Origin of the sequence: Leisingera sp. ANG59, from assembly GCF_013317235.1 — a bacterium.
Lineage (GTDB): Bacteria > Pseudomonadota > Alphaproteobacteria > Rhodobacterales > Rhodobacteraceae > Leisingera.
Window position 1 is genome coordinate 54,413 of record NZ_WLCM01000010.1, and the last position, 93,649, is coordinate 148,061.

General features: G+C 63.0%; 83 protein-coding genes and 1 tRNA gene (1 of these 84 only partly in view). 42 read left to right on the forward strand and 42 right to left on the reverse strand.

The features are described from left to right. The 7 genes from GKC28_RS11330 to GKC28_RS11360 form a co-directional block, all read right to left on the reverse strand. Window positions 1-190, reverse strand: the beginning of a protein-coding gene (locus GKC28_RS11330; RefSeq protein ID WP_174146997.1) for a YIP1 family protein. The gene continues 296 nt to the left of window position 1, outside the view; the window shows 190 of its 486 coding nt (coding positions 1-190); its start codon is at window positions 188-190; the stop codon falls past the left edge of the window. Next, complete coding sequence (gene sufD, locus GKC28_RS11335; RefSeq protein ID WP_174146998.1) at window positions 190-1,470, reverse strand: Fe-S cluster assembly protein SufD; 1,281 nt, start codon at window positions 1,468-1,470, stop codon at window positions 190-192. The genes GKC28_RS11330 and sufD overlap by 1 nt, the downstream gene beginning before the upstream one ends. Beyond that, the gene (sufC, locus tag GKC28_RS11340) at window positions 1,471-2,226 is read right to left on the reverse strand and encodes a Fe-S cluster assembly ATPase SufC (protein WP_174146999.1); all 756 of its coding nucleotides are present in this window, start codon (window positions 2,224-2,226) and stop codon (window positions 1,471-1,473) included. It lies immediately after the preceding gene. A gap of 74 nt (window positions 2,227-2,300) precedes the next feature. Then, window positions 2,301-2,615, reverse strand: a complete 315-nt coding sequence (locus GKC28_RS11345; protein ID WP_174147000.1) for a YbjQ family protein — start codon at window positions 2,613-2,615, stop codon at window positions 2,301-2,303. A 38-nt stretch (window positions 2,616-2,653) separates the two neighbouring features. Continuing rightward, complete coding sequence (gene sufB, locus GKC28_RS11350) at window positions 2,654-4,177, reverse strand: Fe-S cluster assembly protein SufB (protein WP_174147001.1); 1,524 nt, start codon at window positions 4,175-4,177, stop codon at window positions 2,654-2,656. A 14-nt stretch (window positions 4,178-4,191) separates the two neighbouring features. Next, complete coding sequence (locus tag GKC28_RS11355; RefSeq protein WP_174147002.1) at window positions 4,192-5,235, reverse strand: cysteine desulfurase family protein; 1,044 nt, start codon at window positions 5,233-5,235, stop codon at window positions 4,192-4,194. Window positions 5,236-5,364: 129 nt separating this feature from the next. Further along, complete coding sequence (locus GKC28_RS11360; RefSeq protein WP_019296280.1) at window positions 5,365-5,823, reverse strand: Rrf2 family transcriptional regulator; 459 nt, start codon at window positions 5,821-5,823, stop codon at window positions 5,365-5,367. Between the two features lie 186 nt (window positions 5,824-6,009). On the opposite strand from GKC28_RS11360, the gene GKC28_RS11365 reads away from it, so the two are divergent. Genes GKC28_RS11365 through GKC28_RS11375 form a run of 3 tightly spaced genes read left to right on the forward strand, consistent with a single transcriptional unit; the run spans window position 6,010 to window position 8,071 of the window. Continuing rightward, window positions 6,010-6,663, forward strand: coding sequence for an alpha/beta hydrolase (locus tag GKC28_RS11365; RefSeq protein WP_174147003.1), 654 nt, complete (start codon window positions 6,010-6,012; stop codon window positions 6,661-6,663). Further along, complete coding sequence (locus GKC28_RS11370) at window positions 6,663-6,905, forward strand: hypothetical protein (RefSeq protein WP_174147004.1); 243 nt, start codon at window positions 6,663-6,665, stop codon at window positions 6,903-6,905. Before GKC28_RS11365 ends, GKC28_RS11370 begins: the two co-directional genes overlap by 1 nt. Beyond that, on the forward strand, window positions 6,902-8,071 hold the full coding sequence (locus GKC28_RS11375; protein WP_174147005.1) for an HD domain-containing protein: 1,170 nt from the start codon (window positions 6,902-6,904) through the stop codon (window positions 8,069-8,071). Before GKC28_RS11370 ends, GKC28_RS11375 begins: the two co-directional genes overlap by 4 nt. 32 nt (window positions 8,072-8,103) lie before the next feature. Here GKC28_RS11375 and GKC28_RS11380 read toward each other — a convergent pair whose 3' ends face one another. Beyond that, window positions 8,104-8,886, reverse strand: a complete 783-nt coding sequence (locus GKC28_RS11380; RefSeq protein ID WP_174147006.1) for a class II glutamine amidotransferase — start codon at window positions 8,884-8,886, stop codon at window positions 8,104-8,106. Between the two features lie 251 nt (window positions 8,887-9,137). Here GKC28_RS11380 and GKC28_RS11385 point away from each other — a divergent pair, with 251 nt between their 5' ends. The 3 genes from GKC28_RS11385 (at window position 9,138) to GKC28_RS11395 (ending at window position 12,053) form a co-directional block, all read left to right on the forward strand. Beyond that, window positions 9,138-9,473, forward strand: a complete 336-nt coding sequence (locus GKC28_RS11385) for a multidrug efflux SMR transporter (RefSeq protein ID WP_174147007.1) — start codon at window positions 9,138-9,140, stop codon at window positions 9,471-9,473. A gap of 93 nt (window positions 9,474-9,566) precedes the next feature. Beyond that, on the forward strand, window positions 9,567-11,387 hold the full coding sequence (gene typA / locus GKC28_RS11390) for a translational GTPase TypA (RefSeq protein WP_174147008.1): 1,821 nt from the start codon (window positions 9,567-9,569) through the stop codon (window positions 11,385-11,387). A gap of 84 nt (window positions 11,388-11,471) precedes the next feature. Next, entirely contained in the window at window positions 11,472-12,053 is a 582-nt protein-coding gene (locus GKC28_RS11395) for a VOC family protein (RefSeq protein ID WP_174147009.1), read from the forward strand. 82 nt (window positions 12,054-12,135) lie between these two features. Here GKC28_RS11395 and GKC28_RS11400 read toward each other — a convergent pair whose 3' ends face one another. The 3 genes from GKC28_RS11400 to recA form a co-directional block, all read right to left on the reverse strand. Continuing rightward, on the reverse strand, window positions 12,136-12,423 hold the full coding sequence (locus GKC28_RS11400) for a DUF1330 domain-containing protein (protein ID WP_174147010.1): 288 nt from the start codon (window positions 12,421-12,423) through the stop codon (window positions 12,136-12,138). Window positions 12,424-12,501: 78 nt separating this feature from the next. Further along, a complete protein-coding gene (gene alaS / locus GKC28_RS11405; RefSeq protein ID WP_174147011.1) occupies window positions 12,502-15,153 on the reverse strand; it encodes an alanine--tRNA ligase in 2,652 nt (883 codons plus the stop codon). Window positions 15,154-15,310: 157 nt separating this feature from the next. Then, the gene (gene recA, locus GKC28_RS11410; RefSeq protein ID WP_174147012.1) at window positions 15,311-16,378 is read right to left on the reverse strand and encodes a recombinase RecA; all 1,068 of its coding nucleotides are present in this window, start codon (window positions 16,376-16,378) and stop codon (window positions 15,311-15,313) included. Window positions 16,379-16,570: 192 nt separating this feature from the next. On the opposite strand from recA, the gene GKC28_RS11415 reads away from it, so the two are divergent. Beyond that, window positions 16,571-17,170: a gamma-glutamyl kinase gene (locus GKC28_RS11415; protein WP_174147013.1), complete on the forward strand. Its 600-nt coding sequence runs from the start codon at window positions 16,571-16,573 to the stop codon at window positions 17,168-17,170. A gap of 35 nt (window positions 17,171-17,205) precedes the next feature. Here the strand turns inward: GKC28_RS11415 and GKC28_RS11420 are convergent, their stop codons facing one another. The 3 genes from GKC28_RS11420 to guaB form a co-directional block, all read right to left on the reverse strand. Then, window positions 17,206-19,521, reverse strand: coding sequence for an ATP-binding protein (locus GKC28_RS11420; protein WP_174147014.1), 2,316 nt, complete (start codon window positions 19,519-19,521; stop codon window positions 17,206-17,208). A 91-nt stretch (window positions 19,522-19,612) separates the two neighbouring features. Next, window positions 19,613-20,788, reverse strand: coding sequence for an RsmB/NOP family class I SAM-dependent RNA methyltransferase (locus GKC28_RS11425; RefSeq protein ID WP_174147015.1), 1,176 nt, complete (start codon window positions 20,786-20,788; stop codon window positions 19,613-19,615). A 36-nt stretch (window positions 20,789-20,824) separates the two neighbouring features. Beyond that, window positions 20,825-22,273: an IMP dehydrogenase gene (gene guaB, locus GKC28_RS11430; protein ID WP_174147016.1), complete on the reverse strand. Its 1,449-nt coding sequence runs from the start codon at window positions 22,271-22,273 to the stop codon at window positions 20,825-20,827. 186 nt (window positions 22,274-22,459) lie between these two features. Here guaB and GKC28_RS11435 point away from each other — a divergent pair, with 186 nt between their 5' ends. The 4 genes from GKC28_RS11435 to GKC28_RS11450 all read left to right on the forward strand — a co-directional run bounded on the left by GKC28_RS11435 (window position 22,460) and on the right by GKC28_RS11450 (window position 26,594). After that, window positions 22,460-23,626: a CaiB/BaiF CoA-transferase family protein gene (locus tag GKC28_RS11435; RefSeq protein ID WP_174147017.1), complete on the forward strand. Its 1,167-nt coding sequence runs from the start codon at window positions 22,460-22,462 to the stop codon at window positions 23,624-23,626. Window positions 23,627-23,771: 145 nt separating this feature from the next. Then, the gene (locus tag GKC28_RS11440; protein ID WP_174147018.1) at window positions 23,772-25,820 is read left to right on the forward strand and encodes an ASKHA domain-containing protein; all 2,049 of its coding nucleotides are present in this window, start codon (window positions 23,772-23,774) and stop codon (window positions 25,818-25,820) included. A gap of 73 nt (window positions 25,821-25,893) precedes the next feature. Then, window positions 25,894-25,967, forward strand: a tRNA-Gly gene (locus tag GKC28_RS11445). A gap of 144 nt (window positions 25,968-26,111) precedes the next feature. Then, on the forward strand, window positions 26,112-26,594 hold the full coding sequence (locus GKC28_RS11450; RefSeq protein WP_174147019.1) for a hypothetical protein: 483 nt from the start codon (window positions 26,112-26,114) through the stop codon (window positions 26,592-26,594). A gap of 45 nt (window positions 26,595-26,639) precedes the next feature. On the opposite strand, the gene pgi is transcribed toward GKC28_RS11450, so the two are convergent. Genes pgi through zwf form a run of 3 tightly spaced genes read right to left on the reverse strand, consistent with a single transcriptional unit; the run spans window position 26,640 to window position 30,408 of the window. Next, entirely contained in the window at window positions 26,640-28,247 is a 1,608-nt protein-coding gene (gene pgi / locus GKC28_RS11455; protein ID WP_174147020.1) for a glucose-6-phosphate isomerase, read from the reverse strand. Between the two features lie 17 nt (window positions 28,248-28,264). Then, the gene (pgl, locus tag GKC28_RS11460; RefSeq protein WP_174147021.1) at window positions 28,265-28,936 is read right to left on the reverse strand and encodes a 6-phosphogluconolactonase; all 672 of its coding nucleotides are present in this window, start codon (window positions 28,934-28,936) and stop codon (window positions 28,265-28,267) included. Beyond that, window positions 28,933-30,408, reverse strand: coding sequence for a glucose-6-phosphate dehydrogenase (gene zwf / locus GKC28_RS11465; RefSeq protein ID WP_174147022.1), 1,476 nt, complete (start codon window positions 30,406-30,408; stop codon window positions 28,933-28,935). Before zwf ends, pgl begins: the two co-directional genes overlap by 4 nt. 139 nt (window positions 30,409-30,547) lie before the next feature. On the opposite strand from zwf, the gene GKC28_RS11470 reads away from it, so the two are divergent. Then, the gene (locus tag GKC28_RS11470; protein WP_174147023.1) at window positions 30,548-31,501 is read left to right on the forward strand and encodes a radical SAM protein; all 954 of its coding nucleotides are present in this window, start codon (window positions 30,548-30,550) and stop codon (window positions 31,499-31,501) included. Between the two features lie 135 nt (window positions 31,502-31,636). After that, a complete protein-coding gene (locus tag GKC28_RS11475) occupies window positions 31,637-32,305 on the forward strand; it encodes a caspase family protein (protein ID WP_174147024.1) in 669 nt (222 codons plus the stop codon). Window positions 32,306-32,937: 632 nt separating this feature from the next. On the opposite strand, the gene GKC28_RS11480 is transcribed toward GKC28_RS11475, so the two are convergent. Beyond that, complete coding sequence (locus GKC28_RS11480; RefSeq protein ID WP_065267285.1) at window positions 32,938-33,207, reverse strand: usg protein; 270 nt, start codon at window positions 33,205-33,207, stop codon at window positions 32,938-32,940. Window positions 33,208-33,431: 224 nt separating this feature from the next. On the opposite strand from GKC28_RS11480, the gene gyrA reads away from it, so the two are divergent. Both gyrA and GKC28_RS11490 read left to right on the forward strand, forming a co-directional pair. Continuing rightward, a complete protein-coding gene (gene gyrA / locus GKC28_RS11485) occupies window positions 33,432-36,140 on the forward strand; it encodes a DNA gyrase subunit A (protein ID WP_217434054.1) in 2,709 nt (902 codons plus the stop codon). Between the two features lie 138 nt (window positions 36,141-36,278). After that, the gene (locus tag GKC28_RS11490) at window positions 36,279-36,629 is read left to right on the forward strand and encodes a DUF6614 family protein (protein WP_174147026.1); all 351 of its coding nucleotides are present in this window, start codon (window positions 36,279-36,281) and stop codon (window positions 36,627-36,629) included. A gap of 196 nt (window positions 36,630-36,825) precedes the next feature. On the opposite strand, the gene GKC28_RS11495 is transcribed toward GKC28_RS11490, so the two are convergent. From GKC28_RS11495 to GKC28_RS11505, 3 genes are read right to left on the reverse strand one after another with little or no spacing between them, the layout of a single operon-like run. Then, a complete protein-coding gene (locus GKC28_RS11495) occupies window positions 36,826-38,295 on the reverse strand; it encodes a carboxypeptidase M32 (RefSeq protein WP_174147027.1) in 1,470 nt (489 codons plus the stop codon). 3 nt (window positions 38,296-38,298) lie between these two features. Further along, window positions 38,299-39,444 (reverse strand): heme A synthase, encoded by a 1,146-nt coding sequence (gene ctaA / locus GKC28_RS11500; RefSeq protein WP_174147028.1) that lies wholly within the window; start codon window positions 39,442-39,444, stop codon window positions 38,299-38,301. Between the two features lie 60 nt (window positions 39,445-39,504). Continuing rightward, window positions 39,505-40,257 (reverse strand): RNA methyltransferase, encoded by a 753-nt coding sequence (locus GKC28_RS11505; RefSeq protein WP_174147029.1) that lies wholly within the window; start codon window positions 40,255-40,257, stop codon window positions 39,505-39,507. A gap of 166 nt (window positions 40,258-40,423) precedes the next feature. Here GKC28_RS11505 and GKC28_RS11510 point away from each other — a divergent pair, with 166 nt between their 5' ends. After that, entirely contained in the window at window positions 40,424-41,056 is a 633-nt protein-coding gene (locus tag GKC28_RS11510) for a thiamine phosphate synthase (RefSeq protein WP_174147030.1), read from the forward strand. A gap of 12 nt (window positions 41,057-41,068) precedes the next feature. On the opposite strand, the gene GKC28_RS11515 is transcribed toward GKC28_RS11510, so the two are convergent. Beyond that, window positions 41,069-42,220 carry a HupE/UreJ family protein gene (locus GKC28_RS11515; protein WP_174147031.1) on the reverse strand — a complete coding sequence of 384 codons (1,152 nt, stop codon included), beginning with the start codon at window positions 42,218-42,220 and terminating at the stop codon, window positions 41,069-41,071. Between GKC28_RS11515 and GKC28_RS11520 the strand changes: the two genes are divergently transcribed. The 4 genes from GKC28_RS11520 (at window position 42,219) to GKC28_RS11535 (ending at window position 45,686) form a co-directional block, all read left to right on the forward strand. Continuing rightward, a complete protein-coding gene (locus tag GKC28_RS11520) occupies window positions 42,219-43,028 on the forward strand; it encodes a DUF4198 domain-containing protein (protein ID WP_174147032.1) in 810 nt (269 codons plus the stop codon). The genes GKC28_RS11515 and GKC28_RS11520 overlap by 2 nt on opposite strands. Before the next feature lie 41 nt (window positions 43,029-43,069). After that, window positions 43,070-43,978: a PfkB family carbohydrate kinase gene (locus tag GKC28_RS11525; protein ID WP_174147033.1), complete on the forward strand. Its 909-nt coding sequence runs from the start codon at window positions 43,070-43,072 to the stop codon at window positions 43,976-43,978. Next, window positions 43,975-44,889 carry a pseudouridine-5'-phosphate glycosidase gene (locus GKC28_RS11530; protein ID WP_174147034.1) on the forward strand — a complete coding sequence of 305 codons (915 nt, stop codon included), beginning with the start codon at window positions 43,975-43,977 and terminating at the stop codon, window positions 44,887-44,889. The genes GKC28_RS11525 and GKC28_RS11530 overlap by 4 nt, the downstream gene beginning before the upstream one ends. An 80-nt stretch (window positions 44,890-44,969) precedes the next feature. Continuing rightward, window positions 44,970-45,686 carry a DUF502 domain-containing protein gene (locus GKC28_RS11535; protein WP_174147035.1) on the forward strand — a complete coding sequence of 239 codons (717 nt, stop codon included), beginning with the start codon at window positions 44,970-44,972 and terminating at the stop codon, window positions 45,684-45,686. On the opposite strand, the gene GKC28_RS11540 is transcribed toward GKC28_RS11535, so the two are convergent. Further along, window positions 45,683-46,711: a patatin-like phospholipase family protein gene (locus GKC28_RS11540; protein ID WP_174147036.1), complete on the reverse strand. Its 1,029-nt coding sequence runs from the start codon at window positions 46,709-46,711 to the stop codon at window positions 45,683-45,685. The two genes, GKC28_RS11535 and GKC28_RS11540, sit on opposite strands and share 4 nt — an antisense overlap. A 100-nt stretch (window positions 46,712-46,811) precedes the next feature. Next, window positions 46,812-47,585, reverse strand: coding sequence for a 3-hydroxybutyrate dehydrogenase (locus GKC28_RS11545; RefSeq protein ID WP_174147037.1), 774 nt, complete (start codon window positions 47,583-47,585; stop codon window positions 46,812-46,814). A 427-nt stretch (window positions 47,586-48,012) separates the two neighbouring features. Here GKC28_RS11545 and GKC28_RS11550 point away from each other — a divergent pair, with 427 nt between their 5' ends. The 5 genes from GKC28_RS11550 to GKC28_RS11570 all read left to right on the forward strand — a co-directional run bounded on the left by GKC28_RS11550 (window position 48,013) and on the right by GKC28_RS11570 (window position 52,142). Beyond that, complete coding sequence (locus tag GKC28_RS11550; RefSeq protein ID WP_254604210.1) at window positions 48,013-49,728, forward strand: extracellular solute-binding protein; 1,716 nt, start codon at window positions 48,013-48,015, stop codon at window positions 49,726-49,728. A gap of 68 nt (window positions 49,729-49,796) precedes the next feature. Continuing rightward, on the forward strand, window positions 49,797-50,630 hold the full coding sequence (locus GKC28_RS11555) for a helix-turn-helix domain-containing protein (protein WP_174147039.1): 834 nt from the start codon (window positions 49,797-49,799) through the stop codon (window positions 50,628-50,630). Between the two features lie 21 nt (window positions 50,631-50,651). Continuing rightward, window positions 50,652-51,128, forward strand: coding sequence for an arsenate reductase ArsC (locus tag GKC28_RS11560; protein WP_174147040.1), 477 nt, complete (start codon window positions 50,652-50,654; stop codon window positions 51,126-51,128). Further along, a complete protein-coding gene (locus tag GKC28_RS11565) occupies window positions 51,125-51,781 on the forward strand; it encodes an MIP/aquaporin family protein (protein ID WP_174147041.1) in 657 nt (218 codons plus the stop codon). The genes GKC28_RS11560 and GKC28_RS11565 overlap by 4 nt, the downstream gene beginning before the upstream one ends. A gap of 130 nt (window positions 51,782-51,911) precedes the next feature. Then, window positions 51,912-52,142 (forward strand): hypothetical protein, encoded by a 231-nt coding sequence (locus GKC28_RS11570; protein ID WP_039183293.1) that lies wholly within the window; start codon window positions 51,912-51,914, stop codon window positions 52,140-52,142. 9 nt (window positions 52,143-52,151) lie between these two features. Here the strand turns inward: GKC28_RS11570 and GKC28_RS11575 are convergent, their stop codons facing one another. Beyond that, window positions 52,152-52,775 (reverse strand): helix-turn-helix domain-containing protein, encoded by a 624-nt coding sequence (locus GKC28_RS11575; RefSeq protein ID WP_174147042.1) that lies wholly within the window; start codon window positions 52,773-52,775, stop codon window positions 52,152-52,154. A gap of 64 nt (window positions 52,776-52,839) precedes the next feature. Between GKC28_RS11575 and GKC28_RS11580 the strand changes: the two genes are divergently transcribed. The 4 genes from GKC28_RS11580 to GKC28_RS11595 all read left to right on the forward strand — a co-directional run bounded on the left by GKC28_RS11580 (window position 52,840) and on the right by GKC28_RS11595 (window position 58,115). Continuing rightward, entirely contained in the window at window positions 52,840-54,345 is a 1,506-nt protein-coding gene (locus tag GKC28_RS11580; RefSeq protein WP_174147043.1) for a class I adenylate-forming enzyme family protein, read from the forward strand. After that, on the forward strand, window positions 54,342-55,007 hold the full coding sequence (locus tag GKC28_RS11585; RefSeq protein WP_174147044.1) for a DsbA family oxidoreductase: 666 nt from the start codon (window positions 54,342-54,344) through the stop codon (window positions 55,005-55,007). The genes GKC28_RS11580 and GKC28_RS11585 overlap by 4 nt, the downstream gene beginning before the upstream one ends. A gap of 151 nt (window positions 55,008-55,158) precedes the next feature. Next, the gene (locus GKC28_RS11590) at window positions 55,159-56,382 is read left to right on the forward strand and encodes a multidrug effflux MFS transporter (protein ID WP_174147045.1); all 1,224 of its coding nucleotides are present in this window, start codon (window positions 55,159-55,161) and stop codon (window positions 56,380-56,382) included. 59 nt (window positions 56,383-56,441) lie between these two features. Beyond that, the gene (locus tag GKC28_RS11595; protein ID WP_174147046.1) at window positions 56,442-58,115 is read left to right on the forward strand and encodes a tetratricopeptide repeat protein; all 1,674 of its coding nucleotides are present in this window, start codon (window positions 56,442-56,444) and stop codon (window positions 58,113-58,115) included. A 54-nt stretch (window positions 58,116-58,169) separates the two neighbouring features. Here the strand turns inward: GKC28_RS11595 and mfd are convergent, their stop codons facing one another. Together mfd and GKC28_RS11605 are read right to left on the reverse strand one after the other, a co-directional pair. Next, the gene (gene mfd / locus GKC28_RS11600) at window positions 58,170-61,625 is read right to left on the reverse strand and encodes a transcription-repair coupling factor (RefSeq protein WP_174147047.1); all 3,456 of its coding nucleotides are present in this window, start codon (window positions 61,623-61,625) and stop codon (window positions 58,170-58,172) included. 37 nt (window positions 61,626-61,662) lie between these two features. Then, window positions 61,663-62,187: a component of SufBCD complex gene (locus GKC28_RS11605; protein WP_174147048.1), complete on the reverse strand. Its 525-nt coding sequence runs from the start codon at window positions 62,185-62,187 to the stop codon at window positions 61,663-61,665. Window positions 62,188-62,371: 184 nt separating this feature from the next. Here GKC28_RS11605 and hemB point away from each other — a divergent pair, with 184 nt between their 5' ends. Both hemB and GKC28_RS11615 read left to right on the forward strand, forming a co-directional pair. Further along, on the forward strand, window positions 62,372-63,370 hold the full coding sequence (hemB, locus tag GKC28_RS11610) for a porphobilinogen synthase (RefSeq protein WP_174147049.1): 999 nt from the start codon (window positions 62,372-62,374) through the stop codon (window positions 63,368-63,370). Window positions 63,371-63,521: 151 nt separating this feature from the next. Further along, window positions 63,522-64,097 carry a YSC84-related protein gene (locus tag GKC28_RS11615; protein ID WP_019296230.1) on the forward strand — a complete coding sequence of 192 codons (576 nt, stop codon included), beginning with the start codon at window positions 63,522-63,524 and terminating at the stop codon, window positions 64,095-64,097. Window positions 64,098-64,189: 92 nt separating this feature from the next. On the opposite strand, the gene GKC28_RS11620 is transcribed toward GKC28_RS11615, so the two are convergent. Beyond that, window positions 64,190-65,095, reverse strand: coding sequence for an NAD(P)-dependent oxidoreductase (locus GKC28_RS11620; RefSeq protein WP_368041114.1), 906 nt, complete (start codon window positions 65,093-65,095; stop codon window positions 64,190-64,192). A gap of 85 nt (window positions 65,096-65,180) precedes the next feature. Here GKC28_RS11620 and GKC28_RS11625 point away from each other — a divergent pair, with 85 nt between their 5' ends. Then, window positions 65,181-67,658, forward strand: coding sequence for a penicillin acylase family protein (locus tag GKC28_RS11625; protein WP_174147051.1), 2,478 nt, complete (start codon window positions 65,181-65,183; stop codon window positions 67,656-67,658). A gap of 62 nt (window positions 67,659-67,720) precedes the next feature. Here GKC28_RS11625 and hflX read toward each other — a convergent pair whose 3' ends face one another. The 4 genes from hflX to trkA form a co-directional block, all read right to left on the reverse strand. Next, window positions 67,721-68,992 carry a GTPase HflX gene (hflX, locus tag GKC28_RS11630; protein WP_174147052.1) on the reverse strand — a complete coding sequence of 424 codons (1,272 nt, stop codon included), beginning with the start codon at window positions 68,990-68,992 and terminating at the stop codon, window positions 67,721-67,723. After that, window positions 68,992-69,231 (reverse strand): RNA chaperone Hfq, encoded by a 240-nt coding sequence (hfq, locus tag GKC28_RS11635; protein WP_005611588.1) that lies wholly within the window; start codon window positions 69,229-69,231, stop codon window positions 68,992-68,994. Before hfq ends, hflX begins: the two co-directional genes overlap by 1 nt. A 121-nt stretch (window positions 69,232-69,352) precedes the next feature. Next, entirely contained in the window at window positions 69,353-70,888 is a 1,536-nt protein-coding gene (locus tag GKC28_RS11640) for a TrkH family potassium uptake protein (RefSeq protein WP_174147053.1), read from the reverse strand. Window position 70,889: 1 nt separating this feature from the next. Then, window positions 70,890-72,266 carry a Trk system potassium transporter TrkA gene (gene trkA, locus GKC28_RS11645; RefSeq protein WP_174147054.1) on the reverse strand — a complete coding sequence of 459 codons (1,377 nt, stop codon included), beginning with the start codon at window positions 72,264-72,266 and terminating at the stop codon, window positions 70,890-70,892. A gap of 113 nt (window positions 72,267-72,379) precedes the next feature. On the opposite strand from trkA, the gene GKC28_RS11650 reads away from it, so the two are divergent. Then, window positions 72,380-72,847, forward strand: coding sequence for a hypothetical protein (locus GKC28_RS11650; RefSeq protein WP_174147055.1), 468 nt, complete (start codon window positions 72,380-72,382; stop codon window positions 72,845-72,847). A gap of 437 nt (window positions 72,848-73,284) precedes the next feature. Beyond that, window positions 73,285-75,630, forward strand: coding sequence for a caspase family protein (locus tag GKC28_RS11660; RefSeq protein WP_174147056.1), 2,346 nt, complete (start codon window positions 73,285-73,287; stop codon window positions 75,628-75,630). A 41-nt stretch (window positions 75,631-75,671) separates the two neighbouring features. On the opposite strand, the gene GKC28_RS11665 is transcribed toward GKC28_RS11660, so the two are convergent. From GKC28_RS11665 to dusB, 5 genes are all read right to left on the reverse strand, one after another. Next, window positions 75,672-77,081, reverse strand: coding sequence for a sigma-54 dependent transcriptional regulator (locus GKC28_RS11665; protein ID WP_174147057.1), 1,410 nt, complete (start codon window positions 77,079-77,081; stop codon window positions 75,672-75,674). Continuing rightward, window positions 77,078-79,360 (reverse strand): PAS domain-containing sensor histidine kinase, encoded by a 2,283-nt coding sequence (locus tag GKC28_RS11670; protein ID WP_174147058.1) that lies wholly within the window; start codon window positions 79,358-79,360, stop codon window positions 77,078-77,080. Before GKC28_RS11670 ends, GKC28_RS11665 begins: the two co-directional genes overlap by 4 nt. Window positions 79,361-79,460: 100 nt before the next feature. Continuing rightward, on the reverse strand, window positions 79,461-80,825 hold the full coding sequence (locus tag GKC28_RS11675; protein WP_174147059.1) for a response regulator: 1,365 nt from the start codon (window positions 80,823-80,825) through the stop codon (window positions 79,461-79,463). A gap of 3 nt (window positions 80,826-80,828) precedes the next feature. Then, on the reverse strand, window positions 80,829-81,908 hold the full coding sequence (locus tag GKC28_RS11680; RefSeq protein WP_174147060.1) for a nitrogen regulation protein NR(II): 1,080 nt from the start codon (window positions 81,906-81,908) through the stop codon (window positions 80,829-80,831). Next, window positions 81,905-82,891, reverse strand: a complete 987-nt coding sequence (gene dusB, locus GKC28_RS11685; protein WP_174147061.1) for a tRNA dihydrouridine synthase DusB — start codon at window positions 82,889-82,891, stop codon at window positions 81,905-81,907. The genes GKC28_RS11680 and dusB overlap by 4 nt, the downstream gene beginning before the upstream one ends. A gap of 182 nt (window positions 82,892-83,073) precedes the next feature. Between dusB and GKC28_RS11690 the strand changes: the two genes are divergently transcribed. The 4 genes from GKC28_RS11690 (at window position 83,074) to GKC28_RS11705 (ending at window position 86,528) form a co-directional block, all read left to right on the forward strand. Next, on the forward strand, window positions 83,074-84,210 hold the full coding sequence (locus GKC28_RS11690) for a bifunctional 2-C-methyl-D-erythritol 4-phosphate cytidylyltransferase/2-C-methyl-D-erythritol 2,4-cyclodiphosphate synthase (RefSeq protein ID WP_174147062.1): 1,137 nt from the start codon (window positions 83,074-83,076) through the stop codon (window positions 84,208-84,210). Further along, on the forward strand, window positions 84,207-84,713 hold the full coding sequence (locus GKC28_RS11695; RefSeq protein ID WP_174147063.1) for a phosphatidylglycerophosphatase A: 507 nt from the start codon (window positions 84,207-84,209) through the stop codon (window positions 84,711-84,713). The genes GKC28_RS11690 and GKC28_RS11695 overlap by 4 nt, the downstream gene beginning before the upstream one ends. A gap of 2 nt (window positions 84,714-84,715) precedes the next feature. Then, window positions 84,716-85,207, forward strand: coding sequence for a CinA family protein (locus GKC28_RS11700; protein ID WP_174147064.1), 492 nt, complete (start codon window positions 84,716-84,718; stop codon window positions 85,205-85,207). 139 nt (window positions 85,208-85,346) lie between these two features. Further along, a complete protein-coding gene (locus GKC28_RS11705) occupies window positions 85,347-86,528 on the forward strand; it encodes an ammonium transporter (protein ID WP_174147065.1) in 1,182 nt (393 codons plus the stop codon). An 84-nt stretch (window positions 86,529-86,612) separates the two neighbouring features. Here GKC28_RS11705 and tmpT read toward each other — a convergent pair whose 3' ends face one another. Together tmpT and GKC28_RS11715 are read right to left on the reverse strand one after the other, a co-directional pair. After that, the gene (gene tmpT, locus GKC28_RS11710) at window positions 86,613-87,254 is read right to left on the reverse strand and encodes a thiopurine S-methyltransferase (protein WP_174147066.1); all 642 of its coding nucleotides are present in this window, start codon (window positions 87,252-87,254) and stop codon (window positions 86,613-86,615) included. A gap of 93 nt (window positions 87,255-87,347) precedes the next feature. Then, window positions 87,348-87,794 carry a type II toxin-antitoxin system RatA family toxin gene (locus GKC28_RS11715; protein ID WP_174147067.1) on the reverse strand — a complete coding sequence of 149 codons (447 nt, stop codon included), beginning with the start codon at window positions 87,792-87,794 and terminating at the stop codon, window positions 87,348-87,350. A gap of 74 nt (window positions 87,795-87,868) precedes the next feature. Here GKC28_RS11715 and hpt point away from each other — a divergent pair, with 74 nt between their 5' ends. Together hpt and GKC28_RS11725 are read left to right on the forward strand one after the other, a co-directional pair. Next, window positions 87,869-88,414, forward strand: a complete 546-nt coding sequence (gene hpt / locus GKC28_RS11720; RefSeq protein WP_174147068.1) for a hypoxanthine phosphoribosyltransferase — start codon at window positions 87,869-87,871, stop codon at window positions 88,412-88,414. A gap of 235 nt (window positions 88,415-88,649) precedes the next feature. Continuing rightward, window positions 88,650-89,006, forward strand: coding sequence for a hypothetical protein (locus tag GKC28_RS11725; protein ID WP_174147069.1), 357 nt, complete (start codon window positions 88,650-88,652; stop codon window positions 89,004-89,006). A 3-nt stretch (window positions 89,007-89,009) separates the two neighbouring features. Here GKC28_RS11725 and GKC28_RS11730 read toward each other — a convergent pair whose 3' ends face one another. After that, window positions 89,010-90,152: an amidohydrolase gene (locus tag GKC28_RS11730; protein ID WP_174147070.1), complete on the reverse strand. Its 1,143-nt coding sequence runs from the start codon at window positions 90,150-90,152 to the stop codon at window positions 89,010-89,012. After that, the gene (gene lipA, locus GKC28_RS11735; protein WP_174147071.1) at window positions 90,149-91,099 is read right to left on the reverse strand and encodes a lipoyl synthase; all 951 of its coding nucleotides are present in this window, start codon (window positions 91,097-91,099) and stop codon (window positions 90,149-90,151) included. The genes GKC28_RS11730 and lipA overlap by 4 nt, the downstream gene beginning before the upstream one ends. A 225-nt stretch (window positions 91,100-91,324) precedes the next feature. Here lipA and GKC28_RS11740 point away from each other — a divergent pair, with 225 nt between their 5' ends. Both GKC28_RS11740 and GKC28_RS11745 read left to right on the forward strand, forming a co-directional pair. After that, a complete protein-coding gene (locus GKC28_RS11740; RefSeq protein WP_174147072.1) occupies window positions 91,325-92,239 on the forward strand; it encodes a hypothetical protein in 915 nt (304 codons plus the stop codon). Window positions 92,240-92,435: 196 nt separating this feature from the next. Next, on the forward strand, window positions 92,436-92,984 hold the full coding sequence (locus GKC28_RS11745; protein WP_174147073.1) for a peroxiredoxin: 549 nt from the start codon (window positions 92,436-92,438) through the stop codon (window positions 92,982-92,984). Window positions 92,985-93,051: 67 nt separating this feature from the next. Here the strand turns inward: GKC28_RS11745 and GKC28_RS11750 are convergent, their stop codons facing one another. Next, window positions 93,052-93,402, reverse strand: coding sequence for a DUF6456 domain-containing protein (locus GKC28_RS11750; RefSeq protein ID WP_368041113.1), 351 nt, complete (start codon window positions 93,400-93,402; stop codon window positions 93,052-93,054). Window positions 93,403-93,649: the final 247 nt, after the last annotated feature.

The window sequence follows — 93,649 nt, forward strand, 5'->3', positions numbered from 1 at the left end:
GCATGTTCAGCTCCTGGCCGGTCAGATGCGCCTCGCGCGCCAGTTTCGGCATCTGCGCCACAAAGGTCAGCACGCAGCCTGCAATCAGGAACACCAGCAGCCGGTCCTCGCGGGCGCCCATGCTCAGAAGCCGCGCAAAGACCTTGCGCGGCCCCCTGTAGGTCGCGGGGATATCCGTGGTGACGGACATCAGCGGCGCCGGGCCAGCCAGCCTTCGAGGCGGGAGACGATGTCGGCCGCGATCTCGGGATCCTCGATCTCGTCAACCGCTTCGGCCAGGAAGGCCAGCGTCATGAGGTCGGTCGCATCCGCCTTGTCCACACCGCGCGACCGCAGGTAGAACAGGCCTTCCTCGTCGATGGCGCCGGAGGTGGAACCGTGCGAGCAAGCCACGTCGTCGGCGTAGATCTCCAGCTCAGGCTTGGCCAGGAACTGGCTGTCTTCGTCCAGCAGCAGCGACTGGGAAATCTGATATCCGTCAGTCTTCTGCGCGCCTTCCTTCACCAGGATCTTGCCCTGGAACACGCCGGTGGCACCGTTGCGCAGCACCTTCTTGAACACCTGGCGGCTTTCGCAGTTCACCGCGTCATGAGTGATGAACACGGTGTCATCGTGATGGAAGTCGCCATCGCCGACGCAGGCGCCCGCGATATGGGCAACCGCATCGTCGCCGGTCAATTCAATCACCGCCTCATTGCGGGTCAGCACGCCGTTCACGGTCAGGGTGAAAGACTTGAACACCGACTCCTTGCCCAGGCGGGCAAACAGATGGGTCGCGGCGCGGCGCTCGTGGTCGCGGCCCTGGGCGCGCACTAGATGCAGCTTGCCACCATCGGCAATGTCGATCTCCATGCACTTATTGAAGCGTGAGGCTGCAGGGCCGTTCTCCAGGACCGTCACCTCGGCACCGCTTTCCACGCGGATCACATGGTGCAGGATCGCGTCGGAGTTTTCGTCCGAATGCACATAGGTGAAGTTGATCGGCTTAGAGACCTTGCCGGTCACCCGGATCGCCACGCCATCAGTTGCAAAGGCGGTGTTCAGCGCCGCCAGCGGGCGTTCCACCGGGGTCTGGCCGCGCGCCTCGAGAACGCCGTACAGGTCCTTGGCCCAGTGAATATCCTTGCAGCAGATATCCTCAATCCGGTCGATGGTCAGACCTTCGAGGTCCAGATCATCAGAGGCTTCGGCGTCAAACACGCCATCCACAAAGACAATATTCAGGCGCTCAAAGGCGTTGAACATCGGATCTTCTTCGGCATGGAACACAGCCGCCTTGGGTGCCTCGGCCTGCACCAGGGTGTCCGGCTTGGTGTATTTCCAGTATTCATCGCGGCGCGACGGCAGGCCCATGGTCTGCACCCGGGACAGCGCTGCCTGGCGGGCCGCCTTGAGGCAGCCGCTTTCCGGCAGGGTCAGCGCCATCAGCCGCGCTTGGGTTGCGCTTTGCTTGACTTCGGCCAGGGCCATTTACGCCTCCTCTGCCAGAATGCCGGCGTAGCCGTTGTTCTCGACTTCCAGCGCCAGCTCGGGGCCGCCGGTCTTGACGATACGGCCGTTTGCCAGGATGTGCACCACGTCCGGTTTGATGTGGTCCAGCAGGCGCTGGTAGTGGGTGATTACCAGGAAGCCGCGGCCTTCGTCGCGCAGGGCGTTCACGCCATCGGCCACCAGCTTCATCGCGTCCACGTCGAGGCCGGAGTCAGTCTCGTCCAGGATGCACAGCTTCGGCTCCAGCATCGCCATCTGCAGGATTTCGTTGCGCTTCTTCTCACCGCCGGAGAAGCCGACGTTGACCGGGCGCTTCAGCATTTCGGCGTCGATCTTCAGGGTCTTCGCCTTGGCGCGGACTTCTTTCAGGAAGTCAGAGGCCGACAACTCTTCCTCGCCGCGGGCCTTGCGCTGCGCGTTCACTGCGGTGCGCAGGAAGGTCATGTTGCCAACGCCGGGGATTTCCACCGGGTACTGGAACGCCAGGAACATCCCCGCAGCGGCGCGCTCTTCCGGCTCCAGCTCCAGGATGTCTTCACCTTCCAACTCGGCGGAGCCTTCGGTCACTTCATAGCCGTCGCGGCCCGACAGCACGTAGGACAGGGTGGATTTGCCCGAACCGTTCGGCCCCATGATGGCATGCACCTTGCCGGCTTCGACCTTCAGATCGACGCCTTTCAGGATCTGCTTTTCCTCGTCTTCCAGTTTGACGTGCAGGTTCTTGATTTCGAGCATTTTTTCCTCGTCTCACATGTCTTGCAGGCCTGCGGCCCGCGATATTCCCATGGCCCATCGGGGCCGTTTCATTCCTATCCCAGCACCACCGCGGTGCCGCTGGCCGAGACCATCAGCATGGACTGCCCGACCACTTCGTAATCCAGATCAACGCCAACCACGGCGTTTGCGCCCTTGGCCCGGGCACGGTCTTCCAGCTCTGCCAGCGCGGTTTCGCGCGCGTCCTGCAGCTTGCTTTCATACGCGCCGGAGCGGCCGCCGACGATATCGGTGATCGAAGCAAAAACATCGCGCAGCACATTGGCGCCCATGATCGCCTCCCCCACCACGATGCCCTTGTATTCAGCAATCTGGTAGCCTTCGACGCTGTTGGTCGTTGTGACGATCATGCTCTTGCCTCCTTGCGGTGATGCCCAAGGGCCTGTCATCAGCCGACAGACCCTTCCAGCGAGATCGCAACCAGCTGCTGCGCTTCCATGGCGAATTCCATCGGCAGCGCCTGAAGCACGTCCTTGCAGAAGCCGTTGACAACCAGGGCCACCGCCTCTTCCTCATCCATGCCGCGCTGGCGGCAGTAGAACAGCTGGTCGTCGTCCACCTTCGAGGTGGTTGCCTCATGCTCCACGCGGGAGGAGTTGTTCTTGACCTCGATGTACGGAACCGTGTGGGCGCCGCATTTGTCGCCGATCAGCAGCGAGTCGCACTGTGTGTAGTTGCGCGAGTTCTTCGCCTTGGGGTGCATCGACACCAGACCGCGATAGGTGTTCTGCGCCTTGCCGGCGGAGATGCCCTTGGACACGATGCGCGACTTGGTGTTCTTGCCCAGATGCACCATCTTCGTGCCGGTGTCGGCCTGCTGGTAGTTGTTGGTGATTGCAATAGAGTAGAATTCGCCCTGGCTGTCGTCGCCGCGCAGGATGCAGGACGGGTATTTCCAGGTCACGGCCGAGCCGGTCTCGACCTGGGTCCACATCACCTTGGCGCGGTCGCCGCGGCAGTCGGCGCGCTTCGTCACGAAGTTGTAGATGCCGCCCTTGCCGTTCTCATCGCCCGGATACCAGTTCTGGACGGTCGAGTATTTCACCTCGGCGTCTTCCTCGACGATGATCTCCACCACCGCGGCATGCAGCTGCGAAGTGTCGCGCTGCGGTGCGGTGCAGCCTTCCAGGTAGGAGACGTAAGAGCCCTTGTCGGCGATGATCAGGGTACGCTCAAACTGGCCGGTGTTTTCCGCGTTAATGCGGAAATAGGTCGACAGTTCCATCGGGCAGCGCACGCCCGGCGGCACGTAGACAAAGGAGCCGTCGGAGAACACGGCGGAGTTCAGCGTGGCATAAAAATTGTCAGACACCGGGACCACCGAGCCCAGGTATTTCTTCACCAGCTCCGGGTGCTCTTTGATCGCTTCCGAGATCGAGCAGAAGATGACACCCGCTTCTTTCAGCTCTTTCTGGAAGGTGGTGCCCACGGAGACGGAGTCGAACACCGCGTCCACGGCGACCTTGCGGCCTTCTTCCGGGGTCTCGCCCGCGCCTTCGACGCCGGCCAGAATCATCTGCTCTTTCAACGGGATGCCGAGCTTTTCGTAGGTCGCCAGAAGCTTGGGGTCGACCTCGTCCAGCGACTTGGGTTTCACTTCCATCGACTTGGGACGGGCATAGTAATACTGGTCCTGGAAGTCGATCTCCGGGTAGTCGACCATCGCCCAGTCGGGCTCTTCCTTCTGGAGCCAGCGTTCATAAGCCGCCAGCCGCCATTCGGTCATCCATTCTGGCTCTTCGTTTTTTTCCGAGATCAGCCGGACGATATCCGGGGTCAGCCCTTTGGGGGCGTATTCCATCTCGATATCGGTTTCCCAGCCGTATTTGTAAGCGCCGCCTACTTCGCGGACCGCGTCCACGGTTTCCTGGTCAACACCTTCCTTGACTTGGGTCTGGTCCAAAGCGGCCATTGTCTTCTCCTCACTCACGCCGCGCGGGCGCGATGTTTCTTTTCTTTTTGCAGCCACGCATCGGCAAAGCGCAGCACATCTTCTTCCGTCGTCTGGGGCCCCAGCGACACGCGAACCGCGCCTTGTGCCGTGGCCTCGTCATATCCCATTGCGGTCAGAACCGCGCTGGCGCGCACCTTGCCGCTGGAACAGGCGCTGCCGGCGCTGATCGCGAAGCCCGCAAGGTCCATCTGCATGACCTGGGTTTCGCCCTTCCAGCCCGGCGTTGCAAAACACAGGGTGTTCGGCAGGCGCTTCTGATCCTTCCCGACAAAAATAGTATGGCTTACGCCAGACACAAGCGCCTTTTCTAGAATATTTCTAAGTTCTGCAACCCTGTCCCAGACACCATTTGCCAGATCTTTTGCAGCTGCTTCAGCTGCGGCGCCGAAGCCCGCGATTCCAATGACATTTTCGGTTCCGGACCGGCGTCCCATTTCCTGGCCGCCGCCCTTGATCTGGGCCGGCAGATCGGTGCCGCGTTTCATCACAACGGCGCCGATGCCCTTGGGGCCGCCCAGTTTGTGCGCCGAAATCAGCGCCATTTGGGCGCCAAGCCAGTTGAACGCCACCGGCAGCTTGCCAAAGGCCTGGGTCGCATCCGTCACCGCCAGCCCCTCCGGCAGCGCCTGCACGATGCCGGTTTCGGAATTTGCCAGCTGCAATATGGACTGGGCGGGATCGCTGATCCGAACCGCGCCATCCCCTGTTACCGGCAGATCCTCGACACTCCAGGCCCGTATGGCATCATGCTCCACCGGTGCACCATGCAGCCCGCGCCCGGCCAGCGCCAGCGCAGCGCCTTCGGTAGAACCGGAGGTAAACACGATATCGGCCCCGTCCGCGCCAAACGCAGAGGCCACCTGCACCCGTGCCTTCTCCACCAGCGCCTTGGCGGCCCGGCCCTCGGCATGCACCGACGACGGGTTGCCGCAAACCTCCATCGCCGCAATCATCGCAGCCTTCGCCTCAGGGCGCAGCAAGGCGGTGGCATTGTGGTCGAGGTAAACGCGTTTCATAGATACATCTTTTTGCGGATCGCTGCCGCGTCATAAGCCGCCTTGCAGCAATTGGCAAAGATTCCGCGCAGATTTTGTGCGGAACACGCTCTTTCCGGGCAGTTGGACGTGAGCTGCCTGCACACCGCGTCAGTCATCCACGACCGCAAACAGGCTGGGCACAGCCGGGCATGGGGCCAGATCGTTCTTGATCACATCCGACAGGCGGGTTTGGTGCAGAAACACATAAACATGCGCGCTCAGCCCTTCCCACAGGCGGTTGGTCAGCGATTGCGCGCGGCTGCCGGACAAGGCGCCGGAAGCCCCTGCCCCCTTGTGCATGGCATCGACAGTTTCGTCGACCGCCGACAGCACATCCACCACCCGCACCTCGGACGGAGGCATGGCAAGGCGGTAGCCGCCGCCAGGGCCGCGCACCGACTCAACCAGCCCGGCGCGGCGCAGCTTGACAAACAACTGCTCAAGGTAAGGGAGCGAGATGTCCTGACGCTTGGAAATGTCGCCCAGCGGCACCAGATCACCCTGCGGCTGCAGCGCGATATCCGCCAGCGCAACCATCGCATAGCGCCCTTTGGTGGAAAGCTTCATAATTTACCCCTCGAAACCAGGGCGCGAGTGCGAAAACATTGACCTTCCCTCCGACTGTGCGTATCTCAGCCTGACGGTGTATGGCGAGGCCAGCGCCCGTGATTAGAACTGTTCTAAGATGCCTGACCGAACCCGTCAAGTATTCTGCCGGCAGACCCGACAACGAGAGTAGGATTTTAACCGCCCATGCCCGAGGTCATCTTTCCTGGACCCGAAGGCCGCCTCGAAGGCCGCTATCACCCGCAAAAAGAAAAAGACGCCCCGATCGCCATTGTGCTGCACCCGCATCCGCAGTTCGGCGGCACCATGAACAACAAAGTGGTCTACAACCTCCACTATGCGTTCTACAACATGGGCTTCACGGTTCTGCGGTTCAACTTCCGCGGCGTCGGCCGCAGCCAGGGCGAATACGACCAGGGCGTGGGTGAGCTGTCGGATGCTGCCTCGGCACTGGATTACCTGCAGTCGATGAACTCCAACTCCAAGCATTGCTGGGTTGCGGGCTTCTCCTTCGGCGCCTGGATCGGCATGCAGCTTTTGATGCGCCGCCCGGAAATCACCGGCTTCATCTCGGTTGCGCCGCCGGCCAACATGTATGACTTCTCGTTCCTGGCGCCCTGCCCGTCCTCGGGCCTGATCATCAACGGCACCGCCGACCGCGTGGCGCCGCCTGCCGACACGGCCAGCCTGGTCGGCAAGCTGCATGAGCAGAAGGGCATCACCATCACCCATACTGAGGTGGAAGGGGCGGACCATTTCTTCCAGGAGCCGCATATGGACACGATGATCGGCACCGTGACCGACTACGTGAAGCGACGTCTGACGGAGAATACACGCTGATGGGCACCATCGAAACGCTGGCCCAAAAACTGGCGGTCGATACACTCAAGGTGCAGGACGCCAGTGGTGAAGAGCGGTTCTATGTGGAGGTCGGCCAAGTGCTCGGCGCGGCCTCCCAATCGCTCGAAGAGGCGTTCCTGACTGAAATCCGCGTGCGTCTGGCGGAACGCAAGGCGCGTGACTTTCTCAACAAGAAAGTCGCCGCGCTTCAGGCGCAGCTCAGCACAAAGGGTGAGGCGTGAGCGCCCGCCTGGAGGCGCAGTTTGCTTTTCTGCTCGAAGCCGACAAGCTTCGCAGTGTTGAGCGCCAGAACCTGATCCTCGATTGCAGCCGCCGCGAAAACTCCGCTGAACACAGCTGGCACCTTGCGCTTTATGCGCTGGTTCTGGCGCCTTTCGCTGCGCCAGAGGTGGATGTGTTCCGCGCCATCCGCATGCTGCTGCTGCACGATCTGGTTGAGATCGATGCAGGCGACCACCCGATCACCGATGAGGTTGATTGGGAGGCCGTGGCAAAGGCGGAACAAGCTGCTGCCAAACGGTTGTTCGGACTGCTGCCAGCTGATCAATGCGCCGAGTTCCTGGACCTGTGGCATGAATTCGAGGCGGCCGAGAGCCGCGACGCGCAATTTGCCAAGCGCGTGGACCACTGTCAGCCGATCTTTCAGACGCTTTATGGTGCCGCACCGCTGGACTGGCATATTGATGTGGTCCGGCAGAACCTGTTTGGCGGCCGCGCGGCTGCGCTGGAACAGAATCTGCCGGAGGCTTTCCACCACGCGCTGTCGCTGCTGGGAGAGGACACCGGCTATGACTGCAGCCGCCTGAGCGCCCGCCTGCCCTTCCTCAATGAGGCAGACAAGCTGAAGCTGGTCACCCGCGCCTCCAAGCTCGGCGACGGTTCACGGCATGAAAACTCGGCGGAGCACAGCTGGCATATCATGCTCTATGCCTGGGTGCTGTCGGAACACAGCTGCGGACAAGTCGAAGTCGACCGGGTGCTGCAGATGCTGCTGCTGCATGACCTTGTAGAGATCGATGCAGGCGATGCCCCTATCCACGGGGTGATTGATCCTGTTGCCCTTACCGCTTTGGCTGCCGAGGAACTGGCTGCCGCCGACCGCCTGTTCGGCCTGCTCCCCCCGGACCACGGCACGCCGATGCGGGCAATCTGGGAAGAGTTCGAGGCCGCGGAAAGCCCGGATGCCGTATTTGCCAAATCCATCGACCGGGTGCAGCCGGTGCTGTTGAATCTGCTGAACGGCGGCGGCAGCTGGGTCGATTATGACGTGAGCCTGCCGCAGCTCGATGCCCGCGTCGGCGGCAAGGTCAGCCGCGGCGCGCCAGAAGTCTGGACCTATGTCCGGGCGCAAGTCGAAACCTGGTTCCGCGAGGCCGGGCGCCTGTAAAGGACTGTGAGCCCCGCCGGCGGGACTGCACATCACTCCAGAAACGGTTGAAACGGCTGGGTTTCCGCGCCTTTCGGCGTCAGCGTCAGAAATTCTCCCGGCTTCAGCTCAGTCCAGGCCTCTCCGGTGTCTTCCAGCGGCTCCGACACCACCGCCCAGCCCTTCATGCTCCGGCTCCAGCGGTAGTAGACCGACGGCGCAATGCTGTCAGAGGAATAGCGAGCGGCAAAGAGCGTCCTTCCATCCGACATCGCCGCCGAAAGCCGCATGTGCGGCGTAGCCCCGCGCGTCCGGGACAAGCCCTCCATCCGGGCAACAGCCCGCTCCAGCGCCCCCTTGGGGTCTGCATCCAGGCCCTCGCGCAAGGCCAGCAGAAACAGTACTTCGCTGTCGGTGGCGCCCCTGCGGTGCTCATACAGCTCATCCGGGATGCACATGTCCGCGTGGCGTCGGAACGTCTCGAACCCGCCGACCTGGCCGTTGTGCATAAAGCTCCACTTGCCGGCGGCAAAGGGATGGCAATTGTTGCGGCTGATGGCGGAACCGGTGGAGGCCCGCACATGCGCCAGGAACAGCCGGGATTGCACCTGATGCACCAGCGCCCGCAGGTTGCAGTCCGACCAGGCCGGGTAGACATCGCGGTAAAGCCCCGGCTCAGCCCGCTGGCCGTACCAGGCAATGCCGAACCCGTCTCCATTGGTGGCAGTCTTGCATTCCACCGCTTTTTGGCTTTGCGCAATCAGCGAATGCGCAGGCGTTGAAATGATGTCTTCCAAGAAGACGTCGGCACCCGTGTAGGCAGCCCAGCGGCACATGTGACGGTCCCTATCCTGTTTTCGGGAATCAGATCAGCATTTTAAGCTAACCCCCATTATCGGGACGTCTTCCTAAGAACGTTCCAATCTACAGTCCAGTGTACCCGCGCACAATGACGTGTTCATGCACCACCGCTTGCGGATTCCGGCCTGCCCGTGCCGCATCGGGACTTCCCCGGGCGGCATAGATCGGATAGGCGGGACGTCAGACCAGCGGTTTCACCCGCGGCAAGCGCGAAAGGGAGGCAGAGATGCCGGTTCACTACGTCTACCTGATCATTGCGGTGGCAGCAGAGACCATCGGCACCACAGCGCTGCAGGCCAGCCAGCAGTTCAGCAGGCTTGGACCCTCGCTGATCGTGCTCTTCGCCTATGCTTTCTCCTTCTACATGATGGGACTGACGCTCAAATACATGCCGGTGGGCATCGTCTACGCCATCTGGTCCGGGCTTGGCATCCTGCTGATTGCAGTCATTGCGTTCATTGTCTTCGGGCAAAAACTGGATCTGCCCGCCGTCATCGGCATGGTGCTGATCATGTCCGGAATCGTCATAATCCACCTGTTTTCCAAGTCCTCAGGCCACTGATCGGCATTTGAAGGGGCCCACGGCGGTTTTCCTCTGGCCTTTGTGCGGGGTTCGGGCTATGCGCGGCCCAACTTCCTTACAAAGGCGAACGTCATGGATATGCGCAACATTGCGATCATTGCTCACGTTGACCACGGCAAGACCACCCTGGTTGACGAGCTGCTGAAACAGTCCGGCGCCTTCCGCGAAAACCAGGCTGTGGCGGAACGCGCCATGGACAGCAACGATCTGGAGCGCGAGCGCGGCATCACCATTTTTGCCAAACCGACCTCGGTGGAATGGCACGGCACCCGCATCAACATCGTCGACACCCCCGGTCACGCCGATTTCGGCGGCGAGGTTGAACGCATCCTGTCGATGGTCGACGGTGTGGTTCTGCTGGTGGACGCCGCCGAAGGCCCGATGCCGCAGACCAAATTCGTGACCTCCAAGGCGCTGGCCCTGGGCCTGCGCCCGATCGTGGTTCTGAACAAGGTGGACAAGCCGGACGCCGAACCCGACCGTGCGCTGGACGAATGCTTTGATCTCTTTGCCTCGCTCGACGCCTCCGAAGACCAGCTGGACTTCCCGCATATGTACGCATCCGGCCGCTCCGGCTGGGCCGATGCCGATCTGGATGGTCCGCGCAAGGACCTGCACGCACTGTTCAACTTGATCGTGAACCACGTGCCGGAACCCAAGCAGATCAAACGCCAGGACGACGATTTCCGGATGCTGGCCACCACGCTCGGCAGCGACCCGTTTGTCGGCCGCATCCTGACCGGCCGCGTCGAATCCGGCAAGCTCAAGGTCGGCGCCACCGTGCAGGCGATCTCCCGCATCGGTCAGAAGATCGAACAGTTCCGCGTGACCAAGATCCAGGCCTTCCGCGGCCTCGCCCAGCAGGACATCGAAGAAGCCCAGGCAGGCGACATCGTCTCCATCGCCGGCATGTCCAAGGCCACCGTGGCCGACACCATCTGCGCGCTGGCGGTGGATGAGCCGCTGGACGCCCAGCCGATCGACCCGCCGACCATCACCGTGACCTTCGGCATCAACGACAGCCCGCTGGCTGGCCGCGACGGCAAGAAGGTCCAGTCCCGCGTCATCCGCGACCGGTTGATGAAAGAGGCCGAAAGCAACGTCGCCATCAAGATCCAGGACACCCCCGGCGGTGAAGCGTTCGAGGTTTCCGGCCGCGGCGAACTGCAGATGGGCGTTCTGATCGAAAACATGCGCCGCGAAGGCTTCGAGCTGTCGATCTCCCGCCCGCAGGTGATCATGAAGGAAGTCGACGGCGTCCGCATGGAGCCGATCGAAGAAGCCACCATCGACGTCGATGACGAATACTCCGGCGCGGTGATCGAGAAGCTGACCGGCGCCCGCAAGGGTGAGCTGGTCGAGATGAAGCCCGCAGGCGCAGGCAAGACCCGCATCATTGCCCACGTCCCCTCGCGCGGCCTCATCGGCTATCACGGCGAGTTCCTGACCGACACCCGCGGCACCGGCGTGCTGAACCGCGTGTTCCACGGCTGGGCGCCGCACAAGGGCGCAATCCCGGGCCGCCGCGCCGGCGTGCTGATCTCGATGGAGAACGGCCAGTCGGTTGCTTACGCGCTGTGGAACCTCGAAGAGCGCGGCAGGATGATGATCGGCGCCCAGGCAGACGTGTACACCGGCATGATCATCGGCGAGCATTCGCGCGACAACGACCTGGAAGTGAACCCGCTCAAGGGCAAGAAGCTCACCAATGTGCGCGCCTCCGGCACCGATGACGCGGTGCGGCTGACCACCCCGATGTCGCTGTCGCTGGAAGAGGCGATTGCCTATATCAACGACGACGAGCTGGTTGAGGTGACGCCGAACACCGTGCGCCTGCGCAAGCGCTACCTGGACCCGCATGAGCGCAAGCGGATGTCCAAGGCGGCAAGCTGATCCAGATCCAAAAGGCCGCCGTTCCGGCGGCCTTTTCCGTTTCCGCCGCCGCGTGTTAGCCTGCCCGAAACGCGGAGGGCTTAAATGCGGAAACTTCAAGTTCAGGGCGTGCACCACATCACGCTGACCGGCGCCGGCAGGCAGACTTCCATCGACTTCTGGGAGGGGGTGCTGGGCATGCCCTTCATCTTCGACCAGCCCAATCTCGACAATCCGGACGAAGGCCATTTGTATTTCGACCCCGGCGACGGGCGCCTTATAACAGTCTTCACCGATGAAACCCGCACGGCAGACCCCGGCCGCACCCCCACAGAGCCCGGCTGCGTGCACCACCTTGCGTTCAATGTCAGCAAGGCCGCGTTCTCACAGGCGGTGACGCGCCTGGACGAACGCGGCATCAGCCATTCCGGCCCCAAGGACCGCGGCTTCATGGATTCGATCTATTTCAAGGATCCGATGGGCCTTCTGATCGAACTCGCCTGCTACCGGTTCGAACCGCCCGCTTTTTGCAGCCATGCCGACGTCATGATCGAGGCACACAGGATCCGCGTAGAACGCGGCGACTATAACATTCAGGAGGAACACCTAGCCGACGCCATCGAAGCCCTGGTGGCACGCCGCCAGTCCAGCCTGTCGGAAGACCGTTCCGCCAAAGATCCCTACTGAAAAAGGGCGCAGCAGCGCCGCGCCCCTTTCATCTTTCTGTTAAATACTCAAACGGCGGACCGCTTGCCCGGCGCGCAGGCCCCTACTCGCTGGTCTCGACCACCATCAGCTCGCGCTCGGAAGCGCCGCGCGCGTGGTCCAGCGCTTCCTGGTATTCCGGGCTGTGGTAGCAATCCACCGCCGCTTCAACGCTCGGGAACCTGGCCACAACATTGCGCGGCCGCTCCTTGCCTTCCAGCTGCACGAACCGGCCGCCGCGGGCAATGAACTCCCCGCCATGCTTGGCAATGGCCGGGCCTGCCAATTCGGCATATTTTCCATAGGCGTCGGCATCGGTAACGGTCACATGTGCAATCCAAAGTGCGGGCATCGGAGCCTCCCAGTTTCATAATCTTTCCGGCAGCTTAGGCAAATTGCCGGAAAGACCAAGTGTTTTTTGACCAAATGGTCAGCCAGCCAGCAGTGCCTCCGCGGCCTTGATGGCCTCCTCGGCGCCGGAGAAGTCCTTGCCGCCGCCCTGGGCCATGTCCGGACGGCCGCCGCCGCCCTTGCCGCCCACGGCCGGAACCGCGGCCTTTAGCACATCGACAGCTGAGATGTCGCCGGTCAGATCGTCGGTGACACCGGCCGCCACGGCCACCTTGCCGTCTTCCTCGGCGATCAGCAGGATCACACCGGAGCCGATATTCTGCTTGTGCTTGTCGATCAGCCCGCGCAGGTCCTTGCCGGACACGCCCTGCAGCGCTTGGGCCAGGAACTTGGTGCCATTGACGTCCTTGGCCTCGGCGCTGCCGCCGGAACCGCCGCCCATGGCGACCTGCTGCTTGAGGTTGGAAATCTCGTTCTGCAGCGCCTTGCGTTCGTCCATCATCGCCTTGAGGCGGTCCAGCACATCCGCAGGCTGCGCTTTCAGCGCCGCCGCGACCTCGGCCATCCGGCCTGCTTCACGCTCCAGATGCTCAACTGCCGCCGCACCGGTCAGCGCCTCGATCCGGCGCACGCCGGCAGAGGACGCGCTGTCGCCCAGGATGACGAAGGTGCCGATGTCGCCGGTCTGCTTCACATGGGTGCCGCCGCACAGCTCGATCGAGTAGGTATCGCCGTCGTGGCCCTTTCCGGTTGGCGCACGGCCCATCGAGACAACGCGGACCTCTTCGCCGTATTTCTCGCCGAACAGCGCCTGGGCACCCAGTTCGCGCGCGTCATCCGGGGTCATGATCCGGGTGGAGACCGGCGTGTTCTGGCGGATGAAATCATTCACTTCGGCGCCGACGCTGGCCAGTTCATCCGCACTCATCGCCTTGTTGTGGCTGAAGTCGAAACGCAGGCGGTCCGCAGCATTGAGCGAGCCCTTCTGCGCCACATGTTCCCCCAGCGCGTTGCGCAGCGCCTCGTGCAGCAGGTGGGTGGCCGAATGGTTGGCTCGGATCTTGCTGCGGCGCGCGTGATCCACTTCCATCGCCGCGCCCTTGCCAACGGCAATCTCGCCCTCGGTCACTTCGGCGATGTGCAGGAACAGGCCCTCCACCTTCTTGGTGTCGGTGATGCGGGCCGCGCCGCCCTCAACAGTCAGCACACCGGTGTCGCCCACCTGGCCGCCGCTTTCGCCATAGAACGGCGTCTGGTTCAGGATCACCTGCACCGTGTCGCCCTTGACCGCAGACTGCAGCTGCGCACCGTCCTTGACGATGGCCACGATCTGGCCCTCGGCCTTCTCGGTTTCATAGCCCAGGAAGTCAGTGGTGCCGGCTGCGTCGACAATGTCGAAGTAGACCTTCACATCCGCCGCTTCGCCCAGGCCAATACCGCCCGCGCGGGACTTTTCTTTCTGCTCTTTCATCGCAGCATCGAACCCATCGGTGTCGACCTCAATCTCCTTGGCGCGCAGAGCGTCCTGGGTCAGGTCGAGCGGGAAGCCGTAGGTATCATAGAGCTTGAACGCGGTTTCGCCCGGCAGCACGTCGCCCTTGCCCAGATCGGCAGAGGCTTCGTCCAGCAGTTTCAGGCCGCGGTCCAGGGTCTTGAGGAAGCGGGTTTCTTCCTGCTCAAATGTCTCTTCGATCAGGGCCTGGCCTTGGCCAAGCTCCGGATAGGCCGCACCCATTTTCTGGACCAGCGACGGCACCAGCTTGTGCATCACCGGATCGGTGGCGCCCAAGAGCGAGGCATGACGCATCGCGCGGCGCATGATCCGGCGCAGGACATAGCCGCGGCCTTCGTTCGAGGGCAGCACGCCTTCCGCGATCAGGAAGGAGCAGGAGCGCAGGTGGTCGGCGATCACCCGGTGATGCACGTTCTGGTCGCCGAAGGGATCGGTGTTGGTGACGTTCGCCGAGGCTTCGATCAGCGACTTGAACAGGTCAGTTTCATAGTTGTCGTGGGTGCCCTGAAGCAGCGCCGCAATCCGCTCCAGCCCCATACCGGTGTCGATGGACTGCATGTCCAGGTCAACCATGGTGCCGTCTGCGAACTTTTCGTTCTGCATGAAGACGAGGTTCCAGATCTCGATGAATCGGTCGCCGTCTTCCTCCGGCGAGCCCGGAGGGCCGCCCCAGATGTGGTCGCCGTGGTCATAGAAGATCTCAGTGCAGGGGCCGCAGGGGCCGGTGTCGCCCATCTGCCAGAAGTTGTCCGAGGTCGCGATCCGGATGATCCGCTCCTCCGGCACGCCCATCTTCTTCCAGATGTCAAAGGCTTCGTCATCGGTGTGATAGACGGTGGTGTACAGCCGGTCCTTCGGAATATCGAATTCCTTGGTGATCAGCTCCCAGGCAAAGGGGATCGCCTCATGCTTGAAGTAATCGCCAAAGGAGAAGTTTCCGAGCATCTCAAAGAACGTGTGGTGGCGCGCGGTGTAGCCGACGTTGTCGAGGTCGTTGTGCTTGCCGCCGGCGCGCACGCATTTCTGCGAGGTGGTGGCGCGCTTGTAGTCGCGGGTTTCCACACCGGTGAAACAGTTCTTGAACTGGACCATGCCCGAGTTGGTGAACATCAGGGTGGGGTCGTTGCGCGGCACCAGCGGGCTGGAGTCGACAACTTCGTGCCCCTGTTTGGCAAAGTAGTTCAGAAAGGTTGAGCGGATATCGTTGAGCGTCGGCATGTGCGGGATCTCTTGCGGGCTTAAAACAAGCGTTCCGGGCAGGTTTAACCGTCCGCCTGCGCACTGTCCACAGCGGGAAGCGGCATGGCTCCATGAAAAAGGGCGCAGCTCGCGCCACGCCCTTACCGTTTCCGGTTTTGATCAGATTTTCCAGCGCTTAGGCTTCAAGGATATCGTCCGCATCGTCCGTTTGCGGGCGCTCGAACTCCAGCCCGTGCGACGCACGGATCTTGTCCTCGATATCATAGGCGATGGCCGGATTTTCCTTCAGGAAGGTCTTGGCGTTTTCCCGCCCCTGCCCGATCCGCTCATCCCCGTAGGAGAACCAGGCACCGGACTTGTTGACGACACCGGCCGCCACGCCCAGGTCCAGCAGTTCGCCCATCTTGGAGATGCCTTCGCCATACATGATGTCGAATTCCACCTGCTTGAACGGCGGTGCCACCTTGTTCTTCACGACCTTGACGCGGGTTGCGTTGCCGACCACCTCGTCCCGGTCCTTGATCGAGCCGATGCGGCGGATGTCCAGACGGACAGAGGAGTAAAATTTCAGCGCGTTGCCGCCGGTGGTGGTTTCGGGGGAGCCGAACATCACGCCGATCTTCATACGGATCTGGTTGATGAAGATCACCATGCACTTGGAGCGGCTGATGGAGCCGGTCAGCTTGCGCATTGCCTGGCTCATCAGACGGGCCTGCACGCCGACGTTGCTGTCGCCCATGTCGCCCTCAAGCTCGGATTTCGGGGTCAGTGCGGCCACCGAGTCGACGATCACCATGTTGACCGCGCCGGAGCGCACCAGCGTGTCGGTGATCTCCAGCGCCTGCTCGCCGGTGTCAGGCTGCGAAATCAGCAGCTCATCCAGATCGACGCCCAGCTTGGCCGCATACTGCGGGTCCAGCGCATGTTCCGCGTCGACAAAGGCGCAGACGCCGCCCTTCTTCTGCTGTTCTGCAATGCAGTGCAGGGTCAGCGTGGTCTTGCCCGAGCTTTCCGGGCCGTAGATTTCAATGATCCGCCCCATCGGCAGGCCGCCGATCCCCAGAGCGATGTCGAGCCCCAGAGAGCCGGTCGAGCTTGCCTCGATCTCGTGCATGGCATTGCCATCGCCGAGCTTCATGATAGAGCCCTTGCCGAACTGCCGCTCAATCTGGGCAAGCGCGCTGTCCAGCGCCTTTTGCTTGTCACCGCTTACTTTATTTTTCATGGTCAAAAGATCCGCCATAGTCCCTTGTCCTTTTCTATGTGTCACACACCGGGGCGCGCGGCAATCACTGCTTTGTTCACCTCTTGTTCCTTATGAGATCAAAAAGAGAACATTGCAACAGATTTCTAGTGTACCCACTTCGGGACCGGGGTGTTAAAGATTGGTTTATGGTTAATCGGCAGCAAGATTTTTTACCGGGCAGTTAACGGAATGATGATTTTTTTCAAGGAACGGCTGGCGCTGCTGTCCGTTCCCAAGACCGGAACCACCGCGTTTCAGGCGGCCCTGCGTGACCGCGCCGATCTGGTGATCTCCGACCCGCCGGAGCTGAAGCACGCTCCGCTCTACCGCTACAACCGCTGGATCCGGCCGATGTTTGAAAAGGTCTGCGGTGCTGAACTAGAAGTCGCAGCCGTGATGCGCGAACCCATCAGCTGGCTCGGCAGCTGGTACCGGTACCGCCAGCGTCCGACGCTGGACGGCAAGCCCAACTCCACCAAAGACGTCAGCTTCGACGATTTCCTGCACGCCTATTGCAAGGGCAAGCCGCCTGCATTCGCCAATGTCGGAAGCCAAGCTAAATTCCTGGAGGCCCAGCCCAACGGATGCAAGGTGAGCCAGTTGTTCCGCTACGAGGATCAGGAAGCGTTGAAGGAGTTTCTCGAAGCCCGCCTGGACACGGAGATCCGTCTGGAACGCAAGAACGTCAGCCCTAAGGCCTCCGTGACACTCAGTGAGGAAACAGAGGAACATCTGCGGCGCAAGCGCGCGGCGGAGTTCGAGTTGTACTGCTGCATCCCGGCCCGTTGACAGAAACGAACCGCCGATAACGGCGGTTCACCCGGTCAATGTAGTTGCGCGTGCACCGTCTCGGTCAATTGGTTGAGGGAGAAGGGTTTTGGAAGGAAGACAGAGTTCGGCACATCCGGTTCTGCCTCGCCAAAGGCGCCCTCGGCATAGCCGGATACGAACACAACGCGGGTATCCGGGCGTTCTTTCAGCGCCTCACGAACCCAGCTGGGGCCATCCATGCCAGGCATCACCACGTCGGTTACAAACACGTCCACCGTCAGGCCCGGGTCTTCCAGTGTGCGCAGCGCATCCTCGGCGGATTCGGCCTCCAGCACCGTGTAACCGCGCATCCTGAGCGCTCGGGACGCAAAGGCACGCACCGGTGCTTCGTCCTCAACCAGCAGCACCACCCCTTCGCCATGCTGCGCAGCTGCAGCCTTGTCCGCTGCCGCTTCCGGTTTCTCAGCGGCCATCTGCTCAGCCTGCTGCTTGTAGACCGGGAAGAACAGGGTGAATTGCGTCCCATGCCCCTTTACCGAATCGACAAAGATGTAGCCGCCGGTCTGCTTGATGATGCCATAGGCTGTGGAGAGTCCCAGGCCGGTCCCCTCACCCGTGCGCTTGGTGGTGTAGAACGGCTCAAACACCTTTTGCAGCTTGTCCGGTGCTATCCCCACTCCCTCGTCAGAGACCTTCACAGTCACCCAGTCGCCCGCTGGTACCGTGGCACGGTTCCGCTCCAGCGGTTTATCAAGCGAGATGACTTCGGTCTCGACACGGATCTCACCGCCTTGCGGCATCGCATCGCGGGCGTTCACCACCAGGTTCATCAGCACCTGCTCCAGCTGCCGCTTGTCGGCACGGATCGATTTCATCACCGGATCATGGCTGAGCGTCAGGGTGACCTTTTCCCCCACCAGGCGGTTCAGCAGGTGGGTCAGGTCAGACAGAGTATCCCGCACATCAAGAGTTTCCGGCTGCAGGGTCTGCTTTCGCGAGAAGGCCAGCAGCTGGCTCACCAGCGAGGCCGCCCGGTTGGCGTTTTCGTGGATCTGGATCAGATCGCCGTAATCCTGATCGCCCTGGTCGTGGCGCAAGAGCAGCAGGTCGCAATGGCCGGAAATCGCCGTCAGCAGGTTGTTGAAGTCATGCGCAACACCGCCTGCCAACTGGCCGATCGCCTGCATTTTCTGGCTTTGGACAAATTGCGCCTCCAGCGTCTTCAGCTCTGTTGCATCGTTCAGAACGGCAATCAGCAGCGGCGTCCCGTCCTCTACCACGCGGGTCAGCGTGACCTGAACAAAGACCTCCTTGTCAGAGCGCGACAGCCGCAGGAATTCCGATTTGTTGGGGGCCAGTCCATCCGCGGTGTCGCGTAGCCAGTCCGACATCGGGCGGCCCAGTCCCTCCATCAGCTGACCCAGTTTCAGGCTGGCGCAACTGTCAACGCCAAGAAGCCGAAGTGCCATCCGGTTGCTGCTCAGGATCTCCCCCGAAGGCGCTACCTTGAGAAAAGGCACCGGCAGCGACTCAAACCCGGCCCTGGCAGATTCAAAACTGCTTTCGTCTACCTCCATCAGGAACAGTTCGCTGCGGCCTTGGGTGCGGTTTTGCTCGCTGACCAGCACTTGCACCGGCCCGTTTTTGGTGCTGAGCGTATTGATCTGCCCCGGCAGAACTGGCAGCGCTGGAAACAGCCTGTCAGTGGACTTCACCCGCTCGCCGATCAGGCTGCGGGCGGCTTCATTCATAAACAGCACCGCTCCTGTGCGGCCGACGGTGATCATCGGGACCGGCAGCGCATCGGCGCCGCGGCCATTGCCGCCGCGCTCCAGGATATCCTCTACCCGCCACAGGAAACTGCCGCCGCTCATTTGATGCACCGCCAGACGCACATGACCGCGGCGGGTGACGATGTCCTCACGGGCCGCACCGTCGACCCGGGCGCGGCTCTGCAGCCGGTAGAGCACCGCGGAGGGGTTGGCCAGGATCGACCGCAGCGTGCCCGCCAGCGTTTCACGGCTGGCACCCTCAAACCGCTTTACGGCTGCACCATTGCAAGCATGGATCATTCCATCGCCGTCGGTTACGAAGCTGGGAGTTGCATCCTTTTCGATGAACCCGGTCAGAAGTTCCGCCGCCATCGCCCGCGCATTCAGCCGCATCCGCGTCTGCACCACCAGCAGCACCGCTACGGCCGCCAGCGTCAACCCGACCATGATAAAGCCGCGGCCCATCCAATCCGGAACCGGCAGCATCCAAGGCCCCGTGATCAGCATCACGGCCAGCAGCAAAGTCGCCGCCAGCCTGGCGTGCTCAGGTGCGTCGACGCGCAGTTCCGGAACGGAGGTTTCTTGGCGACCGGACATTACGGCTCCATGGGCAGTAGAGAATGCCGCCATAACGCGGCGGTTTAGGTTAAAACGACGTTAAGAAACACACAGGTTTACAGCCAAAACCCTAACAACCGTGTTTCACACGCGTCAACACGGCAACATAGAACCCGTCGGTTCCGTCCTGCACCTGCCAGCCGTTCTGATCCGTCAGTGCCCACTCAGGGCTTTCATCCCTAAACCTTTGAACCTGGCCGCTATTTTCTCCGTCCAGCATGGAGCAGGTCGCATAAACCAGAACGCCATCCGGCGTGACCAGATCAGCAGCCTTGCGCAGGATTTCACCTTGAATGCGTTGCAGATCGGCCAGCCCCTCCGCGGTCAGACGCCATTTACCCTCAGGTGCCCGCCGCCAGGAGCCTGAACCGGAGCAAGGCACGTCACAGAGAACCAGATCAAACGACCGGCTGCGTGCCAGGTCCGCCGTCGAAAGCAGCGTCACATCCGCCCCGGCGCGCGACGCTCGCTCCGGCAGATCCTTCATCCGCCGCGGGTCGGCGTCATGCGCGAAACACTGGATACTGGCCCGGGCCGCCATCGCCAGAGTCTTGCCGCCGCCGCCCGCGCAATAGTCCAGAACCGTCATACCTTCCTTCAGCGGCAGCCGGTCCGTCACAGCCTGGCTGGCCGCGTCCTGAAGCTCCACCAGACCATCCTGATACGGCTTGGCATTGCGCAGCTTCCGCGCACCGTCTGTCACTTCCAGCGCTGTTGTCGCTGCAGGATGCGGCTCGACGGCAATGTCTTCGGCAGCCAATACCCTTTGCGCCTGTTCCACAGTTGCCCGCGCAGTATTCACCCGCAAATGAACCGGTGCCCGGCTGCGTAGGGCCAGCGCTGCGGCCTCTGCCTGAGCACCAAGGCTGGCGCTGAACTCCGGCCAGAGCCAATCGGGAATGTCCAGCGCCTCCGGCCCTGAGGGCGCGGACGGCAGCGCCCGTTCGGCATCCGTCAGCGGTGCGGGCGCATGGCCTTGGCCGGTAAAGAACTCATCTGGGTCTTGCCCCGCTTCGCGCAGCGCGCCCAAGATCAGACCGCGGCCGCTGCGGGAACCTCCAAGAGCCGCATGCGAGCGAAAGCAGCGCACGGCACCAAACACATGGTCGCGCACCGCGGCCCGGTCCTTGGATCCGGCAAAACGGCTGCGGCGCCCCCAGGAGGTCAGCGCCTTTTCGGCAGGTTCCCCCGCCAGCACCTGATCCAGGATTTCAATGGCCGCCTGCAGGCGGGCGGCGGGGGTCATGCCCCTGCCCCGGTGTCACTTGCGGCCATCATGGTGTCAGCCCACCCGGTAATTCGGCGCTTCGCGGGTGATCTGCACGTCGTGGACGTGGCTTTCCTTCAGCCCCGCTCCGGTGATGCGGACAAAGTTGCAGTTCTTGCGCATCTCATCGACGGTCGCGCAGCCGGTATAGCCCATCGCTGCGCGCAGGCCGCCCACCAGCTGGTGGATCACAGCGCTGGCACCGCCCTTGTACGGCACCTGGCCCTCGATCCCTTCCGGCACCAGCTTGTCGCTGGCCGCGTCCTTCTGGAAATAGCGGTCGGCAGAGCCGCGCGCCATCGCGCCCATTGACCCCATACCGCGGTAGGACTTGAAGGAACGGCCCTGATAAAGGATCACCTCGCCCGGGCTTTCGTCGGTGCCGGCAATCATCGAGCCGACCATGGCGCAGGAGGCGCCGGCCGCAATCGCCTTGGCGAAGTCGCCCGAGAACTTGATGCCGCCGTCCGCAATCACCGGCACATCGCCAGCCGCGGCGGCGCAATCCATGATCGCGGTCAGCTGCGGCACGCCTACGCCCGCCACCATGCGCGTGGTACAGATGGAGCCCGGCCCGATACCAACCTTGACCGCATCGGCGCCAGCGTCGATCAGCGCACGGGTGGCATCACCGGTGGCGACGTTGCCGGCAATCACCTGAATTTTGCTGTACTGCGCCTTGATCCGCTTCACCGCGTCGATCACGCCCGCGGAATGGCCATGTGCAGTGTCCACCACCACAACGTCCACGCCTGCGTCGATCAGCGCCTCGGACCGCTCATACCCGCTGTCGCCGACGGAGCTGGCGGCAGCAACGCGCAGGCGGCCCAGTTCATCCTTGCAAGCAGTGGGGTTCAAAACCGCCTGCTCAGTATCCTTGAGGGTCAGAAGACCGGTCAGCTTGCCGTCCTTATCGGAAACCAGAAGCTTCTCAATCCGGCGCGCCTTCATCAGCGACTTGGCTTCTTCCAGATCGGCGGGCTCCTGCAGCATCGCAAGGTTGTCCGAGGTCATCATCACCGACACCGGGGTGCTGGCGTCGGTGGCAAAGCGCATGTCACGGTTGGTGACGATGCCAACCACGCGGCCAGATCCATCGACAACCGGGAACCCGGTGACACGGTAGCGCTCCTGCAGCGCCTGAGCGTCTGCCAGGGTCTGGTCCGCGGTCAGGGTGATGGGGTTGTAAACGATGCCGGAGACGAACCGCTTGACCCGGCGCACTTCACGGGCCTGCTCTTCAGCATTCAGGTTCTTGTGAATGACGCCCATACCGCCAGCCTGCGCCATCGCAATCGCCATCCGTGACTCGGTCACGGTATCCATCGCCGAGCTCAGCAGCGGGATGTTGAGGGCGATCGACTGGGTCACCCGCGTGCGCGTATCCGCCGTGTTGGGCAGAACGCTCGACGCGCCTGGCACCAGAAGAACATCATCAAAGGTGAGAGCCTCACGAATCTGCATTGGTCGTCCTCATGCATAACCCCGTTTGGCGGTGACCCTATTGCACAGAAACCACCGGGGGGAAAGAGGCCCGGGGCAAGAATTCCTGCACTGCAGCAAATCTTTGATGCGCAGATGATATGGGTCAAAGCGCGCAGCCCGGCGGAAGCTATCAATAAACTTGCAGAAATGATGCAGGATTTCGCCATGACCGGCCCTTTGAACGACATCACCATTCTGGACCTGACCCATGTTTTGGCCGGGCCATACTGTTCCATGATCCTGTCAGACCTTGGCGCCAGGGTGATCAAGGTGGAACGGCCCGGGACCGGCGACGACACCCGCGCCTTCCCGCCCTTCAAACACGGCAGCAGCGCCTATTTCGCCACCATCAACCACGGCAAGCAAAGCATCGCGCTGGATCTGAAGGCGCCGGATGACCGCAAAATCTTCGAACGCCTTCTGGGCCAGGCAGACGTGCTCCTGGAAAACTACCGGCCCGGCGTGATGCAGCGGCTTGGCTACGACTGGGAAAACCTGCACGCTCGGTTCCCGCGGCTGATCTACGGCGCGGTCTCGGGCTTTGGCCACACCGGCCCCGACACCCTGAAACCGGCCTATGACATGGTGGTTCAGGCGCGCGGCGGCGTCATGTCGATCACCGGCGAAAAGAACCGCGAACCGGTGCGGGTCGGCGCCTCCATAGGCGACATCGTTGCGGGGATGTTCCTTGGCCACGGCATTCTCGCCGCACTCCTGGAGGTGCAGAAAACAGGCCAGGGGCGCTTCATCGACGTTGCCATGCTGGACAGCCAGCTGGCCCTGCTCGAACACGCCATCGCCATCACCTCCGTCACCGGCGAAGCCCCCCAGCCCTCCGGTGCGCGGCATCCGTCGATCACCCCGTTTGACACTTTCCACGCTGCGGACGGGCTGTTCGTGATCGCGGCCGGAAATGACGCGCTGTTTGCCCAGCTCTGCGAAGCCCTGCAACTGCCGCTGGCCGTAGACCCGCGTTTTGCCACCAACCCGGCGCGCTGCGAAAACGCCCGCCTCCTGAAACGTTTGATCGAAGCGGTTACACTGGATCAGCCCAAAGCCTACTGGATCGCCCTGCTGAGCGAGGCCGGCGTTCCCACTGGCCCGATCCAGACCGTGGATCAGGTACTGCGGGATCCGCAGATCCTGGCCCGCAACATGGTTGTTGATGTGCTGGATGAAGACGGCCGCCCGGAAAATATGTCCGCCGGCAACCCGATCAAGATGTCCGGCCTGACCGACCCGGCCACGCGCCGCCCTGCCCCGCGGCTTGATGGCAACCGGGCAGAGATTCTGGCGTGGCTTGAAGAAGTTGAAGGACAAGCGGAAGGTTGACTGAAAGTTCCCCGGAAAACGCATTTGAAACTCATCAATTCGTCAAAAATGGCGTCAGCAGACGGGAAAATGCCGCCCATTGCCTTTCGCTTGCCGCAAAAGCCCATATGCTCCGCCTAAATTGCGGAATGAGAAGGCCACAGGCATGACTGACGAACCCCTCGTTGTGTTTACCCCCTCCGGCAAGCGCGGGCGTTTCCCCGTGGGCACGCCGATCCTGACAGCTGCCCGGCAGCTTGGGGTCGATCTCGACTCGGTCTGCGGCGGACGCGGGATCTGCTCGAAATGCCAGATCACCCCCTCCTACGGCGAATTCCCCAAGCACGGCGTGACCGTGCAGGAGGGTGCGCTGAGCGAGTGGAACAAGGTTGAGCAGCGCTACAAGGACAAGCGCGGCCTGATCGACGGCCGCCGCCTGGGCTGCCAGGCCACTGTACAGGGCGACATCGTGATCGACGTGCCGCCGGAGAGCCAGGTCCACCGCCAGGTGGTACGCAAGCGCGCAGAGGCCCGCGACATTACTATGAACCCGTCCACCCGGCTCTATTACGTCGAAGTGGAAGAGCCCGACATGCACAAGCCGACCGGCGACATGGAGCGGCTGATCGAGGCACTGGACGCCCAGTGGAACCTGAAGGGTGTCAAAACCGACCTCCATATCCTGAATGTGCTGCAGCCTGCGCTGCGAAAGGGCGGCTGGAAAGTCACCGTCGCGGTTCACTTGGGCGATGCGAACCACCCGCCCAAGATTATGCACATCTGGCCCGGCTTCTATGAGGGCTCGATCTACGGCCTGGCGGTCGACCTCGGCTCCACCACCATCGCCGCGCACCTGTGCGATCTACAGACCGGTGAGGTCGTGGCCTCTTCGGGGATCATGAACCCGCAGATCCGCTTTGGCGAAGACCTGATGAGCCGGGTTTCCTATTCGATGATGAACAAGGGCGGCGACCAGGAAATGACCCGCGCGGTGCGCGAGGGCATGAACGCGCTGTTCACCCAGATCGCGGCTGAGGCGGAGATCGACAAGGCGCTGATCGTCGATGCGGTTTTTGTCTGCAACCCGGTGATGCACCACCTGTTCCTCGGGATCGACCCGTTCGAACTGGGCCAGGCGCCGTTTGCGCTGGCGACTTCCAACGCGCTGGCGCTGCGGGCGAATGAGTTGGATCTGAACATCCACCCCGCAGCCCGCGTCTACCTGCTGCCTTGTATCGCCGGACACGTCGGTGCCGATGCCGCCGCGGTTGCACTGTCGGAAGCTCCGGACAAATCCGAAGACCTGGTGCTGGTCGTGGACGTCGGCACCAACGCGGAAATCCTGCTGGGCAACAAGGAAAAGGTCCTCGCCTGTTCCTCCCCCACCGGCCCCGCATTTGAGGGCGCGCAGATCTCCAGCGGCCAGCGCGCCGCCCCGGGCGCTATTGAGCGCGTGGAGATCAACCCTGAAACAAAGGAACCTCGCTTCCGGGTGATCGGCTCCGAAATCTGGTCGGACGAGGACGGTTTTGCCGAATCCATCGCCACCACGGGCATCACCGGCATCTGCGGCTCCGGCATCATCGAGGCGATTGCCGAGATGCGTCTGGCGGGTGTTCTGGACGCTTCGGGCCTCATCGGCTCCGCCGAGCAGACCGGCTCCGCCCGCTGCATCGCGGACGGGCGCACCAACGCCTATATGCTCTGGGACGGCTCTGCCGAAGGCGGCCCCACCATTACCGTCACCAACCCGGACATCCGCGCCATCCAGATGGCCAAGGCCGCGCTCTACTCCGGCGCCCGTCTGCTGATGGACAAGTTCGGTGTCGACAAGGTCGACCGCGTGGTGCTGGCCGGTGCCTTCGGCGCCCATATCTCCGCCAAGCACGCAATGGTTCTGGGCATGATCCCCGACTGCGTGCTGGACAAGGTCACCTCGGCAGGCAACGCCGCAGGCACTGGTGCCCGCATTGCGCTCCTGAACACCGAAGCGCGCGGCGAGATCGAGGAAACCGTGCGCCGGATCGAGAAGATCGAGACCGCCGTCGAGCCCCGCTTCCAGGAGCATTTCGTGAATGCGTCGGCGATCCCCAACTCGGCCGAGCCTTTCCCGATCCTGGAAACCGTGGTGACCCTGCCTCAGGTGAATTTCAACACCGGCGGGGGTGACGGCGACGGCGCTGGCGGCGGCCGCCGCCGGCGGCGGCGCGGTTAAGCCGGAACCGGCAAGAATTTCGCGGCGGCGCCCTTGACCTTGGCGCCGCCGCGGCATAATCCTGCCCTCACAAGCGGGTATGGTGAAATGGTATCATGCGAGCTTCCCAAGCTTAAGGCGCGGGTTCGATTCCCGCTACCCGCTCCAGCCTCCCATATTTATCAAACACTTGCCGCACACATTCACTGCGAAACCGGTTGACCGCTCGGATCAAGCATCAGCCGCCTGTTTGTGATAAACTGGCCCGGCACGCCCGCTTTGTCCGGGCTGTTAGTTTGGGAGGGTATCAGTATGACACGTCACTATTTCGCCGCCGCACTCCTGTGCGCCTTCAGCGCCGGGACCGCAACAGCAGGCACAACCTGGGAACAGGGCGGCACCGGAACCGGCATCGCCAGTAACACTCCCATGGAAATTGCCGACGGCCACATGGTGATCCAAACCAGCAGCTCCTACGAGAATGTCGAGATGGAAGACGCCGGACACCCGATGAACGGTGCCGCCGGGCCATGTTTTGGCGCGGTTGAGGCCGCACCGTCCGGGGTGACAGGCGGCGGCATTTGCGCCTTCACCGACAAGGCCGGCGACAAGGTTGTGTTGCATTGGCACGCGGAGGGCATGGATGCCTCCGGTGCCCTGACCGGCAGTTGGAAGCTGAGCGGCGGCACGGGTCCCTGGGCCGGAGCGGAAGGCGGCGGCACGTTCTCGTCGCTGACGGATCCGGCAAGCGGAAACTTCGTCAACACAATCACCAGCAGCGTCACGCTGCCCTGATCAAGGCCGCGGGGCGGTCCCGCCCCGCCGTTTCCGCAAGCGCGGTCAGTCACCGGCCCCGCGGACAAAATCCAGCAAGGCGCGGGTCGAGGCATCCTTGCTCTCTGCGCTTTTCTCACCGTCCAGCAGCGGCGCCAGCGTATTGGCCAGTTCCTTGCCCAGCTCCACGCCCCATTGGTCAAAGGAGTTGATCCCAAGGATCACGCCCTCGACAAACACCCGGTGTTCGTAAAGCGCAATGATCTGGCCCAGCACATACGGTGTCAGCTGGTGGTAAATCAGCGTAGTGGATGGGCGGTTTCCCGGGAACACCCGGTGCCGCGCCTGACGCTCCAGTTCGGCGCCCTCATACCCCCTGGCCCGCATCAGCACGCAGGCTTCCTCCAGACTGCGGCCGCGCATCAGCGCCTCGGACTGGGCCAGACAGTTCGCCACCAGCAGCTTGTGATGATGCGCCAGCTCCGGTTCATGGCCCTGCGCCGCCACAAGGAACTCGGCCGGAATGACCGAAGTGCCCTGATGCAGCAGCTGGTAGAACGCATGCTGGCCATTGGTCCCGGGCTCCCCCCAAACCACCGGGCCGGACGGAAACGGCAAAGGGGATCCATCCATCGCCACCGACTTGCCGTTCGACTCCATCTCCAGCTGTTGCAGATAGGCCGGCAGCCGCCGCAGCCGCTGATCATAGGGCAGCACAGCGCGGGTCGGATAGCCGCAGACCTGATTGTGCCAGATGCCGGTGAGCGCCAGCATCACCGGCATGTTATGCTCCCACGGGGTTCCGCAAAAATGGTCATCCATCGACTTGCCGCCCGCCAAGAAGGCGCGAAAGTTCTCCGGCCCCACAGCCAGCATCAGGCTGAGCCCGATCGGCCCCCAAACGGAATAACGGCCGCCGACCCAGTCCTCAAAACCGAACACTTGATTGCGCGGAATTCCGAATGCTGCCGTCTCCTCCTCAGAGGTCGACAGGGCAAGGAACTGCTTCGCCGGATCGCCGCCGCCCGCCACAACCCAACCCCGTGCTGTCTCGGCGTTGGTCATCGTTTCAATGGTGGTGAAGGTCTTGGAGGCTACAATCACCAAAGTTGTCGCGGGATCAAGCCGCTGCAGGATGTCGTAGATATGCGCGCCATCCACGTTGGACGCGAAATGGCAGCGCGGCCCGTCGTGATAGGGCGCCAAAGCCAAGGTTGCCATCACCGGACCCAGGTCGGAACCGCCGATGCCGATATTGACCACATCGGTAAAGGCGCCGCCAGGTCCCTGCATCGCACCGGAGCGGACACGAGCGGCCAATTTCTCCATCCGCTCAAGGGTTTGGCGAAGCGGTGCGCGGATGTCCTCACCATCAACCAGCAGCTCCGGCCCATCCGGGTCCCGCAACGCTGTGTGCAGGACCGCGCGCTGCTCGGTTTCGTTGATCCGCTCGCCCCGGAACATTGCCTCTCGCTTACTGGCAACCCCCCGTTCGGCGCACAAGCCCGTCAGTGCGGCCCGCACTACAGGCGTGATACGGGTCTTTGAGTAGTCGAACAGCAGATCCCCGCTTCTGATACTGAACGCCGCGGCGCGGGTTGGATCTTTATCAAACAAATCAACGATGTTTTCGCTGCAAACATCGGAATGCAGCGTTTTCAGTTCCGAGAACATGTCTACCTTTCCAGTATTCAAGGCGCCCAATGGACGGACACCTCGGACAGAACTGCTTGAATTGGCGCCTCTTCCGGCGGCAGCGTCATCGCCTTTTCCAGCGCCTTTCGCTTAGCATCGCCGAAGATCACAAGATGCTTGGCAATCGCCGCGTCCAGCACCCTTGCTGTCAGGCTGATCCGGGCCTCCGGCTGGCTGTCAGGCCGCATCACCGCCAGCGGCGGCGCGTCTGCAGCCAGCGCGTCCTCGATCCCTGCCGCACCAGGGAACAGCGAGGCTGTATGCATATCCTCGCCCATGCCAAGCAGCAGCACAGACAACGGCAATTCCGGCACCACCTGGCTTTCAAGCTCTGCCAGCACTTCCTCCGGCTCGCGCTCCGGCACATGGAACGGCAGGAACTGCGCGCCTGCGGCCCGGTTCTGCAGCAGCCGCTTGCGGATCATGGCCGCGTTGGAGCGGGCATGCTCCTGCGGCACCCAGCGCTCATCCGTTGCCATGACATGCACCCGGTCCCATTCAATGTCCGCGGCGCAGAGATCGTCAAAGATCAGCCCGGGCGTGATGCCGCCCGCAACCGCAAAGGAGACCGTGTCCTGATGCAGCAGATGGGTTTTCAGATCCCCGGCGATCTCATTCGCGACTTCGATCGCCAGCATGTCCTGATCAGGGTATTCGTTGAATTTCATGGGTTGATCCCCCTCCATTCACGCCCGTCACGGCGCATCAGCAAATCGGCATCCTCCGGACCGGTGGTACCGCTAACGTAGGGTTTAGGCACATCGCCCCGAGATTTCCAGCCCTCAATTATCGGATCGGTCCAGGCCCAGGCCGCTTCGACCTCATCCCCCCTCATAAACAACGTCTGGTTGCCGCGGACAACATCCATGATCAGCCGCTCATAGGCATCCGGCGGATCGCCGCCCTCCGGTCCCAAGGCCTCGGCAAAACTCATGTCCAGCGGCACGTCGATCAGCCGCATCCCGCCCTGCCCCGGTTCCTTGATCGTTACACTGAGGGTGATGCCCTCATTGGGTTGAAGCCGGATCTTCAGATGGTTGGCGTGGCGTCCAGCCTCCGCCCCGAAAATGGAATGCGGCGCATCCTTGAACATCACGTTGATCACGGAGGAGCGGTTCACCAGCCGTTTGCCGGTGCGAAGGTAGAAAGGCGTGCCTGCCCAACGCCAGTTGCTGATATGGGCCTTCAGGGCCACATAGCTCTCAGTTGTGCTGCGCGGGTTGCCGACCAGCCCGCGGTAGGACGGATGCGGCGCTTCCGGGTCCAGATTGGCCTGGTACTGGCCGCGCACGATGTGATGCGGCTCCACCGGGTCCAGCGCGCGGATCACCTTCAGCTTCTCGTCGCGCACCGCATCCGGGTCGAACTTGGCCGGCGGCTCCATCGCAATCAGGCACAGCAGCTGCATCAGGTGGTTCTGCATCATGTCGCGCATCGCACCGGCGCGCTCGTAATACTCCTCGCGCCCCTCCACACCGACAGTTTCTGCCACGGTGATCTGGATGTGATCGACATACTGACTGTTCCACAACGGCTCAAACAGCATGTTGCCGAACCGGACCGCCATCAGGTTCTGCACCGTCTCCTTGCCCAGGTAATGGTCGATGCGGTAGATCTGGCCTTCGTCGAAATGGCTGGCCAGTGTCCGGTTCAGCTCCCGAGCAGTCTCCAGATTGTGTCCAAAGGGTTTCTCCACCACGATCCGCGTATCCGCATTGGCCAGGCCGTGCCGGTGCAGGTGCTCCGCCAGCGGCCCGAACAGGCCGGGTCCGACCGAGAAATAGAACACGCGGACCGGCACATCCGCCGCCGGGCGCAACTGCCGGCTCAGCTCCGGCCAGCCGTCCTCGCCCAAGGCATCCAGCGCCACATAGCTCACCCGCTCCAGAAACGCCTCCAGCGCGCCGCCGCCGCAGGCCTTCGGGCCCGCGTGCGCCCGCAGGGCTTCCGCCACGACGGTGCGGTATTCCTCACTAGACAGGCCGGTGCGTGCGGCACCGATGATCCGCTCTTCACCAGTCAATTGGCCAGCGCAATGGCGGCGGAACAGCGCCGGCAGAATCTTGCGCTGCGCCAGATCGCCAGTGCCGCCGAAAATCACCAGGTCAAACGGGTCGACCGGTATCACACGCGAAACCATGTTATTCTTCCTGTCTGCGCCGGTGCGGGCGCGGCACACTGCCGCTCACATCCCTGTCATGTGCCTGCCCGGCTGCTTTCATTTCCCGCCCAGTATAAGGTAGCTTGCCGCGAAAGGAACTGCCCCAGAGGACATCCGCATGAAAGACCTGCAAAAATCTGCCGCGAACCTAGGCAAGTTCCAAGACGCCTTTGCAACAGCAGACGGTCAGCAGCGCGCCTCGGTGCCGCTCAGCCACCCCGAAACCCTTTGGTTTAATACCGGCACCCTGTGCAACATCGAATGCGGTAACTGTTACATCCTCAGTTCCCCGACGAATGACGCTCTGGTCTATCTGGCCGAAGCTGACGTGCAGGCTTATCTCGAACAGATTGCGGAGCTCAATTGGCCGATCCGGGAAATCGGCTTTACCGGCGGCGAGCCGTTCATGAACCCGGAGATGATCCCGATGGCCCGCGCCGCGCTGGAACGGGGTTTCGAAGTGCTGATCCTCACCAACGCCATGCGCCCGATGATGCGCAAGACGGTAAAGACAGGCTTGCTGGCCCTGCGGCAGGAGTTCGGGGACAAGCTGACCCTGCGAATATCGATCGACCACCACAGCGCCGAGCTGCACGACAAGGAACGCGGCGCGGGCAGTTTTGCGAAAACCATCGAAGGCATGGAGTGGCTGCGCGATATCGGCTTCCGCATGGCCGTTGCAGGCCGCACCGTCTGGGGGGAGAGCGAAGCTGAGGCCCGGGCCGGCTATGCCGAGCTGTTTGCCGGACACGGCTTTGCCATCGACGCGCAAAACCCGGGCCAGACCGTGCTGTTCCCGGAGATGGACGAAAGTGTAGAAGTGCCTGAAATCACAACCACTTGCTGGGGCATCCTGAACAAGTCCCCGGACAGCGTGATGTGCGCCTCCTCCCGCATGGTGGTCAAACGCAAGGGCGCGGACAGCCCCGTCGTGCTGGCCTGCACCCTGCTGCCCTATTCGCCGGAATTCGAATTGGGTGCGACCCTGGCTGAGGCCGAGCGCCCTGTGCAGCTGAACCACCCGCATTGCGCCAAATTCTGCGTCCTCGGCGGCGCCAGCTGTTCCGCCTGAAACCGCCACACGCTTTGACCTGACCGCGGCAGGGCGGCACCATAAGCCATATTCTTTGCCGGGTGTTGTGTCATGCGTGTCCTGTTTGCTCTGCTTCTTTGTCTCCTTCCCTTCTCTGCATCTGCGCAGAACCGGATGGCTCTGGTCATCGGCAACAACAGCTATTCCGATGTCCCCGTTCTGTCCAAAGCCCGCGCGGATGCGCAATCCATTGGAATAAAACTGAATGAGCTGGGCTTCACCGTCACCACAGCACTGGACCAGGACCGGCGCGGGCTGAACAAGAAAATTTCTGAGTTCACCGCCCGGCTGGAGCCCGGCGATGCGGCCCTTGTCTTCTTTGCCGGCCACGGAGTGGAGATCGACGGCGAAAACTACTTGCTGCCCACGGATATTGCTGCTCCCAGCGCCGGCGGCAGCGATTTTGTGAAATCAGAATCCATCGCCCTTTCCGACCTGCTGGACCGGGTCAGCAAGACCGGTGCGCGCTCCGCCGTGGTGATCATCGACGCCTGCCGCAACAACCCGTTCGAACTGGTCAAGGGCCGCAGCATCGGCACCACCCGCGGCTTGGGCCGGATTGCAGCCCCGCAAGGCACGTTCGTGATCTTCTCCGCCGGCGCAGGCCAGCTGGCGCTGGACCGGCTGAACCTGCGCTCGCAGCCGCAGGTTCAATGCAGGCAGATTTTGAGGTCGCCCGCTCTATTGGCACCCCGCAGGCCCTCGACAGCTTTCTGGAACGCTATACGGGCCGCAAGGACGAATACACGTACACGGGTGCCCTGCAATTGCGGCAAGGCCTGAAGACCGCACAGCCCCTGCCGGAAGCAGCTGCCTAACAAACGCCGGAACCCCCTGACATTCCCGTCATCCCGGATTCCAAGGCAGTGATGCGGGAAACACAGGCGGCGCTGAACGAAATCGGCTGCCGGGCCGGCCGCCCGGACGGGATTGCCGGCCCGCGCACCCGCAGCGCCTTTGCGGCCTATCTTGCGGCTGCGGACAGCAACCTCGGAGCCGATGATCTTGGCACCGCCCACGCACTGGAGGAACTGCGGCAGAAATCGGGGAAATCTGCAAAACTGCGCCCAAACCTGCCTCTGCCCCTACACCGGCAGCGTCTGCATCCTCTACGCCGCTGGCGGGCGCCTGGAAGTTCAAGGCCACCTGCACTCTGGTGGTCAAGGTTACGGGGAACGTCCATTACACCCATGCAGGCGGCAACAAATACCATGGGCGGCTCAGCGACTCCCTGGGCCAGAATGCCAATACCGAGGTTTACCTGAACGGCTAGCAGATCAGCGGCACGGATTACTTTCCCGGTATCAACGTCACCTGGCGCGGCCGCCTGGCTGCGGACGGGCGCAGTTTCACCGCCAGCGGCTCCACCGGCTGCGCGGTCAATGCCTGGCTCTGATCCGGTTCAGTGGATCTGGTCAGTGGATCTGGAACTCTCCAACCACATTGCGCCATTCGCCCGGGCCGATCATCTTGCGATGATTGAAACGCACCGAATGCAGCGGCCCCTCGATCTCGCGCTGCCAGAATTCAATGAACTCAAACAGCCGCGGGTGATCCGGCGCAAGGTCGTACTGCTGCCAGACAAAGGTGTTCAAAACATGGATATGATCCGGCATGTGATAGGTGAATTCTGCCGTGGTCAGCCCGTATCCCTTGAGCATCAGCTCGGTTTCGCTGGTCTCCATCTCTAGCCTCCAATTCTTACCCCCTCTGTTTGATGCTAGGGTGCAATTGGTTAATTTCCTCAAAAACAGTGCGTTACCGATACGTGAACGGCTGGTTTCCGGCTTTCGGGGGCTGTGTGCTTGCGCCCCATATACGGTCTCTGATAGGGTGCGAACACAATATATAGACCCAGAAGAAAGAGCGGGCAGCCAACGTGAGCGATACGCCGGAAACTCCTGAAAACATGGACGAAAACCTGCCGGAACGCCCGGCCTATGACGGGCCGACCGTTTCCATCGAAACCGAGATGCGCAACTCGTATCTCGACTATGCGATGTCGGTCATCGTCAGCCGTGCAATCCCGGACCTGCGGGACGGTCTGAAGCCGGTTCACCGCCGCATTCTTTATGCGATGCACGAATCCGGCAACACCCATGACAAGGCCTACCGCAAGTCTGCGCGTCCCGTGGGCGACGTGATGGGTAAATACCACCCGCACGGCGACTCCGCGATCTATGACGCGCTGGTGCGGATGGCGCAGGACTTCTCGATGTCGCTGCCGCTTTTGGACGGCCAGGGCAACTTCGGCTCGATGGACGGCGATAACCCGGCGGCCATGCGCTACACCGAGGTCCGCATGGACAAGCCCGCCGCGGCGATCCTGGCGGATATCGAGAAAGAGACCGTCGATTTCCAGGACAACTACGACGGCAAGGACCGCGAACCGACCGTTCTCCCGGCCCGCTTCCCGAACATGCTGGTCAACGGCGCCGGCGGCATCGCGGTCGGCATGGCCACCAACATTCCGCCCCACAACCTGGGCGAAGTGGTCGATGCCACGCTGGCGCTGATCGAGGACCCGGACCTGACCAGCGAGCAGCTGATCGACTACATCCCCGGCCCCGACTTCCCGACCGGCGGTGTGATGCTGGGCCGCTCCGGTGCACGCAAGGCCTACCTCGAAGGCCGCGGCAGCGTGATTATCCGCTCGAAAACCCGCGTCGAGGAGATCCGCAAGGACCGCTATGCCATTGTCGTGGATGAGATTCCCTATCAGGTGAACAAGGCCGCGATGATCGAGAAGATCGCTGAGCAGGTCCGCGAAAAGCGGATCGAGGGCGTGGCCCATGTTCAGGACGAATCCGACCGCAACGGCGTGCGGGTGGTGGTCGAGCTGAAACGCGACGCCACGCCCGAGGTGGTGCTGAATCAGCTGTTCCGCTTCACCCCGATGCAGACCTCCTTTGGCTGCAACATGCTGGCACTGAACGGCGGCCGACCGGAGCAGCTGACCCTGCGCCGGTTCCTGACCTCCTTCATCGACTTCCGCGAAGACGTCGTTGCCCGCCGCACTGCTTACGAGCTGCGCAAGGCCCGCGAACGCAGCCACATCCTTTGCGGTCTGGCCGTTGCCGTTTCCAACGTCGATGAAATCGTCGCCACTATCCGCTCCTCCGCGGACGCGGCTGAAGCGCGCGAAAAGCTGATGACGCGCCGCTGGCCGGCCGCCGACATCGCGGACTATATCCGCCTGATCGACGACCCGACCCACACCATGAACGACGACGGGACCTATAACCTGTCGGAGACCCAGGCCCGCGCCATCCTGGAGCTGCGCCTGCAGCGCCTGACCCAGATCGGCGTGAAAGAGGTCACCGACGAGCTGGAAGAACTGGCCCGCAAGATCAAGGAATACCTTGAGATTCTGTCCTCGCGCGAGCGCATCATGGGCATCATCGGCGACGAGCTGCGCGAAGTGCGCGACAATTTCGCCGTGCCGCGCCGCACCGAGATCGTCGACTGGTCCGGCGACATGGAGGACGAGGACCTGATCGAGCGCGAGGACATGGTGGTGACCGTGACCTCCGGCGGTTACATCAAGCGTACCCCGCTGGCCGACTTCCGTGCCCAGAAGCGCGGCGGCAAGGGCCTCAGCGGCATGCAGACCAAGGAAGAGGATGTGGTGACCACGCTGTTTGTGGCCAACACCCACACCCAGCTCCTGTTCTTCACCACTGACGGCATGGTCTACAAGCTCAAGACCTGGCGCCTGCCCCAGTCCGGCCGCACCGGCAAGGGCAAGGCGATCGTCAACATCCTGCCGATCCCGACAGGCGTTTCCATCGCCGCCATCATGCCGGTCGATGTGCCGGATGAGGAATGGGAAAACCTGCAGGTGGTCTTTGCGACCTCCGGCGGCGATGTGCGCCGCAACCGGCTGTCGGACTTCACCAACGTCCGCCGCAACGGCAAGATCGCAATGAAACTGCCGGAGGACGGCTCCGTCAAACTGGTCAACGTGCGCATCTGCTCGGAAGACGACGACGTGATGCTGTTCACCAATTCGGGCCGCGCCATCCGCTTCCGCTCCACCGATGTGCGCGTGTTCAACTCGCGCGAATCAACCGGCGTCCGCGGCATCAAGCTGACCGGCGAGGACAGCGTGGTCTCGATGTCGGTGATCCGCCACTCCAAATACACCCCGGAGCAGCGCACCGCATACCTCAAGATGCGCCGGGCCATGGCCGGGCTGACCGACGATGCAGAGGCCTCGGATGAGGATGCACCGGAGGATCCGAACTTCTCCACCGAGCTTTATGCAGAGATGTCGGCAGCCGAGAACCTGATCCTGACCATCACCACCGGCGGCTCCGGCAAACTGTCGTCCTCGCACGACTACCCGGTGCGCGGCCGCGGCGGCATGGGGGTGACCGCGATGGACAAGGCGATGCGCGGCGGCGAGATCGTGGCGTCCTTCCCGGTGGAAATGGACGACCAGATCATGCTGGCGACCTCCAAGGGCCAGTCGATCCGGGTGCCGGTCGACGGCATCTCTTTCCGCTCGCGCTCTGCCGGCGGGGTGCGGGTGTTCAACACCGGCAAGGGTGAAGAAGTGGTCTCCGTCGCCTGGATTGCTGAGAACGGCGAAGATGAGGACGGCGGCGAGGAATAAGACTCCCTACGCTCCGTCCCATTGAAAACACTGAACGCCGTCCCGTTGCTGGGGCGGCGTTCGCAGTGTTAACGGCCCCCTAACGGATCTTAGGTATTGTTTCGGCGAGTTCTGATTTCTCACGAAGGGAAGACTCAAATGAACTTGTACCACTGCTCCATCGACCTGCATCACGAGGCCAAGGCGCTGAGTTTTGCCAGCGCGGTCGATCAATGGATGGGCTATCTGCAGGAACGCGGTGTGGTCCAGGGCTGGCGGCTGCTGCGCCGCAAGCTGGACATGGCCAGCGATAATTGCCGCGACTTCCTCCTGGAGGTCGAATTCAGGGACATGACCCAGCTTGATCAGGCCTTCCGGGTTCTCGGCGAACATGACGAGGAAGTGGAGAAACTCTACTCCCACGTCAGGGCTTTGATAGCCACGGCCGACATCGGCCTCTACCGGCCCTTCCCGGATCCGGAACGGGCGGAACGGATGGCGCTGATCTGACGGGCATATGCCTCAGACCAAAGTGGCTCCCAGCACATAACTGGCAAAAATCAGGTAGGCGACGGCTGTATGCATCGGATTACTCTCTTAACTCACACCCCCAGGAATTAAGAGAATACTGTTAAAATAAGGCATTTACGGGGCAGCGAATTTTCCGCTGCCGCCAGAGGGCCTTAGCCTTTGACGCAGTGCCGACTCAGAGATCGTAGAGCAGGCTGAACTTCTCTTCGAGATAAGCCATCAGCGGCGCGTGGCCGGGCTCCATGCCCGACGCATGCACGATGGTGTCGCGCGGGCTGCGCAGGCCGCCGTGCTGCTGCAGGTTCTCCTTCAGCCATACGGTCGCGCCTTCGGTGTTGCCCTCAGCCAACTCTGCATCCAGCCCCGGCACATCCCGGCGCAGCGCCTGATAGAGGCAGCCGGCATAGACATTGCCCAGCGTGTAGGTCGGGAAGTAGCCGAACAAGCCCACCGACCAGTGCACATCCTGCAAGCAGCCGTTCGACGGTTTGTCCACGGCATACCCAAAGTCCGCCTCAAACCTCTCGTTCCAGGCCGCTTCCAGATCCTTCACCGCCAGATCGCCGCTCATCAGCGCGCGCTCCAGGCCGAACCGCATCATGATATGGAGGTTGTATTGCAGCTCATCCGCTTCCGTCCGGATATAGCCCTTATGCACCGCGTTGACGGCCGCATAGAACGCATCGGCATCCGCAATGCCGAAATCGCCAAAGGCGTCTTTCACCTCCCCGAACAGCCAGCCGGTAAAGGCGCGGCTGCGGCCGATCTGGTTCTCATAGATCCGGCTCTGGCTTTCATGCACACCCATAGACACGCCGCGGCCCAACGGGGTCAGCAGATAATCGCGGCTGATGTTCTGCTCATAGGCCGCGTGGCCGACCTCATGAATGGTGGAATAGAAGCAGTTGAACGGATCGGTCTCGCTGGTCCGCGTGGTTATCCGCACATCCAGGCCCGCGCCGGAACAGAACGGATGCACTGCCTTGTCGACCCGGCCGTGGGACATGTCATAGCCGAACTGTTTGGCGAGCTTTCGGGTCAGCTTCATCTGCGCGGCTTCGTCAAAAGTGCCGCTCAGCCCCTTCGGCGCGGGTTTCTCCAGCACCTTGGCGCGCAGCTCCACCAGTCCGGGGCGCATGGCATCAAAGATCTCCGCGATCGCGGCCCCGGTCATGCCGTGCTCATAGTCCTCGACCATGGCGTCATAGACGTCGCCGCCCGCGGCCAGCGCCAGTCCTTCCTCGCGTTTCAGCGCGACAACTTCCTCCAGCACCGGCACAAAAGCCGCCACATCCTCATCCGCCCGCGCCGCGGCCCATTGGCCCTGCGCGACAGACGTGACCTGAGCAATCTTCTTTGCCAGATCGGCGGGAACCTTGACCGTCCGCTCATAGCTGCGGCGGATCTCCCGCAGCTGCGCCTCGCCGGCCTCATTCGGGGCCACCGCCTGCTCCAGCCACTCCGCGACCCGCGGGTCGCTGCGGCGGGCGTGCAGCACCGCCTCCATCGCGGCCATCTCCTCGCCCCGCTGCGGCGCCGCCCCGCGCGGCATCATGGTTTCCTGATCCCAACCCAGACGGCCTGCAATCTGCCCCAGCGCCTGGGTTTCGCTTTGGAAGGCCATCAGTTCGTCAAATGCGCTCATGGGTCAATGATCCTTGATCGAGGTTGCAATGGGATAGGCAGACAGGAAGCGCGCGCGCAGGATCAGCGCCCAGACGCCGATTGCCACCAGCTGATGGGTGATCGCGGCGTGCAGCGGCGCGGCATAGACCACGGTGACGATCCCCAGCAGCACCTGCACGGACAGCGCCGCAAATACAGCGTTGAAGGCAAAGCGGGTGCGCGCATGGGCAGAACCCCGCCCGCGCAGCCAGGCCACCACGCCAAAGGCGAACAGCAGATACCCCGCAACCCGGTGGATGAATTGCACCAGCCCCGGGTTTTCAAAGAAGTTCTTCCAGACCGGCTCAATCATGAAGGGGTTCGGCGGGATCACCTGCCCGCCCATCAGCGGCCAGTCGGTATAGGAGCGGCCCGCGTCGATGCCCGCCACCAGCGCCCCCAGCAGGATCTGCAGGAAGGCGAAATGCATCAGGCCGGTGGACAGGCTGAACAGCTTGGCCTCCTTGGCGCGGCGCGCCTGCATCAACTCACGTTCCTCGCGGCCCAGCATCAGCACGAACCAGGCGATAAAGCCGAGGATCACAAAAGCCAGCCCCAGATGCACCGCAAGGCGGTAGGAGGCAACGGCGGTCATCCCCTCGCCCTGGGTCACACCGGACGCCACCATCCACCAGCCAATGGCGCCCTGCACGCCGCCGAGGACGCCGGGCAGCAGCAGCCGGCCAGTCCAGCCTGCCGGGATCTTGCGCGCGGCCAGAAAGCCCAGGAACCCAAGCACCCAGACCACGCCGATGAAACGGCCCAGCTGGCGGTGGCCCCATTCCCACCAGTAAATCGATTTAAAATCAGACAGTTCCATCCACTGGTTCTGGATGCGCCACTGGTCGATTTCCTTGTATTTGTCGAACTCGGCCTGCCACTCCGCCTCGGACATCGGCGGGACGGCCCCGGTCACGGGGCGCCATTCGGTGATCGACAACCCGCTGTCGGTCAGGCGCGTCAGCCCGCCCACCACGATCATCGCAACCACCAGCGCAAACAGCACCATCAGCCAGGCGCGGATCGCCTTGCGGGCGCCGCCGCGGCCGCGGTCGATCAGTCCCGGCTGCACCACGGGGGCGTCTTTCTTCTCGCCCTCAACCTCTTCGAAAATACTGCGCTTGCTCATGCTTGCCTCTTTGTCTGTGGTGCCAAGCTAGGGGCGGTTTCAGAAATGGTCCAGAGCGGCTTATTCGCCGCCGCGCTCTTTCCAGCGGACCATCTGCCGCATGATCCCGTGCAGCATCTGCACATCGGAGCGGGTCATCCGCATCCGCGACCACAAGTTGCGCAGGTTGGTCTTCATGCCCTCGGCCTTCTCCGGCGGGAAGAAGAAGCCGGCCGCGTCCAGCCGCTCCTCGTAGTGCTCCACCAGCTTCTCGACCTCAACGCCGCTGGCCCATTCGCCCTTGCGGCCAAGGTCGGTGGTTTCATGCACCACGTCCGCGGACTGGCGCATCCATTCATAGCCGGTTAGCAGCACGCACTGGCCCAGGTTCAGCGAGGCATAAAGCGGGTTCACCGGCACCGAGATAATAGCGTTGGCCTTGGCAATGTCCTCGTTCTCCAGCCCGGCGCGCTCAGGCCCGAACATCACCGCGACCTTCTCGCCCGCGGCAATCTTCTCTGCCGCGATCTGCATCGCGCGTTCAGGGCTATAGACCGGCTTGGTCAGGCCGCGCTGGCGGGCGGTGGTGGCAAACACATAGGTGCAGTCGCCCAGCGCCTCCGGCACGTCTGCGCACAGCTGCGCCTCGTCCAGCAGCCGCCCCGCGCCGGAGGACATCGCCACCGCCTTGGGGTTCGGCCAGCCGTCGCGCGGCGCCACGATGCGCATCCGGTCCAGGCCGAAGTTCCACATCGCCCGCGCCGCGGCACCGATATTCTCGCCCATTTGCGGGCGGACAAGGACAAAGGCGGGCTGGGGCGTATCGGTGGGCATCGTGTTCTCCGGCAAAATCGGAACTGCTGTACTGCCCGCGTGGCGGCGGGGCAAGGTCCCGCGCGGGTTCAGGCTGCATTTACCGGGGCTTCACCGCCGCAAATCCTTGCGTCCTGCCGGAAATCGGCTAAACACCGTCAAACCGCCTGAACAATGGAGCACCGCCATGGGAAGCCCCTCTGACGCACCGGAGCAGCCGCAGATCTACCTGATCTCCCCGCCGAGTTTCGAGCTGGGCAAATTCCCCGCTCAGCTGGCGCGGGTGCTGGATGAGGTCGACGTCGCCTGCGTGCGCCTGGACCTGTTCAGCCGCGATCAGGACACGCTGAGCCGCGCGGGTGATGCGCTGCGCGAAGTGACCATGGCCAGAGACGTGGCGCTGGTGATCTCCGACCATCAGATCCTGGCCGAACGGCTGGGCCTGGACGGCGTCCATCTGACCGATGCGTCGAAATCCATCCGCACCGCGCGCAAGGCGCTGGGGCCGGATGCCATTGTCGGCTGCTTCTGCGGTGCCTCGCAGCATGACGGCATGGTGGCCGGCGAGGCGGGCGCGGACTACGTGAGCTTTGGCCCGGTCGGCACCTCCGGCCTGGGCGACGGCGCGCAGGCGGAGGCCGATCTGTTCCAGTGGTGGTCGCAGATGATCGAGGTGCCGGTGGTGGCCGAAGGCGGGCTGACCGAGGATCTGGTGCGCGGCATTGCGCCCTTTACCGACTTCTTTGGCATCGGCGATGAAATCTGGCACGCAGAAGACCCGCTGGCGGCGCTCAAGGTGCTGATGCGGGCGATGGGCTGACCCGTCCCACGGTCACAGGAACACCCGCTCCACAAACCAGTAGCTGCCGATCATCGCGATGGTGACTGAGGCCGGGATTGCCACCCGGCCGCGGTATTTCGGGTGCCGCCCGAACCAAAGGCGCACGCCCAGGTAGGCCGCGGCAATCACCGCCAGCTGCCCCAGTTCCACCCCGACGTTGAAACCGATCAGTGCGGGCAGGAACTGGCTGGGCGGCAGCCCGAATTCCCCCAGCACAGTAGCAAAGCCCAGGCCGTGCAGCAGGCCGAAGCCGAAGATGACAAAACTCCGCCATGCGTGCAGTTTCCGGGCGAAGATGTTTTCCACCGCAACAAAGACAATCGACAGCGCAATCAGCGGCTCGACGATGGCCGGGTTCACATCGACCATGCCCAGCGCGCCCAGCGCCAGGGTGATGGTATGGGCGACGGTGAACAGGCTCACCTGCAAGAGCAGCGGTTTCACCCGCGGACTGAGGAAGAACAGCCCCAGCACAAACAGGATATGATCCAGCCCTTTGGGCAGGATGTGGGTGAAGCCGACAGGGATGTACTCCATGAAAGCCTCAACCGGCGTCTTGGCTGCACCTCCCCGCAGCGGAATTGGCGGCGAGGTCTCCCCGCCTTGCAGGTAGCCGGTATAAGGCTCCACCACCCCGTTCTGCCGCAGAACCACCCCGCCGGAGCCCGCGGGCCAGGTTATGCGCAGACTGCCAGTTCCGGCGGGAACATCTCCGGTCAGTTCCAGGAACGAGGCCCGCGGCAGGCTTGCATCACCTACTTCGGGGATTGTGATCCTTGTGACATCCAGCACAACCGGGCCGCCGGCCTGGACTCTGAACGTCTCCAGCCACTCCTCCGCAAAGAGCGTCACCATCGGCTCCAGCTCCTGCGCTTCCAAGGCGCGCAGCTCGTCATAGTCCGCCGCCTGCGGGGTCTGGTTGGTATCCGACAGCCCGTCCAGATTGATGCCCGCAACAAAGGCTTCGATGTTCAGCCGCAGTTTCAGGCTGAGCTGCCGGTCAGTGACGGTGAAATCAGCGATGGCCGGGGTGACCTCATGCGCGCGGACACTTGCACCCCCTATTGCCACCAGACAGAACAGCAGCGCAAATAGTGTCCGCAGCCAAGTCACACCACGCCTGACAGCCAAGGACCCGTTCATGCACTACCGCCTGTTCTGCTCAATTCTCTGTGCCGGGCTGACCCTGGGGGCCGCACCGCTTTTATCCCACGAGTTTTGGATCGAGCCGAAGAAATATCAAGTGGAATCCGGGGAAGCCGTGGTGGCAAGGCTGCGCAACGGGCAGGAATTCAAAGGTGCCGAGCAGCCCTACCTGGATCACCGGATCGCCCGGTTCGAGGTGATGCAAGGGGAAGCGGCCTCTCCCTATCTTGGCCGGATGGGGGATATGCCTGCCTTTGCCGGGGACACGATGCAGGACGGGCTGGCAGTGCTGATCCATCAGACCCAGCCGCAGACCCTGACCTATGACAACTGGGAGGAGTTTCACGCTTTTGTCGATCACAAAGGGTTTGCCGGGGTTCCTGAAGCGCATCAGGCACGCGGCCTGCCGGATGCAGGCTTTGCCGAGCAATACACACGTTACGCCAAGGCGCTGGTGGCGATTGGCGATGGCAGCGGCGCGGATCTCTCCACTGGGCTGGAGACAGAGATTATCGCTTTGGCCAATCCCTATACCGATGACCTGACAGCGGGGCTTCCGATCCGTGTGCTCTATCAAGGCATTCCCCGGCCAGAGGCGCAGGTTGAAGTCTTTGCCAAAGCCCCGGATGGCACAGTAACCATCAGCACCCAGCTGACGGATGCCAAGGGTGTGACTGTTGTCAGCGTGGCCCCGGGGAACAGCTACCTGCTGGACGCCGTGGTCCTGCGCCCTGCCCCGGACAGCAATGATTACGTTTGGGAAAGCCTTTGGGCTGCCCTGACATTCGCCGTGCCGCCCAGGTGAAGCCGCTTGCAGAGGCCTGACAAAGGCGGCAATAGGTCAATATGACACAAGCCCCTCATCCCCAGACACCCGCCATCCTGTGCATCGGGTCGGTCCTTTGGGACATCATCGGCCGCTGCACCAGTGAAATGCAGCGCGGCTCCGACATGCCCGGGCGCATCACCCGCCTGCCCGGCGGCGTTGCGATGAACATCGCGATGACCCTGTCGCGCTTTGGCATGACACCGGCGCTGCTGACCGCGGTTGGCCGCGATCCCGAAGGCGACGAGCTGATCCATGCGTGCGGCCACTTCGGCCTGATCACCGATCACATCTACCGCTCCGAGGATCTGCCCACCGACCGCTACATGGCAGTAGAAGGCGCCAACGGGCTGATTGCCGCCATTGCCGACGCCCATTCGCTGGAGGCCGCGGGGGACAAGATCCTGCGGCCGCTGTCCGACGGCTCCTTGGGCACCCAGGCCACGCCTTACGCAGGCCAAGTGGCGCTGGACGGCAACCTGACCCTGTCGCTGCTGGACGACATCGTTGCCAGCCCCGCCTTTGCCAAGGCCGACCTGCGCGTCGCGCCTGCCTCGCCGGGCAAGGCGGAACGGCTGCGCCCGTTTCTGACCCGCACCCGCGGCACGCTTTATGTGAACCTGGAAGAGGCCGGCATCCTGTGCCAGGCGGAGTTCACCGACAGCGAAACCGCCGCCACGGCGATGCTGGACCGCGGCGCGGCCCGGGTGCTGGTGACCGATGGCGGCGCCTCTGCCACCGTGGCGGATGCCGAGGGCGCCATCACCCTGCGCCCGCCCCGCGTTACCGTCGCCCGGGTGACCGGCGCAGGCGATACCTTCATGGCCGCCCATATCGTTGCCGAGGCACGGGGCGAAGACCGCAAAACCGCTTTGGCCTCAGCCCTCAAAGCTGCGGCAACCTACGTTTCAGGAGAACCCCCGCTTTGATCGACATTCAGTATTCGTCCGAAGTTCAGGCCGCCAAAGCCGCAGGACAGGCCATCGTTGCGCTGGAAAGCACCATCATCACCCACGGCATGCCCTACCCGCAGAATGTCGAAGTCGCTGCACAGGTTGAGCAGGACATCCGCGACGGCGGCGCCGTGCCGGCCACAATGGCGGTGATCGGCGGCGTGCTGCATGTGGGGCTGGAGCCCGACCAGCTGCAAGCGCTGGGACAGGCCAAGGGGGTCGCCAAGATCTCCCGCGCCGACATGCCCGCCTGCATCGCAACCGGCGGCACCGGCGCAACCACCGTTGCAGCCACCATGATTGCGGCGCGGCTGGCAGGGATTTCCGTCTTTGCCACCGGCGGCATCGGCGGTGTCCACAAGGGCGCGGAGACCACTTTCGACATCTCCGCCGACCTGATGGAGCTGGCGCAGACCCCGGTCACCGTGGTTGCCGCGGGCGCCAAGGCGATCCTCGACCTGCCCAAGACACTGGAAGTGCTGGAAACCCAGGGCGTGCCGGTGATTGCCTACGGGCAGGACAGCTTCCCCGCGTTCTGGTCGGCCCAGTCGGAGCTGAAGGCACCGCTGCGCATGGACGAACCGGTCCAGATCGCCCGCGCCCATGCCACCCGCCAGGCGATGGGGCTGCCCGGCGGCCAGCTGGTTGCCAACCCGATCCCGGCAGACGCCCAGATCGCGGCCGAGGAACTGGCCCCGGTGATCGCTCAGGCCCAGTCCGAGGCCGATGCCAAGGGCATCGCCGGCAAGGATGTGACACCCTTCCTGCTGAGCCGTATTTTTGAGCTGACCGAAGGCCGCTCGCTCACCGCAAACATCGCGCTGGTGCGCAACAATGCCCGGCTCGCGACAAAGATCGCACAGGAACTCAACAATCTCGCACAATGAGTTGATTTTTGGGGCGGAAACCATTGCTCCGCCCCAAAACAGTGCCTAGGTTCCACGCGGTATTTCCGGAAAACTGAACCATGACCACGCCATTCGACGAAGAACCCCACCGCCGCCGCGGCCTGTTTGCCAGCCTGCGCGCCTCTTTCCTTACCGGCATCGTAGTGATTGCCCCGGTGGGTCTGACCATCTGGCTGTTGTGGTCGGTGATGGGCTGGATCGACAGCGTGGTGCTGCCGCTGGTGCCGCATACCTTCCGGCCTGAACAGTATATCGGCATCAACCTGCGCGGTGTCGGGCTGATTATCTTCCTGCTGTTCACCATCGTCGTGGGCTGGATCGCCAAGGGCCTGATTGGCCGCTCTCTGATCAGTTTCGCCGAAAGCCTGGTGGACCGCATGCCGGTAGTGCGCACGGTCTATTCCGGTATCAAGCAGATCTCAGAGACCGTCTTTGCCCAGTCCGAGCGCAGCTTTGAAAAGGCCTGTCTGGTGCAATACCCGCGCAAGGGCATCTGGGCGATCGGCTTCATCTCCACTTATGCCAAGGGTGAGATCGCCAAGCGGGCCGAAACCAGCGGCGGGCTGGTCAGCGTCTTCCTTCCGACCACGCCGAACCCCACATCCGGCTTCCTGCTGTTTGTGCCGGAGGAAGACGTGATCGAGCTGGAGATGTCGGTGGAAGACTCGGCCAAGCTGGTGATCTCAGCGGGGCTCGTCTACCCCAATCCCAAGGACCCCACCAAGCCGGTGCAGAACGGCAAGAAGCCTAAGGTTCTGGAAAAGGAAGACGCCTAACCGAACATCGCCGGCAGATCGGCGGAGGAGCGCGCGCCCAGATTTTTTCGGTCCCGTTCCAGAAACCCTTCGGCAGCGTCCCGTCCTGCCTGTTTCAGCCGCGCCAGGATCTGCGGCACCGGATACAGCTTTGTTGTGACCGAGAGCTGCGTCATCAGATCGTCATCCGCGATCATGTGAACCCGCACCTGTTTCATCCGGCCCTGCTGAATGGTGCCATCGGCCAGCAGCCGCTGCACAAAATTGATCGCTCTGAGCTCCCTGAGCAGCGATGAATTGAAGCTGATCTCATTCACCCGGTTGCGGATCTGCTGCGGCGTCTTGGGGATCTCGTCGCGCTCCAACGGGTTGATGTTGACGATCACCACATCGCCCGGCAGCGCGTCACGGAACAGCGGGAACAGCGCCGGGTTGCCCGTGTATCCGCCGTCCCAATAAGCCTCCATCCGGCCGGTTTCCGGATCTTCGATCTCCACCGCCTGAAACAGGTCCGGCAGGCAAGCAGAGGCAAGGATCGCGTCGGTGCTGATTTCCTCACCCTCAAAGATGCGGATCTTGCCGCTGCGCACACAGGTTGCGCAGATGAACAGCTCCGGGCCTTCGCCCGCACAGACCTCGGCAAAATTGAACTGCTCTACCACCTCGCGCAGCGGGTTCCTGTAAAACGGGCCGTAGTGATAGGGGGAGATCACCTGGCTGAGGCTCTCCAGCGGCGAAAAAGGCATCGCCGCCTCCAGTGCGCCCGCCCAGGCAACCGCATCAAACCGCGTAAGCCAATGATTGAACCGCATGTCGCCCACGGCGCCCATCCGCGCCCAAAGCCCGTCCAGCGCAGCCCTGGCGCCTGCACGCCCGCCTTGCACTAAACCGGCCTTCAAGGCAGCCCCGTTCAGCGCCCCGGCAGAGGTTCCGGTAATACCCGCAACCTCGATCCCCTCGTCCTCCAGAAGCCTATCCAGCACGCCCCAGGTGAACGCTCCATGCGCGCCACCGCCCTGCAGGGCCAGATTAATCCGTGTCGCCAAATGCCACCTGCCAGTTTCACCTTCGTGAAAATACTCCGGGGGTGAATTGCCCCGTCCGGGCATGAGGGCGCCAGCCCCCTCCCGCCTTCGCTGCACTCGCTTAAAGCGCGGTCCAGCCGCCATCGACGCTGATGGCGGTGCCGGTGATCTGCGCTGCCGCATCCGAGCACAGGAACACTGCGGTGCCGCCCAGCTGCTGCACCGTGGCGAACTCGCGGCTCGGCTGGCGCTCCAGCATGACCTTCTTGATCACCTCTTCCCGGCCCATGCTGTATTTCTCCATGGTGTCGGGGATCTGCGCCTCCACCAGCGGCGTCAGCACATAGCCGGGGCAGATCGCATTGCAGGTGATCGGCTCCTCAGCGGTTTCCAGCGCTACCGTCTTGGTCATGCCCACCACCCCGTGCTTGGCGGCCACATAGGCGGCCTTGTACGGCGAGGCGGTCAGCCCGTGCGCTGACGCAATGTTTACGATGCGGCCCCAGCCGGCAGCACGCATCTTGGGAAGCGCTGCCGCCATTGTGTGGAAATTCGAGTTCATGTTGATGGCGATGATCGCATCCCACTTTTCTTGAGGAAACTCGTCGATCGGCGACACGTGCTGAATGCCTGCGTTGTTCACCAGGATATCGCAGTCCCCGGCCTTTTCGATCAGCGCCCTGCAGTCGGCCCCCTTGGACATATCGGCCTGGATATACTGGGCCTTGACGCTGAACTCACGGGCGAGCTCTGCTGCCAGGGCGTGATCCTCCTCGCGGTCGGTGAAGGAGTTCAGCACCACATTGGCCCCTGCTCGCGCCAGTTCGCGTGCAACCCCCAGGCCAATGCCCGAATTCGATCCGGTGATTACCGCGGTCTTGCCTTGCAATGTCATCGCTTCCTACCCCATGGCTGAATGAAACTGCCGCCACTGTGCCATGCTGCAGATGCAAAAGAAACGCGTAAGACTACGGATGCCGCAGCGCCCATCCCTGCCATTTTCACCGTTTGCAACGGAGAGAAGCAGGCAGAAAAAAACGCCCGCACAAGGCGGGCGTTAGTTATTGAGGCAGGTTTCATACAGGCAAGAAACCTATCGAGCAGTGACCCCTTTATAAGCAATTTCCGGCTTTCGTCCAAGCTAAAAGTTTGAAAAGACGAAAAAGCGCACGTAGCGTGCGGAGGCAAGAAAATAAGGGCAGAGCGGGATTGTTGTGAATCAGCGAAAAGAAAATTTCCGGACTCTTCGCGCGGCACTGGCTGGAATCACCCTGGCAATTACCGCGAATTATGCGCAAGCAGAATCGGCCCATGGCATAGCTATGTACGGCGACCCCGCACTGCCACCGGATTTTGTGTCTTTACCCTATGCGAACCCGGACGCGCCGAAGGGCGGCAAGGTTGTGTTCGGCAATACCGGAGGCTTTGACAGCCTCAACCCGTTCACCCTTAAGGGGACCTCTCCCTGGCAGCTGAGGTTCTGGGGATACGAGAGTCTGATGGGTCGGTCCTGGGACGAGCCTTTCACGCTCTACGGCCTTCTGGCCGAATCGATTGAGGTCCCCGAGGACCGTTCCTGGGTCGAATTCACCCTGCGCGAGGGAGCCCGATTCTCTGACGGCAGCCCGGTGACCGCCGACGACGTGATCTGGTCCTACGAGACTTTGGGCACCAAGGGCCACCCGCGCTACCGCGGGTTCTGGACCAAGGTGGAGAAGATCGAACAGACCGGCCCGCGCAGCCTGCGGCTGACCTTCAACACCGAGGACCGGGAACTGGCGCTGATCGCCGGGCTGCGCCCGATCCTCAAGAAGGCGCAGTGGGAGGGCAAGGAGTTCGGCACGGACGAGGTCGAAGGTCCGCCCATCGGCACCGGCCCATATGTAGTGTCCAAGTATGAGCCGGGCCGCTTTCTCACCTTCGCCCGCAATCCGGATTACTGGGGCCAGGACCTGCACCTGCGCCGCGGTACCCAGAACTTCGACGAGTTGCGCATCGACTTCTTCGGCGATGAAACCGTGCTGTTCGAGGCCTTCAAGGCCGGGGAGTTGAGCGCGGTGCGCGAGTTCAATGCCGACAAATGGGACAGCGTCTACAGCTTCCCGGCGATCACCCGCGGGGATGTAGTCAAAAGCGAGATCCCGCACCAGCGCCCCTCCGGCATGACCGGGCTGGTGATGAACACCCGCCGCGCGCCGCTGGATGACTGGCGCGTGCGCGAGGCGTTGCTGCTGGCGTTCAACTTCGAATACATCAACGGCACCGTGACCGGCGGCACCCAGCAGCGGATCAGCTCCTATTTCTCCGGTTCCGAACTGGGCATGCGGCCCGGCGCAGCAGCGGGCACGGTGCGCGCACTGCTGGAACCCTTTGCGGACAGCCTGCTGCCCGGCACGCTGGAGGGCTACACCCTGCCCCAAGGCGACGGCAGCAAGCGCAACCGCGGCAACCTGCGCAAGGCGATGAAGCTTCTGGAGGAAGCGGGCTGGACCGTCACCGACGGGGTGCTGCGCAACGGCGAAGGCACAGCGCTGACGCTCAGCGTGCTGATCCGCCAGGGCGACGGGGAGATGAAGACGGTTACCGAAATCTACGCCCGCGCGCTGGAGAGGCTGGGCATCAGCCTGACGGCTGAAACCGTTGACAATGCCCAGTACGCCGAACGGGAAAACGCCTATGACTTCGACCTTACCCGGTTCCGCCGGGAACTGTCGCTGAGCCCTGGCAACGAGCAGCACTATTACTGGGGCAGCGAAGGCGTCGATCAGCCCGGAAGCCGCAACCTGATGGGTATGGACAGCCCGGCAGCGGAGGCGATGATCGATGCGATGCTGACCGCCACGGAGCCGGAGGATTTCACCGCCGCTGTGCGGGCGCTGGACCGGGTACTGACCGCCGGGCGCTATGTCATTCCGTTCTGGAGCTTCGAAACCGGCCGCATCGCCCACATCAAGGAAATGCGTTTCCCGGACAGGCTGCCGATTTACGGCGACCGGACCGAGTTCATGCCGGACGTCTGGTGGTATCAGGCAGACTGACCTGTCTGTCCGCGCAGGCCCTTCATTCATAGTTGACACGTGCAATGCACTTCCATATTTCGTGAATTATGGAAATTGAACTGTCTGAGAAGCTTTCCGCCTTGGCGCACCCGAACCGGCTGGCACTGTTCCGGCTGCTGATGCGGCGCTATCCGGATGGTGTGCCTGCCGGGGAAATCGCGCAGGCGCTGAAGTTCAAGGCCAACACCGCCTCTTCTTACCTGTCAACGCTGAAACAGGCTGGCCTCATCACCCAGCAGCGCACCGGCACCTCGCTGATGTACGCCGCCGACCTGCCGGGTCTGCGCGGCATGTTCGACGGCCTTTTGACCGGCTGCTGCCAGAACCGGCTCGATATCTGTACCCCTGTCACCAGTGAAGCGGAAACCATGCCGACAACTGAACACCCGTTTAATGTCCTGTTTATCTGTACTGGCAACTCTGCCCGCTCCCTGCTGGCCGAGGCCATTCTGAAAAACGAAGGCGGTGGCAGGTTCCGCGCCTTTTCTGCCGGGACCCGCCCCTCGCCAGGGCCACGCCCTGAAGTGACGGCTCTTCTGAAGGCCAAGAAGATTGACACCAGCGGCCTGAGATCGAAGGACCTGGATGAATTTTCCGCGCCGGATGCGCCGCAGATGGATTTTATCTTCACCGTCTGCGACCACGCCGCAAATGAGGAATGCCCGGCCTGGCCCGGCCAGCCGATGAGCGCCCATTGGGGCCCTGCCGATCCGGTCAAGACCGAGAGCACCGATGCCGAACGCCGCCTTGCCTTCCAGCAGGCCTATGGGCTGCTCAGAAACAGGATCAGAGCCTTTGCGGCGCTGCCTTTTGAAACACTCGACCGCATGTCGCTTCAGCATCAGGTTGACGATATCGGCCGCCTGAACTCCCCCGACTGAACAATAGCACGGACACAACACATGAACATTCTGGTCCTTTGCACCGGCAATTCCGCGCGCTCCATCCTGCTGGAGTCGATCTTCAAAACGCTGGGCGCAGGCCGCATCCGCGCCTATTCGGCGGGTTCCAACCCCACCGGCAAGGTGCATCCGCAGTCGCTGGTGCTGCTCGGGGAATTGGGCTATGGCACCGTCGGCGCCCGTTCCAAGAGCTGGGACGAATTTGCAGGCGCCGAAGCGCCGGAGATGGATGTGGTCATCACCGTCTGTGCCTCTGCCGCAGGCGAGACCTGCCCGGTCTGGCCCGGCGCGCCGGTGCGTGCCCATTGGGGGGTCGAGGACCCGGCGGCGGCAGATCAGCCGGAGTGGGACAAGGCCTTCCGCACAGCCTATATCACGCTGGAGAAGCGCGCCAAGGCGCTGCTTGAACTGCCGATTGAAACCATGCCCTCCACCGAGCTCTCCCAGAAGCTCAAGCGGATCGGAGAGATCGCATGACCGGACAGAAACTGCTGGCCGAGGGGCTGGGCACCGCCATGCTGCTGATCGGCGTAGTAGGTTCCGGCATCATGGCCGAGACCCTGGCGGACGGCAACGTGGCGCTGGCACTCTTAGCCAATGCAATTGCCACGGGCTGCATGCTATATGCCATCATCACCACGCTGGGACCCATTTCCGGCGCCCATTTCAACCCCGCGGTGACGCTGGCCTTTGCCCTGCGCGGCGAGCATTCCTGGGGCGCTGTCGCCCCTTATGTCCTGGTGCAGATCGGCGGCGGCATCCTCGGCGTCTGGGCCTGCCACGTTATGTTCGATCTTGCAATCCTGCAAAGCTCGGCCACCATGCACCGCACCGGCACCGCGCAGTGGTTCTCCGAGATCCTGGCCACATTCGGCCTCTTGTTCGTGATCTTCGGCGGCTTGCGCTCAAGACCCGACGCGGTGCCTGCACTGGTCGGCCTCTATATCACAGGCGCCTATTGGTTCACCTCCTCGACCAGCTTTGCCAACCCCGCTGTCACCATAGCGCGCGGCTTCAGCGACACCTTTGCGGGCATCTATCCGGGTCACATCCCGATGTTCATCCTGATGCAGCTCGCCGCAGTTGGCATTGGCCACCTGATGCTGCCAAGGCTATTTGCACCGCGCTGACAACCAGCAGAAATCCGCTTACGGATACCGCCCCAAGCCGGCACCTTGGGGCGGACGTTACAAAATCTCACAAAAAGTGTTACGATGGGGGTCCGAAAACCATAATCCGTTTGTCAGGGAGTGCCCCCCAATGCCTGTACAAGCAGCAGCTGCCAGCTGGATTGACAGGATGCCCCGCATCAAACAGCGCTTTCCTCATCTGAAAGCCAGCAACGCGCCATCCCTATTGGATGACCGGGACAAATTCGTGGCCTATCTGGCCCGCACCCACCACCTCACTTTGAATGAAGCCAAGGAAGAAGTGGACGATTTCCTGTATATCGAAAGCCTGCTGAGAGAGTTGGACGGGCGCAAGCACTAGTCCGGAAAATCAGGCCAGCGACGTCACCCAGAGGATCGTTGCGTCCTCGGGGCTGACGGAAATCACGTTGTGGCCCATCGCCGCGTCATAATAGGCGCTGTCGCCGCGGCGCATCTCCACCGGCTCATAGAATTCCGTATAAAGCTTGACCACGCCGGTCAGCACATAAAGGAATTCCTCGCCGTCATGGCGCACCCAGCCGTCGAACTCCTCCATCGACCGCGCGCGCACCCGCGCCCGGTACGGCAGCATCTGCTTGCGCGTCAGCCCGTCGGCCAGCAGCTCATGCTCATATGTCGCAGTGGCGTGGGCTGAGCCGTCACCGGATTTGGTCACTGTCATCCGGCCGTTCACCTGATCCCGCTGCGGCGGCGTGAACAGCTGCGGGATGGAGATCTCAAGTCCCTCAGCCAGCTTTTTGAGCGCCTCGTAAGTCGGTGACATCTGGCCGTTTTCGATCTTGGACAGGGTCGAACGCGCCAGCCCGGCCTGATTGGCCGCATATTCCAGCGTCCAGTCCCGCGCCTTGCGCAGCTCGCGCACACGGGCGCCCAGATCCAGGGGTTCGGCTTGATCGTCACCGCCGTTGGCGCGGGCGATGGTAATCAGGGATTTCGGGTCACGGCTTTTCATGGGAACTCTATAAGCCGCACCCGCGCGCCTTGCAACGCAGGACAGCGCGGGCTAGCCATTTGCCATGCTGTCAGTTTTTGATCAGGGGCCGTTTGCGCCCTGCCCTTCGCCCTTCAATCTTGCGGCCCATGTGCTGCGCCATGCCGCGCGGCTGGCAGGCAAGACCGGGCTTTCGGTGCTTGATGCCAACGGTTGCGAGGACTGGAGCTATGCCCGGCTGGAAGCCGCCGTGCGCGGCACCGGCACCGGGCTGCTGCAGGCTGGTCTGGTGCCCGGCGACATCGTTCTGATGCGGCTGGGAAACACAGTGGAGTTTCCCATCGCCTATCTCGGCGCCATCGCCGCAGGTCTGGTGCCGGTGCCGACCTCTGCCCAGCTGACAGAGGCGGAAACCGCGCGAATAATCGCAGATGTTGATCCGGCTGCGGTGCTGCGAGACCCGCAGGTGGCCTGCGCGAGTCACCCCCGGCAGATCAGCACGGCAGAGCTGCTGGAGATGCACGGCCTCCCCCCATGCGACTATGACGCAGGAGACCCGGAGCGGCTTGCCTATGTGGTCTACACCTCAGGCACCAGCGGAAAACCGCGTGCTGTTGCGCATGCCCACAGGGCAGTCTGGGCGCGGCAGATGATGGTGGACGGCTGGTACGGGCTGACAGAGGACGACCGGCTGCTGCATGCCGGTGCCTTCAACTGGACCTACACGCTGGGCACCGGGCTGATGGACCCCTGGTCGGCGGGCGCCACCGCGCTGATCCCGGCGCCCGGCACCCCGCCGGAAGACCTGCCAGCGCTGCTGCGCCGGCACCGTGCGACAATCTTTGCCGCAGCCCCCGGCGTTTACCGAAAGTTCCTGCGCGGCGGCGCGCTGGACCTGCCTGATCTGCGGCACGGGCTTTGCGCAGGTGAAAAACTTTCCCGCCACCTTCACGAAGCTTGGGAGGCTTCGACTGGCTTCGGCCTCTATGAGGCTTTCGGGATGTCCGAGTGCTCGACCTTCATTTCCTCCTCGCCGTCGCACCCTGCGCAGGACGGCGCCTTGGGCCAGCCGCAGCCAGGCCGGAAGGTTGCCATTGTCGGCGCTGACGGCCCGGTGCCGATGGGCGAGGAAGGTACCATCGCCATCCACCGCTCCGACCCGGGGCTGATGCTGGGCTATCTGAACGCATCGGAGGAAACCGCGGCCCGCTATCAGGGCGACTGGTTCCTGAGCGGCGATCAGGGCGCAATGTCGACGGACGGCCAGATCCGATACCTGGGGCGCGGCGACGACATGATGAATGCGGGCGGCTACCGGGTGTCCCCGATTGAGGTCGAGACCGCGCTGGCGGCCCATCCCGGCATCACCCAGGCCGGTGCTGCCGCGGTGGAGGTGAAGGAAGACACCTATATCATTGCCGCCTTTTACACCGGTCCCGAAGAGTTGAAGGCAGAAGACCTGCAGGCCTTTGCATCCCGGAGCCTGGCCCGTTACAAGCAGCCCCGCGCTTATGTCCATCTGGACGCGCTGCCCACCGGCGCCAACGGAAAACTGCTGCGCCGCGCCCTGCCTGCCCTGTTCAAAGGATGACCAAAATGGCCACCGTCAAGCTCGACATCCTGTCCGACCCGATCTGCCCCTGGTGCTATATCGGCAAAACCCATCTGGACAAGGCGCTGGCGGAAGTGCCGGACCACCCCTTCGTCATCGAATGGCACCCGTTCCAGCTGAACCCCGACATGCCGCGCGAAGGCATGGACCGGCGTGAATACCTGGAGCGCAAGTTCGGCGGCAAGGAGGGCGCGGTGAAGGCTTATGCTCCGGTGGTGGAGCACGCCGAAAAGGCCGGGCTGACGATCAATTTCGAAGCCATGAAGCGCACCCCCAACACGCTGGATGCGCACCGGCTGATCCATTGGGCCGGGATCGAGGGCAAGCAGACGCAGGTCGTGGATGCATTGTTCAAGGCATACTTCGTGGATGCCAAAGACATCGGCGACCATGCGGTTCTGGCAGAAATCGCTCAAGACGCAGAAATGGAGGCGGATGTCACCGCCCGCCTGCTGGAAGGAGACGGCGATGTGCAGGAGATCCGCGACCGCGACGCCCATTCCCGCAAGATGGGTGTGACATCGGTTCCCACTTTCATCGTTGCCAACCAGCACGCGGTGCCGGGCGCCCAGCCGCCGGAGCTGTGGAAGCAGGTGATCGAAGAGATTCTGCAGCAGCTGAAAGCGGCCGAAACTGAATAATCCGCCGCAGATTGCTTAGCATCGCAACTATGCACAGCAACCTGTGCAGCCGGGCGCTGGCACGGCTGGCGGGTTTATGGTAGCGGAAGCGGACGGCTCCCAGACCGGCCTCATTCCCCGGATCCCTCTGAAGAGCTGTTAGAGGTTTCAAATGTCACAATCTCCCGCCCATGGCATGGCCAAGGCTGAATTCATCGCGCTGATTGCGATGATGTTTGCCACCATTGCGCTGTCGATCGACGCCATGTTGCCCGCGTTGCCGGAAATCGGCCAGACGCTCAGCCCGGACAACATCAACCGGGCGCAGCTGGTACTGACCTCCTTTGTTCTTGGCATGGGGCTTGGCACCTTCTTCACCGGCCCGCTGTCGGATGCCTTTGGCCGCAAGCCGGTGGTGGCTGCAGGCTGCGCTCTCTATGTCCTTGCCGCACTGACCGCCTGGTTGTCGCCCTCGCTGGAGGTCCTGCTGATCTCGCGCGTGCTGATGGGAATTGGTTCTGCCGGTCCGCGCATCGTGGGTGTGGCCGTTGTGCGCGACCTCTACTCAGGCCGCGAGATGGCCCGCCTGATGTCGATTGCCATGATGATCTTCATGATTGTTCCGGCCATTGCCCCCTTGATGGGCGCAGGTATCATCGCACTGTCCGGCTGGCGCGCGATTTTCCTGCTGTTTGCACTGTTTGCGGCAATCATTGTCCTGTGGACCAGTTTCCGCCTGCCGGAAACACTGGCCGTAAACGACCGCCGTGCCTTCCGTGCCCCCTTGCTGATGGGTGCGGTCAAGGAGATGCTCAGCCACCCGACGGTACGCCTGTCGATCATGGTGCAGACGCTGTGCCTGGGCATGCTGTTCACCATGCTCACGATGGTGCAGCCGGTCTATGACATCATCTTTGGACGCGGAGACAGCTTTCCTTACTGGTTCGGACTGGTCGCGCTGATCTCCGGCACCGCCAGCCTGCTGAACGCGGCCATCGTTGTGCGGATCGGCATGCGCCGCATCGTCACCGTTTCGCTGGCCGCCCAGATCCTGATCACTGGCGCGATGCTGCTGATCAGCGGCAGGAGCCTGCCGGATCCGTGGATGTTCGGCCTGTTTGTGGCCTGGCAGGCCAGCGTGTTCTTCATGGTCGGCACCACCGTCGGCAACCTCAATGCCATGGCGATGGAGCCGATGGGCCATATTGCCGGTATGGCGGCATCGGTGATCGGGGCGATCTCGACCGTTCTGGCCGCTGCAGTTGCGGCACCCGTCGGGCTGCTGTTTGACGGCTCTCTGGTGCCGCTGGCGGCAGGGCTTTTGATCATGGCCTGCATCGCTTTCCTGCTGATGCTGCAGATGGCCAAGGCTGAGGCGCGGCTTCCCGCTGAATAACAACCTTGCCCGGATAACACCCCCTGCCTAACCTTCCCTGAAACGGGGGAGGTTTTCACATGGGCTATGATTACGATCTCGGCAGTTATTCCTGCCCGGTGACAACAGCTTCGTCCGAGGCGCAGCTCTGGTTTGACCGCGGCCTGGTCTGGACTTACGGCTACAATCACGAGGAAGCCATCGCCTGCTTCCGCCGTGCTCTGGAACACGACCCGGACTGTGCCATGGCCCATTGGGGCGTGGCCTATGCGGCCGGCCCGAATTACAACCTGCCCTGGGACCTGCGCGATGATAAGGGCCGCGCCAAGGCGCTGGCCGAAGCTTACGACGCTGCCCAGACCGCGCTGAGTGGTATCGACGGCTGTTCAGAGGTTGAGCAGCAGCTGATCCGCGCCATTCAGGCCCGTTACCCCCAGCGCGAGGCGGTCGAAAACATGCACGCCTGGGACTACGATTTTGCCGATGCCATGCGCGCAGCTTTTACCGCCTGCCCGGATCATCTGGATCTGCGCACGGTCTATGCCGAAAGCCTGCTGAACCTGACGCCCTGGCAGATGTGGGACCTTAAGTCCGGTCTGCCTGCGGATGGTGCCGCCACGCTGGAGGCGCAGGAGGTGCTGGAACGGGCGATGGATAACGCCCCCGGCGCAATGCAGCATCCCGGCCTGCTGCATCTCTACGTGCATCTGATGGAAATGTCGCCGACGCCGGAAAAGGCCCTGAAAGCCGCCGATGTCCTGCGCACGCTGGTGCCGGATGCGGGCCACCTGGTGCATATGCCGACCCATATCGACGTGCTGTGCGGCGATTACCACAGCGTTGTGCACTGGAACCAAAAGGCGATCGAGGCGGACTTGAAGTATTACCAGCGCGAAGGCGCCTTCAACATCTATACCGGCTACCGCCAGCACAATTACCACTTCGTCATTTTCGGGGCGATGTTCCTCGGCCAAATCGAACCCGCGCTAGCGGCCAATCAGGGCATTCTGGACACTACACCGGAAGACATGCTGCGCATAGAAAGCCCGCCGATGGCGGACTATTTCGAAAGCTACATGGCGATGCACCCGCATATCCTGGTCCGCTTCGGACGCTGGGAGGAGGCGATGGCGCTGGAGCTGCCGGAGGATCCCCAGCTCTACTGCACCCTGACCGCCAACACCCATTACGCCCGTGCCATTGCCTATGCCGCAACCGGCCGTGTGACAGAGGCCGAGGCGGAGGAGCAGCTGTTTCTGGCCGCCAGGGCCCGGGTGCCGAAAAGCCGCCGCCTGCACAACAACAAGGTCATTGATCTGCTTGAAATCGCAGCGGAAATGCTGCGCGGGGAAATTGAATACCGCAAACAGAACTATGACGCGGCATTTGCGCATCTGCGCCGCTCAGCGGAGCTGGACGACAACCTGCCCTATGATGAACCCTGGGGCTGGATGCAGCCCACCCGCCACGCGCTGGGGGCGCTGCTGTTTGAACAGGGTCATGTTGAAGAGGCTGAGGCCGTCTATCGTGCCGACCTCGGGCTGGACAATACCCTGTCGCGCGCTTCAGTACATCCCGGCAACATCTGGAGCCTGAAGGGGCTTCACGACTGCCTGAAGGCACGCGGCGAAACTGTTGAAATCAGGCACATAAAACAGCAGATGGACCTGGCACTGGCGCGGGCTGACCGGGCCGTGGGCGCATCCTGTTTCTGCGCTCAGGCTGCGATGGTGCCCAGCCCTTGCTGCAGCTGAGCAAATTTCTTGCGAAGAAATTTGCCAAGGAAATTCGAATTTCCCTGGCGTACTTTACCCGGCCTTCGCCTTCTTCTTCTCGGCCACAACCTTCTCTGCCAGGTCGCGGGCAATGGCAAAGGCGCCCTTGATCTTGTCGGCGTCCTTTTTCCAGTCGCGGCGCACGACGATCTTGTTGTCCTTCACCTTGGCCAGACCGTTCTGACCCTGGATGAACTCCACCAGCCCCTGCGGCGAGGCGAACTTGTCGTTGTGGAACTGGATCGTCGCCCCCTTCGGGCCGCCGTCCATCTTGGCGATGCCTGCGCGTTTGCACATCGCCTTGATGCGCACCACCAGCATCAGCGTGTTGACTTCCTTGGGCAGCTTGCCGAAACGGTCGATCAGCTCCGCGGCGAATCCTTCCAGCTCCACCTTGGTCGAGAGCGACGACAGGCGGCGGTAGAGGCCGAGACGGACATCCAGATCGGGCACGTATTCCTCGGGGATCAGCACCGGAACGCCGAGGTTGATCTGCGGCGCCCACTGATCATCGGCATCCGACAGGCCCTCCATCTCGCCCGCCTTGATCTTGGCAATCGCCTCTTCCAGCATCGACTGGTAAAGCTCATAGCCGACATCGCGCATCTGGCCGGACTGCTCCTCGCCCAGAAGGTTGCCTGCGCCTCGGATATCAAGGTCTTGCGAGGCGAGCGTAAAGCCCGCGCCCAGCGTATCCAGGGAGCCGAGCACCCGCAGGCGCTTCTCTGCGGCCGGGGTCAGCCGCTGGCGCGGCTTGGTGGTAAGGTAGGCATAGGCGCGGGTCTTGGAGCGGCCGACGCGGCCGCGGATCTGATAGAGCTGGGACAGGCCGAACATGTCGGCGCGGTGAACGACCATCGTGTTGGCGGTGGGAATATCCAGGCCGCTCTCCACAATCGTCGTCGCCAGCAGCACATCGTATTTGCCGTCATAGAAGGCGTTCATCCGGTCGTCGAGTTCCCCCGCCGCCATCTGCCCGTGCGCCACCACGTAGGTGAGCTCCGGCAGCTGCGCCTTCAGGAACTCCTCAACATCCGGCAGGTCGGTGATCCTCGGCACCACATAGAAGCTCTGCCCGCCGCGGTAATGCTCGCGCAGCAGCGCCTCGCGAATCGTAACGGTATCGAATTCGCTGACATAGGTGCGGATTGCCAGCCGGTCCACGGGGGGCGTGCCGATGATCGACAGATCGCGCACACCGGTTAGGGACAACTGCAAGGTCCGCGGGATCGGCGTGGCCGTCAGGGTCAGCACATGGATGTCGCTGCGCAGCTGTTTCAGCCTTTCCTTGTGGGCGACACCAAAGTGCTGCTCCTCATCGATGATAAGCAGGCCAAGGTTCTGGAACTTGATGTTCTTCGCCAGTACAGCATGGGTGCCGACCACGATGTCGACGGTGCCCTTGGCCAGTCCTTCGCGGGTCTGGCTTGCTTCCTTTGCGCTAACAAAGCGCGACAACTGCCTGACCTGCAATGGGAAACCGCGGAACCGTTCGGCAAAGGACGCGGCGTGCTGGCGCGCCAGCAGCGTGGTTGGCGCAACCACCGCCACCTGCAGGCCCGACATCGCGGCGACAAAGGCCGCGCGCATCGCCACCTCAGTCTTGCCAAAGCCCACGTCGCCGCAGATCAGCCGGTCCATCGGCTGGCCGGAGTGCAAATCCTCCATCACGTCTTCAATGGCGCGCAGCTGGTCGTCGGTCTCCTGATAGGGGAAACGGGCCGAGAACTCCTCCCAGGCGTGCGGCGGCGGATCCATCACCGGCGCCTTGCGCAATGCGCGCTCAGCGGCGATGCGGATCAGCTTGTCCGCCATCTCGCGGATGCGTTCCTTCAGCTTGGCCTTCTTGGCCTGCCAGGCGCCGCCGCCGAGACGGTCCAAGAGTCCCTCGTCATGGCCGTATTTGGACAGCAGTTCGATGTTCTCGACGGGAAGGTAGAGCTTCGCTTGTTCGGCGTATTCCAGCAGGATGCATTCATGCGCGGCGCCCGCGGCGGTGACCACTTCCAGCCCCTTGTAGCGGCCGATGCCATGGTCCACATGCACCACCAGATCGCCGGGGCTGAGCGACTGGGTTTCGGTCAGGAAGTTTTCCGCTTTGCGGCGTTTCTTCGGCGCCCGAATCAGCCGGTCGCCCAGCACGTCCTGCTCCGAGATCACCGTCATATCCGGCGCCTCGAACCCGTGCTCCAGCGCCCAGACCGCCAGATGCAGGCCGGATTTTCCAATGCGGGTGCCGTCCATCACCGGGATGGCCTCGGCCAGGCCCTCATCCTCGATCAGTCCGGCCAGACGTTCCCGCGCACCCTCGGAGTAAGAGGCGATGAGGACCGGGCCCTCTTGCATCCGCACCTTAATGTGCGCCGCCAAGGCGCCGAAAAGGCTGATGTTTTCCTGCTGGCGCTCCGGCGCAAAGTTGCGTCCGATGCGGCCGCCCGCATCTGCGACGCCGGGGCCGGAGGCCTGCGCCAGCGGATGGAACTGCACGACGCGCATATCTGCAACAGCCGCTTCCCAGGCCGCATCGTCGAGATACAGCAGGCCCGGCGGCGCCGGTTTGTAGACAGTGTCGATCCGCCCCTTCTGCTCCAGCGCATGCTTCCGCGTGCCGTACTGGTCCTCGATGCTGTCCCAGCGCGCCAGACGCGCCGGAGTCAGTTGGTCGTCCAGCGTCACGGTGGCCTGCGGCAGGTAATCGAACAGCGTTTCCAGCTTTTCATGGAAGAATGGCAGCCAGTGCTCGATCCCCTGATGCTTGCGGCCTGCGCTGACAGCCTCATAAAGCGGATCATCAGTGCCTGCCGCGCCGAACTCAATCCGGTAGTTCTGGCGGAACCGGGTGATGGCTGCCTCGTCCAGGATGACTTCGGAAACCGGCGCCAGTTCCACCACCTCCAGCTTCTCGGTGGTGCGCTGGGTGGCAGGATCAAACCGGCGGGCGCCGTCCAGAACATCGCCGAAAAGGTCCAGCCGCACCGGGCCGCTTTCACCCGGCGGGAAAATGTCAATGATGCCGCCGCGAATGGCGTAGTCGCCGGGTTCCATAACGGTCGGACTTTGGGAAAAGCCCATACGGACCAGGAAGTTGCGCAGCGCCTCTTCATCCACCCTTTGATCGACACGGGCGGTAAAGGCCGCCTCGCGCAGCACCTCCCGCGCAGGTACCCGCTGGCTGGCGGCATTGAGCGTGGTCAGCAGCACAAACTGGCTGGGCATCTGATGCACCAGCGCCGCCAGGGTCGCCATCCGCGCCGCAGAGATATCGGCATTCGGCGACACCCGGTCATAAGGCAAGCAATCCCAGCCCGGGAACACAAACACCGGCATCTCCGGTGCAAAGAAGGCAAGTGCCGCCCGCATTGCCTCCATCCGCTTGTCATCGCGCGCCACATGCAGCAGCGGCGCGCCGGACTTCTGTACTTCCTTCAGGATCAGCCGGGCATCATACCCTTCAGGGGCGCCGCCCATGGTGATTGCGCGCTGTGCCATGCGGTTTCCTTTCCGGGTTCGCTGAAAACCCTGCCCCTCAGCCCAAGGCGCCGATCGAGAGGTTCTGATACATTCCCCAGAAGGCGGTCACAAGAATTGAGATTGACCCCACGAACTGAATGCAGAGCCGGCACATGGCAAGCCGCTTGCACAGGTCCTCGCCCGAAGCCCCGTCCCGTGCAATCCGGCGCGCCGTGAAAAAGCTGATGACCCCGACAAAGGACATCGGGAAAGCGAGCAGGAACACAGCCTGGGCGAATTCCATCAGGAAGGCAAAGCCTAGCGTTGCCAGGGCAGACAGCAGAAAGCAGGCCAGCGCCACCAGCCACGGGCCGGACACTTCGGCAATGTAGAGGAGCCGGTTCACATTGACGCGGACCATGTCCTCCAGGTCCTGTTCGGCCTGCCCCCCGCGGCGGCGTGCCCGCTGAACCATGTCAAACGGGACACCCAGAACCCTGTGGCTGGCAGAGGACCACATCACCGCCAGTGCAATCCAGTACCAGAGGTTGGAAAACGACCGCAGGTCGATCATCTCATAGAGGATTTGAAACAGATCCACTCCAGCCCCCAACTTGCCGCTGCCGGCCCTTCGGGCCTGTTTTATGTAACTGGCCCTATATCAACCGGGAAACGCCCGCAGGCAAGCCCGCAGAACGCACAAGTTTCCCGGCGCGGCGAATGTGCCTCTTGTTCCCGGGGCAGCTTCCATGCCACCCATGGGCCAGCCAAAACGAGAGACCGCCATGAAGCCCACCGTCGCGCCCTTTCCCGCCGCCCGCCTGCGCCGCACCCGTGCCAGCCAGGCGATCCGCAATCTGGTGCAGGAAAACACCCTGACCCCGTCCGATTTCATCTGGCCGGTGTTTGTCCGCGACGGCGAAGGCCAGGAGGAGCCCATCGCCTCGATGCCCGGCGTGATGCGCCGTTCGGTGGACAAGGTCGCCGCGGCCGCGGTGGAAGCTCAGGCGCTGGGCATTCCGGCGATCTGCCTGTTTCCCTACACCGACGCCTCGCTCAAGACAGAGGACTGCGCCGAGGCCTGGAACCCGGACAACCTGACCAACCGCGCCATCCGCGCCATCAAAGATGCGGCGCCGGATATCGCGGTGATGACCGACGTGGCGCTGGACCCCTATAACATCAACGGCCACGACGGCTATGTGGTGGATGGCGAGATCGTCAATGACGCCACCGTCGAAACACTCGTCAAGATGACCCTGGCCCAGGCCGATGCCGGCGCCGACATCATCGGCCCCTCCGACATGATGGACGGCCGTATCGGTGCGATGCGCACGGGATTGGAGCAGGCAGGCCACCACAATGTGGCGATCCTTTCCTACTCGGCCAAATACGCCTCCGCCTATTACGGACCATTCCGCGATGCGGTCGGGGCCTCGGGCGCGCTGAAGGGCGATAAGAAAACCTATCAGATGGACCCCGCCAACAGCGACGAGGCGCTGCGGCTGATCGAACGCGACCTGATGGAAGGCGCCGACATGGTAATGGTAAAGCCCGGAATTGCCTATCTTGACATCTGCCAGCGGGTGAAATCCGCCTTCGGCGTGCCAACCTATGCCTATCAGGTCTCCGGGGAATACGCGATGATCCAGGCCGCGGCCCAGAATGGCTGGGTCGATGGAGAAAAAGTGATGATGGAAAGCCTAATGGCCTTCAAGCGCGCAGGCTGCAACGGCATCCTCACCTATTTCGCCCCCGCCGCAGCGCGCCTGCTGAACGGCTGACGCGCCGCTCCGGCCCACGCTGGATCACTTCAGCGGGAAGCCGCCAATATCTGCCTTTGCAGCGGATGACAGGCAGCGGTTTTCCGCGTATAAACCTGGCCAGAGCCGGATCGAACCGGCCTTGGAGCAATTCATTACAGGCACCTGAAAAATGAGCGATAATTCCTCTACCCGCATGACCCGCCGCGGTTTTGCCCTGACCGCTTTGGCCGGTGCAGGCGTCACTGCCGCCTGCGGCAATGGCGTCGGCAACACAAACGCAGCCACCATCGACGCCCGTGTCGATGCCACGCTGAACCACATGTATAACCAGTACCCGAATACACGCACCCTGGCGGACAAAGCTTCCGGCATGCTGGTGATGCCACTGGTGACTGAGGCAGGCTTTGTCTTTGGCGGCGCCTACGGCCGCGGTGCGCTGCGGATCAATGACGTGACCGTCGACTACTACGCCACCTACAAGGGCAATGCCGGCATTCAGATCGGCGCCCAGCAATATGCCCACGTGCTGTTTTTCATGACCCAGGACGCGCTGTCCGGATTCCGCCGCTCGCAGGGCTGGGCGGCTGGCGCCGATGCCGAGTTTGTCATCATGAACGAAGGCGAGTCTCTGCGGGCCGATACCAATACGCTGACCTCGCCGGTGCTGGCCGTGGTCTTTGCCCAGGCGGGTCTGCGTGTGGGTGCCACCCTGGAAGGCACCAAATACACCCGTATCATTCCCTAAGCGGAAACAGGCGGCAGAACCCGCCTTTTCTTCTGGCTTGAAATATCCCCGCTAGAGGCATGGCCTTTCCATCCGGAAAGGCCATTTTCATGTCAGCCGTCCAGCTTGCGCAGCCGCTTGAACAGCGACGAGGTGTCCCAGCGCCCGCCGCCCATCTTTTGCACCTCCTTGTAGAACTGGTCCACCAGCGCCGTCACCGGCAGGCTGGCGCCAGTCTCATCCGCGGCATCCAGGCAGATGCCCAGATCCTTGCGCATCCAGTCCACCGCAAAGCCATGCTCAAAATGATCGTCCAGCATGGTCTCATAGCGGTTGGCCATCTGCCAGCTGCCTGCAGCGCCCTGGCTGATCACCTCAACCACCGCACGCCCGTCGAGGCCGGCTTTCTCTGCGAAATGCAGCGCCTCGCTGAGGCCCTGCACCAGGCCCGCAATGGCGATCTGGTTGCACATCTTGGTCATCTGACCTGCGCCGCTCTCTCCGATGCGGCGGCAGATGCGGGCATAGGCATCAATCACCGGCTCAACGCGGGCATAGGCGTCTTCATCACCGCCGCACATGACGGACAGAACGCCATTCTCCGCCCCTGCCTGGCCGCCGGAGATGGGGGCATCGACAAAAGCAATACCCTGTTCCGCCGCTGCGCCACAAAGCTCCCGCGTGACCTTGGCCGACACCGTGGTGTGATCGGTAAAGACCGTGCCCTTGGCCATGCCGGCAAAGGCCCCGTCAGCGCCGAGGCAGACCGAGCGCAGGTCGTCGTCATTGCCGACGCAGGCCATCACGAATTCCGCGCCCGAGGCCGCCGCCCGCGGAGTTGCTGCAAAATGGCCGCCATGCTCCTTGGCCCAGGCTTTGGCCTTGGCCTCGGTACGGTTGTAGACGGTGACCTCATGGCCCGCGGCCTGCAGGTGCCCGGCCATCGGATAGCCCATGACACCAAGCCCCAGAAACGCGATTTTTGCCATCTGCTTTTCCCCTGATCTGTCTTCGCATATGTTGGCGCCAACCCTACCACCGCCGCCGCGGGGCGCAATCTGCCATGCGGCTGGAAATAAAAAAACCGAGGGAAAACAACCGCTGATGGGACTTTTTTTCCGCTGGCTTCTGCGCCTTGCTGCGGGCCTGATTCTGCTGAGCGTTCTGGCCGCTGCACTGGTCTACTACTTGGCCTCGCAGTCGCTGCCCGAGTACGAAAAGGAGCTGGCCCTGCCCGGCCTCTCCTCTCCCGTAGAGATCGTGCGCGACAACGCCAATGTGCCGCATATTTTCGGCAGCTTCGGCGCCAGCGATGAGGATGTGTATTTCGGCCTCGGCTACGCCCATGCCCAGGACCGGCTGTGGCAGATGGCAGTGATGCGGCGCACCGCCCAGGGCCGCCTGTCGGAAATCTTCGGCACCCGCACGGTAGAGACCGACACCTACCTGCGCCGTCTCGACCTCTACAATCTGGCGCGGCAGTCGGTGGAGGTGCAATCGCCGGAAGCGATGGCCGCGCTCAAGTCCTATGCTGATGGTGTCAACGCCCGGTTGCTGGAAATCAACGAGGACGCATTGGGCCGCGGCGCGCCGGAAATGTTCCTGTTTCAGATGCCGCTAGCCCCTTGGCAGCCCGCCGACAGTATTGCGATCATGAAGCTGATGGCGCTGCAGCTTTCGGGCCACATGCGGGAAGAGATCCTGCGCGCCCGCACCTCGCTTGCGCTGAAGGATGCGGACCGCATCCGGGACATCCTGCCGGCCGCCCCCGGAAAAGGCGTGACCGCCCTGCCCGAATACGCAGATCTGGTGCCCGGTGCCCCGCAGTTTGCCTCTGCCGCCCCCATCGAGGAAAACAGCCTGCTGTTCCCGGTGGCCCCGCGCGGTCTGGCCGGTGCATCCAACGCCTGGGCCGCCTCACCCAGCCGCTCGGCGGCAGGCGGCACGCTCCTGGCCAATGACCCCCACCTGGGTCTCAGCGCCCCCGGAATCTGGTATCTGGCGCGGCTGGAGCTGGGTACCGGCGGTGTGATCGGCGGCACCATCCCCGGCATCCCGGCGGTGATCACCGGGCGCTCCGACGCGCTGGGATGGGGGGTTACGTCTTCCTACATGGATGATCAGGACTTGTTCATCGAAAGGCTGAACCCGGAAAACCCGCAGGAATATCTGAGCGTTGACGGTTACAAGAAATTCATCACCCGCCCCTCGATCATCAAGATCAAAAACGAGGCCCCCGTCACCCTGACCCTGCGCTGGACCGACAACGGCCCGGTGCTGCCTGGCTCCATGTTCAACCTGGCAGAAATCACTCCGCCCGGCCATGTGGTGTCGCTCAGCTGGACCGTGCTTAGCCCAAAAGACACCTCCATGAGCGCCACCATCGGCCTGATGCGCAGCGCCTCGGTGCAGGAGGCGATCATCGCTGGAGAGGGTTTCGTTGCCCCGGCACAGAACCTGACGCTAGCGGACAAGGAGACCATCGCGCTCAAGACCGTCGGCGCCTTCCCGCTGCGCGACGCGGGCCATCAAAGCAAGGGCCGGATGCCCAGCCAGGGCTGGCACCCGGAGAACCGCTGGCAGGGCCAGGCGCCTTATGCGGAGAACCCGGAGTTCGTCAGCCCCGCGGGCGGCATCCTGGGCAACACCAACAATAAGATCCTGGACCGCCCGTTCCCCAAGCATGTCTCCTTTGACTGGGGCGACACGCAGCGCATCCACCGTTGGGAAAAGCTGATGCAGAACCGCGAGGTGCACACCCGCGACAGCTTCATCGAGGCGCAGCTGGACACGGTCTCTTACACCGCCCGCACCCTGCTGCCGCTGATCGGCGCAAACCTGTGGTTCACCGGCGAGGCCGCGCCGACCGGCACCCGTGAACGCCAGCGCCAGATCGCCCTGACCCTGCTGTCAGAGTGGAACGGCGAGATGAACGAACATCTGCCGGAACCGCTGATCTATGCCGCCTGGCTGCGCGCGCTGCAGGCCCGCCTGATCACTGACGAACTGGGTCCGGTCGCAAAATCCTACCGCCACGTGGAGCCGCTGTTCATCGAACGCGTCTTCCGCGACGTTGACGGTGCCTCGGCCTGGTGCGACGTGCGCCAGAGCGCGCCGGAAGAGAGCTGCACCGACATGGCCCGCCTGGCGCTGGATGATGCGCTGATCTGGATCGAGGAACGCTATGGCGACGCGCTGGAATCGCTGCGCTGGGGGGATGCACATCAGGCGGTGCAGGACCATGCAGTTCTGGGCGACGTGCCGCTGCTACGCTATTTCGTGAACATCCGCCAGTCCACCAGCGGCGGCGACAACACCCTGCAGCGCGGCAAAAGCTCCGGCAAGGACCCCGACCCGTTCCAGAACATCCACGCCGCCGGCTACCGCGGGGTTTATGACTTTGCCGACCCGGACAGTTCCGTCTTCATCACCGCCACTGGTCAGTCCGGCCACCCGCTGTCGCGCTATTATGACGACATGGCCCAGCTGTGGCGGCGCGGTGAATACATCCCGATGTCGCTGGACGAAGAACTGGCCCGCGCCGCGGCAGTCGGAGTGACAAGGATCACCCCCCGCCAATAAAAACGGGGCAATAAAAAAACGGGCGCTGCGGCGCCCGTTTTTCGTTCTGAATGGTGCAAGCTTCAAAGCCTCCCGAACTTGGCCTTCTGCCGGTCCGTCCACAGCACAGTGATGTCAAACCCGGTCTCGGTTTGCTCTTCGCGCTGCACAAGATCCTCCTTGAACAGCCAGGCGCGTTGCTTGCCTTGCGCGAAGGTCAGTTGCAGCAGTTCCTCATGCCGCACGCCCTGCAGCTTCTCGGCAATGTCAGCCAGCAGTCCGTCCAGCCCCTCGCCGGTCAGGGCTGAGATTGCATGGACGTCTTCCTCGCGCGCCGCACGCTGACGGCGGGCTTCGGCTTCATCCTCAGACAGCTGGTCCAGCTTGTTCCAGACTTCGATCCGGGCGCGGTTTTCGTCCACACCCAGCGACGTCAGGATCGCCTCCACATCCTCTGCCTGCTCCTCACTCTGGTCATGGCTGATGTCGCGCACATGCAGGATCACATCCGCCGCCAGCACCTCTTCCAGTGTGGCGCGGAAGGCAGCGACCAGTTCTGTCGGCAGATCCGAGATGAAGCCCACCGTGTCGGACAGGATCACCTCCGGCCCGTCGGGGATCTGCACCCGGCGCATGGTCGGGTCCAGGGTGGCAAAGAGCATGTCCTTGGCCATCACCTCAGCGCCCGTCAGCCGGTTGAACAGCGTCGACTTGCCGGCGTTGGTATAACCCACCAGCGCCACAATCGGGTACGGCACCTTCGCGCGCGAGGCGCGGTGCAGCGTCCGGGTCTTCACCACCTTGTCCAGCTGTCGGCGCAGCCGCACCAGCTGGTCGTCGATGGCGCGCCGGTCAGCCTCGATCTGGGTTTCGCCGGGTCCGCCGACAAAGCCCAGGCCGCCGCGCTGGCGTTCCAGGTGGGTCCAGGCCCGCACCAGCCGCGTCCGCTGATAGCTGAGCGCCGCCATCTCGACCTGCAGCACGCCTTCGCGCGTCGCCGCCCGGTCCGAGAAGATCTCCAGGATCAGCCCGGTCCGGTCGAGGATCTTAACCTTCCAGGCCTTCTCCAGGTTGCGTTGCTGCACGGGGGAAACCGGGCCGTCGATCAGGACCAGTTCAATGTCATTCGCCTTCAGGACGCCCGCCAGCTCTTCGATCTTGCCGGAGCCGAACAGCATTCCCGGATGCGCCTTGGGCAGGCGCACCACATTTGATCCGATCACGTCAAGATCGGGCAAGGCCGCTGCCAGCGCAACGGCCTCCTCAAGCGCGGGAGCAGCCTCACGGCGTCCCATGTCAGATTTGATTTCCGGATGCAGGACCCAGGCGCGGGTCTGCTTCCTGTCATGCTCCATCAATTGGAGTCTTCACCCTCATAGAGACTGATCGGCTGGGCCGGCATGATGGTCGAAATCGCGTGTTTGTAGACCAGCTGCGACTGTCCGTCGCGGCGCAGCAGCACGCAGAAGTTATCGAACCAGGTGATCACACCCTGCAGTTTGACCCCGTTGATCAGAAAGATTGTAACCGGAACCTTGGTTTTGCGAACGTGATTCAGGAAGGCATCCTGAAGATTCTGTCTGTCCGAAGCCATTTTTTATTATCTCGCCTTTGTTCTTGCCGCGCACTGCGGACCAGCACGCACGTTAAAATTCAGTATGGAGAAAGAAAAAATAAGTTTCCACCCGAAAAACACTTCCCACCTGCGGGAACAGTCAGCTGCGCCAGAGGTTCGGGGACAGCAGCGCGATGAAGGCCAGCGTCTCTAGCCGCCCCAATACCATTGCGATGCACAGGATAAGCTTGGCCGGGTCGGTCAGAAGGTTCAGCACAATCGGCGCACTGCTGGCGCTCTCGGTCAGCGGGCCGGTGGTGGACAGCGCGGCAATCGCCAGAACCAGCGACTGTTCAAAGCTGGATCCGACCGCTGCCAGCGCGGTGCTGACCAGCGCCAGCGATAGCGCAAACAGCATGAAGAAGATCCAGGCGACAAAGGCACCGTTCTTTTGCAGCCGCTTGGTCCGGTCGCCCTCGCCGCTGACAGAACTGGGGTGTACCAGCCGCTCCATTTCCCGCAGGCCGTTGAGGTAGAGCGCATAAACCCGCAGCAGCTTGACCCCGCCCGCCGTGGTTGCGACACCGCCGCCAAACACGGCTAGCCCCAGCAGGATCATGCCCGGGGTTTCCAGCCCCGACCAGGAGCGGGCGGCCTCCCAGTGGAGGCTTTCGAACCCGGTGGTGGACAGGAAAGACATCACCGTGAACAGCGTGCCCCAAAACGCCAGCAGCGCCTGCAGCAAATCCTCGCCAGCGTCCACCTCAAAGGCGGCGAACCAGTGCCGCAGGAACAAGAGCAGCGGAACGCCAAAAACAATCAGCAGGCCGGTGCGGAACTCGGGATCCTTGTCCAAACGCCCTTGCCCGGACGTCACGGTGTCGCTGGAAAAAGTCAGCCGTGACAGCGCGAAGAACATGAACAGGAACATCACCATCTCACCTGCAATGCCGCTGCCCGCGTTCTCCACCCCGCCGGTGGCGGAAATGCCGGAGGTTGCCATCACCGACATCGCATGGCTGAGGCCGGTCAGCGCCTGCTCCCCGGTGATCATCAGCAAGAGCCACAGAACCATGGTCAGCCCGGCATAGACCGGTGCCAGGGTCCGGGTGACTTGCAACAGCTGGCGGCGCGGGTCCGCGCGTTCCATGTGGCCCGGCCCTGCAGTGCCGCCGCCCGGCTCCCCCTTGGCTGTGACTTCGAACCCGCCCAGCGACATCGGCGCCAGCACCGCCGAGGCGGCCACCCACATCAGAAGGCCGCCCAGCCAGCCGACCATCGCCCGCCACAGATGCACGCTGGGCGGCAGGCGTCCCGGGTCAGCCCAGATATCGGCACCAGTAGTGGTGATGGCGCTGACCATGTCGAAATATGCGTTCAGGTAGCGCGTGCTGACCAGCGCGTCCTGCACCGGCACCGCCAGGAAGGCCGGCAGAACTGTGAAGGTGGCCAGCAGCGATAAGAGCTGCCCCGGCATCCCGTAGCGCGGCACCCGGTTGCCCATCGACAGCGCAATCAGCACCACCAGGATCAGCCCCGCCAGTCCGGAGTAGAAAAAGCTTTGCGATGTGTGATGGTCGTCCAGTACCAGTGCGTGGGCGGCCGGCAGCCACATCGCCAATGATGCGATGCCCCAGATCAGCAGGAACAGCGGCAGGCGCAGCACGCCAATGGGGGCTTGGACCACGCGGCGCATGCTAGAAGTAGTCGATCGACACCTGCAGGAGCCGCTCCACCTCGGGCACGTCATCGGCCATTGCAAACAGGGCGATCACGTCGCCTTCCTCGATCCGTGTCTCACCTGACGGGCGCAGCATCTCGCCGTTTTTCAGAATGCCGCCGACCAGCACACCCTCGGGAAAATCCGTCTCACGGATCATCTGACCTGCAATCGGCGAAGTCGAGAGCACCTCGGCCTCGATCATTTCTGCCTCCGCATCGCCCAGGGAATAGACCTGGCGCACCCGGCCGTAGCGGATGTGGCGAAGGATCGAGCTGACTGTGGTAGAGCGCGGGTTGATATAAGCGTCGATGCCAAGGTGCGGCAGCAGCGGAACCAGAGTCGGATCGTTGATCAGCGCAATTGCCAGCGGGCAGCCCTCAGCCTTGGCCCGCACCGCGGCCAGCATGTTGACCTTGTCGTCATCGGTCACGGCCAGCATTGCGTCCGCCTTGTCGATGCCTGCTTCGATCATCAGCGACCGGTCCAGCCCGTCGCCATTCAACACGATGGTGCGCTCCAGCTCCTCGGCGGCGCGTTCAGCGCAGCGGCGGTCTCTCTCGATCACCTTGGCACGGATCCGGGAGGTGCTGCTCTCCAGCGCTTTGGCCACTTCCAGCCCGACGTTGCCGCCGCCGACCACCACCACCCGGTCCTGACGTTTTTCTTTCTTGCCGAAGACCTCGATGGTGCGCGGCACATCGTCCACGTGGGAAAACACATAGCAGCTGTCGCCGACGAACAACTGGTCACCCGGCTCAGGCGCGAACAGGGTCCCATCGCGGCGGACCCCCACCACAATCGCACGCAAGGTGGAAAACAGATCCGTCAGCTGGCGCAGCGGCGTGTTCACCACCGGGCACTCCGCATCGATCTGGATACCCAGCAGCTGCGCCATCCCGCCCATGAAGGTCTCGGTGTCAAAGGCCGCAGGCGCCGACAGCCGCTGCATCGCTGCTGCGGCCACTTCCCGCTCCGGGCTGATCACCACGTCGATTGGCAGATGCTCACGCTGATAGAGGTCGGAATAGATCGCGGTCAGATAACTCTTGGCCCGCAGGCGCGCGATCTTGCGCTGGATCTTGAACACGGAATGCGCAACCTGGCAGGTCACCATGTTGACCTCGTCCGAGTGGGTGGCCGCGATGATCATATCGGCGTCCCGCGCCCCGGCCCGTTCCAGCACGTCCGGGTAGGAGGCAAAGCCATGGATGCCCTGCACATCCAGCGTATCGGTGGCCCGCCGCACCAATTCCGGATTGCTGTCGACCACTGTGACATCATTGTGCTCACCGGACAGGTGCCGGGCGATCTGCCAGCCGACCTGGCCCGCGCCGCAGATAATGACCTTCATTTACACGTCCCTTGGCGGAGTTTCGGGCAGAGATTTGCCCGATGTGAATGACAGATGCCGCTTTCACGGTCAAATTAATTGTAACTTCCTCAGTTTGCGGCCATTCTTTCGCCATGCAACGCATTTCAACAGTCACGGCGGGCGCTGTTTTGCTGGCCTTTGCAACGGCCTGCGGACCGCTGCCGATCTACTACAAGCAAGGGGCGGAGGTATCGCGCCTGCAAAGCGACGAACTGGCTTGCGCGGCCCAGGCGCTGAAAGACGCCCCCGTCGCCAATGAAATCCGCCAGCATCCGCCCGTCTTTTACCCGGGGCGGCAAGTCTGCCGTAACGGCGGCTGCTATTATTATCCCGGTTATTGGTCGGAAGGCAGCATCTACACTGTTGATGTCAACAAGCCTCTGCGCCAGCGGCTGGAGAAATCCTGCATGGCCGCCAAAGGCTATCAGCAGATCGCGCTGAAACGCTGCACTCAGCGCAGCGCCCTGAGCTTGGCCGGGCCGCGCCTTGCACCGCTGACTGAGGCCTCCTGCGCGCAGCGCAACCGTGATGGCAGCACCGTCATCCGCAGCGGCGGCTGAGCATCCGGTCTTGGTCCGCCGTTCAGCGGCAGGACATTTTTGATTTGCGGACTAAGTTCAAGTAAGCTGAACGCCAATTGATTTTTGACCAGTATTCTCAAAAGAGAAAGGTACCCGATGCGGATACATTTCCTGTTTGCCGCGCTGCCTGTGGCAGCTGTTACCGCAGCCTGTGAACCGACGGCTCCGATTGCTCCGCCGCCGGCGGCTGCATCTGCACCGGCGACGGCACCTGCCAGCTACAGCACCCCGGCAACGCGCCCCGCGCCCGCACCGGCTGCCGCTTCCACAGTCCCGTCCAGCACAACAACCGCTCCTGCTGCGACAACCATCGGTCCGCCGGGCGGCGGCGGTGCCGGTGCAGGCGGCGGCGGAGGTGGTGGCGGCGCTGGAGGTGGCGGCGGCGGTGGCGGCTGGGGCTAAACCCGGACAAAACCATGACAGCCCTTTCCCCCATACCTTCCGCGCTTGCGGCTCTGACCCTTTCCTGTACAGGACTGCTGCCTGTTGCGCCAGCTCAGGCAGCCTATGAAACCAGCGAAGGCAGCGCCGCTCCCGAAACCGCCATCGTGATCGGCATACAGGACTACGACCACGTCAGCGATCTGACCAACACCCGCAAGGACGCCGAGGCGATGGCAGAGATGCTCAAGACCTTCGGCTATACCGTCTATGAAGGCTACGACCTGGACAAGCGCGGGTTCGAGGCGCTGCTGCGGCAGGCCGCGCTCAACATCCGCGACGGCAGCCAGGTGTTTTTCTACTACGCCGGCCACGGCATTCAACTTGGACGGCGCAATTACCTGCTGACCAGCGATGCTGAGCTTACGGGGATTCACGACCTGCCGTTCCAGTCAGTCACATTGGACCGGGTATCCGCCATTCTGGGCGGCAAGGCCGGCAGCCAGATCCTGATGCTGGATTCCTGCCGCGACAACCCGGTTCCGCAAGCCAAGCTCAACGCCGAGGTCGGCGCCCAGCTATATGAGGCGCGCGAAGGCTTTGATGTGTTCCGCCCGCCGCTGAACACGCTGGTGGCTTTTTCCACCTCCCCCGGCGCCACCGCGCTGGATGGGGAGCCCGGCAGCAACAGTCCCTATACGGCTTCGGTCGTGCGGCACTTCCCGAACAACCCCGACGAGGACGCGATGACCGTCCTGGCAGCCATCCGCAGCGATGTCTATAGCGCCACCGGCAATACCCAGGTGCCTTGGGAAAGCTCCACCCTGATGCAGAAGATCTATCTGCGCCCTGCGGAACGGTCACTGAACGTCGCCTCTGCCAGTACGGACACTGAAACGGAGGCCGTGGCCGCCAGCCTTGACCAGATCCCAGCGGAACTGTCTGTCAAGGTGCCGCTGGGCCGGGCGCTGGAGCTTGCGCCTGAAATCAGCCCTTATGTTCAGGCAGGCACAACGGTTTCGATCGTTGAAAATTCGTCTACCGGTGTCACATCGCTGCAGTCTGGCGATGGCGGCGCGCTCAGTGTCAGCTATGCGCCCAAGCTGACGGAGCTGCCCGCCCGCCAGGACGGCGGCCAGGTCCGCAGGGACCGGATGGTGCTGCGCCTGGCACAGGCCGATGCAGTGCGCGACGTGACTGTGAACCTCGAGATGATTGCCCGCCAATGCGACCTGGAAGCTGGCGACCTGCTGGACCTGCAGGGCGTTGGCTTGTTCCGCTACCCCAATGAAATCGACCTAAGGGCAGCGGAAGCCGCCTGCCGGGAGGCTGTTCAGGCCGCGCCGGACCTCGGCCGTCTGCACTATCAGCTAGGCCGCGCGCTGCAAGGCCAGGGGCGCCTGATGGAAGCCTATGAAGCCTTTGAAAAGGCCGCGGAACTGGGCCATGTCCGCGCCTACAACGCGGTGGCCTATCTGCATGTCACGCCAAATGTAGACCGCGAAACGGTGCCGATCCCCTACAACCCAGACAAAGCCTTTGCGCTTTGGGACAAGGGTATCGAAGCCGGCGACCCTTTCTCGATGCATGCCTTCGGCAAGCGGCTCCTGCGAAAGAGCAGCACGCCCGAGGAAAAGCAGCGCGGCTATGACCTGCTGAGCCGCGCTGTCGAGCTTGGCCATACTTATTCGATGAACGAGCTTGGCTATTTCTTTCTATGGAGCGGCGATGAACTGGCGCAGCCGGAACGCGGGCTAACATACCTTGAGGCTTCCGCCGGGCGCGGCGACATCTATGGCACAGCCAATCTGGGCTATGTCTACCGCGATGGCGGCGCCGGCAAACCTGTGGACAAGGAAAAGGCCCGCGCCCTGTTCGCCGAGGCTGCCCAGTTGGGCCACCCTCATGCCCCGGGTGAGATCGGCCGGATGATCATGAACGGCGACCTGCCCGGCAGCGATGCCGCCGAGGCGCTGGAATGGTATGACATGGGGCTTTCCCGCGGCGACGCCTGGGGTGGTGCCAATGGCGCCTGGGTGGCGCTGAACCGGCTGTCTGACCGCGTCCCGGCCCATGCCGCCGCGGCCCGGGCCGGCAAGGCGATGGCCCTGAATGACCCGGATGCGCGGGCAGCGGCACGGGAGCTGCTGGCGGGGATGACCAAAGCGGACATCTCAGCCGCGACCCAGTCCGTCCTGCGCGGGCTCGGGTCAAGCATTGCCGTTGACGGCCAGTTCGGCCCAGCCTCACGCAAAGAACTGGCAGATTGGGCCCGCGAGGCGGGACTGCCCGCAACCGTGCCTGAGGACGCCGTTGATCAATTGCGGCTGGCAGCGCAGGTTCATTTCGCTCTGAACCCGATCCGCCAGGACCTGTTCTGAACAAACAAGCGCCCGGTTCGAACCGGGCGCCCGCAGCCTCTTCAGGCTTCTTCTTCCTCGTTCTCCACATGCGCCACCCGGGCGCCTGCTTTGTTGGACGTCACCACCCCCAGCGACTTCAGCTTGCGGTGCAGCGCCGAGCGCTCCATGCCAACGAAGGAGGCGGTGCGGCTGATGTTGCCGCCAAAGCGGTTGATCTGGGTCAGCAGGTATTCGCGCTCAAACGCCTCCCGCGCCTCGCGCAGCGGCAGCGTCGCCAGCGCGCCGGACAGCACCACCCGGCCTTCCTCCTGCGGCTTTTCTTCCTCGCGCGGCAGATCCTTGGCCTCGATCGGGCCGCTGCCGTCGCCCAGGATCAGCACCCGCTCCACCAGGTTCTTCAGCTGCCGAACGTTGCCTGGCCACAGCATGGTCTGCATCAGCGCCACGGCCTCATCCGTCAGCTCGCGCAGCGGCAGGCCCTGGGCCTCATTGAACTGGGCGATGAAATGCTTTGCCAGAAGCGGAATATCCTCGCGCCGGTCAGCCAGCGACGGCACTGCAACCGGCACCACGTTCAGGCGGTGATACAGCTCCTGCCGGAAGGTGCCTGCCTCGATCTCCGCATCCAGATCCTTGTTGGTGGAGGACACAACCCGCAAGTCCACCTTGATCTTGTCCGATCCGCCGACCCGCTGGAACTGCTGATCCACAAGCACCCGCAGGATTTTGGACTGGGTGCCCAGCGGCATGTCGGCGACCTCGTCAAAGAACACCACGCCGCCATGGGCCTGTTCCAGCAGCCCCGGCTCCACCCCGCGTTCGGCGGATTCCCGGCCGAACAGAACTTCTTCCATCCGGTCCGGTTCAATGCTGGCGCAGTTCACGGTGACAAAGGGCGCAGAAGCACGGTTCGAATTGGCGTGGATAAAGCGGGCGGCTATTTCCTTGCCGCTGCCCGCCGGGCCGGTCAGCATCACCCGGCCGTTGGATTTGGTCACCTTGTCCAACTGGCCGATCAGCGTCCGGAACGCCGCCGAAGACCCGATCATCTCTGCCGGGCCGGTATCCTTGCGCTTCAGATCCGTATTCTCCCGGCGCAGGCGCGAGGTCTCCATCGCACGCCGGATCACCACCATCAGCTGGTCGATGTTGAACGGCTTCTCGATGAAGTCATAAGCCCCCTGCTTGATCGCAGCGACCGCGATTTCAATGTTGCCGTGGCCGGAGATGATCACCACCGGAATATCCGGCGTGTCCCGCTTCACCGCCTTCAGAATGTCGATCCCGTCCATCTGGCTGTCCTTCAGCCAGATATCCAGGATCATCAGGGCAGGCTGGGCCGCCTCCAGCTGAGCCATGCATTCGTCGGAACTGCCCGCCTTGCGGGTGGCATAGCCCTCATCCTCCAGAATGTCCGAGACCAGTTCGCGGATGTCGCGCTCATCATCTACAATCAGAATGTCACTCATGTCAGACCTGCTTTCACTGTGCTCTTGTTAGGCGCCGCCGCTTTTTGGGCTGCGGCGGGAAGGCGGATCACCGCCATTGCGCCGTTATGCGCGTGTCCCTCAAACACCGGGGCGTCTTCCAGCGTCAGCGTGCCCCCGTGCTCTTCGATTATTTTCCTGACGATCGGCAGCCCCAGCCCGGTGCCCGCATCCCGCGTGGTCACATAAGGCTCAAACAGCCGCGCCCGGTCTTCCGGAAGACCGATACCATTGTCGGCAATCCGGACTTCATAGGCATTGCCTGCCTGTTGTGCCGACACCCGGATTTCCGGAACCAGCCCATCCGGGGCGCCCTTTTGCTTCAGGCTTTCAATGGCTTCGCCTGCGTTCTTGATCAGATTGGTCAAAGCCTGGCCAATCATTGTTGAGTCCAGATCCGACAGCATCTCTGCCTTTGGCAAATCCGCTGTGATCCGGACATCCGGCTGGCCCTGCTGCTGCAGGATCACCGCATCCCGCACCAGTTTGACCAGATCCTCCTCGCGCCGTTCCGGTTCCGGCATGCGGGCGAATTTCGAAAACTCATCGACGATCCTGCGCAGGTCATTGGTCTGGCGCACGATCACTTCGGTCATCGCCTGCAGCTGATCGCTGTTCTCCTCGCCCAGCTTGGGCGCAAACTTGCGCTTGATGCGCTCGGCGCTCAGCTGAATGGGGGTCAGCGGGTTCTTAATCTCATGCGCAATCCTGCGGGCCACATCGCCCCAGGCCGCCATACGCTGGGCACTGACAAGGTCTGTCACGTCATCAAAGGCCACCACATAGCCTTCCAGGCCGCCTTCTTCGGAGCGCCGCGGCGACATTCGGACTAGAAGGTTTTCCAGCTGTCCCTGCCGGGTCACTTTCACCTCTTCCTGCACCACCTCGGCGCCGGTCTCGATCAGCTCCGCAAACAGCGGCCCGAATTCCGGTACAGCGACTGCCAACGCCAGCGACTGCTGATCCTCCTGCCAGTCCAGCAGCCGTTCAGCGGACCGGTTCACAAAGGTCACCCGCCCGTCGGCATCCAAGCCAACAACCCCGGAAGTCACGGAGGACAGCACAGAGTCGAAAAGCCGCCGCCGCCGCTCGATCTGGCGGGTATTCTCGATCAGCCGCCCGTGCTGCGCCTTAAGCTCCTTGGTCATCTGGTTAAAATATTCACCCAACAGGGCGATTTCGTCACCATCCCGCTCAACAGGAACCTGCACATCCAGATTGCCGGCCCCGACACGCTGCGCCGCAACTGTCAGCCGCCCCACCGGACGCGACAGACGCTCCGCAAACCACATCCCCAGCCACATCGCCGCGAGGATCAGGATCACCGCAAAGCCGAGGTAAAGCAGAGCAAATTCAAACAGAACCCTTCCCCGCTCGCTCTCGAGCTGATGGTACAGGTGGGCAGTTTCCTGGGTGTCATCCAGCAGGTTCAGCAGTTCGCCATCCACATCGCGGCTGATGTAGAGGAAGCGGTCGACAAAGGCGTTCAGGCGCACCAGCGCACGGAACTCGCTGTTGTCCCAATCCTCGATCAGCATCAGGCCATCCTCGCGGGCGGCGGCGATCTGGCGATCGCTGGGCTTTTCAAAATCGAACTCATAGGACCGCTCGCCGCGGGCGCGGATCAGCCCCGCACTGTCGACGATATAGGCCTCACGCAGCCCCCGCTGGACCTGCAGCTGCCCCTGCGCCAGCACTAGCCGCAGTTCGGCATCATTAATGAAGAAACTGCGCGACCGGCTGTTGTCGAGGTAACGCGCCAGCGCGAGGGCATCTTCGGTCAGGTCACCCTTTTGCTGCGACTGATAGGCCTCGGCAGCCTCCAGCGAGCTGCCGATCACCTGACGCACCCGCTGCGAGAACCAGCCCTCAAGCCCCACGTTGACCGTTAGCACCGCGAAGACCGCGACAATGACGGTGGGAATCAGCGCCAGGAAGCCGAATGCCCCAATCAGCCGCAGATGCAGCCGGGAACCCGCCGACTTTGAGCGCCGCGCCGCGAACAGCCGCACGATCTGGTTCATCACCAGGGCTGCAATGGTCAGGATGTAAACCAGATCGGCCAGCAGAATCAGCCGCAGCGGTCTGGACGAAGCGCCTTGCCCGAACGGGCCGATAATCAGGAATGTTGCCAAGGCCAGAACGGGGCCCAGCAGAACCAGGCCAATGGTCCCGATATTGCGCGCCCGGCGGGTTCTCCGCCACCGGTCCAAGGCCGCAAACGGCCCGTATGCCGCCCTCAGATGTGACTTATGCGCCACTTACTGCCCTCATCCTGATGTGCGACTCTTTGCGAGTCACCGCCATATCTCGTGGTCCTGCCTAGGAAAATTACAGCAAGGCCACATTTCTGTGGCGATATTACATCAGTTTGCGGCGGCGTGTCACCTCAATATCCAGATCGGTGATCTTCTTACGCAGGGTATTCCGGTTGATCCCCAGCAAATCCGCGCATTTCGCCTGGTTGCCGCCAGTTGCCGCCAGGGCAATCTCGATCAGCGGCGTCTCCACCTCGCGCAGCAGCCGCATGTACAGGCCCGGCGGCGGCAGCATGTCCCCGTGCAGGTCGAAATACCGCTGCAGATGGCGGCCAACTGCTTCTGACAGCTTCTCATTGGCAAATCCTGGCACGGCCGGCTGCGGTCCGGCTTGCGGGCCCAGAACAGCTTCAGCGTCAGCCTGGGTGATCTCTTCGCTGCGCGAGGTCAGCGCCAGCCGGCGGACGGTGTTTTCAAGCTGCCGCACATTTCCGGGCCAGGCAAAGCGCCGCAGCACTTCCCGTGCAGCTTCGCTCAGCTCCCGGTGCGGCGCGCTGTCGTTCTCGGCCTTGATCAAGAAATGCTCCGCCAGCAGCGGTATGTCCTCCACACGCTCCCGCAGCGCCGGGACATGGAGCTCCGACCCGCAGATGCGGTAATAGAGATCCTGGCGCAGAGCGCCGCTTTCCATGGCGGCGGTCAGGTCCTTCTGGCTGGAGGCAATGAACCGCGGCGCGTGATCGCCAGGAACATCCATCATCCGGACCAGCCGCGCCTGCGCTTCCTCCGGCAGGTCCGCCAGTTCATCAATGACCAGGGTGCCGCCCTTGACTTGCGCCAGCAACCGGGAGGGGCCTTCCAGCGCGATCAGATCTGCCGCATCCGCATGCACAAACGGCAATGTCCGCCGGTCTGAAAAGTCATGAATTGCCTGCACAATCAGAGACTTGCCGGTTCCGCTTTCGCCAGTGATCAGCAGCGGCAGATCAGTGTTCATCACCCGTGCAATCAGCCGGTACAGCGCCTGCATCACTTCGCTGCGGCCGATCAAAGGCAGCTCTTCGGGGCGTTCCTTTGAATCGGAACGCGGCGTCGGCGCCACCCGCTTGGCCGAAAGCGCCTTGGCCGTGCGCTTCATCAGTTCCGGCAGGTCAAAAGGCTTGGGCAGGTAGTCGTAGGCCTCCGCCTCCTCAGCCTTGATCGCCGTCATGATGGTGTTCTGCGCCGAGATCACGATCACCGGCAGCCCGGGCCGGTCGGCCTGGATCTTGGGCAGCATCTCCAGCCCGTTCCCGTCCGGCATCATCACGTCCGAGATAACGACATCGCCCTTGCCCTCGCCGACCCAGCGCATCAGCGTAGTCAGCGAGGATGTGGCATGCACCTTGCAGCCCGCGCGGGTCAGCGCCTGGGTCAGAACAGTGCGGATGGTGCGGTCGTCGTCAGCGACCAGAACAGTGCCGTCCATTGATCAGCTCTCCTGCGGTTTTGCGTCACGCGGCACGCGCGACAGCGACAGACGGAACACCGTGCGCCCGGGAACCGAGCTCACGGATATCCAGCCATTATGCTCCGAGACGATCTTGCTCACCAAAGCAAGGCCCAGCCCGGTGCCGTTCTCCCGGCCCGACACAAACGGGTCGAAAATGTCATCCTTGATCTTGTCCGGCAGGCCCGGCCCGTCGTCGGCGATCTCGATCTGAAGGGGCAGCAGCTTGCCGGTTCCGTCGCTGCGGCGCAGCCGGAAAGAATGTTCATAGAAAGTGCGGATATGAATGGTTCCACCTTTTGGATCAGCCGCTTCCGAGGCGTTCTTCAGCAGGTTTAGCACCACCTGCAGCAGCTGGTCCGCATCCCCCCAGGCCATCGGCAAGGAGGGGTCGTATTCCTCGGTGATGGTCATATGGGCACCGAACCCCAAGAGTGCTGAGCGCCGTGCACGGTCCAGCACATCGTGGAGGTTCACCGGCTTGAAATCCGGCTCGGTCAGGTTGCCGAACTGCTCCACTTGCTCCAACAGCTTCACGATACGGCGGCTCTCGCTGACGATCAGGTCGGTAAGTTCCAGGTCCTCAGGCCCCAGCCCCATGCTCAACAGTTGCGCCGCGCCTGTAATACCAGCCAGCGGGTTCTTGATTTCATGTGCCAGCATCTCCGCCATGCCGATGGCCGAGGCCGCGGCGGATTTGGCGGAATGGGTCTGGGTCATCCGCCCCGCCAGCTCCCGCGGGGTGACCATCAGCAGCATCACCCCCTCCTGCCCCTGCAGCGAGGCGATCTGCACCCCGCATTGCAGCGGCGCGCGGCTGCCGGAGCCCACGTCTATGTCATTCACGAACAGCGGCGTGCCCTGCACGCGGGCGCGGGCAAAGGCCTCCTCGATCGGCGCGTCAATCGCCAGCGTATCCCAGACCGGCTGCCCCAGCAGCGCCTTGCGGGAGGTATTCAGGAAACCCTCGCCAGCGGCGTTCACATCAGCAATCTTGTCCCAAGCGTCGATCAAAAAGGCCGGCACCGGCAAAGAGGCCCACAGAGCAGCGCTGTCCATCATGCGGCGGCCTCCGGTCTTTGTGCGCTCAGCGCCTCCGGCAACAGGGCCAGCACATCTTGCGGGTTCTTCTCCGTCAGCACTGCGCGGCGCATGGCGGGGCCGGTTCCAGCCTCATCCATGTACCAGCCCAGATGCTTGCGCGCGACGCGTACACCCAGGTCCTGCCCGTAGAAGTCGAGCATTGCCCGGTAATGATCTGAAACCATTGAGATAAACGCTTCCCCCTCCGGGATCTCCGGCGCCAGTGTGCCCCACAGATGATGGGCAACCTCTGCCAGCAGCCAGGGCTTTCCTTCGGCGCCGCGCCCGATCATCACGCCATCGGCGCCCGACAGTTCCATCGCCTGCCGCGCAGTCGCGGTATCAACGATGTCGCCATTGGCCAGCAGCGGCACAGTCACCGCGTCCTTAACCGCCCGGATCGCCGCCCAATCCGCCGAGCCCTTGTAGAACTGGCAGCGGGTGCGCCCGTGGATCGTCACCATCTGCACCCCGGCCTCGCAGGCGCGGCGGGCCACATCCGGGGCATTCAGGCAGTTGTCGTCCCAGCCAAGCCTTGTCTTCAGCGTAACTGGCACATCCACGGCATCCACAACGGCCTCAATCAGCTTCAGCGCATGGTCCGGCGTCTTCAGCAAGGCAGAGCCGGAATAGCCGTTTGTCACCTTCTTGGCTGGGCAGCCCATGTTGATGTCGATGATCCGCGCGCCCTGCCCGGCGACCTGCTTCGCGGCCTCGGCAATCCAGTATTCGTCACGCCCCGCCAGCTGCACCGCGGTGTTCTCCACATCCGCGCTCAGCTCGGCCCGCTCGCGCACGCCGGGCTTGGCCTGCACCATCTCCTGGCTTGCCACCATCTCGCTCACCATCAGCCCAACGCCAAAGGAGCGGACCAGATCCCGGAACGGCCGGTCGGTGATTCCCGCCATCGGCGCCAGGGCGATGGGCGGGGACATGGAGGTGGTTCCAAGCGTGAAGGACAACTGCCTAATCCTTGTGCAACTGAGTGGTTTTTACCCGAAGCTTCTGCTATGCAGCAATGAATTGCGCCTCTGCAAGCGGTTGCCGCACCTCATTTGCCTATTTTTTAATCACATTCCGCCGGGTGATTGCCACTTCCCGCGCCACCTCATAAACAATGCGGGAACTTCCGCACGAGGACCGCATGACCACAGCCGCCCTGATCGTCGCCGCCGGCCGCGGCACCCGCGCAGGCGGCGGCATGCCCAAGCAGTGGCGCCCTCTGAAGGGCCGACGGGTGATTGACTGGACACTGGAAGCCTTTGCGAATGCTGGCGTGGACCTCACGGTGCTGGTACTGTCACCGGATGACACCGCCGCCTGGGAGGAATTCTCCGGCAATCCCGGCCTGATCCTCGCCGAAGGCGGCGCTGAACGCGCAGCCTCGGTCCTGAACGGGCTGAGGGCGCTGCAGCCGCAGGGCGTGGACAAGGTGCTGATCCACGACGCTGCCCGGCCCTGCGTCAGCACAGAGCTGATCCGCCGCATTCTCAATGCCTTGGACAACGGACCTGCCGCGGCCCCGGCGCTCACGGTGACCGACGCGCTATGGACCGGCTCGGCGGGCTCCGTCACCGGCACTCAGGACCGCAGCGGACTGTTCGCCGCGCAAACGCCGCAGGGGTTCCGCTATCAGGACATTCTGACGGCGCACCTCGCCCATCCGGGCGGAGCGGCGGATGACGTGGAGGTTGCGCGCGCTGCAGGGCTTGACGTCCGCATCATTCCGGGGGAGCCGGACAACATCAAAATCACCCGCCCCGAGGATTTCACCCGGGCGGAACGCATTCTGGGAGCAGACATGGATATCAGGCTTGGCAACGGCTACGACGTGCACCGGTTCGGCCCCGGCGACAGCGTGATCCTTTGCGGGGTGGAGATTCCGCATGAAAAGACCCTGCAGGGCCATTCCGACGCGGATGTAGGTATGCACGCGGTGACCGACGCCATCTATGGCGCTCTGGCACAGGGCGACATCGGCCAGCATTTCCCGCCCTCGGACCCGCGGTGGAAAGGCGCCGCCAGCGAGATTTTCCTGCGCCACTCCGCCAACCTGGCGCGCGAGATGGGGTTCACCCTGTCGAACGTCGACTGCACTCTGGTCTGCGAATACCCCAAGGTTGGTCCCCACGCTGCCAGGATGCGTGCCGTGATGGCAGAGATCCTCGGCATCGACGCAGACCGCGTCTCGATCAAGGCCACCACCTCCGAACGCCTCGGCTTCACCGGCCGCGGCGAGGGCATCGCCGCCCTCGCCACCGCAGCGCTGGTGAAACCATGAAGAGATCGCGTCTGGCCTTGCTGATCGGCACCGTGGGCGGCATCGGCTACCTGCGCCCTGCACCCGGCACCTGGGGCTCGCTTGCCGCCCTTCCCATGGCCTATGCGCTGCACCAGCTGGGCGGGTTCCTGCTGCTGGCGCTGGCCACCGTGATTTGCATGGTGGTGGGCGTCTGGGCGGCAGAGGCGATGACCCGCAACCGCGAGAACATGGACCCCTCGGAATTTGTGCTGGATGAGGTCGCAGGCCAGTTCACCGCGCTCTGGGCCGTGTCCTATCCGGCCTGGGCCCATGATATCGAGATCACCGCGCTGTGGCCGGGCTGGATTGCCGCCTTTGTGCTGTTCCGCCTGTTCGACGTCTGGAAACCCGGCCCCGTCGGCTGGGCCGACCGCCAGAAGGGCGCAACCGGGGTGATGATGGACGACGTGGTCGCCGGAATCATGGCCGCCATCGGTGTTGCCGCGCTGGCCTTCCTGTCCCACAGCGTATTGGGAATGTGAGCATGGACACGGGTGAGCTGATCAGACGCGCAACGGACGCAGGCATCACCATCGCCACCGCCGAAAGCTGCACCGGCGGCATGATCGCCGCAGCGCTGACGGACATTCCGGGGTCTTCCTTTGTGGTCGACCGCGGCTTTGTCACCTATTCCAACGCCGCCAAGATGCAAATGCTGGGGGTGAAGGCAGAAACTCTGGACGCCGTGGGCGCCGTCAGCGAGGAGGTCGCCGCCGAAATGGCCGAAGGTGCGGTGCGGAACGCTGGTGTCAGCCTGGCCGTCTCCGTTACCGGCATTGCCGGCCCCGGCGGATCGGAGTTCAAGCCCGAAGGCCGCGTCTGCTTTGGCCTGGCGCGCGCAGGCCTGCCCGCCAGGACGGAAACCGTGGAATTCGGCGCCATCGGCCGCGCCAATGTCCGCACCGCTACCCGCGACCATGCGCTGGAGCTGCTGGCACAGGCCATTTCCCAAATCGAACGCGAAACGGGCAGCTGACCCGCTGCGGCGCTCATTTTTTCAGCACTTGCAAAAAAGCCCCGTTTTTGTGCGCCCTCCGCACCTCTGCCGCTTTTTTCTGCGCAGGCTTTCCGCTTTCTCCTGATCCAACCGGTTTTTGAGGGGAAGGAACAATCGGATGAACGGAGCGGATACCGCATGGATCATTGTGGCCACGGCCCTGGTCCTCTTTATGACACTGCCAGGGCTGGCCCTGTTCTATGGCGGGCTTGTGCGTGCCCGCAATGTGCTCAGCGTCTTCATGCATTGCTACGCCATTGCCTGTTTGATGAGCGTTCTGTGGCTGGCGTTCGGCTACACCATTGCCTTCGGAAGCAGCACCTCCGGTATCTGGGGCGGCCTGGACAAGATGTTCCTGAACGGGGTCACCGCCGACAGCCTGTCGGGCACCCTGCCCGAGGTTCTGTTCTTTGCCTTCCAGATGACCTTTGCCATCATCACGCCCGCGCTGATCGTCGGCGCCTATGTGGAGCGGGTGGGCTTCGGCTTCGTGCTGGTGTTCTCCGGCCTCTGGATGCTGTTCTGCTATGCGCCGGTGGTGCACTGGATCTGGGGCGGCGGCTTCCTGGCAGACGGCGGCATTTTCGGCGACACCGGGGTCAAGGATTTTGCCGGCGGCATCGTGGTGCATGAAACCGCAGGCCTGGCCGCGCTGATCATCGCCTTCTTCCTGGGCCCGCGCAAAAACCGCAGCATCCCGCCACACAACCCCGGCTATGTGATGATCGGCGCCGCGATGCTGTGGGTCGGCTGGTTCGGCTTCAACGGCGGCTCGCAGCTGGCCGCTGACGGGGGCGCGGCGATGGCGCTGACCGTGACCCATATCTCCGCTGCCACCGCGTCGCTCAGCTGGGCGCTGTGGGAAAAGATCAAATACGGCAAGGCCTCGCTCGTGGGCCTGGTGACCGGCACCATTGCTGGCCTCGCCTCGATCACCCCGGCCTCCGGCTTTGTCGGCCCGGTGGAAGCGCTGATCATCGGTGCCGTTGCCGGCGTGCTGTGCCAGGAGGCGGTCAACCTGATCCGCAACAAGATGCAGATCGACGACACTCTCGACGTCTTTGCCGTGCACGGCGTCGGTGGCATCTTCGGCACCATCATGATCGCCGTTTTCGGCGCCGGCGCCTGGGCCGCACAGCTGGGCGCGCTGGCCATCGTCGGCATCTTCACCGTGGTTGTGACCATCGTGCTGGTGAAAGTCACCGCCGCAATCACATCGCTGCGCGTGGATCTTGAAAGCGAGACCAACGGCCTCGATCTCTCAGTTCACGGTGAGCGCGCATACGACATGAACAGCTGACCCCGGCTATGACGAATGCCACCACTCACGGCAGACGGTGCGTATTTTGCACCGGACGGGTCCCCTCGGGGACCCGTTTTCGTTTCAGGTCAAAGGGGTTAGCAGCCAGGCCTGTTCCAGCGCGTTGCAGCGCTCGCCGACCCGGCCCTCAGCCGCGCGCTCTTCGATCAGAGTGATGCCGTGGCTGTCCTGATACAGCGCCCGCACAGCTGATCCCGGCACCGAAAACGGCGGCCCGTCCATCAGGGACTGGTCGTAATCGAACCCGATCAGGAGCTGCCTTGCAGTGCCGGTGATCCGGTTCAGATACGCGGCATAGGCCTGCCGGTCCTGTGGCTTCACCGCAACCAGCGCCGCCCGGTCATAAACCGCATCAACCTTATCGAGATGCGCTGGGGTAAGGGCAAAGAAATCGCCTGCGTAAAGGGTCAGATCGCCCAACTGAAAGCGGGTTAGCCCATCTTCTTGCGTGACTTCAGGGGTCAGCCCTAGCCGTGCAAACACTTCCTCCACCGCGCCCTGATTAAACTCGACACCGGTCACATGCAGCCCCTTGGAAAGCAGCCAGTCCAGATCCAGCGCCTTGCCGCAGAGCGGAACAAACACGGATTGGCCCGCCTCCAGATCAAGCAAGGGAAAATGCCGCGTCAGCAAGGCGTTGGGCGCCGCTTCGTGAAACCCGATCCGGTTCTCGCGCCAGCGCGCCTGCCAGAATTCCTGTTCCATCGCGGCTTTCCCTTCTACTGGAATTTTCTGTTTCCAGCTGGTGATACAACTTCAAGCGCACTTGAGGTCAAGAGGTATCCCGGCCGCTGAACCTCAGCCGTACAGCTCCGCCGCACGGCGCTCGAACGCACGCACGATGCGCTGCATCGCCTCGTTGAAGACCACCCCGATGATGCCCTGCAGCACCGCATTTTTGAACTCGAAATCGACAAAGAAGTCGACGTCGCAGCTGCCGTCCTCGCGCGGGGTGAAGATCCAATGGGATTTCATGTAGCGGAACGGGCCGTCCAGATACTCTGTATCGATCTTTCTCTCGCCCGGATAAAGGGTTACCCGGCTGCCGAACCGTTCGCGGAAGACCTTGAAGGAGATCACCAGATCCGCCTCCATCACCTCTGAATCGCCCAGCGGCGCGCGGCTGCGGATGCGGGCGGCAGCGCACCAGGGCAGGAATTTCGGGTACTGCGCGACATCGGCCACCAGATCGTACATCTGCTGCACCGTATAGGGCATCTGGCGGGTTTCCGAGTGTGTGGGCATCTGTCCGCTGATTTTCTGCTACAATTACCGGGCGTCATGTCCTATGTACGCGCGGGAAATTCAAGGGGGCAGCCATGTCACAGCGTCCATATGTCATTGATGTGATGATCTCGGCCAAGGCAATCGCCGCGCGGATCGAGGAGCTTTGCGAGGAAATCCAGAAGGAATTCGGCAATACCGACAAGCTGGTCGTGGTCGGCCTGCTGCGCGGCAGCTTCGTGTTCATCGCTGATCTGGTGCGCGAGCTGGATCTGCCGATCGAGGTCGATTTCCTGGAGGCGTCCTCTTACGGAGACTCGATGGAGAGCAGCCGGGAAGTGCGTATTCTCAAGGACTTGCGCGGCGCCATAGAAGGGCGCGACGTCCTGGTTGTCGAAGACATCGTCGACACTGGCCACACGCTGAACCATGTTACCCACCTGCTGCAAAGCCGCAATCCGGCGCGTCTGAAATCGATTGCGCTCTTGGACAAGCCGTCGCGGCGCGAGGTGGATTTCCGCTCTGATTGGGTAGGCTTTGAAATCCCCGACGAATTTGTTGTCGGCTATGGCATCGACTATGCGCAGCGCAACCGGAACCTGCCGCATATCGGCAAAGTGCGTTTCACCGACGAGGGCTGAAACGGCCAAAAACCGGGGGTGACATGCGTGCCCCCCCTGTGCACCGCCCGTACACCCGCTGACGCCATTTCGGTACCGGGGTGCCACAGAAATCACAAGTCTGCACGGCGACGGGAACCGGCGAATGCCCGCTGGTTCCCGCCCGCCAGCCAGCAGTTTCCGGCGCAACATATTTGCCTTTTCCCCGCGCCTGCCCCATGTGACTCTCAAACGCAGAGATCACGGGAGATCCGCAATGCAGAAGGTATTGACCGCAGCAGCGGCTGCCGCCATGACCCTTACCCTTGCTCCCGCAGCCAGCCATGCGGGGCCGCCGAAATGGGCGCCGGGACACAGCAAGAGCGCAGCCCATTATGCGCCGGGCCAGGTCAAGAAACGGCACCACCGCAAGCACAGCCATGATCACGGTCATGACCACGGCCGCATTCGCGGGGACGACTGGGTCTATATAGACGACTACGGCCGCTGGGGGCTGAACCCGCCGCGCGACGGGCACCGCTATGTGCGTCAGGGCGACAAGATCTTTGAGGTCGTCAAGGATACCCTGGCGATTATCGGCGCTGTGGCCGTTGTTGATGCGCTGACCAACTGACGCTCAGCCAAGCAAGTTTCTGAGCGTGTGCAGAAAAATCCCGGCCCCGGCCGGGATTGCTGCGTCAGGGAAATCGAAATCCGGGTTGTGCAGCTGCGGCTGCGTCTCGCCGGAGCCCAGCCAGAACATCGCCGCCTTTGCGTGCTTGCCGAACTGGCCGAAATCCTCCGACCAGCGCTGCGGATAGTCCCGCATCTGCGCCGGATGGCCTGCCGCGCTGCAGGCGTCCTGCAGAATCTCCACTGCCTCAGGGTGGTTGGTGCAGGCGTCAAAGACGTCATCGAATTCGATCGAGACCCCCAACCCTTCCGACGCGCAGACCTGCTCCGCCAAGGCGGTGGCGGCGGCGATCAGCTGTTCCATGCGGGCGTCAGTGACAGTGCGCAGGGTGGCCCAGACCTCTGCCTGCCCGGGCGCGATGCCGAAGGTGGCCTCGCCCAGCTTGGCGTGGGTCAGGGTGACCAAGGCGAATTCCGGTCCCAGATCACCGCCACTGCCCAAAGCAACAAGGCCCGGCAGCAGCCGGGCGATGGCACCGGCAGGGGACACCCCGTCCTGCGGCACGGCAGCGTGGGAGGTCTTGCCGGTCAGCTTGATCCGCATGCCCCGCGACGCGCAGTTTGCAGGGCCGGAGCACAAGGCCACCTGCCCCGCGGGCAGTCCCGGCAGGTTGTGCAGAGAGAAAGCATAGTCCGGGGCAATCTGCGTGAAAGCCGGATCGGCAATCACCGCTGCTGCGCCCTTGCCGGTTTCCTCGGCGGGCTGGAACAGCAGCACGGCGCGGCCCTTTGCTGGGCGCTGCGCCGCCAGTTGCTCTGCCAGCGCCGCCACCATCGTCATATGGCCGTCATGACCGCAGAGATGGCCGCGGCCAGCGTGGGTGGAGCGGTAGGGCTGATCCGATAGTTCCTCGATCGGCAGCCCGTCGAGTTCGCAGCGGATCAGGACCGTGGAGCCGTCCGCCCTGCCCTCATAGACCGCCGCAACACCGTGGCCGCCAAGCCCGGTCAGCAGCTGGTCGGGCTGATGCTGGCGCAAGTAGTCCGCCACCATGACAGCGGTCTTTTCCTCGGCGCCGGAGACTTCGGGGATCTGATGCAGGGCGTGGCGCAGTTGCGTCAGCTGCGCCAGACGCTCCGGCGTCATGCCAGGCCAAGCTTCTTGTTGCGGGCCTCGCGCAGGCGGGCGAAGTCGTCGCCTGCGTGGTAGGAGGAGCGGGTCAGCGGCGTGGCCGAGACCATCAGGAAGCCCTTGCCATAGGCGGCTTTCTCGTAGGTCTTGAACTCCTCCGGCGTCACGAAGCGGTCCACCGCGTGGTGCTTGGGTGTCGGCTGCAGATACTGGCCGATGGTCAGGAAATCGATGTCGGCGGCGCGCATGTCGTCCATCACCTGTTTCACCGCCTGCGCGTCTTCGCCCAGGCCGACCATGATGCCGGATTTGGTGAAGACCGACGGGTCCAGCTCCTTAACCCGCTGCAGCAGGCGCAGGGAGTGGAAGTAGCGTGCGCCTGGGCGGACCTCAGGGTACAGGCCCGGCACGGTTTCCAGGTTGTGGTTGAAGACGTCGGGCTTGGCCTCGACCACCAGTTCCAGCGCGCTGTCATCGCATTTGATGAAATCGGGCGTCAGGATCTCAATCGTGGTCTTGGGGCTGCGGTGGCGCACGGCGCGGATGGTCTGGGCGAAATGCTCGGCGCCGCCATCCTCCAGGTCGTCGCGGTCGACGGAGGTGATCACCACATGGTTCAGGCCCAGCTTCTGCACCGCATGGGCAACCCGGCCCGGCTCAAACGCGTCCAGCGCGTCGGGGCGGCCGGTGGCAATGTTGCAGAAGGTGCAGCCGCGGGTGCAGATCTCGCCCATGATCATCATAGTGGCGTGGCCCTGGCTCCAGCATTCGCCGACGTTGGGGCAGCCCGCTTCCTCGCACACCGTGGTCAGCTGGTTGTCGCGCATGATCTTGTGCGTTTCGGCATAGCCCTTGCCGCCCGGCGCCTTGACCCGGATCCAGCTTGGCTTCTTGGGCTGAGCGTTGTCGGGACGATGCGCCTTTTCGGGGTGGCGCTGCTCCGGGATCTTTAGGTCTCTCACGTGGAATTTCCCTTCCGGCCTCTGGCTTCTGAGCGGGTGTACCATAGCTGATGTGGCTTGGCACGGGCATATCGTCAACCCTGCCTTGCGGCCTGATCATGGCTTGCGCCGCCGTATACAGGTGCCGTTTTCCTTTGCCAAAGCGCCGCATCGCCGCACATAGTCTAGCTGTGCAGGGCAAACGCACGGTTAAACGGTTCAGGTAATCAGTACAGGGAGGGCGTGATGGCCAAGGAGCTGGAGAAGTTCAAGGCGGAGCACAAGAAGCTGGCTGCGGGCACCAAGAAATTCACCACCGCCGAGGGCGACAAGATCAAGAAACGGATCGGGATTTCGCTGGGCAATGCCTGGGAGGGCGAGGATTATTTCCGGGAAAGCCTGGCCAAGGCGCGGGCTGACGGGGTGACCTCCGGCAAGATGGCGGATTTTCAGAAGAACAAGCACTTCAAGGACGGCATGACCACCTGGAACAAGTCGGTGGACATTCACCAGGGCGAAGTCGACGCGATGAAGGGCTTCTGCACGGAGGCCAAGGCGCACCTGGCCAAGATGAATAAACTGGCCGCGGATATCGATAAGGACCTGAAAAAGCGGTCCAAGACCTCCGCCTCGAAGAAGGACATCGAGGCGCTGCAGGGCGCGCTGGCCAAGGAGGTTGCCGAGGTCAAGAAGGCCTCGGAATACGAGGGCAAGCTGAACGCGATGCAGAAGCTCTATGCGGCGAATTTCCAGAAGAACGTGGCCAAGATCATGAAGGAGTCGCCGGACAGCCATGACAAGAAGAAGGACGCGACAGAGCTGCCGCAGCTGCTGGTGGACCGCAACCTGAAGAAATACACCAACCAGGTCGGGGCGCTGGTGAAGGCGATCAACGCCCATTGCGTGTCGGCGATCGACAAGGCGGGCCAGGACCTCAAGGCGGCGGCGCCGGATCTGAAGGCGGCGGCGGCCAAGTTCAAGGATCTGAAGAAGATCAACGACCAGTACCAGGCCGTGAAGAAGAAGTTCCCGGGCGCGATCAACGACTCCAAGGACAAGAAGAAGCTTCTGGCGACGCTGAAGAAATTCAATGACCTCACCGCCGCGGCCGAGCGCAAGGTGCGCGGCACCACGGTGACGATCAAGAAGGCTGCGGCCTAGCGCCGCGCCCGGCGGCTGAAAGCAAGGACCGGCGGCCGGAACATGCCGCGATCCGCGCCTTGAAGGGCGCATCTGCGCCGCTTGCCGCGGCGCAGAAATATAACCTGCATCCTGGACTCATGGACGTGTTGATACCGGCTTAGAATCATTTTAATTCTGCGCGCCGAACGAGCAAACACCTTCAGGAGATTCAGAGATGAAAGCTGGCGTTAAGCTGCCCGACGTGACCTTCCGCACCCGCGTGCGCGACGAGTCGATCGAGGGCCCGAACCCGTTCCGCTGGGAAGACAAGACCACCGCCGACTATTTTGCAGGCAAGCGCGTTGTGCTGTTCTCGCTGCCGGGCGCCTTCACCCCGACCTGCTCCACCTACCAGCTGCCGGGCTTTGAAAAAGGCTTTGCCGACTTCCAGGCCGAGGGCATCGACGCGATCTACTGCATGTCGGTGAACGACAGCTTCGTGATGAACGCCTGGGCGCGCGCCCAGGAGCTGGAAAACGTGGAAGTGATCCCGGACGGCTCCGGCGAGTTCACCCGCAAGATGGGCATGCTGGTCGCCAAGGACAACCTGGGCTTCGGCAACCGCTCCTGGCGCTATGCGGCCATCGTCAACAACGGCGTGGTCGAAGCATGGTTCGAAGAGCCGGGCCTGTCCGACAACCACGGCGAAGACCCCTATGGCGTCTCCTCCCCGGAGACCGTGCTGAAGCATCTGAAAGAAGCCAAGGCAGAAGTCGCGGCCTAAACTGCGCTGCCATTTCCGGCATTTGAACGGGTCCGCGCAGCGGGCCCGTTTTCTTTCGCGGCGCGCTTCAGCCGATCATCTCTTCCTTTTGCGGGCTGGCCTCTCCGTAGAAGTCTGCCAGATGCTGCAGGGCGATGCGCAGCACAACCTTGCCCGACCGGGCCGGCCAGCCCAGTTTGCGCTCTGCGGTTTCCAGCCCTTCGAGGTGGCAGCAGCAGCGCAAGGCGATGTCGCTGAGGCCTGCCCCCAGTTTCTGCAGCGCTTCCGTCATCCGCTGGTGCGCTGCGGCGGCGGCCTGGTAGCTGGTACTGCGCATCGGGTGGCTGCCCTGGGCAGAATACAGCTCCTCCTGTGTCAGATGGCTGCTGATCTGCGCCAGTTCGAAATCCTCGCGCAGGCGCCTGCCTGCCCGCACCATCGGTAGCGTCCCAACCCGTGGTGTAGGAGGCCGCGCGCGAAGCCATTGGCTTAGCGCAGCGCGCGGCCGGGCTGGCGGCCACCGCGCATCTTCGTAGTCTGAGGTTGTTGAAGCCGATGACAACGAAGGAGAGCACGATGACCGAGACCATGATCGACCTTCCGGGGGTGATCGCCAAGAGTGATGACGCGGATTTCTTGCGTGAGCTGATCCAGGACGCCGCACAGCGGCTGATGGACATCGAAGT

Coding starts and splice junctions, on each gene's coding strand:
- sufD (WP_174146998.1), bottom strand. CDS start 1,470: ATGGCCCTGGCCGAAGTCAAGCAAAGCGCAACCCAAGCGCGGCTGATG.
- sufC (WP_174146999.1), bottom strand. CDS start 2,226: ATGCTCGAAATCAAGAACCTGCACGTCAAACTGGAAGACGAGGAAAAG.
- GKC28_RS11345 (WP_174147000.1), bottom strand. CDS start 2,615: ATGATCGTCACAACGACCAACAGCGTCGAAGGCTACCAGATTGCTGAA.
- sufB (WP_174147001.1), bottom strand. CDS start 4,177: ATGGCCGCTTTGGACCAGACCCAAGTCAAGGAAGGTGTTGACCAGGAA.
- GKC28_RS11355 (WP_174147002.1), bottom strand. CDS start 5,235: ATGAAACGCGTTTACCTCGACCACAATGCCACCGCCTTGCTGCGCCCT.
- GKC28_RS11360 (WP_019296280.1), bottom strand. CDS start 5,823: ATGAAGCTTTCCACCAAAGGGCGCTATGCGATGGTTGCGCTGGCGGAT.
- GKC28_RS11365 (WP_174147003.1), top strand. CDS start 6,010: ATGCCCGAGGTCATCTTTCCTGGACCCGAAGGCCGCCTCGAAGGCCGC.
- GKC28_RS11370 (WP_174147004.1), top strand. CDS start 6,663: ATGGGCACCATCGAAACGCTGGCCCAAAAACTGGCGGTCGATACACTC.
- GKC28_RS11380 (WP_174147006.1), bottom strand. CDS start 8,886: ATGTGCCGCTGGGCTGCCTACACGGGTGCCGACGTCTTCTTGGAAGAC.
- GKC28_RS11385 (WP_174147007.1), top strand. CDS start 9,138: ATGCCGGTTCACTACGTCTACCTGATCATTGCGGTGGCAGCAGAGACC.
- typA (WP_174147008.1), top strand. CDS start 9,567: ATGGATATGCGCAACATTGCGATCATTGCTCACGTTGACCACGGCAAG.
- GKC28_RS11395 (WP_174147009.1), top strand. CDS start 11,472: ATGCGGAAACTTCAAGTTCAGGGCGTGCACCACATCACGCTGACCGGC.
- GKC28_RS11400 (WP_174147010.1), bottom strand. CDS start 12,423: ATGCCCGCACTTTGGATTGCACATGTGACCGTTACCGATGCCGACGCC.
- alaS (WP_174147011.1), bottom strand. CDS start 15,153: ATGCCGACGCTCAACGATATCCGCTCAACCTTTCTGAACTACTTTGCC.
- recA (WP_174147012.1), bottom strand. CDS start 16,378: ATGGCGGATCTTTTGACCATGAAAAATAAAGTAAGCGGTGACAAGCAA.
- GKC28_RS11415 (WP_174147013.1), top strand. CDS start 16,571: ATGATGATTTTTTTCAAGGAACGGCTGGCGCTGCTGTCCGTTCCCAAG.
- GKC28_RS11420 (WP_174147014.1), bottom strand. CDS start 19,521: ATGTCCGGTCGCCAAGAAACCTCCGTTCCGGAACTGCGCGTCGACGCA.
- GKC28_RS11425 (WP_174147015.1), bottom strand. CDS start 20,788: ATGACCCCCGCCGCCCGCCTGCAGGCGGCCATTGAAATCCTGGATCAG.
- guaB (WP_174147016.1), bottom strand. CDS start 22,273: ATGCAGATTCGTGAGGCTCTCACCTTTGATGATGTTCTTCTGGTGCCA.
- GKC28_RS11435 (WP_174147017.1), top strand. CDS start 22,460: ATGACCGGCCCTTTGAACGACATCACCATTCTGGACCTGACCCATGTT.
- GKC28_RS11440 (WP_174147018.1), top strand. CDS start 23,772: ATGACTGACGAACCCCTCGTTGTGTTTACCCCCTCCGGCAAGCGCGGG.
- GKC28_RS11450 (WP_174147019.1), top strand. CDS start 26,112: ATGACACGTCACTATTTCGCCGCCGCACTCCTGTGCGCCTTCAGCGCC.
- pgi (WP_174147020.1), bottom strand. CDS start 28,247: ATGTTCTCGGAACTGAAAACGCTGCATTCCGATGTTTGCAGCGAAAAC.
- pgl (WP_174147021.1), bottom strand. CDS start 28,936: ATGAAATTCAACGAATACCCTGATCAGGACATGCTGGCGATCGAAGTC.
- zwf (WP_174147022.1), bottom strand. CDS start 30,408: ATGGTTTCGCGTGTGATACCGGTCGACCCGTTTGACCTGGTGATTTTC.
- GKC28_RS11470 (WP_174147023.1), top strand. CDS start 30,548: ATGAAAGACCTGCAAAAATCTGCCGCGAACCTAGGCAAGTTCCAAGAC.
- GKC28_RS11475 (WP_174147024.1), top strand. CDS start 31,637: ATGGCTCTGGTCATCGGCAACAACAGCTATTCCGATGTCCCCGTTCTG.
- GKC28_RS11480 (WP_065267285.1), bottom strand. CDS start 33,207: ATGGAGACCAGCGAAACCGAGCTGATGCTCAAGGGATACGGGCTGACC.
- gyrA (WP_217434054.1), top strand. CDS start 33,432: ATGGACGAAAACCTGCCGGAACGCCCGGCCTATGACGGGCCGACCGTT.
- GKC28_RS11490 (WP_174147026.1), top strand. CDS start 36,279: ATGAACTTGTACCACTGCTCCATCGACCTGCATCACGAGGCCAAGGCG.
- GKC28_RS11495 (WP_174147027.1), bottom strand. CDS start 38,295: ATGAGCGCATTTGACGAACTGATGGCCTTCCAAAGCGAAACCCAGGCG.
- ctaA (WP_174147028.1), bottom strand. CDS start 39,444: ATGAGCAAGCGCAGTATTTTCGAAGAGGTTGAGGGCGAGAAGAAAGAC.
- GKC28_RS11505 (WP_174147029.1), bottom strand. CDS start 40,257: ATGCCCACCGATACGCCCCAGCCCGCCTTTGTCCTTGTCCGCCCGCAA.
- GKC28_RS11510 (WP_174147030.1), top strand. CDS start 40,424: ATGGGAAGCCCCTCTGACGCACCGGAGCAGCCGCAGATCTACCTGATC.
- GKC28_RS11520 (WP_174147032.1), top strand. CDS start 42,219: ATGCACTACCGCCTGTTCTGCTCAATTCTCTGTGCCGGGCTGACCCTG.
- GKC28_RS11515 (WP_174147031.1), bottom strand. CDS start 42,220: ATGAACGGGTCCTTGGCTGTCAGGCGTGGTGTGACTTGGCTGCGGACA.
- GKC28_RS11525 (WP_174147033.1), top strand. CDS start 43,070: ATGACACAAGCCCCTCATCCCCAGACACCCGCCATCCTGTGCATCGGG.
- GKC28_RS11535 (WP_174147035.1), top strand. CDS start 44,970: ATGACCACGCCATTCGACGAAGAACCCCACCGCCGCCGCGGCCTGTTT.
- GKC28_RS11545 (WP_174147037.1), bottom strand. CDS start 47,585: ATGACATTGCAAGGCAAGACCGCGGTAATCACCGGATCGAATTCGGGC.
- GKC28_RS11550 (WP_254604210.1), top strand. CDS start 48,013: ATGTACGGCGACCCCGCACTGCCACCGGATTTTGTGTCTTTACCCTAT.
- GKC28_RS11555 (WP_174147039.1), top strand. CDS start 49,797: ATGGAAATTGAACTGTCTGAGAAGCTTTCCGCCTTGGCGCACCCGAAC.
- GKC28_RS11560 (WP_174147040.1), top strand. CDS start 50,652: ATGAACATTCTGGTCCTTTGCACCGGCAATTCCGCGCGCTCCATCCTG.
- GKC28_RS11565 (WP_174147041.1), top strand. CDS start 51,125: ATGACCGGACAGAAACTGCTGGCCGAGGGGCTGGGCACCGCCATGCTG.
- GKC28_RS11570 (WP_039183293.1), top strand. CDS start 51,912: ATGCCTGTACAAGCAGCAGCTGCCAGCTGGATTGACAGGATGCCCCGC.
- GKC28_RS11575 (WP_174147042.1), bottom strand. CDS start 52,775: ATGAAAAGCCGTGACCCGAAATCCCTGATTACCATCGCCCGCGCCAAC.
- GKC28_RS11580 (WP_174147043.1), top strand. CDS start 52,840: ATGCTGTCAGTTTTTGATCAGGGGCCGTTTGCGCCCTGCCCTTCGCCC.
- GKC28_RS11585 (WP_174147044.1), top strand. CDS start 54,342: ATGACCAAAATGGCCACCGTCAAGCTCGACATCCTGTCCGACCCGATC.
- GKC28_RS11590 (WP_174147045.1), top strand. CDS start 55,159: ATGTCACAATCTCCCGCCCATGGCATGGCCAAGGCTGAATTCATCGCG.
- GKC28_RS11595 (WP_174147046.1), top strand. CDS start 56,442: ATGGGCTATGATTACGATCTCGGCAGTTATTCCTGCCCGGTGACAACA.
- mfd (WP_174147047.1), bottom strand. CDS start 61,625: ATGGCACAGCGCGCAATCACCATGGGCGGCGCCCCTGAAGGGTATGAT.
- hemB (WP_174147049.1), top strand. CDS start 62,372: ATGAAGCCCACCGTCGCGCCCTTTCCCGCCGCCCGCCTGCGCCGCACC.
- GKC28_RS11615 (WP_019296230.1), top strand. CDS start 63,522: ATGAGCGATAATTCCTCTACCCGCATGACCCGCCGCGGTTTTGCCCTG.
- GKC28_RS11625 (WP_174147051.1), top strand. CDS start 65,181: ATGGGACTTTTTTTCCGCTGGCTTCTGCGCCTTGCTGCGGGCCTGATT.
- hflX (WP_174147052.1), bottom strand. CDS start 68,992: ATGGAGCATGACAGGAAGCAGACCCGCGCCTGGGTCCTGCATCCGGAA.
- hfq (WP_005611588.1), bottom strand. CDS start 69,231: ATGGCTTCGGACAGACAGAATCTTCAGGATGCCTTCCTGAATCACGTT.
- GKC28_RS11640 (WP_174147053.1), bottom strand. CDS start 70,888: ATGCGCCGCGTGGTCCAAGCCCCCATTGGCGTGCTGCGCCTGCCGCTG.
- trkA (WP_174147054.1), bottom strand. CDS start 72,266: ATGAAGGTCATTATCTGCGGCGCGGGCCAGGTCGGCTGGCAGATCGCC.
- GKC28_RS11650 (WP_174147055.1), top strand. CDS start 72,380: ATGCAACGCATTTCAACAGTCACGGCGGGCGCTGTTTTGCTGGCCTTT.
- GKC28_RS11660 (WP_174147056.1), top strand. CDS start 73,285: ATGACAGCCCTTTCCCCCATACCTTCCGCGCTTGCGGCTCTGACCCTT.
- GKC28_RS11665 (WP_174147057.1), bottom strand. CDS start 77,081: ATGAGTGACATTCTGATTGTAGATGATGAGCGCGACATCCGCGAACTG.
- GKC28_RS11675 (WP_174147059.1), bottom strand. CDS start 80,825: ATGGACGGCACTGTTCTGGTCGCTGACGACGACCGCACCATCCGCACT.
- GKC28_RS11680 (WP_174147060.1), bottom strand. CDS start 81,908: ATGATGGACAGCGCTGCTCTGTGGGCCTCTTTGCCGGTGCCGGCCTTT.
- GKC28_RS11690 (WP_174147062.1), top strand. CDS start 83,074: ATGACCACAGCCGCCCTGATCGTCGCCGCCGGCCGCGGCACCCGCGCA.
- GKC28_RS11695 (WP_174147063.1), top strand. CDS start 84,207: ATGAAGAGATCGCGTCTGGCCTTGCTGATCGGCACCGTGGGCGGCATC.
- GKC28_RS11700 (WP_174147064.1), top strand. CDS start 84,716: ATGGACACGGGTGAGCTGATCAGACGCGCAACGGACGCAGGCATCACC.
- GKC28_RS11705 (WP_174147065.1), top strand. CDS start 85,347: ATGAACGGAGCGGATACCGCATGGATCATTGTGGCCACGGCCCTGGTC.
- tmpT (WP_174147066.1), bottom strand. CDS start 87,254: ATGGAACAGGAATTCTGGCAGGCGCGCTGGCGCGAGAACCGGATCGGG.
- GKC28_RS11715 (WP_174147067.1), bottom strand. CDS start 87,794: ATGCCCACACACTCGGAAACCCGCCAGATGCCCTATACGGTGCAGCAG.
- hpt (WP_174147068.1), top strand. CDS start 87,869: ATGTCACAGCGTCCATATGTCATTGATGTGATGATCTCGGCCAAGGCA.
- GKC28_RS11725 (WP_174147069.1), top strand. CDS start 88,650: ATGCAGAAGGTATTGACCGCAGCAGCGGCTGCCGCCATGACCCTTACC.
- GKC28_RS11730 (WP_174147070.1), bottom strand. CDS start 90,152: ATGACGCCGGAGCGTCTGGCGCAGCTGACGCAACTGCGCCACGCCCTG.
- GKC28_RS11740 (WP_174147072.1), top strand. CDS start 91,325: ATGGCCAAGGAGCTGGAGAAGTTCAAGGCGGAGCACAAGAAGCTGGCT.
- GKC28_RS11745 (WP_174147073.1), top strand. CDS start 92,436: ATGAAAGCTGGCGTTAAGCTGCCCGACGTGACCTTCCGCACCCGCGTG.
- GKC28_RS11750 (WP_368041113.1), bottom strand. CDS start 93,402: ATGGTGCGGGCAGGCAGGCGCCTGCGCGAGGATTTCGAACTGGCGCAG.